This is a genomic window from Nostoc sp. DedSLP04, assembly GCF_034530775.1.
Taxonomy (GTDB): Bacteria; Cyanobacteriota; Cyanobacteriia; order Cyanobacteriales; family Nostocaceae; genus Nostoc.
Genome location: NZ_JAVRCL010000007.1, coordinates 57672 through 173014 on the forward strand (window position 1 = coordinate 57672; position 115343 = coordinate 173014).

Annotated in this window: 85 protein-coding genes, 1 other RNA gene and 1 pseudogene (2 of these 87 cut by a window edge); 50 read left to right on the top strand and 37 right to left on the bottom strand. The window is 41.6% G+C overall.

The window, feature by feature from the left end; translation table 11 throughout:
* Positions 1–954, top strand: the 3' portion of a protein-coding gene (gene ftsH4, locus RMX89_RS06150; protein ID WP_322688291.1) for an ATP-dependent zinc metalloprotease FtsH4. The gene continues 924 nt to the left of window position 1, outside the view; only the last 954 of its 1878 coding nucleotides appear in the window; the start codon falls outside the window, past its left edge; it ends in the stop codon at positions 952–954.
* Positions 955–1144: 190 nt separating this feature from the next.
* On the opposite strand, the gene RMX89_RS06155 is transcribed toward ftsH4, so the two are convergent.
* The 3 genes from RMX89_RS06155 to RMX89_RS06165 all read right to left on the bottom strand — a co-directional run bounded on the left by RMX89_RS06155 (position 1145) and on the right by RMX89_RS06165 (position 4627).
* A complete protein-coding gene (locus tag RMX89_RS06155) occupies positions 1145–2344 on the bottom strand; it encodes an MFS transporter (RefSeq protein ID WP_322688292.1) in 1200 nt (399 codons plus the stop codon).
* A 372-nt stretch (positions 2345–2716) separates the two neighbouring features.
* Positions 2717–3889 (bottom strand): molybdopterin-synthase adenylyltransferase MoeB, encoded by a 1173-nt coding sequence (moeB, locus tag RMX89_RS06160; protein ID WP_322670498.1) that lies wholly within the window; start codon positions 3887–3889, stop codon positions 2717–2719.
* A gap of 279 nt (positions 3890–4168) precedes the next feature.
* Positions 4169–4627, bottom strand: coding sequence for a M67 family metallopeptidase (locus tag RMX89_RS06165; RefSeq protein WP_322688293.1), 459 nt, complete (start codon positions 4625–4627; stop codon positions 4169–4171).
* Between the two features lie 287 nt (positions 4628–4914).
* Between RMX89_RS06165 and RMX89_RS06170 the strand changes: the two genes are divergently transcribed.
* From RMX89_RS06170 to ptsP, 4 genes are all read left to right on the top strand, one after another.
* Positions 4915–8847, top strand: coding sequence for a calcium-binding protein (locus RMX89_RS06170; protein ID WP_322688294.1), 3933 nt, complete (start codon positions 4915–4917; stop codon positions 8845–8847).
* Between the two features lie 990 nt (positions 8848–9837).
* Positions 9838–13965, top strand: a complete 4128-nt coding sequence (locus RMX89_RS06175) for a calcium-binding protein (RefSeq protein WP_322688295.1) — start codon at positions 9838–9840, stop codon at positions 13963–13965.
* A 349-nt stretch (positions 13966–14314) separates the two neighbouring features.
* Positions 14315–15511 (top strand): hypothetical protein, encoded by a 1197-nt coding sequence (locus RMX89_RS06180; protein ID WP_322688296.1) that lies wholly within the window; start codon positions 14315–14317, stop codon positions 15509–15511.
* A 61-nt stretch (positions 15512–15572) separates the two neighbouring features.
* Positions 15573–18086 (top strand): phosphoenolpyruvate--protein phosphotransferase, encoded by a 2514-nt coding sequence (ptsP, locus tag RMX89_RS06185; RefSeq protein WP_322688297.1) that lies wholly within the window; start codon positions 15573–15575, stop codon positions 18084–18086.
* A gap of 83 nt (positions 18087–18169) precedes the next feature.
* Here ptsP and RMX89_RS06190 read toward each other — a convergent pair whose 3' ends face one another.
* Positions 18170–18559, bottom strand: coding sequence for a hypothetical protein (locus tag RMX89_RS06190; protein WP_322688298.1), 390 nt, complete (start codon positions 18557–18559; stop codon positions 18170–18172).
* Between the two features lie 446 nt (positions 18560–19005).
* Here RMX89_RS06190 and RMX89_RS06195 point away from each other — a divergent pair, with 446 nt between their 5' ends.
* A complete protein-coding gene (locus RMX89_RS06195) occupies positions 19006–20235 on the top strand; it encodes a DUF4336 domain-containing protein (RefSeq protein WP_322688299.1) in 1230 nt (409 codons plus the stop codon).
* A 410-nt stretch (positions 20236–20645) separates the two neighbouring features.
* On the opposite strand, the gene RMX89_RS06200 is transcribed toward RMX89_RS06195, so the two are convergent.
* The 4 genes from RMX89_RS06200 to RMX89_RS06215 form a co-directional block, all read right to left on the bottom strand.
* The gene (locus RMX89_RS06200; protein WP_322688300.1) at positions 20646–21524 is read right to left on the bottom strand and encodes a manganese catalase family protein; all 879 of its coding nucleotides are present in this window, start codon (positions 21522–21524) and stop codon (positions 20646–20648) included.
* 281 nt (positions 21525–21805) lie between these two features.
* Positions 21806–23140 carry a 50S ribosome-binding GTPase gene (locus tag RMX89_RS06205; RefSeq protein WP_322688301.1) on the bottom strand — a complete coding sequence of 445 codons (1335 nt, stop codon included), beginning with the start codon at positions 23138–23140 and terminating at the stop codon, positions 21806–21808.
* Positions 23141–23567: 427 nt separating this feature from the next.
* A complete protein-coding gene (locus RMX89_RS06210; RefSeq protein WP_322688302.1) occupies positions 23568–26189 on the bottom strand; it encodes a PAS domain S-box protein in 2622 nt (873 codons plus the stop codon).
* A 292-nt stretch (positions 26190–26481) separates the two neighbouring features.
* Entirely contained in the window at positions 26482–27180 is a 699-nt protein-coding gene (locus tag RMX89_RS06215) for a rhomboid family intramembrane serine protease (protein ID WP_322688303.1), read from the bottom strand.
* Between the two features lie 193 nt (positions 27181–27373).
* Here RMX89_RS06215 and RMX89_RS06220 point away from each other — a divergent pair, with 193 nt between their 5' ends.
* The gene (locus tag RMX89_RS06220) at positions 27374–29506 is read left to right on the top strand and encodes a tetratricopeptide repeat protein (RefSeq protein ID WP_322688304.1); all 2133 of its coding nucleotides are present in this window, start codon (positions 27374–27376) and stop codon (positions 29504–29506) included.
* 203 nt (positions 29507–29709) lie between these two features.
* Here the strand turns inward: RMX89_RS06220 and RMX89_RS06225 are convergent, their stop codons facing one another.
* The gene (locus RMX89_RS06225) at positions 29710–30501 is read right to left on the bottom strand and encodes an ion transporter (RefSeq protein ID WP_322688305.1); all 792 of its coding nucleotides are present in this window, start codon (positions 30499–30501) and stop codon (positions 29710–29712) included.
* Between the two features lie 88 nt (positions 30502–30589).
* Between RMX89_RS06225 and RMX89_RS06230 the strand changes: the two genes are divergently transcribed.
* Positions 30590–31015 carry a nucleoside deaminase gene (locus tag RMX89_RS06230; RefSeq protein ID WP_322688373.1) on the top strand — a complete coding sequence of 142 codons (426 nt, stop codon included), beginning with the start codon at positions 30590–30592 and terminating at the stop codon, positions 31013–31015.
* A gap of 176 nt (positions 31016–31191) precedes the next feature.
* On the opposite strand, the gene RMX89_RS06235 is transcribed toward RMX89_RS06230, so the two are convergent.
* Positions 31192–31695: an O-acetyl-ADP-ribose deacetylase gene (locus tag RMX89_RS06235; RefSeq protein WP_322688306.1), complete on the bottom strand. Its 504-nt coding sequence runs from the start codon at positions 31693–31695 to the stop codon at positions 31192–31194.
* Between the two features lie 16 nt (positions 31696–31711).
* Between RMX89_RS06235 and RMX89_RS06240 the strand changes: the two genes are divergently transcribed.
* On the top strand, positions 31712–31888 hold the full coding sequence (locus tag RMX89_RS06240; RefSeq protein WP_322688307.1) for a hypothetical protein: 177 nt from the start codon (positions 31712–31714) through the stop codon (positions 31886–31888).
* A 44-nt stretch (positions 31889–31932) separates the two neighbouring features.
* Here RMX89_RS06240 and RMX89_RS06245 read toward each other — a convergent pair whose 3' ends face one another.
* Both RMX89_RS06245 and RMX89_RS06250 read right to left on the bottom strand, forming a co-directional pair.
* Entirely contained in the window at positions 31933–32595 is a 663-nt protein-coding gene (locus RMX89_RS06245; RefSeq protein WP_094347645.1) for a response regulator, read from the bottom strand.
* Positions 32595–33860: a sensor histidine kinase gene (locus tag RMX89_RS06250; protein WP_322688308.1), complete on the bottom strand. Its 1266-nt coding sequence runs from the start codon at positions 33858–33860 to the stop codon at positions 32595–32597. Before RMX89_RS06250 ends, RMX89_RS06245 begins: the two co-directional genes overlap by 1 nt.
* Before the next feature lie 361 nt (positions 33861–34221).
* Between RMX89_RS06250 and RMX89_RS06255 the strand changes: the two genes are divergently transcribed.
* The 3 genes from RMX89_RS06255 to RMX89_RS06265 all read left to right on the top strand — a co-directional run bounded on the left by RMX89_RS06255 (position 34222) and on the right by RMX89_RS06265 (position 35796).
* Positions 34222–34734 carry a P pilus assembly/Cpx signaling pathway, periplasmic inhibitor/zinc-resistance associated protein gene (locus RMX89_RS06255; RefSeq protein ID WP_322688309.1) on the top strand — a complete coding sequence of 171 codons (513 nt, stop codon included), beginning with the start codon at positions 34222–34224 and terminating at the stop codon, positions 34732–34734.
* 204 nt (positions 34735–34938) lie between these two features.
* Positions 34939–35181 (top strand): regulatory protein SipA, encoded by a 243-nt coding sequence (gene sipA / locus RMX89_RS06260; RefSeq protein ID WP_322670516.1) that lies wholly within the window; start codon positions 34939–34941, stop codon positions 35179–35181.
* Between the two features lie 57 nt (positions 35182–35238).
* A complete protein-coding gene (locus RMX89_RS06265; RefSeq protein WP_322688374.1) occupies positions 35239–35796 on the top strand; it encodes a peroxiredoxin in 558 nt (185 codons plus the stop codon).
* A gap of 50 nt (positions 35797–35846) precedes the next feature.
* Here RMX89_RS06265 and modA read toward each other — a convergent pair whose 3' ends face one another.
* Both modA and RMX89_RS06275 read right to left on the bottom strand, forming a co-directional pair.
* Positions 35847–36641 (bottom strand): molybdate ABC transporter substrate-binding protein, encoded by a 795-nt coding sequence (modA, locus tag RMX89_RS06270; protein ID WP_322688310.1) that lies wholly within the window; start codon positions 36639–36641, stop codon positions 35847–35849.
* A 160-nt stretch (positions 36642–36801) separates the two neighbouring features.
* The gene (locus RMX89_RS06275; RefSeq protein ID WP_322688311.1) at positions 36802–37770 is read right to left on the bottom strand and encodes a TauD/TfdA dioxygenase family protein; all 969 of its coding nucleotides are present in this window, start codon (positions 37768–37770) and stop codon (positions 36802–36804) included.
* A gap of 640 nt (positions 37771–38410) precedes the next feature.
* On the opposite strand from RMX89_RS06275, the gene RMX89_RS06280 reads away from it, so the two are divergent.
* From RMX89_RS06280 to RMX89_RS06295, 4 genes are all read left to right on the top strand, one after another.
* A complete protein-coding gene (locus RMX89_RS06280) occupies positions 38411–40024 on the top strand; it encodes a glycosyltransferase family 39 protein (RefSeq protein WP_322688312.1) in 1614 nt (537 codons plus the stop codon).
* Positions 40025–40212: 188 nt separating this feature from the next.
* Positions 40213–44208 (top strand): DUF2157 domain-containing protein, encoded by a 3996-nt coding sequence (locus RMX89_RS06285; protein ID WP_322688313.1) that lies wholly within the window; start codon positions 40213–40215, stop codon positions 44206–44208.
* Positions 44209–44326: 118 nt separating this feature from the next.
* Positions 44327–44557, top strand: coding sequence for an antitoxin of toxin-antitoxin stability system (locus RMX89_RS06290; RefSeq protein WP_322670521.1), 231 nt, complete (start codon positions 44327–44329; stop codon positions 44555–44557).
* Positions 44554–44940, top strand: coding sequence for a type II toxin-antitoxin system VapC family toxin (locus RMX89_RS06295; protein ID WP_322688314.1), 387 nt, complete (start codon positions 44554–44556; stop codon positions 44938–44940). Before RMX89_RS06290 ends, RMX89_RS06295 begins: the two co-directional genes overlap by 4 nt.
* Positions 44941–45207: 267 nt before the next feature.
* On the opposite strand, the gene RMX89_RS06300 is transcribed toward RMX89_RS06295, so the two are convergent.
* From RMX89_RS06300 to RMX89_RS06310, 3 genes are all read right to left on the bottom strand, one after another.
* Positions 45208–45561, bottom strand: coding sequence for a hypothetical protein (locus RMX89_RS06300; protein WP_322688315.1), 354 nt, complete (start codon positions 45559–45561; stop codon positions 45208–45210).
* Positions 45562–45584: 23 nt separating this feature from the next.
* Entirely contained in the window at positions 45585–46487 is a 903-nt protein-coding gene (locus RMX89_RS06305) for a hypothetical protein (RefSeq protein WP_322688316.1), read from the bottom strand.
* 113 nt (positions 46488–46600) lie between these two features.
* Positions 46601–46840 (bottom strand): hypothetical protein, encoded by a 240-nt coding sequence (locus tag RMX89_RS06310; RefSeq protein WP_322688317.1) that lies wholly within the window; start codon positions 46838–46840, stop codon positions 46601–46603.
* A gap of 207 nt (positions 46841–47047) precedes the next feature.
* Between RMX89_RS06310 and RMX89_RS06315 the strand changes: the two genes are divergently transcribed.
* A complete protein-coding gene (locus tag RMX89_RS06315) occupies positions 47048–47419 on the top strand; it encodes a hypothetical protein (protein WP_322688318.1) in 372 nt (123 codons plus the stop codon).
* 33 nt (positions 47420–47452) lie between these two features.
* Here RMX89_RS06315 and RMX89_RS06320 read toward each other — a convergent pair whose 3' ends face one another.
* A complete protein-coding gene (locus RMX89_RS06320; protein ID WP_322688319.1) occupies positions 47453–48412 on the bottom strand; it encodes an NAD-dependent epimerase/dehydratase family protein in 960 nt (319 codons plus the stop codon).
* Between the two features lie 774 nt (positions 48413–49186).
* Between RMX89_RS06320 and purD the strand changes: the two genes are divergently transcribed.
* The 6 genes from purD to RMX89_RS06350 all read left to right on the top strand — a co-directional run bounded on the left by purD (position 49187) and on the right by RMX89_RS06350 (position 64003).
* Positions 49187–50467: a phosphoribosylamine--glycine ligase gene (gene purD / locus RMX89_RS06325; RefSeq protein WP_322682676.1), complete on the top strand. Its 1281-nt coding sequence runs from the start codon at positions 49187–49189 to the stop codon at positions 50465–50467.
* Complete coding sequence (locus RMX89_RS06330) at positions 50460–50804, top strand: XisI protein (RefSeq protein ID WP_322688320.1); 345 nt, start codon at positions 50460–50462, stop codon at positions 50802–50804. The genes purD and RMX89_RS06330 overlap by 8 nt, the downstream gene beginning before the upstream one ends.
* 128 nt (positions 50805–50932) lie before the next feature.
* Positions 50933–51061, top strand: a complete 129-nt coding sequence (locus tag RMX89_RS06335; RefSeq protein ID WP_322688321.1) for a hypothetical protein — start codon at positions 50933–50935, stop codon at positions 51059–51061.
* A gap of 75 nt (positions 51062–51136) precedes the next feature.
* Positions 51137–53083, top strand: coding sequence for a two-component system sensor histidine kinase NblS (gene nblS / locus RMX89_RS06340; protein WP_322688322.1), 1947 nt, complete (start codon positions 51137–51139; stop codon positions 53081–53083).
* A 398-nt stretch (positions 53084–53481) separates the two neighbouring features.
* Positions 53482–58923: an AAA family ATPase gene (locus RMX89_RS06345; RefSeq protein WP_322688323.1), complete on the top strand. Its 5442-nt coding sequence runs from the start codon at positions 53482–53484 to the stop codon at positions 58921–58923.
* Positions 58924–59152: 229 nt separating this feature from the next.
* On the top strand, positions 59153–64003 hold the full coding sequence (locus RMX89_RS06350) for a non-ribosomal peptide synthetase (RefSeq protein ID WP_322688324.1): 4851 nt from the start codon (positions 59153–59155) through the stop codon (positions 64001–64003).
* A 397-nt stretch (positions 64004–64400) separates the two neighbouring features.
* On the opposite strand, the gene RMX89_RS06355 is transcribed toward RMX89_RS06350, so the two are convergent.
* Entirely contained in the window at positions 64401–64772 is a 372-nt protein-coding gene (locus RMX89_RS06355) for a zinc ribbon domain-containing protein (protein ID WP_322678886.1), read from the bottom strand.
* 258 nt (positions 64773–65030) lie between these two features.
* Between RMX89_RS06355 and RMX89_RS06360 the strand changes: the two genes are divergently transcribed.
* Both RMX89_RS06360 and RMX89_RS06365 read left to right on the top strand, forming a co-directional pair.
* Positions 65031–66395, top strand: a complete 1365-nt coding sequence (locus RMX89_RS06360) for an AAA family ATPase (RefSeq protein ID WP_322688325.1) — start codon at positions 65031–65033, stop codon at positions 66393–66395.
* A complete protein-coding gene (locus RMX89_RS06365; RefSeq protein ID WP_322688326.1) occupies positions 66395–66973 on the top strand; it encodes a Rho termination factor N-terminal domain-containing protein in 579 nt (192 codons plus the stop codon). The genes RMX89_RS06360 and RMX89_RS06365 overlap by 1 nt, the downstream gene beginning before the upstream one ends.
* A gap of 192 nt (positions 66974–67165) precedes the next feature.
* Here the strand turns inward: RMX89_RS06365 and RMX89_RS06370 are convergent, their stop codons facing one another.
* From RMX89_RS06370 to RMX89_RS06380, 3 genes are all read right to left on the bottom strand, one after another.
* Entirely contained in the window at positions 67166–68113 is a 948-nt protein-coding gene (locus tag RMX89_RS06370; protein WP_322688327.1) for a glycosyltransferase family 2 protein, read from the bottom strand.
* Positions 68114–68179: 66 nt separating this feature from the next.
* Entirely contained in the window at positions 68180–69208 is a 1029-nt protein-coding gene (locus RMX89_RS06375; RefSeq protein WP_322688328.1) for an Npun_R2821/Npun_R2822 family protein, read from the bottom strand.
* Between the two features lie 300 nt (positions 69209–69508).
* Entirely contained in the window at positions 69509–69958 is a 450-nt protein-coding gene (locus tag RMX89_RS06380) for a hypothetical protein (protein WP_322682686.1), read from the bottom strand.
* 481 nt (positions 69959–70439) lie between these two features.
* Here RMX89_RS06380 and RMX89_RS06385 point away from each other — a divergent pair, with 481 nt between their 5' ends.
* Both RMX89_RS06385 and RMX89_RS06390 read left to right on the top strand, forming a co-directional pair.
* The gene (locus RMX89_RS06385; protein WP_322688329.1) at positions 70440–71876 is read left to right on the top strand and encodes a DHA2 family efflux MFS transporter permease subunit; all 1437 of its coding nucleotides are present in this window, start codon (positions 70440–70442) and stop codon (positions 71874–71876) included.
* A 122-nt stretch (positions 71877–71998) separates the two neighbouring features.
* Positions 71999–72748, top strand: coding sequence for an SDR family NAD(P)-dependent oxidoreductase (locus RMX89_RS06390; RefSeq protein ID WP_322665624.1), 750 nt, complete (start codon positions 71999–72001; stop codon positions 72746–72748).
* A gap of 93 nt (positions 72749–72841) precedes the next feature.
* On the opposite strand, the gene RMX89_RS06395 is transcribed toward RMX89_RS06390, so the two are convergent.
* Positions 72842–73834, bottom strand: coding sequence for a sugar-binding transcriptional regulator (locus tag RMX89_RS06395; RefSeq protein ID WP_322688330.1), 993 nt, complete (start codon positions 73832–73834; stop codon positions 72842–72844).
* A 101-nt stretch (positions 73835–73935) separates the two neighbouring features.
* Positions 73936–74736: an SDR family oxidoreductase gene (locus RMX89_RS06400; RefSeq protein ID WP_322688331.1), complete on the bottom strand. Its 801-nt coding sequence runs from the start codon at positions 74734–74736 to the stop codon at positions 73936–73938.
* Between the two features lie 148 nt (positions 74737–74884).
* Between RMX89_RS06400 and RMX89_RS06405 the strand changes: the two genes are divergently transcribed.
* The 7 genes from RMX89_RS06405 (at position 74885) to RMX89_RS06435 (ending at position 83249) form a co-directional block, all read left to right on the top strand.
* Positions 74885–76231 (top strand): sugar ABC transporter substrate-binding protein, encoded by a 1347-nt coding sequence (locus tag RMX89_RS06405; protein WP_322688332.1) that lies wholly within the window; start codon positions 74885–74887, stop codon positions 76229–76231.
* A 104-nt stretch (positions 76232–76335) separates the two neighbouring features.
* Positions 76336–77259 (top strand): sugar ABC transporter permease, encoded by a 924-nt coding sequence (locus tag RMX89_RS06410; RefSeq protein ID WP_322688333.1) that lies wholly within the window; start codon positions 76336–76338, stop codon positions 77257–77259.
* 79 nt (positions 77260–77338) lie between these two features.
* The gene (locus RMX89_RS06415) at positions 77339–78160 is read left to right on the top strand and encodes a carbohydrate ABC transporter permease (RefSeq protein WP_322645705.1); all 822 of its coding nucleotides are present in this window, start codon (positions 77339–77341) and stop codon (positions 78158–78160) included.
* 154 nt (positions 78161–78314) lie between these two features.
* Positions 78315–79472, top strand: a complete 1158-nt coding sequence (locus RMX89_RS06420) for a sn-glycerol-3-phosphate ABC transporter ATP-binding protein UgpC (protein ID WP_322688334.1) — start codon at positions 78315–78317, stop codon at positions 79470–79472.
* Positions 79429–80916 carry a mannitol dehydrogenase family protein gene (locus RMX89_RS06425; RefSeq protein WP_322688335.1) on the top strand — a complete coding sequence of 496 codons (1488 nt, stop codon included), beginning with the start codon at positions 79429–79431 and terminating at the stop codon, positions 80914–80916. Before RMX89_RS06420 ends, RMX89_RS06425 begins: the two co-directional genes overlap by 44 nt.
* A gap of 78 nt (positions 80917–80994) precedes the next feature.
* Positions 80995–82461 carry a xylulokinase gene (xylB, locus tag RMX89_RS06430; RefSeq protein ID WP_322688336.1) on the top strand — a complete coding sequence of 489 codons (1467 nt, stop codon included), beginning with the start codon at positions 80995–80997 and terminating at the stop codon, positions 82459–82461.
* Between the two features lie 62 nt (positions 82462–82523).
* Positions 82524–83249, top strand: coding sequence for a gamma-glutamylcyclotransferase (locus RMX89_RS06435; RefSeq protein WP_322688337.1), 726 nt, complete (start codon positions 82524–82526; stop codon positions 83247–83249).
* Here RMX89_RS06435 and RMX89_RS06440 read toward each other — a convergent pair.
* The 5 genes from RMX89_RS06440 to RMX89_RS06460 all read right to left on the bottom strand — a co-directional run bounded on the left by RMX89_RS06440 (position 83227) and on the right by RMX89_RS06460 (position 86769).
* Positions 83227–84066, bottom strand: coding sequence for a class I SAM-dependent methyltransferase (locus tag RMX89_RS06440; RefSeq protein WP_322688338.1), 840 nt, complete (start codon positions 84064–84066; stop codon positions 83227–83229). The genes RMX89_RS06435 and RMX89_RS06440 overlap by 23 nt on opposite strands.
* Positions 84059–84439 carry a DUF120 domain-containing protein gene (locus RMX89_RS06445; RefSeq protein ID WP_322688339.1) on the bottom strand — a complete coding sequence of 127 codons (381 nt, stop codon included), beginning with the start codon at positions 84437–84439 and terminating at the stop codon, positions 84059–84061. Before RMX89_RS06445 ends, RMX89_RS06440 begins: the two co-directional genes overlap by 8 nt.
* A 139-nt stretch (positions 84440–84578) precedes the next feature.
* Positions 84579–85187, bottom strand: a complete 609-nt coding sequence (locus RMX89_RS06450) for a TetR/AcrR family transcriptional regulator (protein ID WP_322688340.1) — start codon at positions 85185–85187, stop codon at positions 84579–84581.
* Positions 85188–85300: 113 nt separating this feature from the next.
* Positions 85301–85804, bottom strand: a complete 504-nt coding sequence (locus RMX89_RS06455) for a GNAT family N-acetyltransferase (protein WP_322688341.1) — start codon at positions 85802–85804, stop codon at positions 85301–85303.
* A 251-nt stretch (positions 85805–86055) separates the two neighbouring features.
* Positions 86056–86769 carry a DJ-1/PfpI family protein gene (locus RMX89_RS06460; protein ID WP_322673066.1) on the bottom strand — a complete coding sequence of 238 codons (714 nt, stop codon included), beginning with the start codon at positions 86767–86769 and terminating at the stop codon, positions 86056–86058.
* A gap of 322 nt (positions 86770–87091) precedes the next feature.
* On the opposite strand from RMX89_RS06460, the gene RMX89_RS06465 reads away from it, so the two are divergent.
* On the top strand, positions 87092–87577 hold the full coding sequence (locus RMX89_RS06465; RefSeq protein WP_194040625.1) for a beta-lactamase hydrolase domain-containing protein: 486 nt from the start codon (positions 87092–87094) through the stop codon (positions 87575–87577).
* A gap of 242 nt (positions 87578–87819) precedes the next feature.
* Here the strand turns inward: RMX89_RS06465 and RMX89_RS06470 are convergent, their stop codons facing one another.
* Entirely contained in the window at positions 87820–88143 is a 324-nt protein-coding gene (locus tag RMX89_RS06470; protein ID WP_322688342.1) for a hypothetical protein, read from the bottom strand.
* Positions 88144–88874: 731 nt separating this feature from the next.
* On the opposite strand from RMX89_RS06470, the gene RMX89_RS06475 reads away from it, so the two are divergent.
* The 8 genes from RMX89_RS06475 (at position 88875) to RMX89_RS06510 (ending at position 101070) form a co-directional block, all read left to right on the top strand.
* Positions 88875–89399 (top strand): pentapeptide repeat-containing protein, encoded by a 525-nt coding sequence (locus tag RMX89_RS06475; RefSeq protein ID WP_322688343.1) that lies wholly within the window; start codon positions 88875–88877, stop codon positions 89397–89399.
* Positions 89396–90562: a 5-(carboxyamino)imidazole ribonucleotide synthase gene (locus RMX89_RS06480; protein WP_322688375.1), complete on the top strand. Its 1167-nt coding sequence runs from the start codon at positions 89396–89398 to the stop codon at positions 90560–90562. Before RMX89_RS06475 ends, RMX89_RS06480 begins: the two co-directional genes overlap by 4 nt.
* A 60-nt stretch (positions 90563–90622) precedes the next feature.
* A non-coding RNA gene (gene ssrS, locus RMX89_RS06485) (6S RNA) lies at positions 90623–90806 on the top strand.
* 136 nt (positions 90807–90942) lie between these two features.
* A complete protein-coding gene (locus tag RMX89_RS06490; RefSeq protein WP_322688344.1) occupies positions 90943–96363 on the top strand; it encodes an AAA family ATPase in 5421 nt (1806 codons plus the stop codon).
* Between the two features lie 167 nt (positions 96364–96530).
* Entirely contained in the window at positions 96531–97796 is a 1266-nt protein-coding gene (locus RMX89_RS06495; RefSeq protein ID WP_322688345.1) for a pitrilysin family protein, read from the top strand.
* A 108-nt stretch (positions 97797–97904) separates the two neighbouring features.
* Complete coding sequence (locus RMX89_RS06500; protein ID WP_322688346.1) at positions 97905–99179, top strand: pitrilysin family protein; 1275 nt, start codon at positions 97905–97907, stop codon at positions 99177–99179.
* Between the two features lie 106 nt (positions 99180–99285).
* Positions 99286–100281, top strand: coding sequence for a peptidoglycan-binding domain-containing protein (locus RMX89_RS06505; protein ID WP_322688347.1), 996 nt, complete (start codon positions 99286–99288; stop codon positions 100279–100281).
* A 435-nt stretch (positions 100282–100716) separates the two neighbouring features.
* Complete coding sequence (locus RMX89_RS06510; RefSeq protein WP_094347683.1) at positions 100717–101070, top strand: phage holin family protein; 354 nt, start codon at positions 100717–100719, stop codon at positions 101068–101070.
* A 4-nt stretch (positions 101071–101074) separates the two neighbouring features.
* Here RMX89_RS06510 and RMX89_RS06515 read toward each other — a convergent pair whose 3' ends face one another.
* The 3 genes from RMX89_RS06515 to argS all read right to left on the bottom strand — a co-directional run bounded on the left by RMX89_RS06515 (position 101075) and on the right by argS (position 104036).
* Positions 101075–101584, bottom strand: a complete 510-nt coding sequence (locus RMX89_RS06515) for a cobalamin biosynthesis protein (RefSeq protein WP_322688348.1) — start codon at positions 101582–101584, stop codon at positions 101075–101077.
* 8 nt (positions 101585–101592) lie between these two features.
* A complete protein-coding gene (locus tag RMX89_RS06520) occupies positions 101593–102156 on the bottom strand; it encodes a Uma2 family endonuclease (protein ID WP_322688349.1) in 564 nt (187 codons plus the stop codon).
* A 125-nt stretch (positions 102157–102281) separates the two neighbouring features.
* Entirely contained in the window at positions 102282–104036 is a 1755-nt protein-coding gene (gene argS / locus RMX89_RS06525; RefSeq protein WP_322688350.1) for an arginine--tRNA ligase, read from the bottom strand.
* A gap of 726 nt (positions 104037–104762) precedes the next feature.
* On the opposite strand from argS, the gene RMX89_RS06530 reads away from it, so the two are divergent.
* On the top strand, positions 104763–105596 hold the full coding sequence (locus RMX89_RS06530) for a DUF4114 domain-containing protein (protein WP_322682707.1): 834 nt from the start codon (positions 104763–104765) through the stop codon (positions 105594–105596).
* Between the two features lie 221 nt (positions 105597–105817).
* Here the strand turns inward: RMX89_RS06530 and RMX89_RS06535 are convergent, their stop codons facing one another.
* Complete coding sequence (locus RMX89_RS06535) at positions 105818–107086, bottom strand: tetratricopeptide repeat protein (RefSeq protein ID WP_322688351.1); 1269 nt, start codon at positions 107084–107086, stop codon at positions 105818–105820.
* Between the two features lie 222 nt (positions 107087–107308).
* Between RMX89_RS06535 and RMX89_RS06540 the strand changes: the two genes are divergently transcribed.
* Positions 107309–108457: a DUF711 family protein gene (locus RMX89_RS06540; protein WP_322688352.1), complete on the top strand. Its 1149-nt coding sequence runs from the start codon at positions 107309–107311 to the stop codon at positions 108455–108457.
* Positions 108458–108459: 2 nt separating this feature from the next.
* Here the strand turns inward: RMX89_RS06540 and RMX89_RS06545 are convergent, their stop codons facing one another.
* Positions 108460–109128, bottom strand: a complete 669-nt coding sequence (locus RMX89_RS06545; protein WP_322673080.1) for a 2OG-Fe dioxygenase family protein — start codon at positions 109126–109128, stop codon at positions 108460–108462.
* Between the two features lie 239 nt (positions 109129–109367).
* On the opposite strand from RMX89_RS06545, the gene sfsA reads away from it, so the two are divergent.
* Entirely contained in the window at positions 109368–110093 is a 726-nt protein-coding gene (sfsA, locus tag RMX89_RS06550) for a DNA/RNA nuclease SfsA (RefSeq protein WP_322688353.1), read from the top strand.
* A 192-nt stretch (positions 110094–110285) separates the two neighbouring features.
* Here the strand turns inward: sfsA and RMX89_RS06555 are convergent, their stop codons facing one another.
* Positions 110286–110687 (bottom strand): fasciclin domain-containing protein, encoded by a 402-nt coding sequence (locus RMX89_RS06555; RefSeq protein ID WP_322673082.1) that lies wholly within the window; start codon positions 110685–110687, stop codon positions 110286–110288.
* A 370-nt stretch (positions 110688–111057) separates the two neighbouring features.
* Here RMX89_RS06555 and RMX89_RS34450 point away from each other — a divergent pair, with 370 nt between their 5' ends.
* Positions 111058–111174, top strand: coding sequence for a PEP-CTERM sorting domain-containing protein (locus RMX89_RS34450; RefSeq protein ID WP_416211965.1), 117 nt, complete (start codon positions 111058–111060; stop codon positions 111172–111174).
* A gap of 49 nt (positions 111175–111223) precedes the next feature.
* Here the strand turns inward: RMX89_RS34450 and RMX89_RS06560 are convergent, their stop codons facing one another.
* Positions 111224–111367 carry a hypothetical protein gene (locus RMX89_RS06560; RefSeq protein ID WP_322688354.1) on the bottom strand — a complete coding sequence of 48 codons (144 nt, stop codon included), beginning with the start codon at positions 111365–111367 and terminating at the stop codon, positions 111224–111226.
* Positions 111368–112071: 704 nt separating this feature from the next.
* On the opposite strand from RMX89_RS06560, the gene RMX89_RS06565 reads away from it, so the two are divergent.
* The 3 genes and pseudogenes from RMX89_RS06565 to RMX89_RS06575 all read left to right on the top strand — a co-directional run.
* Positions 112072–114198: an acylase gene (locus RMX89_RS06565; protein ID WP_322688355.1), complete on the top strand. Its 2127-nt coding sequence runs from the start codon at positions 112072–112074 to the stop codon at positions 114196–114198.
* A 208-nt stretch (positions 114199–114406) separates the two neighbouring features.
* Positions 114407–114555 (top strand): annotated as a pseudogene (locus RMX89_RS06570) (iron chelate uptake ABC transporter family permease subunit); the annotation flags it as partial.
* A 221-nt stretch (positions 114556–114776) separates the two neighbouring features.
* Positions 114777–115343, top strand: the 5' portion of a protein-coding gene (locus RMX89_RS06575) for an ABC transporter ATP-binding protein (protein ID WP_416211966.1). Its footprint extends 255 nt past the window's final position; 567 of the gene's 822 nt are visible here — the first part of the coding sequence; its start codon is at positions 114777–114779; the stop codon falls past the right edge of the window.

Below are 115343 nucleotides of genomic sequence, written 5' to 3' on the forward strand. Positions count from 1 at the left end.
GCAACAGTAATTGTACTAGCAGCGACCAACCGCCCGGAAACTCTAGACCCTGCATTGCTGCGTCCAGGTCGCTTTGACCGCCAAGTGTTGGTAGACCGTCCCGATTTATCTGGTCGTGAAGCAATTCTCAAGATTCACGCTCAAAAGGTCAAATTAGGAGATGATGTAGATTTAAAAGCGATCGCTACTCGTACCCCCGGTTTTGCTGGCGCAGATTTGGCAAACTTGGTGAACGAAGCCGCATTATTGGCAGCGCGCAATCTGCGTGAAAAGGTTGCTCAAGAAGACTTTGCCGAAGCAATTGAGCGGGTAGTTGCCGGTTTAGAGAAGAAGAGTCGCGTGATGAACGAGACTGAGAAAAAGATTGTTGCATACCATGAAGTTGGTCACGCAATGGTCGGGGCGCTCACAACCGGAAACGGTCGTGTAGAAAAGATTTCGATTATTCCTCGTGGGATGGCAGCTTTGGGCTACACTCTGCAATTACCAACTGAAGACCGCTTTTTGATGAATGAAGATGAACTGCGGGGTCAGATTGCAACTCTGTTAGGTGGACGTTCCGCTGAAGAGGTTGTGTTTAACAGTATTACCACAGGTGCTTCCAACGATTTGCAACGAGCAACTGACTTGGCAGAACGGATGGTAACAGCTTATGGTATGAGCAAAGTCTTAGGGCCATTAGCTTATCAACAAGGACAACAAGCAGCATTTTTGGGTAATGGTGCGCCGAATCCTCGCAGATTGGTAAGTGAAGATACAGCGAAAGCGATTGATATCGAAGTCAAGGAAATCGTGGAAACAGCCCACGAGCAAGCCCTAGAGATTCTCAGACAGAATCGAGACTTGCTAGAAGCGATAGCTACTCAGCTCTTAGAAACAGAGGTCATTGAAGGCGAAAAACTGCACGATTTGTTGAGTCAAGTTAAACCCGTAACTCATATCATGTCCGCTTGATTGCTTATTAAACCCGAAGAACCCCACCCCGCCAAAGCTATGCTTTGTCTCCCCTCCCCGCCTGCGGGGAGGGGTTGGGGGTGGGGTTCTTTTATTATGGGTAATTTGGCGGACATGATATCATTCGTAATTAAGAAAGTCAGATTTCATCCACACAGGTACGCAGAGAATAACTTTGCGTACCTTTGCGTTAAACCTCTGCGTTCCTTTGCGTTTCAGAAATGCCACTTATCGCAATACAAATACCAGCTAACAAAAATGCTAATCCACCCCCAACAGCACCAAAAAAAGGTGTTATTACTTGCAGTTGGGGAAATATAACGCCAAACAAACTCATTGCTAAAGCAAACCCACCAAAATACATCCCAATTCCTAATCCCGCCCATCGCTGGGGTACTTGCCCTAAAGCAAAAGGAATTGCCCCGTTGACAATTAAACTAAAGCTCGCAACGATCAACACAATTATTGGAATTTGTGCGCCCAGAGATATCATTATCAATAACGAAGGGATGATTGCACAGATCCCACAAAGCATTGCTTGACTATTACCAATTTTAACGGCAAAAATTCCTGCTGGGATGCTGGCAATTGCGATCGCTATTCCAATCCAAACCATTTGCATATCAATATTATCAGTATTCAGTTGGGTCTTGAGTACTTTACCCAAGACATCCATGAGAAATCGGATACCCCAGGCGACACCAAAACCAGTTCCTAAAATCAACGCCAATTTCTCTAAGGGCAACTTTACTGTTTCTGCTTGGTGTCTATCTACTGGTACTTCTGGGGGATTGACTAAGCGAAACACAGCCGCCGCCCCCAGCATCACAAAAGAACCGATCGCAAAGGTATAAACTGGGCCTAAACTCAGAATAAACTTGTAGCTTATTGGTTTAAAAGCTCCAATCACACCGCCTGTTAAAGTGACAAAACTTGCTGTTAAAGGTAACTGGGCTGGCTTAGAATACATCCCCAACAGGCACATAGCTGGAGAGCGAAATATTGTCATTGCCAATGCCCAAGCTACCAATACTATAGGTAAGAGCGATCGCATCACGGTAGTAGGCGGGATCAAACTTACAACGCATGGTATAGCAATAAACAAAGCCGATGCCAGAATCATACCTACTGAGATAAAAGGAAACCGAGTTCCTACCCAGCGTCTAGCTTGGTCTGAAAGTCCACCCATCACTGGTTCCAGCACCGCACCCAAAGCATTTTCGACTAGCACCAAACCAACTGCCAGTGAAGCAGGAAAACTAAACTGAGTCAAAAGTTGCGGTAAATAGATATTATAAATTAACCACGAGAGCGTAATTGCTCCCTGCACAGCTGCCAACACCCAAACTTGCACCCATAAAATATTCAGATGAGATTTCGAGGTAGTCAAGTCGCTTCGCTCCAATTAAAAATTAAAAATTATTAATTAAAAATTTCAAGACGCTCTCTACGAGACGCTGCGCCTAGCTTGCTTCTTTGCAGGAGTACGTGGCCTCGCTAACACTTCGCTATCTATCATTGTTAGCTCTGTACCAAAATTAATTAATTAAAAATAGAAAAATTTTTAATTTTTAACTTTTAATTTTTAATTCCAAAAAGGTCATCAGCAGATGGGAAGTGGGGATTTAAACTGCAAACTCGCTCTGCTCACGGCAGAAGAAGAGGGGGAAAGGGAAAAGGTTAAAGGGAAAAGGACAGATATTCTCCTTTCCCCTTTCACCCTTCCCCTTTAACCCTTCCTTGTGCCTCCTGCCTCTCTTGGTTAATACTCTGGAACTGAAGGATCGATTTCTCGACTCCAAGCGGTAATTCCGCCTTTAACATTTGTCCCTACAATCCCGGATTCCTTAAGGATGGCGAGAGCTTTTGCCGATCGCCCGCCCATTTTACAATGAGCAATTAGGCGGTGGCCGTTCAATATTTCCTTCACCTTAGCAACGCCATTGCCATTTTCAATGTCTGGTAAGGGCACCAACACTGAACCCGGAATCTTGGCAATGTCGTACTCATGGGGGTTGCGGACATCCAACAGTACAAAATCCTTTGCACCGCTATCCAGCAACTCTTTCAAATCCTTGACGGTCATTTCTTGACTTTCCATCTGCTGTTTTGCCTCCTCTGCCTTAGCTTGTGGAATCCCGCAGAATTCTTCGTAGTCTATCAGCTTTTCAATCACTGGGCGAATCGGGTTCGGACGCAGCTTTAACTCCCGAAATTTCATATCCAAGGCGTTGTATAGCAGCAATCGTCCGCTAAGAGTGTTGCCTTGTCCCAGAATGATTTTAACAGCTTCGGTTGCCTGGATTAAACCAATAATTCCTGGCAAAATTCCCAATACGCCACCTTCTGCACAAGAAGGAACCATTCCTGGTGGTGGTGGTTCTGGGAAAAGGTCACGATAATTCGGGCCACCTTCGTAATTAAATACAGTAGCTTGCCCTTCAAAGCGTAAAATTGAACCGTAGACGTTGGGCTTATTCAGCAATACGCAGGCGTCGTTAACTAGATATCTGGTGGGGAAGTTATCAGTACCATCCACGACGATATCGTAAGGTTGAATCAGTTCCAAGGCGTTTTCGGAAGTCAGACGAGTTTCGTATAAATCAACCTGACAATAGGGGTTAATCTCGTGAATCCGGTTTTTTGCCGATTCAATCTTGGGTTTACCCACCCAGGATGTCCCGTGAATTACTTGGCGTTGCAGATTAGAAGTATCGACAATATCAAAATCGACAATTCCGATGCGTCCAATACCCGCCGCCGCCAAATATAAAAGTAGTGGTGAACCGAGTCCACCTGTACCGATACACATTACACTAGCGGCTTTCAGGCGCTTCTGTCCCTCTAGTCCTACTTCCGGTAAAATCAGGTGTCGGGAGTAGCGTTCGTAATCGTCTTTGGTCAACTGGATTTCGTCCAGATTGGGATTGAGCATAGCAGTTATGATGTGGGAAAGCGGAATATTAATCCTATCGAAAAACTGGATCTTATATCATGTCCGCTTGATTGCTTATTAAACCCGAAGAACCCCACCCCGCCAAAGCTGTGCTTTGTCTCCCCTCCCGAAAAGCGGGGAGGGGTTGGGGGTGGGGTTCTTTTATTATGGGTAATTTGGCTGACATGATATTATATGGAGATAGGAGTGGGAAAGACGAATTTTCATCTGTGATAGCGGCGAAAACCGCTACGAGTGACTGTCTTTAAACTAAGCCAGTTATTTTATATTTTCAATTGCCTCTATTTGAAACTGATGAGTATCATCAAGGCTCCAACTTTGTAGTTCTCCAGCTTTGCCGTTTTGGACGGAAACTATTATATACGAGTATCCCTGCCAAGCGTATAGGCGATCGCATTCTGAGGGTATAGCAGGATGATCTGGGTGGGAGTGAAAAATGCCGATAATGTTCAGTGAGCGATCGCGTGCTTCCCTTTGTGTTTTTAACATAACTTCGGGTGCGATCGTATATTGCCGTCTTTTACTTTCTGTTGTGCCTTCCCCTGGAAATTCAGCCGCCGCTTCTGTATTCCAAGCATTTTCTGTCGGTATGACTTCTACCACAGTTTTGCCCTCACTAGCCAGATAGCCCAAAATTATACCACAGCACTCATCTGGATAGGTGCTTTCGGCATGGGTGCGGATGATTTGCAAGTGTTCTTGGCTAAGTTGGATCATGTCTGCGTTTGTAATTCTAGCAACTTCTAACAATTTTTGCTTAATGCGTATGCTAGCAAAAACCGCAGGCGATCTTAGATAGTTAAGAGAATAGTTGGATAATTACTACGTAAAAGCCTTGAAATAAGGTGAATCGTAGAGAAATATTACTTTCCTTCAAGAGGGAAGAAATGAAAGTATGCCAAAAATGTCAAATTTCACTAAATTCTTTGTACCCTAAAAATGTACAAACCGTAGGTTTAGAACTGAAAGTTACTGAAAAAATCGATTTAGATAGGTAGAAAGTTATGGCAAATATCAATGGCACTAACGGTAATGATACTCTCTATGGGACAACGAGTGATGACCTGATTAATGGTTTAGCAGGTGACGATAAACTATATGGTAAGAGAAGCTACGACATCCTCAACGGCGATGCTGGTAACGATTACTTGAATGTTGACTATTCATCAGGCAATACTACCCTTAACGGTGGCACTGGTGATGATACATTGAATGCTGAACATTCATCAGGCAATAACTTGCTCTTTGGAGGCGATGGTAATGATACTTTTTTGACCTCTAACGATATTGTCTCAACCTCTAACTCCTATATCTTCTATGGTAATAACACCCTTAACGGTGGCAATGGGAATGACACCTTTTATTACGATAAGGTAATTAGTTATGTTAATGACTTGACAACTGGTGGCGGCGGCAAGGATAAATTTGTTTACGCTGGCGGCAAGGGCGCTTCTGGTATCATTACCATCACTGATTTCGGTGGCATTGGTAAAAACTCAAACCCATTAGCATCGGTAATTGCTGAAGCAGATACCTTGCAATTTACAGGAGATGAACAATTCACTGCCAGAAATTTGCAATTAACTCAAAATGGTAAAAATTTAGAAATCACCTTTGAAGGGAAAGGTGGTGTCAAAGTAGTCTTGCAAAACTTTGCCCTGGAAAACCTAGACAATTTAGCCCAGGTTGGCAATATCGTGTTTGATGGGCAAACTAGTATCACAGACAGCTTTGATGTCTTCAATGCCGACTCTACCCAAAGCACTATCTTTAACAAGAACACAGTCACCTTCCTTAACGACCTCGACAACAATGTCAATGGCTTTGACAACTCAGATGATGTGATTAATGGTCAAGGAGGTGATGACATCATTGACGGTAAAGGTGGCAATGACGTTTTGAGGGGTGGTGTAGCAGGAAATGATACTCTCATTGGTAGTGCTGGTGACGATACCTTGAGTGGTAGCGATTCATCAGGCGATAAGCTACTGAATGGGGGCGATGGCAATGATTTTCTCTCCGTCTCTAGCTCCTCTCCCGATCAGCAATATTCCTTCCCGCAACAAGACTCGGCTGACAAAAACACCCTTAACGGTGGTACTGGTGAAGATACCTTGGATGCCAGCAATTCACCAGCCGATAACCTGCTCTTTGGGGGCGATGGCAATGATTCTCTTTCCGTTTCTGGCGCTTTTGGTAATAATACTCTCAACGGTGGTAATGGCGATGATATCCTCATAGATGGCAATGGCAAAAATATCTTCACAGGTGGCGGTGGTAAAGATAAATTTGTTTACAACTCTTTCCTTTACAACAATAGTAAGATTGCTGATTTCGGTGCCGTAGGTAAAGGGACAAACCCGACAGCAGCAGTCATTGGGGAAGTAGACACCCTAACATTTCAAGGTGTAGGCTTGACTGCCAAAAATCTGCTGTTGACTCAGAATGGCAACAATCTGGAAATCACCTTTTCTGGGGTGTTTGGTAGTCGCAAACTCATCCTGGAAAACTTCGCTCTGGAAAACCTGGATAACCTAAGCTTATCTACAGGAGCCACTGTAGACGTGGGCAATATTCTTTTTTATGGGCAAACTACCATCACAGATAGCTTTGATGTCTTCAATGCCAACTCTACCCAAAGCACTATCTTCAAAAAGAACACTGTCACCTTTCTTAATGACCTCGACAATAATGTTAACGGCTTTGACAACTCAGATGATGTGATTAATGGTCAAGGGGGTGATGACATCATTGATGGCAAAAGTGGCAACGATCTTTTGAGGGGTGGTGCGGGCAATAATACTCTCAACGGTGGTGCTGGTAATGATACCTTGAATGTTGACTATTCACTAGGCGATAATTTGCTCTTTGGGGGCGATGGCAATGATTTTCTCTTTGCCTCTGGCTACCAGTACGACTCCGGCCCCTTGTACGCATACGATCTTCTCTGGTTAGGAAATAATACCCTCAACGGTGGTGCTGGTAACGATACCTTGAGTGCTAGGGGTTCAAAGGGCGATAACCTGCTTTCTGGGGGCGATGGTAATGATTCTCTTGACATCTCTGGCTATGAGTCTGGAAGTTCCAGTCAGTACTACTACACCTCCACTAACTCTGTCGCGTCTGGTAATAACACCCTCAATGGTGGTGCTGGTGATGATACCTTGGGTGCTAGCGGTTCAAGAGGCGATAACCTGCTTTTTGGGGGCGATGGCAATGATTTTCTTAACATCTCTGGCTATGAGACTCGAGGTGGCGACTTCTACAACAACTCTGTCGCGTCTGGCAATAACACCCTTAACGGTGGCGCTGGTGATGATACCTTAGATGCTAGCGGTTCGACAGGCGATAATCTGCTCTCTGGCGGCGATGGTAATGATGCCTTCTATCTAAGCTTCTTATCCGAATATAATGACCCCTCTGATTCTGATTTGGTGACACAAACGGTAGATGGAGGTAAGGGTAACGATGTGTTGTCCGTCAATTTTGGCAATCCTACCGCAGGAATCACGACAACATTCAATGCCACTACTAACATTGGCTCAATTACGATGGGCACATATAGCGTTAGCTACAAGAATATAGAACGATTAAATATTTCAGGTTCAGAGTACAATTTTTCAGGTTCACAGTCCGATGACAACATTGTGGGAAGCAATGGCAACGATACACTCTCTGGGAGCAATGGTGGCAAAGATACGATAGATGGGGGTAAGGGTGACGATTTGTTGTCCATCGATTACAGCTATTATGCTACAGGGGGGATCACAACGACATTTAATGCCAGTACTAAGGTTGGCTTAATTACGGCGGGCACGAATAGCGTTAGCTACAAGAATATCGAACAATTAAATATCTCAGGTTCACAGTACGATGATAACATTGTGGGGAACGATGGCGACGATACACTCTCCACAGGTGGTAGTGGCAAAGATACGATAGATGGGGGTAAGGGTGACGATGTGTTGTCCGGCAATTACAGGTTTGCTAGCAAAGGAATCACAACCACATTCAATGCCAGTACTAACATTGGCCTAATTACAGCCGGCACGAATACCGTTAGTTACAAGAATATCGAACGATTAAATATCTCAGGTACAGAGTACGATGACAACATTGTGGGGAACGATGGCAACGATACGCTCTCCGGGAGCAATGATGATTACAATGGTGGTAACAGTGGCAATGATACGATAGATGGGGGTAAGGGTGACGATTTGTACTCCGTTAATCTTAACTTTTCTACCGGAGGAATCACAACGACATACAATGCCAGTACTAACATTGGCTCAATTACGGCAGGCACGGATGGGGTTAGCTACAAGAATATCGAGCGATTAAATATCTCAGGTACAGAGTACGATGACAACATTGTGGGGAGCAATGGCAACGATACGCTCTATGGCAATCGTGGCAATGGTGACAATGATACGATTATTGGCGGTGCAGGTAATGATAGCTTGAGTGCTGGTGTCTATTCAGGCAATAACCTACTCTCTGGGGATGATGGTAATGATATCCTCACAGGTGGCGAGGGTAGTGATAGCCTTTATGGAGGAGCTGGTACTGATACGTTTGTTTTCAATAGTTATTATGGAAGTGTTGATACTATTTATGACTTCAACGCCACCAATGAAATAATTCAGGTATCGGCTGCTGGTTTTGAGAACGAGTTATCGCAGTCATCGTTATCATTATCATACGGTAGTCCGTTTATAATCGAAACATCTCCAAGGTTCTCAATAGGTTCACTTTTCCCTAATCAGTTTACAATTGGAATATCTGCAACCACAAGCGATCAACGATTTATCTATGACAATATTACGGGTGCACTATATTTTGACGCCGATGGCAGTGCGGATGAATTTACTCAGGTAAAGTTTGCACAACTTTTGGGTAGTGTGACACTAACTGAAAACAACTTTGTGGTTGTTTAATCTTAAGCTAGCGCTCTTTGATCGCTCTAGCATGGAATGGGAGGTACTTAAAATCGCACCTCCCATTCGATTGTTCAATGCAATTAGTGCTACCAGAGAGTATGTGTTGGGTTTAATTCCTTAACTTTCGGCATGGGTGCGGATGGTTTGCACTATTCTTGGTTAAGTTGATTTATGTCTGCGTTGATAATTTTTATAACCTATAGCGATTCTTGCACGGATATATATCGGCAGGCGATCGCTCTCATCGTAGTATAAGTTAACCAAGGCGTAGCTAGCAAAAACCGCAGGCGATCGCAGCCTTCAAAAATAAAAATATGTATTTTTTATCACTTCCTAAAATATTTACCTACTAGGTTCTACTTTCTTATTGCCTAGACACAGAAGAATATAAAGAATATACAAAGCTCAATACTTGTGTATATATTTTTCAGCAAGTAATGTGAAGAGTATGCAAAGATGAGTATTTAAGTAGAAACATCTAAGTATGATATTGACTGTGTAGTTCTTTTGAGGTTCTTGAGATGTTCTGTATTTTCAAGCTAGATGCCCACGGATAACAGCCTACAAGGAAGGCATCAAAATCTTTTCCCGATTAAGAGTCAATTGTTGATTATTTTTATCTTCTAGTAAAACTTAGGCGCTGGCAAAAAATAAATATGAAGAAAGAATTTTAGGTATTGAAGCTGAATTTTTTGGTACTTAAAAGAGTAATTTTTACTCAAAAAGGATGATAAAAACCTGAAATGACCAGCTCTTGCAAATTCACACGCTAATTAATTTGTACAGTGCTTAAGACTTAAATAGTTTGAGGTCAAAGAAGTATACGTAAAAACCTTGAAATTGGGGAAATTTTTCAGAAATTTACTGTTATTGAAGGGTGACGTATAAATTATGTAGATTTCGGTGAATTTTTGCGCCCTTAAACAGCACAATCTACAAATTGATAACTGAAGTTACTGAAAAAAACGATTTAGAAAGGTAAAAGTTATGGCAAATATCATTGGAACCAACGGTAATGAGACCCTACAGGGTAGTTATGATGAGGCGGATACGATTAACGCTAAAGCAGGCAACGATACCATATATCCGAACGGTGGCAACGACACCTTGACTGGTGGAGGCGGCAATGATAAATTCGTCTTCTACTACTACTATAACAACAACAACAATATTGCGATCGTCACCGATTTTGGTGGTGTAGGTAAAGGAACAAACCCGACAGCAGCAGTCATTGCCGAAGTGGATACCCTAGCATTCGAGGGCGATGACACCACTGCCCAAAATTTGTTGTTGACCCAAAAAGGCAACAATTTGGAAATCAGCTTTGCAGGGGATGCTTATTTGAGGTTTATTGATAACTCAGTTATCCTGCAAAACTTTGCCCTGGAAAACCTGGAAAACTTGAGCAAATCTACAGGGGCAACTGTAGACTTGGGCAATATCTTATTTAATACACAAACTAGCACCACAGATAGCTTTGATGTGTTCAATGCCAACTCCACCCAAAGCACTATCTTCAACTTGAATACAGTCACTTTTCTTAACGACCTGAAGAATAATGTTAACGGCTTTGATAACTCAAATGATGTCATCAATGGTCAGGGCGGGGATGACCTCATTGACGGCTTAAGTGGCAACGACACACTCAGAGGTGGGGCGGGAAATGACTCCCTCATTGGTAGTGCGGGGAATGATATTCTCATAGGCGGTACGGGTAATGACTCTTCCACAGGTAATCACTCCCTCGTGGGTGGTGCGGGCAATGACTCCCTCATTGGTGGTACTGGTAACGATCGCTTAGATGTTGAATTTTCAACAGGCGCTAACACCCTCAAGGGTGGCGTTGGTGATGATACCTTGGATGCTGGGGCAACATCTGGGAATAACTTACTTTTTGGGGGCGATGGTAATGATTCTCTTTCCACTTCTAATGCTTATAGCAGCTTCAGCCCTAACATTTATTACCCCTCTTCAGGTAATAACACCCTAGAAGGAGGTGCTGGTGACGATACCTTGAATGCTCAGTCTCCATCAGGGAATAACTTACTTGCTGGAGGCGATGGCAATGATTCTCTCTCCACCTCTGGAATTACAACTTATAGAGGAGACCCTAATTTTAAGGCATCAGGCAATAACACCCTCAACGGTGGTGCTGGTAACGATACCTTGAATGCTGGCATTTCAACAGGCAATAACTTACTGTCTGGGGGTGATGGTAATGATTCCCTCTCGATATCTGGCGATATTATCAACTATAGCGGTCGAGAATTTTATTACCTTTCTTCAGGCAATAACACCCTTAATGGTGGTGCTGGTGACGATACATTGACTGCTAATTATTCAACAGGCAATAACTTGTTCTCTGGGGGCGATAGCAATGATTCCTTCTATCTAAGTACCAAATCCTCAGATACTCCTCTCTCTGATTTAGCAATTCAAACGATAGATGGGGGAGCAGGTGACGATTTTTTATCCGTTGATTACAGTTTCGCTACAGCGGGTATTTCAACGACATTCAATGCCACTACAAACAATGTAGAAATTACGGCAGGCACATATCGGGTTAATTACAAGAATATCGAACGATTGAATATCTTAGGTACAGCTTACGACGACAATATTGTAGGAAGCAGTGCGAACGATACGCTCTCTGGGGGATATGATGGCAAAGATACAATCGATGGGGGAGCAGGTGAGGATCTATTGTCTGTTGATTACAGGTACAGCAATCCTACAGGGGCGATCGCAACAACATTCAATGCCACTACAAACAAGGGAGTAATTACGGCGGGCACAAATCAGGTTAACTACAAGAATATCGAACAATTAAATATCTCAGGTACAGCTTTCGACGACAATATTGTTGGCAATAGTGGCAACGATACGCTTTCAACAGGCACTAGTGGCAAAGATACAATCGATGGGGGAGCGGGTGACGATGTATTGTCCGTTGATTACATCTCCAATGTCAATATTACAAAGGGGATCGCAACGACATTCAATGCTGCTACAAACAAGGGAGTAATTACGGCGGGCACAAATCAAGTTAACTACAAGAACATCGAACGATTAAATATCTCAGGTACACAGTTCGATGATTTTATTGTGGGGAACGATGGTAACGATACGCTCTTTGGGAGCTATGGCAAAGATACGATTATTGGCGGTGCAGGTAATGATATCTTGGCAGGTGAGAGTGGGAAGGACACCCTAACTGGTGGCACGGGCAATGATAAATTTGTTTATAGCTTGAGCGATAGCTCCTATGACGGCACTAACATTGATATCATCACCGATTTCGGTGGCATAGGTAAAGGTTCAAATCCCTCAGCAACCGTAATTGCCTCCTTAGACACTTTGCAATTTATAGGTTTTACTGCTGAAAATCTGCAATTAACTCAAAATGGTAACAACTTAGAAATTACCTTTGAAGGTTTCGGTAATGACAGGAAAGTTATTCTACAAAACTTTAAGTTAGAAAACCTGGATAATCTACCAGCAACTTCTTCACGACCAGCTATTGGCAATATCCTGTTTAATGGACAAACCAGCATCAGCGACAGTTTTGATGTGTTTGATGCTGATTCTACTCAAACTACTGTGTTCAACAAAAACACTGTTACCTTCCTTAATGACCTTGATAACAACATTACGGGTTTTGACAACTCTAATGATGTCATCAATGGTCAGGGGGGTGACGACATCATCGACGGGTTGAGTGGTAATGACCTACTCAGAGGTGGTGCGGGAAACAACACCCTTGACGGAGGTACTGGTGACGATACCTTGAGTGCTATCAGTTCAACAGGCGATAACCTGCTCTTTGGGGACGATGGTAATGATTCTCTTGATATCTCTGGCAGGATATTCAGCGACACATTCAGTGGCACATTCGACAAATTCGACTCTCGCTCATTAGGCAATAACACTCTCAACGGAGGTGCAGGTAACGACATGTTGAGTGCTAGCGGTTCAAAAGGTGATAACCTGCTCTCTGGGGGCGATGGCAATGATTCTCTTGACATTTCTGGCAGCTACAGGAATAACTACGGCTACATCTCCGACTCTCGCTCATTAGGCAATAACACTCTCAACGGAGGTGCAGGTAACGACATCTTGAGTGCTGGTGGTTTAAAAGGTGATAACCTGCTTTCTGGGGGCGATGGCAATGATTCTCTTACCATTTTTGGCGGCTACAACGAGAATAATCCCACAGACTCTTCAGACTCTCGCTCATTAGGCAATAACACTCTCAACGGAGGTGCTGGTGACGATCGCTTGAGCGCTGGTGGTTCAAAAGGCGATAACCTGCTTTCTGGGGGTGATGGCAATGATGAGCTTGATATCTCTGGTGGCTATGACAGCTATAACTCCAACGACTACTCCGACTCTCGCCCGTCTGGTAATAACACGCTAGAAGGAGGCGCTGGTGACGACAAGTTGAGCTTTAGCAGTTCAACAGGTGATAACCTTCTGTCTGGGGGTGATGGCAATGATTCATTCAATCTAATCGCTAGTTCCATAGATAGTAACCTGTCTGATTTAGTGACTCAAACAGTAGATGGGGGTAATGGTAATGATTCGTTGTTCACCAATTACTACTTTGCTTCTGGGGGAATCACTTCGACATTTAATGCTACTACTAACACTGGAACAATTACGGTGGGCATGTATCGTGTTAACTACAACAATATTGAGCAATTAAATATCTCAGGTACGAGCTATGATGACAATATTGTTGGGAGCAATGGCAATAATATCCTCCAAGGTGGAAACGGTAATGACAGCCTAATTGGAGGGGATGGGACTGATACCTTTGGTTTCTATAATTACAATGAGGGTGTTGACACTATTTATGACTTCAACACTACTAATGAACTGATTCAAGTATATGCTAATGGTTTTGGTGGCGGGTTATTAATAGGTTCACTCTCGGATGCTCAGTTCACCATCGGAACATCTGCAACAACAAGCAATCAACGATTTATTTATGATAATTCTACAGGTGGGCTATACTTTGACCAGGACGGCAGTGCGGCTGAGTTTACTCAAGTAAAATTTGCCCAACTATCTGCTGGACTGTCATTAGCCGAAAAGAATTTTGTGCTTGTTTAATCGTAATCAGATTCTCTAATCGTTAAGCGACAAGGGTTGTGAGGTGCTTACAAAAGCACCTTGCAAACGATAGCGCTCAATGCAATTACTGTTAACAAAGAGTAGATGTTGAGTTTTATTTCTCAACTTTCGATATGAGTCTGGATGGTTTGCAGATGTTATTGGCTAAATTTGATTATGTCTGCGTTTTTAATTTTAATCGCCGCCGTTGCATATTTGCGGGATGATTTTGTTAGTTTTGTGGGATGGGCCGAAAAGCCCGTCCTTTGTATTGCAGGGCGCAGGCATCAAAACTCATTAGCCTTAAAGTAGTAACAACAACTTTTTGTGGAATTGCGATCGCGAGACGATGAATGCTCTAATCAATTTACTGCTTTTTTTGCTGCCGATTCTGAGTAGCTTTTGGATTGCCCAAACTTTCAACCCTTTATCTTCTTATCAGCCTCTCCAAGCTGTAGACGGAGCAGCTTTATATAAAAAGCAATTAACGAATGGTAACCAAGTCTATTTACAAGTTATTAATCTTCGTAAAATGCACATAGACCAAATTATCGGAGAAGTAGATAATATGGGTCTAAATGAAGGAAAATATTATCAAGGAGAAGGTGAATATTACAGCCCTTTTTTCCAAAATAAATTATTTTCTGATGTTGCAGACGAATATAAAAAACTTTACGCAAACAACGTTTTTTCGACGATTAATTGTTCTTTTTTTGAACAATACCAATCTAGTACTCAATTATCCTTTCCGATTAAACTTAATGGTGTAGTCATCACTGGTGGCACTAGCCCTTATGGCCCAATCAAGGAACCAAAAGATAAATATTATCGTAATATTCGCCTCAAAACCTTAGTCTGGGATGATAAACAGGCGTACATTACCGATTACAACCAAGCTAGCGGTGCGCCTCTTAACCAAAAAACAGTCAAGAATGCGATTGTTACTTACCGATATAGCGATCATCCGGCGAAAGTATTAGCCCAAAACCAAGCGAATAAGTATCAAGTTATCGGTACTTTGAGCAAAGATGGTGTTAAAGGTGACGAGCTTTTGTTGATTATGACGGTGAACCAAGCAACTCTGGATGAGGCAGCCGATTTATTACGTAAATTAGGAGTCAAAGGCGATATTATTACCGTTGATGGCGGTAAATCAACTTATTTGTTCAATTCCCAGAAGGGAAACATTATTGTTCCCCAACTGTCTAATCTGCAAGAAAATCCTACTTTCCGACATCTACCTCATTATCTGGGATTCCGTAAGAAAAGCAAAAATCAGATTGCGCCAAAAATCTCGATCGCTCAACCAGTTGGTAAAGTACTTCCAAAGAAGGATCAACCTTTTTTAATATTGTGGCGGGATAATTTTGATGGCGATGTCTCGATTAAGTTGTACGATGGGAACAAACTTATCCAAAACATTTCTTCCCGTACTGCTAGCGATGGAGTTTATGAGTGGAAACCACGTATTTCCGTAAAAGAAGGCTATTTTATTCGTATTTCTAGCTGGAAAGACCGGAATATTTTCGGGCAGTTGCAATTGTAGCGGAATGGGAAAATGAAATGGATAACTAGCTAAACGCAAACCTCTCAACAAGGTTGACGGTGTGGCCGCGATCGCAATTGTTATCGTTTCTCACAGTAAACAACTAGCTTTGGGTGTGCGGGAACTCGCCGCGCAGATGGTTCAAGGCCAAGTTCCCATTGCTGTTGCAGCAGGTATTGAAGATTCTGAAAATCCATTGGGTACAGATCCGATTCAGGTTTATGAGGCGATCGCTTCTGTTTTTTCTGATGATGGTGTCTTGGTGTTAATGGATTTGGGTAGTGCTTTGCTGAGTGCGGAAATGGCAATCGAGTTTTTGCCAGAAGCACAGCAGCAGAAAGTATATTTGTGTGAAGCACCTCTAGTAGAAGGCGCGATCGCTGCTGTAGTGGCGGCGGCAGCTGGTAGAGATATTCACCAAGTTATGGTGGAAGCACGCGGTGCACTCCTCGCCAAAGCAACTCAATTGGGTGTAGTTAGTAAGCCATTGTCTGTTGTCAGCGCAATAACAACCAATATAGAATCGCCAACGCGAGAAATTCGGCTGATTGTGAGCAATCGCTTAGGATTACACGCCCGCCCCGCCGCCCAGTTTGTGGCAACCGCAGCCCGGTTTCAATCTCAAATTCTGGTAAGGAATTTAACGAGAAATACTGAGCTAGTCAGGGGTGACAGTATTAACCAAGTCACAACTTTAGGGGTGCGTCAAGGACACGAACTGCTGATTACTGCCACTGGTTCTGATGCAGATGAGGCGCTGGCTGCATTACAGGGATTATTCGCCAATAACTTTGGTGAAGATAATGTTGCCTTGAATTCTCCACCAGCACACCATGAAGTTACACCAACAACTTCCGGCGAACTTTCAGGGATTGCAGCTTCTCCAGGAGTAGCGATCGCACCTGTTGTTCGTTATCAACCCACTCAGATCGCAATTACGGAATACCACGTAGACGATTCTGATACAGAGTGGCAACGATTACAGGCAGCGATTAACACTGCCCGACAAGAAATTCAAGCAGTTTTCTCACAAGCATCTCTGCAAATTGGTGATGCTGAAGCCGCCATCTTTGATGCCCAATTACTATTTTTAGAAGATCCAGTACTGTTGTCAGCGGCTCATCAGCGTATTTTAGACAACCATATAAATGCTGAAGCCGCTTGGCAAGGTGTAGTCGATGAAGTAGCGACTTCCTACCGCGCACTTGAGGATTCTTACCTGCAAGAGCGAGTTGACGATGTTGTAGATGTCGGGCGAAGAGTACTGCGATTACTCGCTGGGAATGCTGCGGCTAACTTGCATCTTGAGTCACCAGCGATTTTGGTGACGACTGATTTAACTCCCTCAGATACGGCGGGACTAGATCCGACAAAGGTGTTGGGTATTTGTACAACTTCTGGTAGTGCAACTTCCCACAGTGCCATTATCGCCCGGACGTTGGGTATTCCGGCAGTTTTGGGAGTGGATGCCCAGGTGTTGCACTTGGCTGATGGTACAATAATGGCACTTGATGGTGAAAGTGGCAGAGCTTGGGTAGAACCAGAATCAGACATCTTGGATTTACTGGCAGCAAAGCAATCAGCTTGGCAAACTGCCCAACAGGAAGCACGAGCTACGGCACATCAGCCAGCGATTACTCGTGATGGTCGGCAAGTTAGCGTCTTCGCCAATATTGGTAGTATAAATGATGTGCAAGTTGCTGTGGCTAGCGGTGCAGAAGGTGTGGGACTACTCCGCACTGAGTTTCTGTATTTAGACCGAACCAGCGCCCCGACTGAAGAAGAACAATTAGCAGTGTATCAGGCGATCGCTCAAGTTTTAGATAATCGGCCGCTAATTATTCGTACTTTAGATGTCGGTGGTGATAAGCCACTTCCCTATATTAAAATAGGGTTGCCAGAAGCTAACCCTTTTTTAGGTTGGCGGGGAATTCGTTTCTGTTTAGATCGTCCAGAACTCTTCAAAACTCAGTTACGGGCAATTTTAAGAGCTAGTGTCGGACACCAAATTAAAATCATGTTGCCGATGATTGCGACTGTAACTGAAGTACGTGCAGCTAAGGTAATTTTGGGCGAAGTGCAGGCTGAACTAAATCAAGCTGGTATCGCATTTGATGCAGCAATGAAAGTCGGAATTATGGTGGAGGTTCCATCAGCAGTAGCGATCGCCGATCGGTTAGCTGCGGAAGTAGACTTCTTTAGTATCGGGACTAACGATCTGAGTCAGTACGTCATGGCTAGCGATCGCACTAATCCCAACGTGGCAAATTTGGTTGATGCACTACATCCAGCTGTATTGCGAATGGTGCAGCAAACTGTCCAAGCTGCTCATGCGGCGGGGATTTCGGTAGGATTATGTGGAGAATTGGCAGCAGATACTTTAGCAACACCAATTTTATTAGGTTTAGGGCTGGATGAATTGAGCGTAAATCCTCAAAGTATACCTAGAGTGAAGCAGGCGATCGCTCGGTTGAGTATAGTTGAGAGTGAAGCGATCGTGGCATCAGCATTACAACAAGATTCCGCAGAAAATGTTAGAGAACTAATCTCAACTTCAATTACTCCCCCTGCATAATGAATTCGCAATTGATAATGACGCTCTCTCGGAGATACTGTGCGAACGTCATTACGAATTACGAATTACGAATTACGAATTAGTTAAAATCTTATCCCCAGTTGCCCGTTAAAGCCACGAACAGAATTGTAACCAGCACCAACAAAAACGTTATTAGTAGCACCTACCTGAACGCCACCTGAAACGGCAACACCTTTATCCTCTGAATAAAGTCCAATTCCTACATAAGGTGAAATTACAGGCAAATTGATAAATTTTAAAACATCTACTCCCGTAGCACCATCAGCGCCAGTTCCCACTTCAACGCCGAAATTCAAAGCTCTAGCTCCGACAGCATAAGTTATATCACCATCTTTTCCACCGACTGAAACCCAAGGTTGCGGTATCAGTTGAGCCGATGCTTGACTTGGGGCAAACAAAGTTAACAAACTTATAGATGTAATTAATGTTTTAGCAATAATCGCTATTTTCACGTTATTCTCCAATTAATTGTTTTTAGGACTGATACCAATCCTTTATGAGGACGCATAAAAAGAATCTCAGTGCCTTGGCATCTCCCTTTGGTAATACTATTTCACTTTCAGGTTGATACAAATAGCCAGTAGGGGAGCAGGGGGAAAGGTTAAAGGGAAAAGGGTAAAGGTTTTTTCTTTCCCCTTTACCCTTTTCCCCAAAACCCAACAAGTATTGAGCTAGGTTATACCATTTGCAAAAAGACCTACAGATTCAAAGCTGAAAATCCAGATGAAATCTAACTCCTCTTAATTACGAATTACTACTTACGTAGCTTGCTTCTTACCTTTGGCGGGTAGTACGAATTACAAATTGGTATTATTATCTCAACAATTTGCTAAACTCCAACTTCGTGGAGAGCAAATAAAAACAATTTGAGTATTGGGAATTTGGAGGGGGTTGCAGAGTGGCTGATGAACGCATAGTCAATACACAACAGATTTATCCAAAGGATTTTTCCTGGGGATTATGGCCTGTTGTGCCACTCTACCCCTACGGTAGGCGGCAGACAATTCGTCAAGAAGTACTTAAGGACACAATCTGGAATTTTGACCAGATTCAAGGCATTTTCTACGTTGTTGTCCCGATTCGGATGACTGTTGTGAAGTTGGAAACCGGGGGACTTCTGGTCTACGCGCCTGTTGCACCAACGCTAGAGTGCATCAGACTTGTGAATGAGTTGGTGGTGAAATATGGCGACATTAAGTACATCATTCTGCCAACTATCTCTGGTATAGAACACAAAGTTTTTGTTGGCCCCTTCGCTAGATACTTTCCGACTTCACAGGTGTTTGTGGCTCCCCATCAGTGGAGTTTCCCGCTAAATCTTCCCCTTAGTTGGCTTGGCTTACCCCCAAAACGAACTCAAGTACTTCCAGAAGATAGTAGCAAAACCCCCTTTGCTGACGAGTTTGATTATGCAATGCTGGGCCCCATCGGTCTTGGCCCTGGTAGGTTTGCGGAAGTTGCTTTTTTCCACAAGCGATCGCATACTCTTTTAGTCACCGATTCTGTACTTTCGATTCCAGAAGATCCACCTGCGATCGTTCTATTAGATTCATATCCTTTATTATTTCATGCCAAGGATTATGCTTCTGATATTGTTGCAGATAGTCAGGCAAATCGCCGTAAGGGTTGGCAGCGCATCTGTCTGTTTGCTTTGTACTTTCAACCAAGCACATTAGATATACGCCAATGGAGTCAGGTATTGCAAGATGCCTTGAAAGCTCCAGAACGCTCAAGAAAAGCTTATTTTGGATTGTATCCCTTTAAATGGCAGTCAGATTGGCAGCGATCGTTTGATGCCCTGCGAGGTGATGGGCGTTTATTTGTCGCACCAATTTTACAAACGTTGATTCTCAATCGCGCACCACAAGAAACCATTGACTGGGCTAATAAAGTTATAAGTTGGGACTTCGAGTGGATAATTCCCTGCCACTTTGATTCACCAATTAAAGCTAAACCGCATCAGTTTCGCCAAGCTTTCTCTTTTTTAGAAAAGCAGCCTACTGTCAGTGGAGATTTGATCGGCAGTAGCAGCTATCCTTTACCAGAAGAAGATTTTAAAACACTTAGGGAAATCGATGCAGGTTTAAATAAGTTTGGCATTGTGCCAGCAGCCAAGGAGAAAGTGTAGGAGAGACGATATAGCGCAATACAGTTCAGATAAACCCAAAACCCTGATGATGTAGAGACGCGATTTATCGCGTCTTGAAAGACCAATTATCCTTAACTGAACGTGAGTTCGATAAACCTCTCCCTCCCAACCTCCCTCTCCCACGGGGAAAGGGAGGAGCAACGAGAAATTAGGGTTTTGGCTCCCCTCTGGGTGTCCAAGAGGGGTTGGGGGAGAGGTCAAAAAAGGGCTTGTCGAACTCACGCTAACTGAATCATATTGCAATACAGCGTTCTCCTTTGGATGCAGGTAACACAGCTAGCTGTGCTACCAAAGCTATATATCTGTATCAGGTGTTTTGTAGAATGGTATTGCTGGAAATATGATTAGCCACCGATATTTGTTATACGGTCAATCAAAGGGGGTGGGCTTTAAAGGTCGCCTTGTGCCAGTGGCATTTTCGAGGTACCATGCAGTCGTGGATCGGGCACAGGAGGTTGCGGTTCTGGGCCTAGTGGTTGGGGATTTTCCACATACTCGAATTCGCCTTTGCCATCCATTGAGGGGCCTTTTGCCCAACGACCTTCGGCGCTTTCTGTGCCTTCTGAGTGATTCCAGAACTGATAAGAAAACTCGCGTTTCTCCAATTCCAACGGGAAGGAACTGGGAACCGGAGTGGTTTCTAATCCAGAACTTTCTAAATCTTCAATGGTTGCTAGCCACAAGTTTTGATGCATCGTATCACGAGCGATCATAAAGCTCAAGGTATCTTTCACTCCTCGATCGTCCGTCATTTCATACAGTCGCACTGCTTGCAAACGTCCCTGACTTTCAGCGTGGAGATTAGACCGGAAATCTGCCAACAAGTTGCCACTGGAGACAATAAAACGACCATTCCAAGGATAGCCGACGCTATCAGATGGTGTTGCACCTAAACCAGAGACAATGGCGTGTTGGGGGTTCATCGCCGCCGCCATAATTACATCCCGTGGGTTACTACCGCCCATGACAGCACCCACAACCGCATCTTTGACACTTTCTTCTTGCATTTTGAGCGGCGCTTTATCTAGAAGATGGGCAATCATCGTTGCCAACATCTCAATGTGACCGATTTCCTCAGTCCCAACATCTAGCAGCATATCCCGGTACTTGGCAGGGCCTCGACAGTTCCAGCCCTGAAACAGATACTGCATCATCACGGTCATTTCACCAAAAGTACCGCCGATGAGTTCTTGAATTTTCATTGCATAAACCGCATCTGGTTTTTCTGGCGGCTTAAAATACTGGAGTTTCTTATTGTGATAAAACATTTGAATTCCTCTGTTAATTGCAGATGCTGACACAAAATCAAACAGTTGCCAAACTTTTATCCGATTTTGTGTAGCCTCTCCTTATCTAGGAAACTAATCAAATGCTTTATCTTCATCAGCCTCTAGTCAGATATAAAAAATACTTTTAAATAAGTATTTCGACTAGGGCTTTTTTCTTTATAGTTATGTCTAGGAATGGATTTCAGAAAGCTTTACTTTGTTTTGAGAAAGAATTCAAAAAAATTCAAAATCAAATCACCTGAACTGGATTGTAACTACTCCTAAAGTTTAATCCCCTTAAACCGTTCTTGCGCCGCTTTAAATGCTTCTTGCATCACTAACTGAATTTTTTGAGGATCGGGTTTCTTACCTCCCATTAGATCGCCAAAGTAAACACAGGCTGCTTCGCCTAGTGCCCAAGTATAAGCGGCTGCCCAAGAAGCTGCGATCGCACTCCCAAAACCTGGTATAAATTTAATTAACTCTCTGGCAATTGCCTGTGCGAAAAAACCACCTGCGATCGCACTCACAACGCCTCCCGCCTGAGAGGGAGTAACTGTCTGCCCATATAATTTACCCAACAGTCCCACCATTGATACTTGCAAAGCAGTCAGTACGGGCATTGTGGCAAATGGTAGAGGTACGGCAGCCAGAGTTGCAGACATAATCGCAAATGGCAAAATATAACGGCGTGCAGTATCTCGGTAAAGGTTGCCAATTTGCTTGCCAACTTCTTCTCGGTCTAATAATTGATAAATCGCTTGGGCTTCTGCTTGTGGGAGTAGTTCTGCTAAAGAATCTCGCAGTGCTTCTAAGCCATAAAATACTTGAGTGTAGCCATCTTCTTCTAAGGTAAAGTCAATGAGTACAGAGCGATCTGTGATTTCTGCAAAGGCTTCTTGTATTGCCGCAAATGCGCGGTTGACTTCTTGATAATCTGGCGGATATGCGGGATGATCGACGGTATCGCCAGGATAAACTTCGTGCAAGCAGGTAACTACCAGCAGACAGGGAATGTCTGGATACTTCTGGCGCAGTTGTTGAGCAATTTGTCGTAAGGTATCAGTTGCAAAATCATTAATTTTAACCGTCAAAAGCAGGATTCTGGCGGAACGAGTTTCCTGTTGTAAATCGCCAACTAACTCCTGAATAATTTTTTGAGTATCTTGTTTGACATCACCCAGCCCCACTGTATCAGTAAAAATCAGTAGCGGCAGGTCATTGGAAGGATAGGCATAACGTTGGGTGTGTTGCGTGTGTGGGCGAAATCCTTGACCGATAATTTCAGCCGAAACTCCCGTCAATCCCCTCACAATGGAACTTTTTCCGGCTTGAGGTTTACCAATTAAGAGGGCTTCTGTGGTTGGCAGTTCGGCTCGGATTTTCTCTAAAATCTCTGCAACCTGAGTATCGCTGACACTAAACCATTCAACAACTGTCTGTGCCAGTTGTTCTACGGGTAGGTGTTGTGTTAGACGTGTTGTTGCTTTGTTCCATACGCCAGCAATCTGATTTGTCCAGGAATTATCGGCCGACTTGGTAATCGTTTTGTCGGTCGGTTCGCTCAATTGCTGAGAATCAGTTGATGGTAAATCAGCATCACGTTGCTCAGTCATTTTCATCCAAATCTAGAAGACCCTTTTTGTCATCTTATAGCGATTCTCAAAGGGATAACTAGTACCTTTAGTAGTGTTCCTGAGCATGAGCGATCGCGTTTTGGCTGACAATGCGATCGCGTTTTGGCTGACAATGCGATTGTTTCGGCTGACAAGGCGATTGCATTGACTAACAATGCGATTGCATCGACTAACAATGCGATTGACCTTTCAAGACGCGATTCATCGCGTCTCTACAATCTGGGTTTTGTTGCTCATTCTGAACTGTATTGTCGCAAAATTTGCCCTCATCCCCCAACCCCTTCTCTCAATATTGGGAGAAGGGGAGCGAATTTCAAAGTCCCTTTCCCAAGCTTGGGAGAGGGATTTAGGGTGAAAGCTCATTGATTCATCCAAAAAGTCTATTACTTCAAAAACGGATTTAGTATCAACTTGGTTCAATCAAATCAGCGATCGCTTGTACCAATACATCTGGATCTACTGGTTTAGAAATATGCATTTGAAATCCTGCGGCTAATGCTTGCTGCTGATTCATTTCTCCTGCATAAGCTGTCAGAGCGATCGCGGGTACGTTTCCTCCTTGTTCAGGGGATCGCGATCGCACTTCACGCATCAGCATATAACCGTCTGTTTTTGGCATTCCAATATCGCTAATTAAAACATCTGGTATCGAGTCAGATAGCGCTTGTAGTGCTTCCTGTGCTGATGACACGGCGGTTACTTGCACGCCGTAGTCTTGCAAAATAAAGGTAACTAAATCGCGGATATCTGGTTCATCGTCCACTACCAAAACTTGAGTGTCTGCAAGCAGCGAGGATTCCGGCTCTGAATATGAGGACTGATTCTCTTCACCCCGAAATTGTTCGCTTCTCACCAAAAGCGGTAACTCGACAGTGAAGCTTGCACCCAATCCTTCTCCCAGACTTTCGGCTTGAACATTTCCCCCATGCATTTCTACAACCTTACGCACGATCGCTAATCCTAAACCTAGTCCGCCAAATGTGCGTGTAGTTGTGCCATCAGCTTGGCGAAAGTAATCAAATACATAAGGCAAAAAGTCTAGGCTAATTCCTTTACCTGTATCGCTGACCTGAATTTGAGCCTGATTACCAACTTCCATGAGTCGAATTTCTACCCGTCCTCCTGTTGGTGTAAATTTTACCGCATTAGAAAGCAAGTTCCACACAACTTGTTGCAGCCGATTTGGGTCGCCCATAACTTGTCCCAAATTGGGATCAAATAAGGTTTTAATTTGAATTGACTTGGCTTGTGCTGCTAGTTTTACTGTTTCTAGCACTGCTTCAACTACCATTACCAAGCTGACAGGACAGATATTCAAGTTTAATTTTCCTTGCAGGATGCGCGACACATCCAACAAATCTTCAATTAGCTGAGTTTGTAACTTGGCGTTGCGTTCAATGGTTTCTAAGGCGTGGTTAGTAGTTTTTTCATCAAACTTGCGAGTCCGCAGCATTTTCGACCATCCCAGGATGGGATTGAGTGGGGTTCGCAGTTCATGGGAGAGAACCGCCAGAAACTCATCTTTAATTTGGTTGGCGATTTCTGCTTGTTGTCGTGCTGTCCTTTCGCAATCGAGTAGGCGATCGCATTCTTGTTCAGCCAATTTGCGCTCGGTGATGTCCAGTATAAAAGCAACACCATGTTCTTGGGAATCATTCAGCAAAGCTATCCCCAAAACAATCGGTACTCGCTTGCCGTTACGCTGGATGTACTCTTTTTCATAAATTTTGGAAACTCCGGTGGTTTGCACCTCCAAAAGGGCGCGGTCGTCTGAATTCTGATACTCAACAGGAGTCAGTTCTCTCCAATTAATTCCACCTAAAGTAGCAAACTCATCACGAGTGTAGCCAGCTAGTTGAAGAAAGGCATCATTGGCATCAATCACAAAGCCATGCACATTCCAAAAAGCGACCCCAATCAAGTTAGATTCAAACAAACGCCGAAAACGTGCTTCACTTTCACGTAAAATTTTTTCTGCCCGTTTGTGTTCGGTAATATCGCGAGAAACAGTAATTACGCCTTCAATAGTTTGGTCAACATTCCGTAATGGTGTGAGAATATATTCATAATAATGTACGCCATCACGAGTAATATATTTACACTCATCTTTAATCGGTTGCCCAGTTTTCATTACAGCAAGTCGTTGATTATCTACCTGGGTTATTAGGTCTGCGGGTAAATCCATTTCTGGCAAACTTTTACCGATAATATCTTCGGGATTTAAACCTAGTATAGTTGCTCCATCGCGGCTGACATATTGATAACGACCTTGGCAATTAAAGATGTAAATATGATCTACTGAAGCAGTGAGGATGGCATTTAAAATATTTGCCTGTTCTTGGACTTGTGTTGTGAGTTTGCGAGTACTTTCTTTTGCCTGCTGACACACAGTAGTTTCCATACAAACGCCGATCATTCGCACCGCTTGGCCTTGAGCGTTATAGATAAATTTTCCGTTAGCATAAATCCAATGTGTACTTTGGTCTGAGCGAACTATACGAAATTCATCATTGTAGTCAGTCTTTTGTGTCAAAGCGTGGGCGATCGCTTGCATTACAGATTGACTATCTTCAGGATGAACGCATTTTTTAAACGTTTCATAAGGACTATCATAACTACTTGGAAGTAGACCAAAAAGTAGTTCATAATTTTCCGACCAAATAACTTGATTGGTAACAATATTCCAATCCCACAAGCCCATCTGGGATACCTCTAGAGTCAGCCTCAGCCGTTCTTCACTCTCTCTAAGGACTACTTCTAACTGCTGACGCGCCGCAATTTCTTGTTGGAGTTGCTCTAAAATTACTGCTACCTCTGTAGGCATGAGATGCGCAGATGTTTCCTTAAGTTTAATATAAGGATTTTCTGCTTCTACTGGCAGCTTTCTTTTTAGTTCTGTTAATTGTTCTTCAAGCGCTGCTTGCCTTTGTTGATAAAATATCTCTGATTGCTCTAACTCAGCTACCCGTTGCCGCAAAACTGCTAATTCTTCAGTAAGTTGAAAGTTAATTTTCTCAACATTTTGCATATTCTACACCGTTAATATTTAACAATATCCACTTGAAGAGTAAATATTCCCTAGTACTGCAAGGCGGAATTAAAAATTAAAAATTTAAAAATAAAATTTAATATCAGCGTCAGCGTTTGATTAATTATGCTTTATTAAGCAAAAACAATTTATATATTTCAGCCCAAAGGTATATATGAGTTTCAATAACTGTAAGGTAAGCACTGCCAAAAATATCAAAATTCAGCTTTATGACATCAGTAATTTAATAGTGCCCACCTTAGAAATAATAGCTAGATTGCTAAATTAAAATTTATTTCTTGAATCGGATGAAAGTTGCACCAATCAATAATGCCACAACTTGCCCTAAGAAGACAACACCCGATTGATTTACGCCAACAGGAGGAATATTTAAACTGCCAATACCATAAAATAATTGTTGTACAAACCACCAAAATATATAGAAAAAGGCTGGTAGCTGGATAGGGATATACAAGATTATTAGCGGTAAAACAGTGTCAATTGTAGCTTTAGGAAACTTCATAACGTATACTCCTAAAATAGCTGCGATCGCACCATTTGCCCCAATCAATGGAACTGTCAAACTCGGTTCAAGCAGAATTTGTATTACACCTGTCATTAGACCAGCAGCCAGATAAAATCCTAAATAACGTCTGTGTCCTAAAAGATTTTCTACAGTTTTCCCAAAAACCCACAAAAATAGTAAATTTCCTAATATTTGACTAAAACTGCCGTGCAGAAACATTCCAAAAAATAGGGTAAATACCCGCCAAATTACAACTATCCAAGCAGCAGAGTTGAAAAAGAGAGCATTGGTAACTGCTCCACTAATCTGCGCTGGAATCATACCCCAAGTATTGACAAAATAGCCTAATTGACCGCTAAACTCTAGTTGAAGTTCCCATAAAAATATAACCAGGTTAATGCCAATTAACCAGTAATTAATAATTGGTTTATTTCGACAACGAATGTTATCACTAATAGGAATCATATAAATTTGTCATTTGTCATTGGTCATTGGTCATTTGTCATTTGTCGTCATTAGTTATTCTCCCCCTGCCTCCCCTGCCTCCCCTGCCTCCCCTGCCTCCCCTGCCTCCTCTGCCTCCTCTGCTTCCATCACTCCTTCTTAGCCTGTGGCAAGATTGAAATCAGATCGCATTGCACTTAACTAGGCAAACAAGATGCTAGGAAACACACTTGTAGGAAGATACCAAATTATTAGTAACTTGGGAGGTGGGGGTTTTGGTGAAACTTTTGTGGCTTGTGATACCCAATTACCTGGTTCACCTCTATGTGTTGTTAAGAAACTCAAACCCCAGGCAAGCGATCCGGTAACTTTGGAAACAGCTAGGCGTTTATTTGATACGGAAGCACAAGTTCTGTATAAATTAGGAACTCACGATCGCATTCCCCAACTTTTAGCTTACTTTGAGGAAAATGCCGAATTCTATCTTGTACAAGAATTGATCGAAGGTCATGACCTGAGTAAAGAATTAACATCAGGTAAAATCCTCAGTCAAGAAGAAGTCATTTCACTTTTACAAGAACTTTTGACAATCTTAGAATTTGTCCATCAACAGAATGTAATTCATCGTGATGTCAATCCTCACAATATTCTTAGACGCCAACCAGATGGCAAACTAATTTTAATTGATTTTGGTGCAGTTAAACAAATTGCAACTCAAGTTATTACTCCCCAAGGTCAAACTCTTGCAACAGTAGCTATCGGTACGCCTGGATATATTCCTGGGGAACAAGCTCATGGTACGCCAAAATTAAGCAGTGATATCTATGCTGTGGGAATCATTGCTATTCAAGCTCTCACTGGATTATCACCAGAGGAAATAGTAAAAGATGCTGATACTAATGAAATTATCTGGCACGATAAAGCCACGGTAACACCAGAATTTTCTCAATTCTTAGATAAAATGGTGTGCTACGACTTTCGGCAACGCTATCCTTCGGCAACAGTGGCATTACAAGCGCTGAAAGAATTAAGACAACCACCTGTTCAGACAATAGCGTTAACTCCTCCTCCACCAAAAAATATCAACAAACCTGAACCAAAAAAAGGTATTTTAGGTAAAATTTTACTAACAATATTTTTCTTTACTGTTGGCGGAATAGCATCAATATTTATTTGGAATTACATTAATTCAAATAATGCTATAGAATTATCTAAACAAGGAAATACATTTTTTGATTTACAACGCTATCAAGACGCGCTAGAAGTATATGAAAAAGCCGTTAATCTCAGACCAGATTATGCTCAAGCTTGGAATGGTCAAGGCAAAACACTAAATAAATTAAGAAAATACAAAGACGCATTAGTGGCGTATGACAAAGCAATTCAAATTCAGCCAGATTATTTAGATGCTTGGATTGGACGTGGTACTGTATTAGGAAATTTACAGCGATATCAAGAAGCGATCGCCTCTTTTGATAAAGCCTTAGAATTAAAGAATGACAACTCAGAAGTCTGGAATGCTAGGGGTGAAGCTTTCAGCAATTTAAACCAATATGACCAAGCAATTAAGTCTTATGAAAAGGCAATTGAACTCAAACCAGATAATTACGAAGCTTGGTATAAAAAAGGATTAGCTTTGCAGAACTCTAGACAATATGAAGAAGCGATCGCCGCTTATCAAAAAGTCGTAGATTTAAAACCAGACTACGAGCAAGCCTGGTATAATTTGGGGAATGCACTAGTCAATTTAAAACGCTATCAAGATGCATTTACAGCTTATGATAAATCGGTGCAATATCAGCCAGATTATTACCAAGCTTGGTTATTTAGAGGTAATATATCACTGAATTTACAGCGTTACCCAGAAGCGATTGAATCTTTTAATCAAGTAATTAAATACAACCCCAGAAGCTATCAAGCATGGTATAATTTGGGATGGTCGCTGCATCAAAACAAACGCTATGAAGAAGCAATAAAAGCTTATAGTAAAGCGGCGACACTTAAGCCAAATAACTATCAACTCTGGTATAATTTGGGAAATTCACAATACATATTGCAGAAATACGAAGATGCGATCGCGTCTTATAATAAGGCAGTTCGTTATAAACCAGACCATTCCGAAAGCTGGTATAGTAGAGGCAATGCTCTATTAAATTTAAAACGGTTTCAAGATGCGATCGCTTCTTACGATCGAGCAATAAAATACAAGCCTAACTACCAACAAGCAATAGAGGGCCGCAATCAAGCCCAAATTCAACTGCAAGGCGAAAAAGCAAAGCCTGTACCCGTAATTGTACCAACTCTTCCATTTCCTAATTCCACGAATCCACCGCAGACGACACCTTAAACTGAACCTGGGTTTTCATCAAGGGAGATATCCTATAGGAGTTAAAAAGAACGGAGAGACGTAGCAGTGCTACATCTCTCCAAGGATGATGGATAACGCATATTTATAGCCGTAGTTACATAAGTTAGGACATTTGTAAAGGGTGAATGCTAGAGCTAGCAATAGTTTTACCTCCTGCCTCCTGCTATAATTTCACCAGATATTTAATCAATCCTGCGACTAGGTAACTTAGTCCCACATCTCTGACAAAACCCAGCATTTACATCATGGAAAGCTAAACCACAACCCGAACAAACTATTTCTACCTGATTAGCAGTTTTCACTACTTGCTTAATTAAATCCCCCACTTGCCAAGGAATCAATGCAATTCCGGTAAAAATCATCAATACTGTTAGCAAACGTCCTGATTCCGAAATTGGAATAACATCACCAAATCCTACAGTTGTCATTGTGACAACAGAGAAGTAGAATGCATCCAAAAATGTACCGTAATTTTCAGGATTAACCGGATGCTCGACTTGATAAATTAAGCCAGAATAAATAAAAACAATTGCAAATAATGTAAATAATATTCGCGCAAAAATCATCCCATCTTCGCTGCTGATACTAGCGAATAAAAACTTTCTATCTATAAATCTAATTAATCGTAAAATCCGAAACCATCGTAATAGGCGGATAAAGCTAATATCTACCATACCGAGAAAAAATGGTAGAATCGCCATTAAGTCAATAATCGAATAAAAACTAAAAATATACTTAATTTTGTTTTCCGCACTCCACAGGCGGAGCAAATATTCCACAGCGAAGATGATGACGATCGCAGTATCAGCTACATTTAACTGAAACCGCATATCATCAGGAATATTATATGTCTCTGCCACAAAAATTCCTGATGATATTAGCACCAAAGAGGCAAGGGTTAAATTAATTGCTTTACCTATTGGTGTTTCTAGGTCTTCTAGGTAAAACTCTGTTTCTTGTCTGCTCAGTAACATATTCGACCATTAAAACATCTTAATTCCCAGTTATAACATTAGAAATACGATATTATTAACCATTATCCTTATGTTAACCTCAGCTTATATGAACTCAGAATCTTTTATGCGTTTAGCATTGGCAGAAGCAAAAAAAGGCGATGCACCCTACGGTGCAGTGATTGTTAAAGATAACGAAGTCGTTGCCGTAGCTCATAATACTGTAAAGAGAGACAACGATCCATCAGCCCATGCAGAAATCAATGCTATTCGTAGTTTAACAGCTAAATTGAAAAACCCCTCTTTAGAAGGTTATAGCATATATACAACTGGCGAACCTTGTCCGATGTGTGCAACTGCTTGTGTTTGGAGTGGTTTATCAGAGATTGTATATGGTGCTTCAATTCAAGATTTAATTACTGTAAATCAATCACAAATTAGTATATCTTGCGAAGAGGTAATCGCTAATTCATTTCAGAAAATAAAAGTCACAAAAGACGTTTTAAAAAATGAATGTTTGGAATTATTTAAATAAGCTATCAAAAAACTTATTTTTAGAGTATCCCTTTCAAAGTAACTCGAAAACTCTCCTTCTTTCTCTTTGTGTTACAGACACTTTGCTCAAGTCGGAAAACTTTCCCATGCAAGTATCATTCTCAGTGCATCTGCGGTTTAAAAGTAATTTCTCTAATGAATATTGATTTATTTATGTCAATGCGTAATCCCTAAAATATTCGCATATATTTCATAGTTTTCTGGATCGTAGCAGCAAAAAATTATTTTTTGTGGACGACCATTCTTTTGTAGCTGTTCATCGCATATTTTCACTGCCACCTCAGCCGCTAAAGCTTTAGGATATTTATAAATCCCAGTACTAATGCAAGGAAATGCCAAACTATTAAACTCTTTATCTGCGGCAATTTGCATACATTTATAATAACACTGGGCTAGAAGTTCGGGTTCTCCGTCATTACCTCCTCGCCATACTGGGCCTACGGTATGAATGATGAAGTTTGCAGGTAAGCGATATCCTTTAGTTAGTTTAGCATCGCCAATTTTACATCCTCCAAGTGACCTACATTCATCAACTAGGTCTGATCCAGATGCCTTGTGTATCGCTCCATCTACGCCGCTACCCCCAAGCAAACTAGTATTTGCAGCATTGACGATGGCATCAACTTCTAACTTTGTGATATCACCCAAAATGACTTCCATAAAACAATTAAGCCCAATGAGATTAATTTACATACTACAAGCGTATTATGTAAATGTCCATTATACAGTTTTAGCTTCAAGCTTAACAATCAGTTTGCTTAAGGTGATGAGCGATGGCATTTCTAGCGATCGCCTGCTTTTTGCTGATTTATTCAATCATTTCTTGTCTACTTTATTAATGCGGAAGTTATGATTTTTTTATTTGTATAAATAGCTCAGTAAATAATTACGAATTATTTAACTTGGCTCATTCAAATACGATAAATATGTATTTGCCCAAATCGCAGCTTGAGTGCGATCGCGCAAATTTAATCTGTTTAAAATATTCGTAACATGATTTTTCACCGTCCCCTCAGAAATGTAGAGTCCGTGAGCTATTTCTCGGTTACTAGCGCCTGTAGCAATTAATCGCAAAACCTCTTTTTCTCTAGGAGTAAGTTCAGCTAAACTAGATGGTAAAGGCAGTGAATGAGTTGGTGCAACATGGGAAAATTGGGTCAACAGCTTTTTAACTATACCTGGGCCTAATTGCGTATATCCTTTATGAACGGCACGAATAGCAACAGCTAATTCCTCTGATGGTGTATCTTTCAATAAATAACCCATAGCCCCATTTTTTAAAGCTGCTGACACATATTCATCATCATCAAAAGTCGTTAGTACTAAAATCTTAGTTTTGGCAAAACGTTTTTGAATCTCCTTTGTGGCTGCAACTCCATCCATAATCGGCATTCTGATATCTAGCAAGATTACATCTGGCTGAAATTCTGCAACAAAATTAATTGCTTGTTCGCCGTTTTCTGCTTCTCCAACTATTTCTAAATCTGGTTCTAATTCCAATAATGCTCTTAATCCTTGGCGAATTAAACTTTGGTCATCTACCAGCAAGACTTTAATCATTATGTTAACCTTGTTAATGGAATATTAACTGTAATTTTGCAGCCAGAGCCAAGAGCGCTATTAATATTAAACTGACCCCCAAGTGCTAAAGTGCGATCGCGCATACTATGAAGTCCAAAACCAGTGGTATTTTGCCTGACATCAAAACCTTTACCATTATCCTGAATTATCAATTGTAAATTGCCTTTAGTCGTAGTGAGTTCCAATTTTACTTCTGTGGCATAGGCATATTTAGATATATTAGTTAAAGATTCTTGAGTAATCCGATAAATAGCAGTATTGATTTCAGGTGGTAGAGAATATTCCAGGTTGATTTGATAAATTGGTAATATTCCATTAAAGCGATAAAAATTTTCTGAAAGACTAGCGATCGCATCTTCTAAAGATTGTTCTTGTAATGGATTAGAACGCATAGTAGAAACAGATTGACGAACATCTTTTAGCGCTTTTGAACCTAATTCCTTTGCAGTTGCAAGAAATGTTTCAGCTTTACCTGGATTAGATTGCCATAGTTTTAAAGCAGTTTCTAATTGCAGATTTAAAGCAGTCAGAGAATGTCCTAATGAATCATGAATTTCACGAGCAATACGGTTACGTTCTTCTAAGGTAGCTTGATTTTCAATTTGCATGGCATATTGACGGAGTTTGTCGTTAGCAAGAGCTAGCTTTTCTCGACTTTGCCGTTCAGACAAAACTGCATTCATCATCAACAATACAAAAACCAAACTTAAGCCAAATACTAGCGACGAATTCAAAATCAAAAATCGATATCGCTCTTGTGCCTGCGGCGATGCTTGAAAATTGAATAATTGATATTTTAGTTGTGTAGTAACTAAAAATAAGGCAAATGACAAAGCTGTAACGAATAAGCGTCCATTTAACTGAAAAATCAGACAACTACGAGTCACTAAAATTATATATAAAAAAGGAAAAAGCCGAGCAAATCTTTCTCCAAAAAGTCCAATGATTAAAATTAATAAAATTTCAATGACTGTATATATTACTTTAGTTGTCTGATTTTTTCTGGGTAATGTTAAGCCCATTGCCGCAAAAATAATCAGACTAAAAATTGATAGTTCTGGCAATATGCTACAAACTGACAAGTCAGGAAATGCACCACAAATTGATAGCTCTAGAGGCTTGGGACGAAATCGCCGTAACGGAGGTGGTATCACAGCTGTCAATGCGGTGATTGCCAGTAATGTCCACTCCAGATAAAGCAGAGACGGAAAAGGATGTTTCTTAATTTCAATTGGACGACTCATTAGTCGCGTTGCTCCAGTTAGAAGTGATGAGTTATAAGTTAGAAGTTAGGAATTAGAAGTGAATAATCCCGAAGATTTTAACAGATGCTTTTTCCGCTTAATTGGTTCCTTGATTGAGAAATTAAAAGCAAATTCAAAGAACAAATTCGTTAGGCAATCAGCTAAATAATGACTGATAAAATCATCATAATCAAAATTTTCATAATTTATAACTCCTAACTCCTAACTTCTACCTCTTAACTATCTCTTGTCAATCATGACTAAAGTCATGGGTATAACCATGACTTTCTCCTCATGTAACTGCTGAAGATAAGTTCTTATGATGGTGGCATCCAACCAGGAAAAACCCACCAGATAAGTAATGAAACTCAAAGCATTATCGCTAGTTGCTTCCGCGATCGCTCTCACTTTAACTGCAACCTCCTTTGCTGTTCACGCTCAAACAGCCTCTCCTTCACCCCTGTTACTTGCACAAACTCCACAAAAAGAAAGAGGCCCTTGGAAAGAGTTGGGTCTAACAGATGCCCAAAAAACCCAAATTCAGACAATTCGTCGCGATAGTCGCGCCAAATTTGAAGCAGTTTTGACCCCAGAACAAAAAGCAAAATTAGAGGCAGCCAAACAAGCACGGCGGGCTGAATGGCAAGCGCGTAAAGCTCAAGGGCAAACAGGTCAACGGCAACCCGGTCAACGTCGAGGAAAGGGTGGTTTTGCTGACTTAAATCTAACTGAAGCCCAAAAAACCCAAATGCGACAAATTCGCGAGTCTGAGAAACAACAGATTCAAGCAGTCTTAACCGCAGAACAGCGTCAAAAATTAGAGCAATTCCGTCAAAATGCTCCTTCACGCCGTCAACAAGGCAATCCTCAATAATCATCTTTCAAAAAATAATAATTCTGGGGTGGGCAGTGCCGCCCATCTCAATCCCAAAATAGATTATATAGACTTCTTGCAGAAGATGCGGAAAGGGGAAAAACTTCATCCCCTTTCCCTTTCCCTATTTATTCCCCTACTCAATTTAGTAGACTTTCAAGCTAGTTTTGAGTTATGAGTTAATCAAAACTCCGCTTGATTAAAATGTCAAAAGAATTCGCAATTGGTAGTAAAGTCCGTGTTGTGGCGCTACCAGCTTATGTCAAAACTGCTGAACCTATGCCCATGCTACGCCCCCCTAATGTAATTCACATGGGCGAAGAAGGTATAGTGATTGACCGCAGACCCGGTGGATATTGGGGGATTCGCTTTGCTAGGGGTGTCTTTCTCCTAGATAGTCAATATATCGAAAGTACAGATACCCCTGCCGAATCTCATTCAGAATAAGATTTCTCGCAACCAAGAATTGTAAACTTGTGTAAAGTTGTGATTCTGGTTTACACCATGATTTCCCGCCGCACTTTTTTAAGCATATTATTTGCCAGCTGTATTTCTGTCATCAGCTGGCTGAATTTTACCCCTACTGCTGATGCTATGGGTGGTAAACTTCCGCCAATTAATCAACCCGCACCTGAGTTTACTTTGCCAACCAACACAGGTGATGGCAAAATTTCCCTCTCTGACTTGCGCGGTAAATGGCTAGTCCTGTATTTTTATCCTAAAGACTTTACCTCTGGTTGTACTATAGAGGCTCGTCGTTTTCAGCAAGACTTACCCCAATATCTCGAAAAAAATACCCAGATTATTGGCGTTAGTGTTGATGACATTGATTCCCACGCCAAATTTTGTGATTCAGAAGGACTCAAATTCCCCTTGTTGGCTGACACTGATGGTTCAGTGAGCAAAGCTTACGGTTCGTGGCTTGGCTTTTTATCTATGCGCCACAGTTTCATCATCGATCCTCAAGGCGTCTTGCGCGAGACTTTTGTCAAAGTCAACCCAACTATTCACAGTTCAGAAGTGCTGGCACGACTAGAAAAATTACAGTCTACAGCTTCTTAAACTTCAATTAATCAACAAGGGGCTTAAGCCCCTTACTTAAGCCCCTTATTTTAACTCACAATAAACCCATATTTTTTGAGTACAGTTTTGGCTTCATTGCCAGATAGAAACTGAACAAATTCTTTGGCAGCAGAAGGATTTTTACTGCTTTTAATTATTGCTACCGGATAGACAATTGGGGAATGAAATTTATCATCAGCAGCAACTACGACTTTTACCTTGTTGGAAATTTTGGCATCAGTGGCATAAACTAAACCCGCTTCGGCGTTACCACTTTCTACTGCTGCTAAAACTTGACGCACATTGTTAGCAAAGACCAATTTCGACTTGAGGCGATCGTAAAGTTTCAATTTCTTTAAGACTTGCTCACCATATTGACCGGCGGGTACGCTTCTGGGTTCACCGATCGCAATTTTTTTAATCTTACTATCTGTTAAATTGTAGAAGCTATTGATGCCAACAACATCCTGAGCCACAATCAATACTAGACGGTTATTTGCCAGGTTAGTACGGCTACCTGGTAGCAACAGTCCCTTTTCTTCCAAAGCATCCACTTGCTTTTTGCCAGCAGAAATAAAGATATCTGCTGGCGCACCTTGCTCAATCTGTTGCTGCAATGCACCAGAAGCCCCAAAATTATAATTAATATTGATATTTGATTTACTTTGTTGGTATAAAGGCTTAATTTCTTCCAGTGCCTCTTTTAAGCTGGCAGCTGCGGACACAAGTATGCTGGTGTTTGACTGTGCTATTACAGGAGAAGGAGGAACCAAAGGTAAACCAATTGCTAGCAGCAAGCCAGCGATCGCTATACCCAAAAAGCCAAAAATTTGTCTTCTTTTCATAGAAAAGGCGTTTGAAGGGTTTCTTCCATAAAATTGACGTTAGGTAAAATAGTACCAAATATACCAACTTATAACCAACTATATCGGTAAAAATCTGCCGATAAAAATTTCAGTAGGTATGGGCTACGAACAGCGCAGCCCTTGTTTACCACTCTGTAGCTTATGAAAGTGCTGATACTGGTTCTAACTTCTCAGCTTTGTTCTTCAATACGGTTGGTAGTTCGCTGTTGAACGCCTCACCTTCAACCACTTGCGATCGGAAACCATCGGGCCCAACTGGAACATCGCCCGTGATGGTGGTGCGATAGAGAACGCGCTCGACTTCCAGGTGATCCAAGTCTTGAGGGGCCAAATGGGAGGTAGCGCGGTTATCCCAGAATGCAATGTCACCGTTATTCCAGCGGAAGCGGGTGGTGTAGGCGGGCTTGGTAATCTGGTTGAAGAACAACTCAAGCAGCAAGTCGCTCTCTTGTCGTGATACGTCGATTATGTGCGAGGTGAAGCCAGGGTTGACGTATAATGCGCGTTCACCAGTCTCAGGATGAACCCTTACCACTGGATGGATTGAAACCAGGGGATTGGCTGCGATGCGCTGGGCAATCTTGCTGTTGCTGGGCAAATTCAAACGCGCATTGAAGCGATGTTCGGCCTTTAATGTGTCTGCTAATGCCCGTAGGGGTGCTGACAGACCCTCATAGGCTGCAACTAAATTTGTCCACTGTGTGTCACCACCGAAGCTAGGGACATTAACCGCACGCAAAATTGATGCCGCAGGTGGGTTGACAACTGCTGTAACATCGGTGTGCCAACGGCTCTCATAGCTGGAACGACGCAGACCATTGCGCCGCTCGTAACGGCTACGGTCAATGGGCAAGATTTCTGAGAAGCCTTCAATCGGCTCGTCTTCGTGGGGATGTGCGTAAGTCACTTCACCAAAACGAGCCGTGAATGCAATCTGTGCCGCATGATCGATGTTTTGACCGCGAAAGAACACGACTTTCCACTTCAATAGTGCTTGACGAATTTCTTTGACTGCATCATCGTGCAAAGGACGTGACAAGTCTACGCCGCTGATTTCGGCACCGATGAAACCTGCTACCTGTTTGACTTCAATGTGTTTGTTGCTCATCTCAATTCTCCATAGTTTGATCGATCGGGCGGTGTTCGCACTCGTCCGTTTACTTGAGATATGTTGCTTGCGCTTAATGGCTACATACCAAAGGAAGCGATCGCAGTTCTAATATATTACTATAAATTGATCGGTTTACCGTAGTATACACTTGCCGTATTTTAGACTGCTGTAACAATGGTAGATTTAGTCCGGGAAAAGGTAAGTAAAAATTCGGAACACAGATATTAAGAAGCTTCTCAGATCCAGTGAGACGTACTTAGAGTTATTTCATATAAAGTTTATTAAATCTTTTTATTTTTCACATAAGTATTTTATTTCTTGATTAATTTATACTGTAGGATGACAAAGAAACAATTATATTTATAATAATTACGTGTTGCAAAAAACTGCAAAATCAATATTTAAATAATTATTTGAAGTAAAATTTTTTAATTAAAATGTTTGTAGACAATTTGATACTGGTTGATAAGAAAATAAGACCTTATATTTAATTCGTAAATTAGATAAATCTTAATTTTAGTTCACTCTTTTATTCAGAGATACTAATTTGCTTTTTTCATTAGCAACACGCTAATAAAAAATTATCAGTTGATTTTTTACCAAGGTTGATTAATGCCTTGAGGAGATCGAAAACTACATGAAAAAGCAATTACCACAAAAGAAAACGCAGATATCACATAAATGGACTATTTCTAAATATTGGTTACGTTTTTTAATCATAGTTCTATTAGTAATAGGTGTATTTTTTCGCTTCGTTAATATTGATAAAAAAATTTATTGGGGTGATGAAGCTTTATCCTCATTACGCGTATCTGGCTATACGCAGTCAGAAATGAGGAAGCAATTAGGTAATGGTCGTTTGATTGGCCTAGAAGATTTACATAAATACCAGTATCCTAATCCTGAAAAAAATACAATTGATACAATTAAAGGAATTATTGTAGAAGACTCGCAAATTTTGCCATTATACATCTTGATGACCCGGTTTTGGGTAGAGTGCTTTGGCAATTCTATAGCAGCGATCAGAAGTTTTTCGGCATTTATTAGTCTGCTTACCTTTCCTTGTCTTTATTGGCTATGTCAAGAATTATTTGAGTCTTCACTAGTCGGGTGGATAGCCATCGGGTTGGTAGCCGTTTCACCTATTCATATCGTGTATGCACAAGAAGCGCGATCGTATAGTTTAGCAATAGTAGCCATCTTAATATCGAGTGCAGCACTGCTGCGAGCTATGCGCTTGAAAACAAATGTTAATTGGTTTATTTATGCAGCAACATTATCAATAGGGTTTTATACTCATCTATTTTTTACCTTGGTTGCTTTTGCACAAGGAATTTATGTAGTTACAATCGAACGCTTTCGATTGAGTAAAACATTAATTTATTACCTGCTATCATCGCTTGCGGGTTTTATCACTTTTGTACCTTGGATTTGGATTATTATTACCAATCCTCAGCCAGAAGCAGTAACTTGGGCGAATATTAAACAAACAGTATTTATGTCAGCTGTAAGGTGGGCTGGTATTTTTAGTCGTGCGTTTATTGATTTAGGTATTAGTCCTAACGAGCCTGGAAAACTTAAGTTTTTCTTAATTCCTTTTATTTTGATTCTTTTAGTTATAATCGGCTACTCAATCTATTTTTTATGTCGAAGAACCTCTAAAAAAGTTTGGTTATTTGTTTTAACCTTGATTGCATCAGTAGGGCTTCCCTTACTGATAATAGATTTCGTCTTTTTAAAACGATATGCTACTAGTCGATATACACTTCCTTCTGTTTTAGGGATACAGTTAGCTGTTGCTTACCTATTTACCACTAAGATTACGTCTATTTCTACTAAAGCTTGGCAAAAAAAGTTTTGGTCACTTGTAGCATTTATGGTAGTTATAGGCGGGGTTGTATCTTGTATAGTTCACTCTCAACCGCAGATTTGGTGGAACCAATTCCCTGAAAAATACCAAGAATATCCTCACATTGCTCATATTATTAATCAAGCTAAGAAACCGCTTTTAATTAGTGATGAGGATAACATCATTCCACCACTACAAGTACTTAGTAACTTAATCGAGCCAAAAGTGCAATTCCAAATTGTAGGAAAAAATCAGTTACCAGAGATTACTAATGGCTTTAGTGACATATTTTTATTCTTGTTCGAGCCATCTGATTTCTTAAAAGCTGGAATTGAAAAAGTTTATAACTCAAAGTTACAGCAGGTAGACGACTTTCTCTGGAAAATAACAAAAGCTAATTAAACTAAGGATACGGGCACATCTACCGCCTGGGAGACTGCAAGTGGAAACTAAAAGCAGATAGTTGGCATTTGAATCTCGCTTGGCGGTTAAAAATTAATATCAATTAGCCTGATAAGTTGCACAGTTAGAGCAAAAATATACTTTAATTAAACAAATAATTTAAGTATATACTGGTACTGCTGCCGCTTATGTCATCGCCCCTTGAGCGCCCGTTAAAAATTGAAATCAGATTGCCATCTTCCCATCCTCAATTATTGGAAGGATTGGATATATGGTTGCGTTTAGGTTTGATATCTGATACCCAAGTCAGGCAGTTATGTCGAGAGTTTCTGGTGTGTGCGGTGGTGTTGCAACCCCAGGCTGAAGCTCAAACAAAGGTAGTATTTGCAACTTCCGACTCCGTGCAGGAGTTGCCTGTAGCAGCTTTACAATCTAGTAGCGGTAAACAACCACAACAAAAACCAGCTAAACCCAACTTCATCAGCACAATGTTGCAGTCCTTGGGGGCAGAACTGAGTGTGCGTTGGCTACTTTTTCTAGGGGTTTTCTTGGTAGTTGTATCTTCTGGGGTACTGGCTGCTAGTCAATGGGCGAGGTTTCCTGCTGCTGGACAGTACGGGGTTTTATTTGCTTATACTTTGAGTTTTTGGGGATTAAGCTTTTGGGCGACTAGGCAAAATAACCTCAGATTGACGGCTCAGACATTGCTGATTGCCACTCTTTTGTTGGTGCCAGTGAATTTTTGGGCAATGGATAGCTTCAAATTGTGGCAAAATCCTGTGGATTGGATTGTAGTTGCGATCGCCTGCCCTACCCTGACTGCTATAACTGTTTTACTCTCCAAAAATCGGACTATTTTTACCAATTTACATACTGGCAAATTACCTCTGATAAATATTCTAGGGCTGAGTTATCTGCATTGGGGTTGGCAGTTAAGAGGATTTCCCTTAATTGCTGTTTATCTGGCAACGATCGCCACAACTATCATTACTGTTTATTACAATCTTTTCCAACAGCCTCGTACTGTCAGCGACGATCGCCGTAGGTTAAGTATTAGTTTACCTGCTGCTGTAATTATTTATTCTTTAATAGTATTGTTGGTGCGGGCAATTTTTGTTACCAAGGTAGATGTCGCACTGTTGGGGTTAGCTATTGGCATTTGCGGCTGGTTGATGACTTGGTTAGCAGAGCAGGGCAGGGGAGCAGAGGGGCAGGGGAGCAGGGGAGCAGGGGAGCAGGGGGGCAGGGGGGCAGGGGGAGCAGGGGGAGCAGGGGAAGTAACATTAATATACTCCTCGTCTCCCTTGTCTCCCTTGTCTCCCTTGTCTCCTTCATCTCTCTTACTCTGGGAAAGACTTGGTGGGGTTTTACTCTTTTTGGGTTGGGTGGTATCGGTAGTAAATTATCCTTGGCAAGCAATAGCTGTCAGTGGTTTGGGTTTGTGGTTTGTGGGGAGTCGCTTGTGGCAGTACAGTTTAAAGCGAGACTTTGCAGGGGTTTTCGTCATCGGCTTAGAGACAATTTTGCTAGGTTGGCGATTAGTACCCGATAACTTACAGAAATTAGCGATCGCAACTACTACCCAACTCACCAATTCTCAAAATGAACCTTGGGCGCTACTGGGTATAGCTTTATTTCCCTACGTAATTTTGATGGTGGCGCTTACAGATAATTTGTATCGCCGCCAAAAACGAGAATTAGCTAAATTTGGCGAACTGCTTACCCTGTTATTTGGAGCTTTTTTAACAACGATCGCTCTTGTAAATCCTCCATTGCGATCGCTAAATCTGCTATTTTCTACCGCCACTCTGGCATTTGTTACTCAACGCCGCTCCCCCTCATCCCTTCTCCTGGTATACCTAACTCACATCATGGGGGTGCTGACATTTTGCTTTACCATTAATTGGTTATTCCCCAGCCTGACTCAACAATGCTGGGCAAGTATTTTATTGGCTCTGATGGTTGCAGAATGGCGATTTAGCTTGCAGGAAGGACTATGGCAACGTAGCGCATGGGATATCGGTTTAGGATTAGCCGCAGCGAGTTTTTTCCTGTTGTGGATGAATTCAGAATCATCTTGGTATGGCATCACTGACGAGCGATCTGATTGGGGAGTTTTATGGCTAGTTACGCCTTTAGCTCTGACAGGTGTTGCCAATGCCGCAATTATAGAGCGGCGGCTTACTAGCCGTTACTTGAGTGTCTTGGCTGTAATAATTGCCCAGCTACTAACTTTACAACTACCAGGAATCAGATTAATCGGTTTGGCTGTAGGTGCTGGATTGATGTTTGTAAATACCCGCTATTTGCGCAACCAAGTATCTGCGGTAATTACAGAAGGATTTGTTTTAAGTTTCATTGGCGTGCTGCTGTGGACGGGTGTACCTGGTTTACCTCGCCTAGCGGTAGCTGGTTGGTTTGTTGTCGGAGCGATCGCAACTCTCAGTCTATGGTTAGCGCGGACAGTTTTCAGCCGACGCGGTAACGAATTAGCAGTTATCTATGCAGCCGCCAGCGATAAATGGGCGATCGCTTTATGCAGCGTTGAATTATTAAGTTTGACGCTGCACTCAGTACTGATTTACCAAGGGTTTACGACTTCAGGATTTTTGTTCTTAATTGGCACTGTAATTACCTTGGCAGCCATTGTTTATCGCAGTTGGCGCGAACCGACAAATTGGGCATTTTATGGCATTGGTTGGTGTTTGGAATTGTTGATTGCCCAAGGGTTAGGGTTGGGGGAACGTTCAATCGTGAGAATTGCGATCGCAAACATCGCTTTGGGTTTAATTACTCAACTTGTCGGCGAGTGGTGGCGGCGACGACATCAATTAGAAAGGTTTCCTAGCAGTCTGCACATTTTGCCATTAATTTATGGTGCATTCAGTGTATTGTTGCGTTTGAACACCTTCACCGAATGGACAGGTTTGTATTCCTTGGGTGTAGCTTTAATTATTATTGGCGTGGGGCGACGACACGAGAGCTTCAAACCCTTGCTGTATTTAGGAATTATTGGCGTATCAATTTCTGCTTATGAACTTTTGTTTTATCAAATGTCACAAGCTTCAGGAGGAGCGTTAGGTGATGGATTAATTGCCATGTCTGCCCTTGGTGCGAGTATCATGTATGCTTACCGCATTTTGTCGCCTTGGCTAGTCAGCTACTTACATCTAACTCCCCAAGAATTGAAAAGAATTGCCCATATTCACTGGGTTTGGAGTAGCTGTTTATTAATGGCTGCCATTCCTGTTCCCATTGCAGTTAACCGTTTGGTGGGATTGGGAACGGGAGTATTTTTGATTCGCTACGCCATCTTTCAGGGACGAAATTTACCCACTTCCCCCAGGATATTGGGAAGAATTACAATCGCCGAGATGTGGGTTTACCTTGGTTTATTAGAGGTAGCCGGCATGAGGATTTATTGGCGAGAGACAGCAGTAGGGCGATTTTGGGCTGGGCCATTAGTTCCTTGGAATGGTGCGATCGCTTGTGTAGTAGCCTACTTTTTGTACATCCTACCTTGGGAAAATTGGGGTTGGTCTAAAAGACCTTGGCAACAAGCTGCATACATCACACCTCTGATAATATTATGGGAAACTAGATTGCAAACTTACCCCATAACTTTAGTACTCGCAGCTGGATTTTACATCTTTTTAGCAAAAGTAGGCGAAAACATCCGTTTCACCTATATTAGTGTAGCGTTGATTGATTGGGCACTTTACCGTTGGTTTGATTCCTTACACCTGACTGATGCTTTGTGGTATGTAACACCAATTGGGTTATCGCTGCTTTATATTGCTCAAGTGGATACCCAACTGAAGCTACCAGAGTACAAAACCGCTCGTCACATTCTGAGAGTGCTAGGGAGTGGTTTAATTTGTGGGTGGGCAATTTTATTTAATCAAAATACAGCTTGGATTCCGGGAATTTTCAGTCTCATCGCTATTTTTGCTGGATTAGCTTTGCGAGTACGAGCTTTTCTCTACATTGGTACAGCCACCTTTTTAATTACGACAATCTATCAATCGGTAATTTTCAGCTTGCAGTACTCCTTTTTAAAATGGGTAGTTGGCTTGTTAGTTGGCATTTTACTGATTTACATCGCTGCCAACTTTGAAACCCGTCGCGCTCAAATAACTTCCTTAATTCGTAGCGCCATTGATGAATTTCAATCATGGGAATAGGTAAGCTAAGGATTAAACTAATTAGACAAGCGATCGCCTAAATTTAAGATACTTGTAAAATTAAGCAAAAGCGATGGCTCTGCCAAAACTTTAGGCTAACGCATAAAAGTACAAAACAATGACACGGATTCCATTAACAGAAGCTCAACTTCGTCTACCTGAACTGATTGCAAGTCTGCAACCCGGTGAAGAAGTGCAGATTTTTTCCGGCGATCGCACCATTGCCAGATTGATTGGCGAATTCCAACCACCCCGGAAGCCTCGCCAGCCCGGTAGTGCAATCGGAACACTAACCATCCTGTCCGAAGATGAAACGCACTTGGAAGATTTTCACGACTACATACCATGAAATTTCTGCTCGATACTCAAGCATTTCTCTGGTTTGTACTCAACGATAGTGCCCTTAGTCAAGTCGCATGTGATTTGATTGTCGATCCTCTCAATGACATCTTGCTCAGTCCTGCTTCGTATTGGGAAATTGCCATCAAAGTTAGTATTGGTAAGTATCAAATTCCTGAAAATTTTGAAACATGGATGGAGCATCAAATCTATGTTAATGAATTTGAAATATTACCGATTAAAGTTGTTCATGCTGCCGCAATCGTGACTTTGCCATTCCATCATAAAGATCCCTTTGATCGGCTTTTGGTTGCCCAAGCACTCACAGAAAAGATCCCGATCGTTAGCGTAGATACAGTGTTAGACAATTATGCAGTTACTCGTTATTGGTAAGTACGATAACCTGCGGTCAACCGCAGTGCGATCGCTCATCCCCGTCGGTTGGGTTGACATCAGGAAACCAAACATTCATTAACGTGAGTTCGATGAACCTCTCCCCAACCCCTCTTGGAGGCACAGAGGGGCAGAAATATTTTTAGTTGACAACGAAAAAATTAGGGTTTCAAAGCCTCTCTCCCTGTGGGGGAGAGGAATGGAAGTGGGGTTTTTAGAGCCGTCGAACTCACGTTAAATTTAAGACAATTGAAACTTTATGCCATGTCAAATTACTAAGCCAACAATATTTTCAATAATCTCAATTGTCTTACTAAAAATATTTAAGAAACCTACAGCATTATTTATTTCCTGAATTTCTTGATTTATCGCTTTAATACCATCTTCAAAACCTTTTTCATTTTCCTCCAGTTTGTTAACTAGAATAGTACCAATTTTGTTTCTGACTTTGTTGACACAACTCGTCCATTTCTGACGATACTCTTTAAATTCTTCTTTCTGTTTTGGATTGATAAATTTACTTTCAATATCAATTTCATATAATTTTTCCTCTATGCCTTTGATCTTTTTAAAAAATTCTAATTTTTTCTTGTTATCAATATTAGACAATATCTCTGACATAAAATTATTTTTCCTTTTATTTATTAGTTATTTTTGATTTCTTCAGCTACATTAACTAGAGAGTTGATTTCAGATAAAAGTTCATTAGCGCGTGCAATAGTAAACTTATCTTCTAAAAGTAACTGAAAAGCTTCTTTGAAGTCTTTGGCTGATTCACTAGCATCATTCAAAGCTTCTATCGAAAGTGTTATCGTCAAAATCTTCTGCCGTTTTTCTATCCATTCGTCAGGATCGCTAATTGGATCGGCAGCCGTATAAGGTCTGAAGAGTAAACGCTCTTCCTGATTTTTTTGAATGGTTTTTAAATTACTTTGTAGTTCAATAGTAAGAAGTTCAAGTACTGATTCCTGAATAGCAAGCTCTCGGTAAATCGTTTCTTTTCTCTGCTCTAATTCTTTTCTCAACGCACCTTTAATTTTATTACTCAATATAATTTTAGGAATTTCAGATAAAGCAGAGCCAATTTTGTCAGAGACAAGAGGATTACCTTGAATATCAGTGCTGACATTATTTAATTGAGTGAAAATATCTTCAGTAACTTCTTGTGCTTGTGTTGGGGAATCTGAGGTTGCTAGATTTTCTAAAGCAATAAAGTAGCGTTGGAGTAGATCGGTATGTTGGCGCATTCGTCCAATTATCATAAGCCAATCCTTATCTTGTTTAGTAATGTCGATATACATTTCACTAGCTTTGACTGTATCTTCTAGGCGGTTACGCAGCAATTTTTCCGAATTGGCATCAACAACGTAGTTTCCTGATGTAACCAATAAAGTATCTAGTGCATCTGCATATTCTTGTCCAGCGTTGGCAAACTTTTTATATTCTCTTAGAGAAGCACCACAGGCAACTAATGAAGCTCCAATCAAAGAGATGATTGATGCTCTAATAACAAATTTAGATTTGATAGTAATCTCCTTTCTAAGCATAAAACGTATAAATAAGATGTTTGAAAAGCAGAAAGTTAAGTAAGAAAACTCTCAGGGCGTAAGCTTGATATAAGGTAAAAACGCTGTTATTTCCTTCTCCACTCCCCAATTAGTTAATTTCGGAATTTTGCGATCGCATCAAAAAATATTGCTCCAGGGTTGACGTTTCGGTGTTTCGCGCAGTCTGTAGCAGCTTCCGCCTTCCCTGTAAGAACTTCCACTTTCACGTTTCCGTGTTTTGCGCAAGCTGTAGCAACTTCTGCTTTCACGTTTCCGTGTTTTGCGCAAGCTGTAGCAACTTCCGCTTTCACGTTTCCGTGTTTTGCGCAAGCTGTAGCAACTTCCGCTTTCACGTTTCCGTGTTTTGCGCAAGCTGTAGCAGCTTCCGCTTTGATGTTAAACCAATTCGCAATTGGTAATTCAAAATTCGTAATTACGAATTGGTATAAAGCAAACAAATTTTAGGCTTTTTCAGAAAAATCAACAATTCCACGTATGGCAACCTCTTCAACAAATGTCCACTATAGAGTTATGAGAAATTGAGAAAATGAGTATTAATTATGGGAAGGCGAAAACGCAATTCACGTACTCTTGGGAAAGCTGAACTACGTCTAGCAAGCGTTAAATCTGTTAGTCAAACTCTCGATGTTGGAGAGGGGTTAACAGTCAAAGATTACACTGAAAAAATCGAAATGGTGCGGCAATCTCTAGAAGCATACAATACCACCCTCTCTACTATTGATGTCTTACTAACCCAGCTCGTCGAAAATGAACAGGATTTAGCAGACTATTCTGAGAAAATTTTGCGTGGTATTGCTCATAAATATGGTAATAATAGCCACGAGTATCAGATGGCTGGGGGTACTCGTAAAAGCGATGTCTACGACGGGCTACGCCTACGCAAGCGTGCTGTGCGCCAAGGTGTTGTTTGACTACTAGCTAAGGGATAAAGAGAATAAGGAAAATTAGGAAGATAGGGAATACAAAGATTTCACCCACTCCCATTCCTGCGTCAAACCCTCTTTTAGAGAGACTTGCGGTTGATATCCGAGAATTTTCTGTGCTTTAGATACATCAGCAGCCGTGTGGCGCGCGTCTCCCATCGCTTTTTCTATGTGGTTTCTTTTGATTGGCTTCCCAACAATTTCTTCAATCGTATTTAAAACTTCTGCTAAAACCACCCTGCTCCCACCACCGATATTAAAGATTTCTCCCACTGCTTGGGGTGCGGTAGCGGCGGCTAAATTAGCGGCGACAATATCACTAACAAAGGTAAACTCCCGCGTTTGCTGGCCATCGCCGTAAATAGGAATCGCCTCATCGTGCAAAATGGATTGAAAAAATTTATGAAATGCCATATCTGGGCGCTGTTTGGGGCCATAAACTGTGAAATAGCGCAATGTCACACAGGGCACACCAAAGTTTTTGTAATACAGTTCACACAAAAACTCTGCTGCTAGCTTTGTAATGCCGTAAGGAGAAACCGGTTGAGGACAAATTTTCTCGTGGGTAGGTAATGTTTCTGCATCACCATATACACTAGATGAAGAGGCAAACACTAATCTTTTTAAGTGTTTAGCATCCTTAGCTGCTTCCAGCAAAACTTGTGTAGCGTTAACATTTCGTTCTGTATAGCCTCGAAAAGCTTTACCCCAACTTGCTCTGACCCCTGCTTGTGCCGCTTGATGGTAAACTACATCAACATCTTTTAGGAGTTTCTGCCAATCTAAAAACTGCATATCTCCTTCAATTAATGCAAAACTAGGTAAACGATACAAGTGTGCAACATTGTTTCGCTTTAATATCGGATCGTAATAATCATTGAATTCATCAATCCCGATTACTTCGTTTCCTTGTTGTAGCAATGTTTCTGCAAGATGAGAACCAATAAAGCCTGCGACTCCAGTAACGATAATTTTAGCCATGTTGCCGATTTTTTCTATCCTGATTAACCGCGATATTCACAGGTTAATAATTATAATCAAAAATCGGTTATTAATTGAAGATTATTTTATAGATAGGTTGAATTATATCAGCAGAAAAGATAATTAAACTAATACATTTATGCTAAAAATGTGTTATGAACTTGATGGAGTAATTACTAATAATAAAAATTAAAATTTTACTAATTAGTTAAATTTAATTTTTAAAATAAATGCAGTTGGAATTCAATAGCTAAAATAGCTGAAAAACCCAAGGTTTTACCCCACCCTAACCCTCCCCTTGTAAAGGGGAGGGAACAAGATTTCTTATTTCCCCCCTTTATAAGGCTACGGTGTATACACAAGTCGGAAAAAGCTCGATTTTCCCATTGTTCTCTCACTTCTCGTTCCCAGTCTGAGACTGGGAATGGCTTATTAGAGGCTCTGCCTCCAGCCAGACATTGAGTCAGAGACTCAATGAATGCATTCCCAGTCTGAGACTGGGAACGAGGAAAGTCTTATTAAGGCTAGGTTTTTAAGACTTGTGTATACACCGTAGCTTTATAAGGGGGGACTAAGGGGGGTAAATCCAGGGTTTGTGTGTACACCGTAGCTCAATATATCGGGGGGATTAAGGGGAGTGGAATTTTAGGGGACTTTTACAAGAGGTATACTAAATCATCAGAAACTTGCACAAGTGTGAGAATTGATGAAAAAATTGATCCGCGAGAGTCGAATCAGGTATTCTCATTTTGCAAGGGACGCACGAGGAAATCAGTGAAAGTTTTAGTCGTTGGTAATGGAGGGCGCGAACACGCTCTGGCGTGGAAACTGTTGCAATCTAAGCAAATTGAGCAAGTTATCTGTGTACCAGGGAATGGGGGGACGGCAAGTATGGAACGTTGCCAGAACTTGCCCTTAGCAGTAGACGATTTTGAGGGAATGAGCCGATATGCTCTAGAACATGGCATAACTCTGGTAATAGTTGGCCCAGAAGTTCCCCTATCTAAGGGAATCACAGATTACCTCCAAAACAAAGGATTGATGGTATTTGGCCCAGTCAGAGCCGGAGCGCAAATTGAAGCGAGTAAAGCTTGGGCAAAAGCCCTGATGCAAGAAGCAGGGATTCCAACGGCACGGGCTGCGGTATTTACGGAAGCTGCGGCAGCAAAATCTTACGTCAAATCTCAGGGAGCGCCCATTGTTGTTAAAGCTGATGGCTTGGCGGCTGGTAAGGGTGTAACGGTGGCTGAAACAGTTACACAAGCAGAAAGTGCCATTGATGCAATTTTTCAAGGGCAATTTGGCAATGCTGGTGAGTTTGTCGTCATTGAAGAATGTTTGATTGGGCAAGAAGTGTCAGTTTTAGCGTTGACTGATGGGTTAACAATTAGACCCTTGTTGCCAGCGCAAGATCATAAGCGGATTGGTGACGGCGATACAGGCGAAAATACTGGCGGGATGGGAGCATACAGCCCAGCACCCATCGCTACACCAGAGTTGATGGCACGCATTCAAACAGAAGTATTAGAAAGAGCGATCGCCACCTTAAGAGCTAAAGGCATTGATTACCGAGGCGTGCTGTATGCTGGGTTAATGATTGCACCCGATGGCGATTTGAAGGTTTTGGAATTTAACTGTCGCTTTGGCGATCCCGAAACCCAGGTGATTTTACCACTGTTAGAAACACCCCTAGAAGAATTGATTCTAGCTTGCGTACAGCAGCGCTTAAGTGAATTGCCGCCCATTGCTTGGAAAGGGGGAGCATCTGCGACTGTGGTTGCCGCTTCCGGTGGTTATCCAGGAGAATATCAAAAAGGCCAGGTGATTACTGGCATTGAGCAGGCAGAAGCAGCAGGAGCAACTGTATTTCATGCAGGTACGAAATTGAACCAGCAACAAGAAATAGTCACAGATGGGGGTCGAGTATTAAATGTGACCGGAATTGGAGAAAATTTTGAGCAAGCGATCGCTCAAGCCTACGCTAGTATCAAACATATTCAGTTTCAAAGGATGTATTACCGAAAAGATATAGGGCATAAAGTGGTTAATGGATAAATTAACTGAGTATCCCCAGATAATTAAGCGTATCCTTACTGAGTACGTAGAACTATGCAACCGTCGTTCTAACCGAGACATCGAAAGATTCTTAATTATCGATGAGCCAAAGGGTCACTATATTTGGATGAACCTTGGTTGGCAAAATGGCGAACGCATTACTGGTATGACTGTTTACGTTCGGATTCGAGATTGCAAATTCTGGATTGAGGAAGATTGGACTGAAGATGGAATCGCAACTGACCTAGTTCGTGCAGGTGTTGCCAAAGAAGATATAGTTTTGGCATTCCATGAGCCTAAAATGCGGCAGTACACAGATTTTGCAGTAGCATCCTAGCGATCGCTAATTTTTTAGTTGTTGGGGTTTCAGGAAAACAGGAGAGATAAAGTTAAACTAATGCCTAATACCCTTCAGGAGTGCTGAGTGCAGGGCGTTGAGCCAGTGCTGAATTGGAAATCTCACTTATGTTACTCGGAACTTGGAACTGTTTTGCTCAATGCCCACTTGCCCTGAGCGATCGCGTAGCGTCTCGCAGAGAAGCCGTTCGCGTAGCGTCTCGCAGAGAAGGGATGCCCCATTCCCCATTTTCCTAACATATTTGTCAAATTAACTGTTAATTTTTAAGTTGTTGGGCTTTATAACAAAGACTACTAACAACTTTATTTAAGATGCTAAGTCTGTTCAAATCAATTCGAGATGCGATCGCAAGTTGGTGGTCGGAGTTCACTCTCCAAACTAAACTGCTGGCTGTGGCCACAATGGTAGTTTCGTTGGTGATGAGTGGTTTAACCTTCTGGGCTGTAAATACAATTCAGCAGGATGCGCAGATGAATGATACCCGCTTTGGTCGTGATTTGGGGCTGCTGCTTGCTGCCAACGTTGCCCCCTTGGTTGCGGACAATAATCTCACGGAGGTTGCCCGATTTTCCCAACGTTTCTATAGCAGCACCTCTAGCGTGCGTTATATGCTTTATGCCGATGAAAACGGGGAAATCTTTTTTGGCATTCCTTTTTGGGAAGCCGAGGTAGAAAATTCTCTTACCATTAAACGGCGGATACAACTGCCAGAAGATTACCCTGGTGATGGGGACAAGCCGATGGTGCGGCAACACACAACCCCAGATGGGACAGTCACCGATGTATTTATTCCCCTGATTGTCAATAAAAAATACTTAGGTGTATTAGCAATCGGGTTCAACCCCAATCAAACCGCTGTTATCTCTACCAATTTTACCCGCGATGTCACCATTGCCGTTTTTATCACAATTTGGGTAATGGTGATTTTGGCAGGAGTGATTAACGCTTTGACCATCACCAAGCCGATTAAAGAACTACTGGTGGGGGTAAAGCAAATTGCTACCGGGAATTTTAAGCAGCGGATTAATTTACCTTTAGGCGGCGAACTAGGAGAATTAATTTTCAGCTTTAATGAGATGGCAGAGCGATTAGAGCGCTATGAAGAACAGAACATTGAAGAACTAACCGCAGAAAAAGCCAAGCTAGAAACTTTAGTTTCCACGATCGCAGATGGTGCTGTGTTGATTGACAACAACATGCAGGTGATTTTAGTCAACCCCACAGCAGAGCGAATTTTTGGCTGGGAAGCCGCTAATGTAGTCGGTTGCAATGTCTTGCATCACTTGCCAGCATCAGTACAAATCGAAATCACCCGTCCCTTGTACGAAATGGCAGTAGGCGAATGCGAAAGCGCCGAATTCCGAATTTTTATTAACCAACCCACCCCACGGACGATCCGCATTCTTTTGACTACAGTACTCAACCTGCAAAGAGAAAGCATCAAAGGTATTGCGATTACTATTCAAGATATAACCCGTGAAGTCGAACTAAACGAGGCAAAAAGTCAATTTATCAGCAACGTTTCTCACGAACTGCGAACGCCTCTATTTAACATTAAAACTTATATTGAAACCCTGCACGACTACGGCGAAGACTTGGCTTTACAAGAACGGCAAGAGTTTCTGCAAACAGTCAACCATGAAACCGATCGCCTCACCCGCCTAGTTAACGATGTTTTGGATTTATCAAAACTCGAATCTGGTCGCAACTACAGCTTTGATGGTGTAGATTTAGCCCAAGCGATCGAGCAAACCCTGCGTACTTACCAACTTAATGCCAAAGATAAAGGTGTTGAACTTGTTCAGGAAGTTGCCCCTAATTTGCCGCTAGTATTAGGTAATTACGATCTGTTAGTACAAGTGTTTGGCAACCTGATTGGTAATGCGCTTAAATTCACCAAAGCCGGTGGTAAAGTAGCAATCCGCGCCTACCAACTAGATTTCAACCCCAGCCACACCGAATCTGTACCAGTGCGGATTGAAATTTCCGATACTGGAATTGGCATCGCCACAGAAGATCAACACTCAATTTTTGAACGCTTTTTCCGCGTAGAAAACCGAGTTCACACCCTAGAAGGTACGGGTTTAGGTTTATCGATTGTTAGAAATATCATCGACAGACATCGTAGTAAAGTCCATCTAGTGAGTGAAGTCGGCATTGGCACCACTTTTTGGTTTGACTTAGCCATATTTGAAGAAAAAGCGCCGTTGATACAAGTTGAAGCTATTGCGGAAACATCCAAAATTACCACAGTTTGAAAATTGCAGAAGCATCCAAAATCATCACAGCTTGAAGATTAAGGATTGAGTATGGTTTGTTATTTTTGACCATTCCCGATAGTGGCAATTTTGGATGAAGCTTTTGAAGAAATTGCCACACTTTATTCAATTTATAGATAAGAGTTGATTAGCGATCGCTCTCTAGGTGGATCGTCTTACAAAATCGCATTGCTCTCTTTTGAATCTAGAAATACTACACTAACTGTTCGCATAGTTGTTGATATAACTGTCATTGACAATCTTGGTGCAAGCAGTATTGAATTTTGCCTAATTGTGGCTCAATTAATTATGTATACAAGTTACGGAATGTTTATTCTGCCAAATTCTTGGGAAATATTAAAATTATCAACTTCTTCTCAAAATTTTAACTTGACCCTATGACGACGCTGGCAGCAATCCCCGATTCAAATCCATTGCCGTATATCCCTGGTTATGCCATTGTTAAGCAGCTATATGCAGGTTCTCAGACAATAGTTTATCGAGCAGTGCAGGAGTCAAGTCAGCGTCCGGTGGTGATTAAACTATTACGGCAAGACTACCCTAACTTTAACGAGTTATTACAGTTTCGTAACGAGTATGCAATTACCAAAAATCTCAACATTCCTGGCATAATCCATCCATTGAGCCTAGAAGCATACGCTAACAGCTATGCCTTAGTAATGGAAGACTTTGGCGGCATTTCCCTACGGGATTATACCCAAAATTATTCCCTATCTTTAGAGGAACTTTTAGAAATAGCCCGACAAATTGCTGATATTCTCCATGAAGTCTGCCAGCATCGAGTCATCCACAAAGATATCAAACCCGCCAACATTCTGATTCATCCAGAATCACAACAAGTTAAGCTGATTGACTTTAGCATTGCCTCCCTCCTCCCCCGCGAAACCCAGGAAATCCAAAATCCGAATGTCTTAGAAGGAACCCTTGCCTATCTTTCCCCAGAGCAAACCGGACGAATGAATCGCGGCATTGATTACCGCAGTGATTTCTATGCTTTAGGGGTGACATTGTACGAACTTTTGACTGGACAATTACCCTTTCAATCCAACGATCCGATGGAGTTAGTACACTGTCATTTAGCCAAGCTGCCACTCGCTCCACACAGTATTAATCCAGAAATTCCCGCGATCCTCTCAGAGATAGTATTGAAGTTAATGGCGAAAAATGCCGAAGATCGGTATCAGAGCGCCTTGGGTTTGAAATATGACTTAGAATGCTGTCTCAATCAATGGAAAGCAACGGGTAGAATAGAAACCTTTGTCTTGGGACAACGGGATGTGTGCGATCGCTTCATTATCCCCGAAAAACTCTATGGGCGACAAACAGAAGTTACAACCTTGCTCAAAGCTTTTGAGCGCGTCGCTAATGGCAGTTCAGAAATGATGCTAGTAGCAGGATTTTCCGGGATTGGTAAAACTGTGGCGATCAATGAAGTCCATAAACCGATTGTCAGACAACGCGGTTACTTCATCAAAGGCAAGTACGATCAGTTTCAGCGTAATATTCCGTTTAGTGGCTTTATGCAAGCCTTTCGCGATCTGATGGGACAACTGCTGAGTGAGAGTAATGTCCAATTGGCGGCGTGGAAAGCGAAAATTTTGGCTGCTGTAGGTGAAAACGGACAAGCAATTGTTGATGTGATCCCGGAACTAGAGCGAATTATCGGTCAACAGCCGCCAGTCCCAGAACTATCTGGTAATGCTGCCCAAAATCGTTTTAATTTGCTATTTCAGAAATTTATCGAGGTTTTCACCACCCCTGAGCATCCGCTAGTGATGTTTCTGGATGACTTGCAATGGGCAGACTCGGCATCTCTGAATTTACTGCAATTATTGATCGGTGAAGCCAATTCTGGATATTTACTTATTCTGGGCGCTTATCGAGATAATGAAGTTTTTCCGACTCATCCCTTGATACTAACGCTGGAACAGATTCAGCAAGCCCAAGCTACCGTCAATACGATTACCCTGAAACCCTTGGTGGAAATAACGGTGAATCAATTGGTGGCAGACACCTTGAGTTGTCCCCATGAACTGGCTCAACCCCTGACGCAATTGGTATATCAGAAAACCAAAGGGAATCCCTTTTTTACAACGCAGTTTCTCAAAGCACTGCACGAAGAGGGTTGCATTCAGTTCCAGCCAGAACTGGGTTACTGGCAATGCAATCTGGCTTCGGTGCGGCAGTTGGCATTGACTGATGGAGTGGTAGAGTTCATGGCATTGCAGTTACAAAAACTTCCGGTGGATACACAGGAGCTTTTGAAACTGGCGGCTTGTATTGGCAACCAATTTGATTTGAAGACCTTGGCAATGGTTTCTGAAAAATCACTTATTGATATAGCGACCAACCTATGGACGGCGTTACAAGAAGGGCTGATTCTCCCGATTAGCGAAACCTACAAGTTCTTCCAATCAAATAATTCAGACCATATGGATCGCGGTGGTGAGATTGTCGTTCCTTATAAATTCTTGCACGATCGCGTCCAACAAACTGCTTATGGTCTGATTCCAGAAGATCGAAAACAGTCTATCCACTTCCAAATCGGACAACAACTGTGGGCAAATACGCCGGAAGCAGAGCGAGAAGGGAAAATTTTTGAAATTGTCAATCAATTGAACTACGGTCTGAAATTGACATCTCAAAAAAGTTCTCCTGGATTGTTGAATGCACAAAATGGTGACGAAATCTCCAGGCTGCAAGAATTGGATCTAGCTCAACTGAACCTGCTTGCAGGACAAAAAGCCAAGGCAGCAACCGCCTATGAAATGGCAAATAAATACTTCACAGCAGGGCTGGCAGCGCTCCCAGAAAACGCTTGGTCAGATCGTTACGACCTGACCCTTGCCCTTTATACAGAAGCGGCTGAAATTGAGTACCTGACTGCCCATTTCGAGCAGGCAGAACGACTTTCAGAAATTGTTCTTCAGCACGCCCAGGATTTGCTGCAAAAGGTGAAGATGTATGAAATCAAAATCTATTTCTACATTGCTCAGAATCAAATGCTGGCAGCAATCGACATCTGTCTGCAAGTGCTGGAATTTTTGGGCGAACCGCTGTTTAAAGAACCTCCACAGGAGTTAGCGATCGAGGATTTAATTAATCTGCCAGAGATGCTCGATCCGCACAAGTTAGCAGCCATGCGAATTGCGATCGCAATGGTCACTCCCAGTCTGAACGCTAAACCAGATTTGTTACCACCGATTGCTTACACATTAGTGAACCTATCGATTCAATTTGGCAATTCGGCATTTTCGGCATTTGGCTACACTTTCTATGGCCTGGTTTTATGTGGTACCCCAACCGGAATTGAAAAAGGCTATCGGTTTGGACAATTAGGATTAAAATTGCTGGAGCGCTTCAACGACAGGAAATTGTATGCAAAAGTGGTTAACATTTTTGATGTATTTGTGCGGCACTGGCAAGAACCCGCTCGCAAAACGATCGCTCCTTTACGTGAAGCTATTCAGGTTGGATTAGAAATGGGTGATGTAGAGTATGCCTGCTACAACGCCGCCTCCTACTGTAACTATCTTTTCTTCATCGGTGAAGCACTGGAGCAGGTAAATCAGCAACAACAAAAATACATCGATCTGTTGTTGAAATTCAAACAAGAATATCAAATTTATTTCAGCCAGATTTGTCGTCAGCTGGTGTTGAATTTGATGGGAGCAGCAGAAGATCCCTTAATACTAGTTGGAGAGAGTTTCGACGAGCAAAAAATGCTGCCGATTTTAATTGAAACTCAAAACGGAACTCTCTTGTTCCTGCTCCATCTGGCAAAGACCATTCTTCTGTTCATCTTTGAGGACTATCAGCAGGCACTTATCCATGCTCAAGAAGCCGAAAAATACCTGGGAAACATGGTTGGCTTCTTGCAGTTTGCCGAACATAATTTCTATTACTCCCTCGCTCTTTTGGCTACCTGTTCAAATGGCAATGAAGCAGAGCAACAATCGGCACTAGAAAAAGTTGCAGAAAACCAGAAAATGATGAGTCAGTGGGCGTTTCACGCTCCTGCCAATCATCAACACAAATACGATTTAGTTGAAGCAGAGCGAGCAAAAATTTTGGGTCATTTAGACGCAATGACCTACTATAAAAAAGCCATTCAGGGGGCAAAAGAAAACAACTACATCCAAGAAGAAGCACTCAGCAATGAGCTGGCTGCCAAATTCTATCTAGCTTGGGGCAAAGAGAAGCTGGCCGCAGACTATATGCAACAAGCCTACTACTGCTACGCCCATTGGGGTGCAAAGGCGAAAGTTGCCCATTTAGAAGAACAATATCCGCAACTACTAACAGCCATTCTCCAATCGCCTAATATTGGCATCACATCTACGACAACCATCCCCTTAACTTTGATGAGAAGTGTAACTAAAAGTTCTAGCAACCAAAATTTATACTTAGATTTACAAGCGGTGATGAAAGCCGCACAAGCCATCTCTCAAGAAATTGAATTAGAGAAACTGTTGGCAACCTTGATGCAGATTGCGATCGCCAATGCTGGCGCCCAAATCGGTCATTTGGTTCTTCGCCAAGAGGAACAATGGTTAGTTGTAGCTCAAGCCGATCGAGAACTGGTAAAAACTTTAGAAATTCCCCTGGAGCAATACTCAGAAATTCCTCAAAGTCTGATTTATGCAGTAGCAAGAACTCAAGAGACGGCTGTGTTTGAAGACTTGAGTACAGCAGTGCAATTTGCCAGCGATCGCTACATTCTCACTCACCAGCCCAAATCAGTTTTATGTACTCCCATTAGTCGCCAAGGAAAACTCATCGGTATTTTGTACCTGGAGAACAACTTAACTTTAGGCGCTTTTACTAGCGATCGCATCGAGATTCTCCAACTCCTAACTAGTCAAGCCGCTATCTCTATGGAAAATGCTCGTTTGTATCAACAAACCGAAAACTATTCTTACACCCTAGAAGCAGAGGTAGAACACAAAACCCAAGCTCTCAACCAAAAAGCCCAAGATTTAGAGCAGACCTTGAAAAAATTGCAGCAAACTCAAGGACAATTAATTCATAGCGAAAAAATGTCATCCTTGGGTCAATTGGTAGCTGGTATTGCTCACGAAATTAACAATCCAGTTAATTTTATTAAGGGTAATCTCACCCATACAGAAAATTACATTCAAGATATGATGCGTTTGCTGATACTTTATCAGCAGGAATATCCCCAACCTAATCCAGCTATTCAAGCGATGAAGGAAGAAATTGAGCTTGATTTTCTGTTTAAAGATGCTAATAAAACCTTAGAATCTATGAAGATTGGTAGCGATCGCATCAGCAAAATTGTCCAGAGTTTACGCAACTTTGCTCGCTTAGATGAAGCCGAAATCAAAGCTGTAGATTTACACAGTGGGATTGAAAGTACGCTGTTAATTTTGCAACATCGCTTACAAGCTTCTGAAAATCAACCCGAAGTGCGCGTCATTAAGGAGTATGGCAATCTACCTCTGGTGACTTGTTATCCTAGCCAGTTGAATCAAGTCTTCCTAAATCTGATTAACAATGCTATTGATGCGATTCGAGATAATCCCCAAAGCAGCCAACACCCAGAAATTCGGATTCGTACTGGAGTGATAGATCGTGAATGGTTACGAATTGCGATCGCCAATACAGATAGTACGATTCCTGTAAGTCTGCAAGAGCGGATTTTTGAACCGTTTTTTACCACAAAGCCCGTTGGTCGCGGTCAAGGTTTGGGGTTATTTGTTAGTTACTCTATTATCCAACAACATCGTGGTACTTTAACTGTGCGTTCTCAGCCCCCTGAGGGAACTGAATTTGAGATTGTTCTCCCTATCTATTGAACAATTACAGCGTTTTTCAGGTAAATGAAGTACACACGTAGGGGCACAGCATTGCTGTGCCCTTAAGATCGTCTGTACCTCACACCTGTTGCAATCTGCTGTAATTCTTACGAAATGCCCACTCTGCTTTCATTACTCTAAACTCATACCAAGTAGAAACTTTTCATTGTGACTAGCCAATTTAAGTATTTGAGAATAAAGTAGTAGTATCAAAAATTACTATTTTATCGTGAAAAATTCTACTGAAAGTTCTCAACAAGACCTCAGTCTACCCAAGATAGAAGTAGACCAGCTGCTTCTGGAATGGCAAGAAAATCCAGCAGTTTACGTAAATGATATATGCATTCATCAGTTGTTTGAATATCAAGTAGAAAAAACACCTCAGCAAATTGCGGTCATTTTTGAAGACAAACAAGTTTCTTATCAAGAACTTAACCAGCGAGCTAATCAACTAGCGCACTATCTACAGACCTTGAATGTCAAACCAGAGGTTTTAGTTGGCATTTGCCTGGAGCGATCGCTAGAAATGATTGTTGGACTATTAGCCATTCTCAAAGCAGGCGGAGCTTATGTCCCCTTAGATCCAGCCTATCCCTCAGAGCGCCTAGCTTTAATGCTAGAAGACTCACAGTTATCGATACTGCTGACACAACAAAATTTACTTTCAAAGCTTCCAGAGCATCAGGCCCATATAGTTTGTCTAGATAGCGATAAAGAGGTAATTATTCAACAAAGTCAGGAGAATTTAACCTGTCTAGCGACAGATAAAAACCTGTCTTATGTCATTTACACCTCCGGTTCCACTGGTAAACCGAAAGGGGTAGCTATTGAACATCACAGCACAGTCGCTCTGTTGCATTGGGCAAGAGAAGTTTTTACAACCGAGGATCTAGCTGGAGTGCTGGCCGCAACATCTATTTGTTTCGATCTCTCAGTTTTTGAAATATTTGTTCCCCTCAGTTGTGGTGGTAAGGTGATTTTGGCAGAGAATGCCTTGTATTTACCTAACTTACTTGCCGCTCAAGAAGTCACTCTCATCAATACAGTGCCATCTGCGATCGCAGAATTACTAAGAATTCAAGGTATACCCACTTCTGTTCGCATTGTTAACTTAGCAGGTGAACCTCTGCAAAATCGTTTGGTGCAGCAGATATATACGTTGGACAATATTCAAAAAGTCTTTAATCTATACGGCCCTACAGAAGATACGACCTATTCCACATTTGCCTTAGTTAACAAAGGTGATAGCAGTGTGACTATCGGTCGTCCGATAACCAACACATACTGTCTTCTGTTGGACGAACAAATGCAGATAGTCCCCACAGGTGTTTCTGGAGAACTATATATTGGCGGCGAGGGACTAGCCAGAGGCTATCTCAACCGTTCAGAACTGACAGATCAACGATTCATTCCCAACCCTTTTGAGGAGGCAGGAGGCAGGCGGTCACTGAGCGTAGCCGAAGTGAGGCAGAAGGCAGGAGGGAGTAAATTATATAAAACTGGGGATTTAGTTCGCTACTTACCAGATGGCAACATTGAGTATATTGGGCGCATTGACCAACAAGTAAAGATTCGCGGCTTCCGTATTGAGCTAGGAGAAATTGAAACTGCACTGTGGCAACATCCTGATGTGCAAGAAGTTGTAGTGATTGCTAAAGAATTTTCCCCTGGCGACCAACGCCTAGTAGCTTACGTAGTTCCCAAGCCCGAATCATCAGACACGAATATTGGTAATCTACGCCGTTTTCTCAAACAGAAATTGCCCGACTACATGATCCCTTCTCGCTTTGTGCAATTGAGTGCTTTACCCTTAACAGCTAACGGAAAAGTCGATCGTAAGGCGCTCCCAGCACCCATTCAAACTTTGAATGCGAATGAGAAGTTTGTTGCTCCTCGCACTCCTATTGAGGAACGAGTAGCAGAAATTTGGTCTACTGTATTAGGTCTAAAAAACATTGGCGTTCATGACAATTTCTTAGCGTTGGGAGGACATTCCTTACTAGCCTTTCAGATCCTCTGCCGTATCCGCGATATCTTTCAAGTTGAGTTACCAATGCGGCATTTCTTTGAAGCGCCCACCATCTCTAAAATAGCTGAAAGCATTAGACAAGCACAACAGGAAGACATAGGATGTTCTGTGCCAATACAATCCATTGGGCGCGATGGCGATTTACCGCTTTCCTTTGGGCAACAACGGTTGTGGTTTCTTGACCAGTTAGTACCCAATCATGCTTTTTACAATGTTCCCGAAGCCATTCGGCTCAGAGGTGTACTCAACGCCACAATATTAGAACAGAGTTTGAATGAAATTATCAACCGTCATGAAGTCCTCCGAACTACATATTCCAGTTTGAACGGACAACCCATACAGGTCATCCACTCAACTTTTCCCATCAAACTCTTAGTTGTGAATCTCCAAGGGCTGTCTCCAGACGATCGAGAATCTCAAGTCCACCAGATCGTACTTAAAGAAGCCCAACGTCCTTTCGATTTAGCTCAAGGGCCATTGCTGCGAACAACATTGCTGCAATTGAGTTCAGAGGAACATATATTACTCCTCAACCTGCACCATATTCTTTGTGATGATTGGTCTTTAAGTGTTTTGTTCGAGGAACTGTCAGTCCTCTATCAAGCTTTCTCCACTGGCAACCCTTCGCCCCTTCCTGATTTAGCTATTCAGTATGCTGATTTTGCAGCTTGGCAACGCCAGTGGCTACAAGGTGAAATTTTAGATAATAAGCTTGCTTATTGGCAGCAACATTTGAGCGGCAGTCTACCTATATTAGAATTGCCCACCGATTATCCACGACCATTAGAGCCAACATATCAGGGGGCGCGTCAATCGGTCGTTATCCCCAAATCCCTAACAGATGCCCTCAATGTTCTCTCGCGCCAAGAGGGTACTACCTTGTTTATGACCTTGTTGGCAGCATTCCAGACACTCCTATTTCGCTACACAGGGCAAGAAGACATTTTAGTAGGCGCTCCGATAAGCGATCGCCACCGTTCTGAATTAGAAGGACTAATTGGGTTTTTGCTAAATACTTTGGTATTGCGAACCAACTTGTCTGACTCCCCAAGTTTCCGACAGTTGTTAGGTCGAGTCCGAGAAGTAGCTCTATCGGGTTATACTCACCAAGACCTACCGTTTGAGAAGCTAGTTGATGCTCTACAGATCGAGCGGGACTTCAACCAAAATCCACTGATTTCAGTGATGTTTAATCTTCAGAATACCCCAACGCCTAAGCTGACTGTTCCCGGATTGACAATGAACCGTCTGGAAATTGATAACGGGACATCCAAGTTCGATCTATACCTCGAACTGCGCGAGACAGCAGCAGGGATATCTGGCAACTTGGAATATAATACTGACCTATTTAAAGCTGAGATGATCGCTCTGATGGTAGAAAATTTTTCTACTCTATTACAGAGTATTGTCTCTAACCCAGACCAGACAATTTCCAACTTACCCCTGTTAACATTCTCTAGCGATCGGCAAACTAAGCGGATATCCAACGGCAATATAGATATTCGCAGTCTACCAGAGCCGGAAATGGATAGAAGCGATTTGGAAGCAGCATTTGTTGCACCTCGTACTCCGATTGAGTCACAAATGGCTGAAATTTGGAGCAGAGTTCTAGCGATCGCAGAAGTTGGGATTCACGATAATTTCTTTGAGCTTGGTGGTAATTCCCTGCTAGCATCTCAGTTGATTTTTTATGTAAAAGAAACCTTTCAAGTAGATTTACCCCTAAAAAGCTTGTTTGAGAAATCCACTATAGAAGCGCTGGCTCAGGTAATAGAGACAGTGCGTCGAGATGGCGTTTCTACTTTAACCAGTGCGATCGATCTCAAATCTGAGGTAGTACTCGATCCTGCGATCGATGCTCAAGGAAGGACTGTTGCTCAGATCGATGAATTGCGTCATGTTTTTCTCACAGGAGCTACAGGCTTTTTGGGGGCTTTTTTACTTGATGAACTATTACATCAAACTCAAGCAAAAATATACTGCCTGGTACGCTCCCAAAACGAGCATGAAGGGTTGAAAAAGATTCAACAAAACCTAGCAAAATATTCCCTTCATCATCCAAAATTTAGCTCTCATGTGATTGCGATTCCGGGAGACTTAGAACAGCCATACTTGGGTCTTCCTATTGAACAGTTTGAAAAACTGGGTTTGCAAATTGATACTATTTATCACAGTGCAGCTCAAGTCAATTTTGCTAAACCATACTCTGTAATTAAGGCATCCAATGTTCTCGGAACTCAAGAAGTTCTCAGATTAGCTTGTATGGGCAAAATTAAACCAATGCATTACATTTCTACCATTGCTGTTTTTGGTGCAATTAGCCATTTTACAGGACAAAAAGTAGTTTACGAAGATGACAACATCGAGTCTTGTAAAGACTATGTTGCTCTGGATCTTGGCTATGCTCAAACCAAATGGGTAGCTGAAAATCTTGTATGGGTTGCCAAGTCTAGGGGAATACCTGTTAGCGTCTTCAGAACAGGATTTCTCATGGGACATAGCGGTACAGGTATTGCTCATACAAAAGATTCTTTTGTGCCTAGAGTTATTAAAGGATGCATACAGCTTGGTAGTTATCCAGAACTCATAGATCAAAAAGAAGAATTGCTTCCTGTGGATTACGCCAGCAGAGCAATTGTCCATTTATCCAAAAAGCAAGAATCTCTAGGAAAAGCTTTCCATATAGTACCCCCACCAGACGAAAATATTGGACTTATCAAGCTTTTTGAGTTTATTTGTTCTTATGGTTATCAACTAAAGAAGTTACCATATACTCAGTGGAAAGATGAGCTAATTGCAAATTTCAGGCACTCTCAGGAAAATGTTTTACATCCGCTTTTACCGATGATGTCTGAAAAAGTCTATCAAGATTCTTTGACAATCATGGAGTTGTATCAAAATACAGTTGATTATGACTATCAAAATACTCTCAATGGATTGGCAGATTCTGCAATTGTTTGTCCGCCAATGGATATTAAACTCTTTAAGAAATACTTCTCATATTTCGTTAGTAGTGGTTTCTTAAATTCACCACCTTTAAGACAGAAGTAAATGTTCGCGCTATAATTTTCAGCTTAACATCTCCTTCAACTTTCTTCAGTAATTCTGGAGTGCATAGTATGATTTACCTACTATTGAAGAAGACGATGTTTGGCTGGCAGACCAGAATTTTTGTACACTCAAGTTTTTATTTTGTATTGCTGCTGAAAAACGCTACTTTATTATCCAAGAGCATCAAAGTATGCCAAGGTATGCAACTGATGATTTCTGGTTAGCGGGTCAAAGCGATAGTGATACTGTATTTGGTGCCGATGGTGGTCAACTGTTAAAGGCACATCGTGTAAAAGGGGAGCATCTTACTTTTGTAAAAGTGAGATGCTCCCCTCTTTAGTTCTGTATTAGACTCAACACAGAAGCGTTGTATTCTTAACTCCCCAGAGAACCCAAATCAAGACCTTAATATCACGAACAACAAACAGACCAATAATAAACCCAAAAGTAACAGCAAAGCCTGATTGCGTTTTACCCAACTTTTCACAGTTACTGCAAAACTGTTAGTGTAACGCTGCTGTTCCAACTCTAACTTTGTCTCTTCAATATTTTGGTAGAGGGTACAGTCTTTGGCGTAGGGACGTTTAGGAAAATTGCAAGTATCATCAGCGTGATAGGTGCAAGTGTCGCACAGATACCCATCCCCAGCGGCGCGGTGCAATGGAATACCGGGATGACCGTAAGCTTTGAGTGTAGTCCGGCAATAGGGACAACTAATAGCTTGACTATCAACAAGTTGGTGGCAGTGGGGACAAGATACAGTAGCCAAAACCTTTAGCGCAAATAGGTAAACACTTTGATTCTAGCCATTTACAGGGATAATGGGGAAATACATACGTAGTCTGTTAATTTTGAATATGGCTAGCTGTCAAAATTGGTTACTTTATCAGCAGAAGTACTAATTTTATGATGATGTTTTAGATTTTATAAGTGATTTCTATCACTCAACATAATTAAGGCTATGCCATAATCTAGCAAATCTCAGGTTTTGTCCTAAGTCCAATAATTATTTAGAGGTAGAAAAATATTGCCTTTTAATCCTGAGCTATGCCGTAACGAAAGCGAAGTTGAAAGCAAACTCATAGTGCAATATTTGCTACCGCAGCTAGGTTATACTCCTGACACCTGGCATCAAGAGGTTGCCATTGGTAGCATCCGCTTAGATTTTTTAGCATTTGCCGCACAAGTGATTCCCTTTGTCTTAGATGCCAACTCACCGCTAAGTGTTGTCATGGAGGCAAAGCATCCCAAACAAAACTTAAATAATCATGTCCCCCGACTCAGACATTATTTAACCAGCTTGAATGTTAAATATGGATTGCTGACTAACGGCAAAGAGATTAGAATTTATCAAAAATTACAGACTGATATTCAATTAGTATTTCAATGTTCTGGGAAAGAAGTTGAAATTAAGTTAGATAAAATTAAAGATTTAATTAGTAGAGAGAGCCTGAAAGAAGGACAGTTAATAGATAAACCTGAAGTTCAAATAAATAAACATAATTTAAATCTTGAAACAAAGAGGCAACATTCAATGAAAACGATCGCAATCTACCACAATAAAGGTGGTGTAGGAAAAACAACTGTTACCGTTAATTTGGCAGCTGCCTTAAGAAAGAAGGGAAAGAGGGTATTAATAATTGATTTAGATAGCCAAGCTAATACTACATTGGCAACAGGATTAATTAGATTTGATGATGAAGAACTAGATGATTTAAAAGATTGTAATATTAGTCATATTTTGCTATCAGAAGACTCTTTTCCTATAAAAGAGGTTGCTAAAAAATCGCTATTTAGTCAACCAGAAATTGATGTTGTTCCTTCTCACATTAATTTAATGAAGTATGAATCAGAACTTAGTCAACAGCCTGATAGTAAAATGATGTTGATTGGAAAATTAAATGTGATAAAACATGATTATGATATTGTTATACTTGATACACCTCCTGCTATTGATCTGTTTTCTGAAATTGCCTTAATAACAGCTGACTATTTACTTATTCCTTCTGATTTAAAGCCTTTTGCCAACCAAGGGCTACTAAATGTAAAGGAGTTTATTAAGCGAACAGATAAGTTTAGAAAATATATTAGTAAATCACCTATTGAAATACTTGGTGTTCTTCCTTGTAAAATTTCAACCAATGCTAGATTTATTCAATCTACTTTACCAAAACGTATAGAACAGATTACAAAACGCTATGGCTTGAATGTGATGGATAGTGTCATATATGAAAGAGAGGATCTAGCAAAATGCGGCGAACAAGTTAAAATTATAGGCAATATGGAAATACCTGATCCCAGGTCTGTGCTTGATTTTAAACCAAATTCTACTTCTGCTCAAGAAATGGAATTATTAGCAATAGAAGTTTTACAAAAAATAGGAATACCTTAATGAAACTATCTAATTCATTTATAGCTGTAAAAAAAATCTCTTCTCCTGTTCTGCGCTCACAATTCTCAGAAGATAAATTGACGCAGACAGCAGAGTTAATTTTGAAAGTTGAAGGAATTATCAATCCATTAATTCTTCGTATAATTAATGCACAGTCATACGAGGTTGTTGATGGACACTTTGAATACTACGCTGCTGCTAGAGCAAAAGAGATAGATCCTCAAAAGGGTGAGTATATTGGAGCATTCGTTATTGATCCAGATAATGAAGAAGTTCTCCAAAAACAAATTGAATTAATGAGGAAAAGAGAATTTGGTGACAACGAAGTAAAAGAAAAGTTAGAAAGTCTTACTGCTCAGATTACTGAATTAGCTGAATCGGTAAAAAAAATTGAAAATATTTTGAGTACACAAAAGCCGAAACTTGGCAATCAGAAAAAAACTCAGAAAGAAAAATCTGAAAAGTCTGAGTATGACGCTATGACAGTTCCACAGCTTAAAGAGATGGCCAAGCAACAGAAAGTAATCGGTTATTCAAAAATGAATAAGAGTGAACTCATTGCAGCAATAGCTAAATAATTTAAAATCTTAGAATTATTCTTCAGCAGCTTTTGGAAGACTAACTCTTTAGCGATCGCACTGTATCAATAGCCTTAACTTTTGGTACATTCTTTGTGATTACTCAACTAAGATCCAACTCAACTTACCAACCTAGCCCAACTATCCCACAAAATAGGTAGATTTGCCAACCTCTGCACAATATGTCAATCTCTAACTCTGCATTTGTCGCAGTGCATTAAACGCCTTACCTCGCAACCCAACTGGTAACAACGATAAACCTAAACCAGCCCAAGCTTTACCAGTCGAAAAAGACTGTCCCGCTAAAACTAGCTCTCTGCCTTTTTGCGTTTCACCCTTTTCAATTAAACGCAAACCTAATAATAATTGCGTTTCAGTTAAACGATTTTTCCTAACTTTCTCTAATTTTTCAGACTCAAACTTATAATTTTCTAAATACTGAATTTTATCAAATAAATAAGGAATAGCTCGATTAATACCTTGCTGTTCTGCATGGTAGCGATATTCCATCAATAATTCTGGTAAGTAATAGCCCTTTTTTCCAGCCAAAGCCAGACGTACAAATAAATCATTATCCTCACAATTTTGCAGATTTGGCTGCATATATCCTAATTCTTGCAAGGTTTTACGGCGAAATAATGTCGCCCCAACTTGAAAACTTTGCTGAATAAATACGACTTCTAACAAATTATTTACAACACCTGCGGGTAAATTCTTTCTACCCCAGCGATGAGAATTTTCTTGAGTTTTTGCCTCATCGCGCACATTGTTAATATCAATTATCCAATGGTCTGTACCAACAAAATCAATACTAGAGTCTTGAGCAAGAATAGCTGATGTACTTGCGAGAAAATCGGGTGTTAGTCGGTCGTCATCATCAAATTTAATAAAATATTCACCACTGGCAGCATCAAAGCCAGAGCGCATATTATTACTTTTACCAATATTTTGCTGATGACGGATATATTTTATCCGATTATCTGTGTATTGTGACATCAATTCGGGTGTGCGATCGCTAGAACCGTCATCACAAATAATTAGCTCAAAGTCTTGCTCAGACTGATTGAGTACACTGTCAATTGCGAAAGGCAGTAAATTAACTCGATTAAACGTGGGAATGGAAACACTAACTTTAGGCATTTTTGCAAGATGATAGTGGACATTGCTCACTAAACTAAACGCTTAATGAGCAAGGCTGGGCAAAAGCTAGGTGTAGGAAATAGTTTGATTAATTTTATTCCAAACTTTTTTGATAAATCGATTGCTTCTAGCCGCTATGGTAGGTGGCTTTAATCGCTTCGGTTTTTGCTCTGGTTGCTTCAGAAAACGATAGTGCAAAAATTCATTTTTGTAGCGAATATCAACATCTTCACCTTTACACAAGCGAGTAAATCCAATAGCAGAATAGCCCATATAGTGAAGGCGATGAATTGGTTTTAATCCCTGTTGGTTGTAAAGAACATTATCAATGTTCACAAATGGATTTGCATTAGCACAGTTCCCAGTTCTATCTTCACCATTGGGACTGAGTGTAAAGTTAAATAGTGGTCGAGCAATTCTAAAAGTCATGTAACTAAATAAATCTGCGTCACACCACCAAGCGATTTCGTTAATCAATTCTACTTCTTTATCTTCTATCAATCGCTTTTTGAGTATTTTTAATTCTTCAGCGCCTAAAATACCCTTTTTTGAACCAAAAAAACTAGAACAGTGGATTTCTCGTCTGATTTCAGATTCAGGCAAAGACATTTTTTGTTCTAACTTCGGCAAGTCGAAAGCTGCAACTGAAGTTTGTTTTGTGTGTTCCCAGTCATCAAACACAAAGTCGTATTGGTCTAGTTTTTCTAAAACCTTATCCAACTTATTCATTGCCAAACTATCAGCATCATAAAATACAAATCTTTCAAACTCACCATCAAAAGCACACATTTTTCGGATTAAATTATTTTTTTTATTCCATTCGATAGAAGGTTTATTTTTTCGACCATTTCTTGGATAAGCGTTCCAAACTTGAACGGCAAAATCCTCCCATTTTTTGATCGAGCTTTTATTGTCAAACAAGGTGACATTTGGTCGAGAATCTATCTCCTGTTTAACTCGTTTTAAGCGGTCATCATAGGGAATAATACAAATAGGAATATCTGGACTAACATTTACCTCAATGCTGTTTAGCAAAGCTACTAGTTGGTCAAATACCACGTCATTAGCCAGTGTATAAATCCCAAAATTATCCATTGTAATAAATTCTTTTGATTTTTGATTTACTGAGTAAAGCCAATTCTCTGTGAAGCTGCACATCATTTAGACCCCTTCCAACCTTCCCAAACTCGCGGGAAGCGCCGCAGGTAGTGGGGTTATTTCTACACATCTTTATACAGAATTGGTATAACGCGAATAATACGATCGCTATTTTTTGACCGATTATTCTCAAATAATAATATACACATTTTCAACTTGATGCTGAAATAAGCAGGAAGTTATTTTAGTAACTAATAATACTAAATATTACTCAACTACTTAGAAGTGCTTAAAACTCTAGCTGTTAAACAATTGCCTCCTAGAGAATAATCTCAGTAACCCAGCGGTTCCCACACCCCAAGCACCATTAACTAATAAACCTGTGACTATTCCCACAAGTTTCCAGCCGCCTGCGATGGGTTGACCCTTGAGTGGTGCAACTACAAACCAAGCCACTAGCGTCGGAGCAATTGCACCAAAGACTAAAGCTCCTAACCAATAGTTTTTATCGTGTCGAAAACGAGGTGCAATTACTACCAAAATCAGTCCCCAAATCCCTCCCCAGAAAGCATTTGACCAAATTTGCGGGATTCCTAATGGTTGTGTTGGTGCAGTTGAATAAGGGGCGCGAGGTGTAAAATTTACTGCATGTAGCAGCGCTAATACACCTTGATGAAATAGCAAAACAGACACAAAGCCTGCAATAAATCCTAATGCAAATCGAGATAAGGCAGCTTTTTGAGTCATTGCTTATACAAAAAGGTACTTATTTGCAGTTGCAGATGTGACTTTAATGATTGACATTTCCCATTCCCTTTTCTCCATTTTCTTTAGAGCTTGCTTCTGAGAGTTGTCTATGATAGTTTGCTAATTAGTCTAAATACAGTAAGTCTATCGAATTACCGTACTTTATTGAACACTATCGTTGATATAGCCGAAGGAGTGCAGAGTTAAGAGTACTTAAGTACTTTACCAAATATATGACAAGTGGAAAAGCCAATCTTGCCGATTGGGAAGTAGATACTTGATATAAACCTGAATTTTTCAACCTATCGAGAGCATTTCCGATCGACCAAGTGTCTGCTGCGATCGCACTCAAAAAAATCGCCAACGTCAAGGATGGAAAGTAAACTTAGTTTCCTGAACTTAGTAGCGAGGATAGCACCCTACAATGAATATACGTATGCAAACTATTCACAACCGTAAAGTCAAAGGTGGAGGCTAAACGTTGGCACAATTCCAAGCAGAACCTCTGGCTTTATCAAGCTCTCAAAAAAATTGGGTCTTACTCGGTGTCGGACTTGGGGTATTCATGTCTACCCTGGATGTGGGGATCATTAATGTTGCTTTGCCCACATTAGTGCAAGCCTTTGGCACTAGTTTTCCTACCACCCAATGGGCTGTATTGAGTTACCAGTTGGTCAGTTCTGGTTTAGTTTTGGGAGCAACCCGCTTGGGGGATATGTGGGGTAAGAAGTCCCTATACCAAGGGGGACTAGTTCTGTTCACTTTCAGTTCGCTGTTGTGTGGTTTTGCACCTAGTATCGAGTGGTTGATTGGCTTTCGGGCGCTTCAAGGATTAGGTGCTGTGTTCATTTCTGGGCTTGGTTTAGCAATTATCACAGAAGTTTTTCCCTCTTCCGAGCGAGGTCGGGCTGTTGGCATCATCGGTAGTGTAGTGTCACTGGGAATTGCTTTTGGCCCCTCTGCTGGCGGATTGCTCTTAAGCTGGTCAGGCTGGCATAGTATATTCTTCATCAATGTACCCTTGGGGATTATCGCTAGTTTCTTAATAGCTCGTGTAGTGCCACCTTCTGCACGCATTGAGGGCAAACAGAAATTTGACTTTTTGGGAGCCATATTGGCTTTATTGACTCTGGGTAGTTTTGGTTTAGGTATGACGCTAGGACAGAGCCAGGGCTTTGGTAGTACTAATGCATTGGTATTATTAGCGATCGCTACCGTAAGTTTCATTACATTTTTGGTAGTTGAAGCGATTCTAAAGCAGCCACTACTAGAGCTAAAGCTGTTTCGCAATCTTCAGTTGAGTATGGGTTTGCTAAGTGGCTGGTTAGCATTCATTGTTATTGGCGGTTCGCTACTGATCGTCCCTTTCTTTCTAGAGAGCGTCAAGCATTATCCGACAGTAAAAGTAGGGCTGTTACTAGCCGTATCGCCTGTGCTGAGTGGGTTAATTGCTCCACTGGCTGGAATACTTTCAGACCGCTTTGGCGCTCGACTAATCAGTTCAATTGGGCTGGGGTTGATGATTGGCGGCTGTTTGGGGATTAGCACCTTTGATGCTCGAATTACTGAACTAGGCTATGTATCGCGCTATTTTATTTACGGCATTGGATTGGGTTTATTTCAATCGCCCAACAACAGCACTGTTATGGGATCGGTACCGAGAGAGCGGCTAGGGATTGCTTCTGGGCTGTTATCTTTGTCACGTACCTCAGGAAACACCGTAGGAGTTTCTCTAATTGGGGCAGTATTTGGAGCCTTAATCGCTAGTATGTCTGCGGGTGCAGATGTCTCTGTTGCCCCTCCTGATGCGATCGTTGCAGGGTTCCAAGGAACCTTTCGCTTCGCAGCCATAATACTCTGTGGGGCAGCAGTTGCATCCGTTTTGAGGATCGGTAAGAGGTGGGAGGCAGGGGGGTAGGGAGATGAGGGAGACAAGGGGACAAGGGAGACAAGGAGATAAATAAAACTCCTAACTCTTAACTCAGCACTCAGCACTGTTTTGCTCAATGCCCAATTATCAATCACTAAGGAGTTAGATAAATGACAGGTAAATTAGAAGGAAAAGTAGCAATTATCACTGGGGCTTCAGCAGGAATTGGAGAAGCAACTGCGATCGCTTTGGCTTCAGTTGGAGCAACAGTAGTACTCGCTGCTAGGCGTGGCGATCGCATTCAAGCATTAGCAGAACGCATCGAAGCTAATGGTGGCAAGGCATTACCTATTGTCACTGATGTGACTGATGAAACTCAGGTAAATAACTTGGTGGCAAAGGCCAATGCAGAATTGGGAAGGGTTGATATCCTTGTGAATAATGCCGGGATTGCCTTACTGGGCACAATTGAAGCGGGAAATAGCTCAGATTGGCGGCGATCGTTTGACCTCAACGTATTAGGACTGCTATATGCTACTCATGCCGTTTTGCCTTTGTTGAAGGCGCAAAAATCAGGGCATATAGTCAATATCTCCTCAGTGGCTGGCCGGACAGCACGGGCGGGTGTTGGTGTTTACAATGCTACCAAATGGGGTGTTAATGCTCTGTCTGAAGCATTGCGCCAAGAAGTCCACAAAGACAACATCCGCGTCACCATTATTGAACCTGGGTTGGTGGATACGGAAATTGACAGCCAAATTACCGATCCCGTTGCCAAACAACGGATTGAAGAACGGCGCAAGTCAATTCAACCTCTGCAAAGCGAAGACGTTGCTGCTGCGATCGTTTACGCCCTTACGCAACCGCCGCGCGTTAATGTCAACGAAATCCTCATCCGACCAACGGGACAAGAACATTAAAGCTAAAGGGCAGGCTTAACAGTCATGCCCTTTTTTAGATAATTTAGACACAAAAAGGCTTTTCACCCAGTCCCCAGTCCCTTGCTATATTTACTAAATTTTAGAAAGAATCATTTGGGCGGCAGCTTCATCGGTAATCAATCCTGTAATTAACTTGCCATGCAGAGCAGCCAAAATCGCCTCTGCCTTTTTCACACCACCCGCCACTCCAATAATCAGTCGATGAGCGGGTTGTTCGAGCGCTACACTGGCAACCCGGTTGTTTGTCCCTTGTTGCAGCAATACTCCGCGATCGCTGTAAGCCCAACCTGCAATTTCTCCGACTGCTCCTAGTTCAATCAATTCAGCCACCTCATCGTCATTGATGAAGCCATCTTGATGTAAAGGAGCATTCCAGGCAATGTGACTAATTCCGACAAACGTTGCTTTGGCTTGCTCAGCAAGAGTTTTGACGGCGAGAAACGATCGCTGAGTCTGCAAGAGTTCTCGTTCTTCAATGCTAGTCGCCACAACCGGAGTCGGCACTGGGTAAGCTTGAGAACCGACGCGATCGGATAAATGCATAACCACTTCGTGACGACCTGCACGCCCAGAATGAGACATATTCCCAATAATTGAAACAATCTTATGTTGGGGTTGGTTCATTGAGGGTATTTGCTCCACCATTGTTCGCAATGTGCGACCCGATGACAACGCTAGTATGGTCGGCGTTTTAGCCATCAGGTAAGCCTCTAGGTGGGTGGCAGCACATACACCAATTCCGTATAATGTATCACCACTACCTGCGTCAGTTGGTACTACTTCACAAAGTGACAGATCAAAGCGATCGCGTAACGACTCAGCCAAAGCAATGCATTCACTCAAGGGATGATCGAGTCGAAATTTAATCAATTTTTCACTGACTGCCAGTGCCACTAAGCGTTGTGCAGCTTGCCGGGACACATTGAGCTTGGCGGCAATTTCTTCTTGCGTATTGCCGGCGATGTAATAGAGCCAAGCAGCATGTGCAGCCAGGTCTAATTTGCGCGCCCTATGAGGCAAGCCAGCTTTGCTGGCATCGCGCTGCTCTAAAAAAGGTTGTCCCATATACTACCTGCAAAAACTATGTATCTGTCAAAGGTATGATTGCATTTTTTAGAGTATATGCCCAAAGATACAATATTTGCTCAATTGTTTTTAAATTTCTATTATCCCCCAGTAACCTCCAAGTTAAAGCCAGTAATGTAGCTTGCCTCTTCGCTCATCAAAAACGCTACCCCATTCGCTACCTCTTCCAGGCTTCCTAAACGCCGCATTGGTACTGAATTAATCATCTGTTGCTCAACTACTTTGGGATCGGCATCAAAGTACTGCGATCCTACTGCTGCTTGTAATTCGGTTTGCCGCGTCCACATAAAACCAGGGCCAATCAACGCAGGCGAGAGCGCATTCACCCGAATGCCGTAGGGAGCTAAATCTTTCGCTGCCGTCTGAGTAATTCCAATGACAGCAAACTTAGAAGCGGCATAAGCCAACATATTTGGTGGCCCGACCACCCCTGCATAACTCGCCATGTTGACGATCGCACCTCCACCTGCATCACGTAGTTGCTGTGCAGCAGCCTTGAGAATATGAAAAACGCCGACAACATTAATGTTAATCACCTTTTGAAAGTCGTCTTCAGGATATTCGTCAGTCTTGGCAAACACTCCTTGATAACCCGCATTATTAAACACATAGTCGATCCGCCCAAACTGCTTTACAGCATTAGTAAAAGCTTTGACAACATCATCACTAGCTGTAACATCACAGCGAAACGTGCCAACTGGAACGTTGTAACCTTTTAGTTCCCCGGCCACATCTGCCATCTTCGGTTCATTCAAATCTAGCAGGGCTATTCCTGCCCCATTAGCAGCAAAACGGTGTGCAGTTGCCTTGCCAATATCTCCTGCACCGCCAGTAATTAGGATCGTCTTACCTGCAAACTGATAAGTTGCTTTTGCCGTCATAGATTCAACCTCTTATTGAAGAATTGTTGCAAATGACCGTGATGGAAATCAGATTGGTATGATTTCTATTATTGAGCTTTTGCCCCAATTTAGAGCATAAAATCAAAAATTTATTTTGTTCGGTTTTTTACTTTAAAGGAGTTATGCGATGCGTATTCGCCGCTTCGCTAAAGTGCTGGCTGCATTTCTCACTGGAGTAATGCTGGTGCATCTGCTATATGCTTGCTCACCGCGATCCCAAGCCGCAGAGAAAACTAAACTAACGATCGCCACTGTTAATAACGGCGACATGGTGGTGATGCAAGGGCTTTCTCGCAAATTTGAGGAAGCTAATCCTGATATTCAACTCCGGTGGGTTGTGCTGGAAGAAAATGTGTTACGCCAACGCACAACTACAGATGTTGCAAGCCAAGGTGGGCAGTTTGATGTGATGACGATCGGTTCTTATGAAACACCAATCTGGGCTAGGCGGGATTGGTTAAGACCCTTGGATCTAGGCGCAAACTATGACGTAAATGACTTGCTTAAACCCATACGAGAAGGACTTTCCAATAACGGCAAACTCTATGCCGTGCCATTCTATGGGGAAAGTTCCATGCTGTACTACCGAAAAGACTTGTTTGAAAAAGCTGGAATTGCAGTTCCTCAACAGCCAACTTATCCCCAAATGAGAGAATGGGCAAGCAAAATCCACGACCCAGCGCATGGAGTTTATGGAGTTTGCCTGCGCGGAAAACCCGGTTGGGGTGAAAACGTCGCATTTGTTTCCACATTGGTTAATACCTATGGTGGACAGTGGTTTGATATGAAATGGCAACCAACGATCGATACTCCAGCTTGGAAAGAGGCGATCGCTTTTTATGTCGATCTGCTTAATAAATATGGGCCGCCAGGAGCTAGTTCTAATGGATTTAACGAGAATCTGGCGTTATTCTCAACGGGTAAATGTGGTATGTGGGTAGATGCAACCGTTGCTGCGGGTTTATTATCCAATCCCAAAGAATCCCAAGTTTATAACAAAGTTGGCTTTGCCCGTGCGCCAATTGAAAAATATCCCAACGGTTCAAACTGGCTTTGGGCCTGGGCGCTAGCGGTTCCAAAAACCTCAAAATCACCGGAAGCCGCGCAAAAGTTCGTTGCTTGGGCAACATCAAAGGAATACATTCAACTAGTTGCTAAGGAAAATGGCTGGATTGCTGTACCACCAGGGACTCGGACTTCCACTTATGAAAATCCCAACTATCGAAAAGCTGCCCCCTTTGCTGAAATAGTACTGGCAGCAATTCAATCTGCTGATATTACCCGTCCATCTGCACAACCAACTCCTTATAAGGGAGTTCAATATGTGGATATTCCAGAGTTTCAGGCGATCGGTTCTTCTGTCGGGCAAACCCTGGCAGCAGCGTTAACCAATCGGACTTCGGTAGACCAAGCCTTGCAGCGATCGCAGAAATCGACTGAACGTTTCATGAAACACACGGGTTATATCGAATGAAATGGGGCATTGGGCATTGGGCATGGGTAAAAAGAGCCGATGCTCAACTACAAAACATTCAAAATCTAAAATCCAAAATCTAAAATCTAAAATTTCTTTGGGTTATGTCTTCTTCATTAGCGGTAAAACCTCAACACGAAACGCCACCACCCACGAAGCAACGGACTACGCGGCAAGTGTCAACCTTACCTCTGGTTGCGCCTTCGGTCGTTGTCCTACTGCTGTGGATGATTGTGCCTCTGGTGATGACTATATGGTTTTCTTTTCAGCGTTATAACTTGCTGAATCCAGATGCACGTAAATTCATCGGGATTGAAAATTTCACTTTCATCCTCAGTGACTCAGCTTTATGGACATCGATCGCCATCACAATAGTTTTGGTTATTTCTGTTTTAGCAATCACAATTGGTCTGGGGACACTACTAGCAGTATTATTTGACCAAGACTTTTATGGTCGTGGAGTGGCGCGGGTACTAGCAATCTCCCCATTTTTTGTTATGCCCACAGTTAGCGCCCTGATCTGGAAAAATATGCTGATGCATCCAGTGAATGGGTTATTTGCTCAAATTACTAGAGGTTTGGGTTTGGGGGCGATCGATTGGTTTGCCAGCGTTCCCTTGCTTGCCATCATTATTATTGTGTCCTGGGAATGGCTGCCTTTTGCCCTACTGATTTTGTTGACTGCAATTCAGTCACTCGATCGCGACCAGTTAGAAGCTGCGCGAATGGATGGTGCAAATGCGATCGCTCTATTTCGTTTCGTCATGCTACCCCATCTAAGTCGCGCCATTTCCGTGGTTGCCATGATTGAGACAATTTTCTTCTTGACCATCTTTGCCGAAATCTTTGTTACCACAGGCGGCGGGCCGGGACTTGCAACCACTAATCTGGCTTATTACATCTTCTTAAAAGCCTTGTTGGAATTCGATGTGGGCGGTGCTTCAGCCGGTGGATTAATTGCCGTAATCCTTGCCAACATCGTGGCAATCTTTTTAATGCGTAGTGTTGCTCGTAATTTGGATACTTAATGCCAAGTTTCCCAAATAAGGCTACCGAAGCTAACTTTTCTAATTACGAATTACGAATTACAAATTACGAATTAGCATTATGGCACGTAAAACCTCGAAGATTTGGCTATGGACATTACTCGGCTGGCTTGCTGCCTGCATATTGTTTTTTCCAATTTTCTGGATGTTTCTCACCAGTTTCAAAACTGAAGTCGCGGCAGTATCAACTCCCCCTCAGTTGTTTTTCCGCCCGACATTGGAGAATTATATTGCCATCCAAGACCGGGCAAATTATTTTAATTATGCATTTAATAGCGTAGCCATTTCCCTTGGCTCGACTATAGTCGCACTGCTGCTTGCCGTACCTGCCGCCTACGCAATGGCATTTTTCCCAACCAAACGCACCAAGGGCACTTTACTCTGGATGCTGTCCACCAAAATGCTGCCACCTGTTGGTGTGCTAGTACCAATCTACATTTTGTGTCGCAACGCCGGATTGCTGGATACTCACATCGGTTTGATTATTATTTATACCCTGATTAATTTGCCAATCGTCGTTTGGATGATTTACAGCTTCTTCAAAGAAGTTCCCAAAGAAATTCTCGAAGCCGATCGCATGGATGGAGCAACCACACAGCAAGAACTTGTGCATGTGTTGTTGCCATTAGCAGTACCCGGAATTGCATCCACTGCCTTGCTTTCGATTATTTTGTCATGGAACGAAGCATTTTGGAGCTTGAACTTGACAACGGCAGATGCCGCCCCACTTACAGCCTTTATTGCTTCTTTTTCCAGCCCTCAAGGATTATTTTGGGCAAAACTTTCGGCAGCATCAACATTGGCGATCGCACCAATCCTCATCTTTGGTTGGCTGAGTCAACGGCAATTAGTCCGGGGTCTGACTTTTGGTGCTGTGAAGTAGAAGGCAGTGGTTCGGCTTCGCTCACCAACCAAGCAGGTGGTCACTGAGCGTAGTCGAAGTGAGCGTAGTCGAAGTGAGCCAGAAGGGATTGGAACAGTGCGACTCGTTCTTCTTTGCGCGAAACAAAAATTCAACGCATTAATGGAAACATTTTATGTCAACAGTTGCTTTAAGAAATATCCATAAAACCTACGCCGACACAGAGATCATCAAAGGGATCGATCTCGACGTGGGCGATCGCGAATTTGTTGTCTTCGTCGGCCCCTCCGGCTGTGGAAAATCAACCTTACTCCGTATGATTGCTGGATTAGAAGAAATTTCCTCCGGCGATTTACTCATTGATGGACAAAAAGTCAATGATGTGCCACCCGATAAACGTGGTTTAGCAATGGTGTTTCAAACTTATGCCTTATATCCCCACATGACAGTGGCAGAAAATATGGCTTTTAGCCTCCGGCTTGCGGGTATGCAGAAAGCCCAGCGTTATGAAAGGGCGCGTGAAGTCGCTCGTATCCTGCAACTGGAGCCGCTTTTGAACCGGAAGCCCAAAGAATTATCGGGAGGACAACGGCAACGCGTGGCGATCGGTCGTGCTTTGGTGCGTAATCCCAAAGTATTTTTGTTTGATGAGCCACTGTCCAACCTGGATGCTTCATTGCGGGTGCAGATGCGGATTGAGCTTGCCAGTTTACACGACAGCCTGCAAGCCACCATGATTTATGTTACCCACGATCAAGTTGAGGCAATGACCCTTGCCGACAAAATTGTGGTGTTGCAGGGCGGCATCATCGAACAAGTGGGTTCTCCCTTGGAACTGTACCATCATCCCCGCAATCTATTCGTTGCCGGATTTATTGGTTCACCGAAAATGAACTTTATCTCAGTGACAGTTTCAGCCGTCAATGACTCTGGGGCAACAGTTAGACTCCCTGGTGACGCAACCGTAACAATTCCAGTGAAGCCCAAAACCTTGTCAGTTGGGGACAGAGCAACATTAGGAATTCGTCCCGAACATCTGCGGCTCGATCGCAATAACCCAAGCGTGAATGGTGAAGTATTAGTCGTAGAACGATTGGGCGGAGAAACCTTTCTCTACATCAAGATTGCGGGTGGCGAAACCATAGTTGTGCAAACAGACGGGGATAATCCAGCCAACATGCACGATTACGTTCCGATTTACATTAACGGTGAGCTTTGCCATTTGTTCGATCGCGACGGTGAAGCCATCCCCAAAGTTCATCGTCACCACCTAACCCAAAATGAATCCCATGAACAGCAATATCAGCACAGGATCGGCAATCAAGCTGAATGAAGCATCTTTGTCTCATTTAGGCAATAACATTCGCGTACCCAATTACGATCGCCATCAAATCACAAACGGTATTGTCCATATCGGTGTGGGTGGGTTCCATCGCGCACATCAAGCGTTATACCTGGATAATTATTTTCATCAAAATCCCGGTAGTGAATGGGGAATCTGCGGAGTTGGGCTACTGGAATTCGACAAACGAATGCGGGATGCACTGAAATCACAAGATTGTTTGTATACCTTAGTGGAAAGATCCCCAGAAGGCGATCGCGCTCGTGTAATTGGGGCAATTACAAAATATCTGTTTGCCCCAGATAACCGCCAAGCTGTGATTGACACCTTAGCAGATCCCAAATGCCGCATCGTTACCCTCACGATTACCGAAGGAGGCTATTACTATATTGAAGGTAGCGGTGAATTCGATGTCAATCACCCGACAATCCAGTACGATTTGCAGCATCCCGACGAGCCAATTGGAGTATATGGCTTTTTGACAGCAGCCCTCGATCGCCGCCGTCAACAAGGAATAGCACCATTTACTGTTTTGTCCTGCGACAATCTGCAAGGTAACGGTAACATTGCCCGCAAAATGTTGACTGCATTTGCCCAGATGCAGAACCCGGAATTGGGACGTTGGGTTGCCGAACAGGTGTCCTTTCCTAACTGCATGGTCGATCGCATTACCCCCGCCACAACCCCAGCAGATATCAAAATGGTGGCGGAACAGTTTAACATTGATGATGCCTTTCCAGTTGTTGCCGAACCGTTTCTTCAGTGGGTAGTCGAAGACAATTTCAGCGCAGGTAGACCTGATTGGGAATCAGTTGGCGTTCAGATGACGAGTGATGTTCATCCTTACGAGATGATGAAAATCCGGTTGCTCAACGCCAGTCACTTGTTGATTGGCTATCTCGGCTCCTTAGCAGGTTATACATACGTCCATGAAGTTATGGCAGATGCATTAATCCGACAAGCCGTCGATAATTTGATGGCAGAAGTTACGCCCACACTTCAACCCGTACCTGGAATTGATTTAGATAATTACAAAAAAACCTTAATTGAACGCTTTGCCAATCCTAAAATTCGAGATCAACTCCCGCGTCTTTGCCTCAATAGCTCCGCTAAAATGCCAAAATTTGTTTTAGGCTCAGTCCGTGACGCGCTGCATCAAGGAGGGGCAATTGAATACATGAGCCTAACGGTTGCTGCTTGGTTCCGTTACCTCAATGGAAACGATGACCAAGGCAATACTATTCCCATTGATGACCCAATAGCAGGTACTCTAACTCAATTAGCTGATTCCAGTGGTAGCGATGCCAAACCATTGCTTAATTTAACTGAGATTTTTGGCGATTTGTCCCAGTCACCGCTTTTTGTTGAGTCAGTTACGAATCATTTACACAGATTGTATAAGTTTGGAGCGAAAGAAACATTAGTCAAAACTTAACCAAAGAGTGAAAGCTGTGAGCTTTGAAGGTGGAAGTTTCATTTCTGCCTTCTGAATATTAAGAATTTGGAGGGGCAATTGACTGACATCGTAGTTGGCTTAGACTTGGGTACAGGAGGAGTAAGAGCGATCGCAGTTAATCTACAAGGGCAAATTATCGCTCAGTCAACCAGAAGCTATCCCCTGTTAACTCCACAACCTGGTTGGACAGAGCAGAACTCATCGGATTGGGTGGAAGCAAGTTTGGATGCTCTCTTCGATGTCACTCAACAGCTAAACGGACATCAACCGCTCGCCCTCGGTTTGTCTGGACAAATGCATGGTATGGTTCCTCTCGACACCCAAGGTAAAGCCATTAGACCGGCAATTTTATGGAATGACCAGCGCACAGGTAAAGCTGTTGCTGAGATTGAAGCCGCTATTCCTCGTCAAGAGTTGATCCAGCGCACTGGAAATCCGGCAATTACAGGATTTCAACTGCCGAAGCTTTTATGGTTACGGACTGAAGATCCACTTGCATACACTCGGTTATGGCAGATTCTTTTACCAAAAGATTATTTGGGATATGTGCTAACCGGCGAAGCAGTAACGGAACCATCTGATGCGTCTGGTGTCGGCTGTCTGAATCTGGCGAATCGGCAATGGGATACAGATATTCTCCATACTCTTGATATCAATCCAGCGTTGTTTCCTCCGGTAATCGAATCTACAGCGATCGCTGGACAACTCAAATCAGAAATAGCCGCCCGTGTGGGATTACCAGCCGGATTACCTGTGGTCGCAGGTGGAGGTGATAATGCCGCAGCAGCAATCGGTTTGGGCATCTCATCAAGCAACCTGAGCCGGGGTAGTTTGAGTATTGGCACATCAGGAGTTATTTTTGCACCGTGCGATCGCCCAATTCCCGATCCCGAAGGTCGGGTACATTTATTCTGCCATGTGGATGGTGGCTATCATCTGCTGGGAGTGACGCTAGCAGCTGGTGGTTCTCTGCGTTGGTATCGAGATACATTTGCACCGCATATATCTTACACCGAACTGATGGATATGGCAGAGCGATCGCAGCCTGGTGCGCGTGGTGTGCTATTTCTACCCCACCTCGCAGGAGAACGCAGTCCCCACCTCGATCCAGATAGTCGTGGTGCTTTCGTGAATTTGTCATTAGCTCATACACAAGCAGATATAACTCGCGCTGTCCTGGAGGGGGTTGCATTCAGCTTGCGGTCAGCATTGGAGGTAATTAGTGCGATCGCTCCCCTCGATCAACTCTTAGCAACGGGTGGAGGCGCACGTTCTCACCTCTGGTTACAAATTTTGGCAGATGTTTTGCAAACAAAACTCATTGCACCCAAAGCTGAGGAAGGAGCTGCTTACGGAGCAGCTATTTTGGCAATGGTAGGGATTGGTGTTTATCCGAATTTAGAAGCTGCACTCAAGATTTTATCGCAGGATAATAATGTAGTACAGCCGCAGCCAAATCCTTTATATGAAGCAGGATTTAAGCGCTACAAGCTACTTTACGATACATTGAAAGCTGTTCGTTGAGAATTAAATTATCTTAAAGTTAGAGTAAATTACTGAAGATTTACAGAAAAAATAATCTAATTATGTCACTCAGTCGTAGCGACCTCGAAGCCGGAAACATACAGACAAGACTATTAGAAGCATCACACTCTGGAATCAAGCTAACTACCCTGAGCGAAGATGAGTTACAGCGATCGCTCGATGAAACATTACAACAGCAGCCACCAAATTCTGATATTTGGATATTTGCCTACGGTTCGCTGATTTGGAATCCTCTAATCACATACGTCGAGCGCCGTGCTGGGATCGTTTATGGTTGGCATCGGCGCTTCTGTACATGGATGATCCTCGGTCGCGGTACTCCAGATAATCCCGGATTACTCTTAGGACTCGATCGGGGCGGTAGCTGTCGTGGAGTTATTTATCGCATTGCGGCTGCTGATGTCCCATCCGAATTACTGCTGATTTGGCGACGGGAGATGTTGGGTGGTGTCTACATTGCTCGTTGGGTGAAGGTATTTGATGGTACGCAGGAATTCCTAGCGATCGCTTTTGTTGCTAATCGCCAACATCCCAGGTACGCTCATCAAATACCATTAACAACTACTGTTAATAGCATTGCCACCGCATCGGGAAAATTGGGTTCCTGCGCTGATTATCTGATGAAAACAGTGGAGGGATTAATCGCAGAAGGCATTAAAGATAGACAATTACTCTTATTACATAAACAAGTATTGGCAAAACAACAAGCGCTTTTAGTTAGTAGCGATCGCTCTACTTTAGTGCCTATTTCCGGGCAACAGCCATGATGTGAGCGCTCATCCCCAGTATAGAGGGTTCGGTTTCTAACCAACGAATTGCTTCTAAAAGGCGATCGCGGCGACCGACATCATTCCAGTGTTCCTGAAAGTTTTGTAGTAACCAGCCTGCCCCTTCAATCGCTAAAATCTTTTCAGAATGTAAGCCCGCTTCTTTAACCTCTGCTTTGAGTTCTTCTGGATGATGAAAGAAGGTTTTTGTAAAGTAGCGAGGATGGTTGTTTGGGTTGCGGTGTTGACCATCAATCAAATCCTGTTTAACAATCTCTACAAACTCAGGATCGTCTAAATGTCCCCGAAATAATCCATCTAAGGTTGAAGCAAAACGAGAAACTCCCGCAGCAAAAACAAAACCTCCAGTTTTTAAGATCCGATGAGCTTCACGCAAAGCAATAATCCGATCTGTGCGCTCGGTCAGATGATACAAAGGCCCAAGTAACAGAACAGCATCAACGCTATTATCCGCCCGATTGAGTTGCCGAGCATCTCCAACTGCCAAACTAGCTAGAGGATATTCTGGTTGAGCTTGAGACAAATGCCGAGCTTGCTCTATGTGCAAAGGAACCGCATCAATGAGATGGACTTCATAGCCTTGTTGAGCAAGCCAAAAAGAATAAACGCCAGCGCCACCGCCAACATCGAAAATGACTGCGGGAGGAGGCGGTAGGTAACGGTTAATAAGTTCTTGGCTTCGGGCTAATTCCAGCAAACCTGCACCTTTTGATAACCGATCTTGCTCTCGACCACTCGCGTAATGGATTAACGCTTCATCTTCAAGCAGATTGTTTAATTCAGATAAATCAGACATCGTGAATCCCAACTTCAATCAAATCATTATCTTTAAGGTTATATAGCTCCCGCAGTTTCACATCGCAAGCTATCTCAATAATTGTTTTTGGATGATCTCCATTTTCAGTATTATTTTTGTCTGTTCTTAAGATAAAAGCATCTCTGCCAAATATTTTACAGGGAACAATGCTCACAGAAACAGTCTCTCCATACTCTTCCTTTTCCAAACGCATAACATTTTTCGGAAGATGGTAAGGTCGCTCTAACTGAATATTTAAAGTTCCAGGGAAGAATTTCATTCCGGTTTTTCTCAAGTAATATTCTTGGAGTTTCTCAATCCAGTAAGAAAAGTTTCCTAAACCACTAACAACCTTACCTTTTAAGATTCTCATATATCTTTATGTATATAAATAAGCTGGTATTTATATCGGTTGAACTTAAAGAAAAATTCAAAATTCAGAAACAATAATTTGTCTCTAACTCTTTCCCCTCCCTGCTGCCTATTTGTATCAACCTTAAAGTAAAATGGTATTAGAGGAGAGTGGTACTGATACCGCGCACAAAAATATCTACACAAGTTTCGATATAGTCCTCACAGCTATAGTTGCCTTGATTGAATTTTGCACTGCGGCATAGCATTCCAGCCAATAGCATTCCTGTAAACATATCGACAGCCGGAAATGGATCGAGGTCTGCTCGGACAGTGCCTCGTTTCTGACTCGATTGCAGGTAAGCTACCAGTTTTTCCCCTAAGGGCTTGGCAGCTTCTTGAATAACTTGTTTAGCTGCTTCTGGATGACGTTTGGCTTCTCCAATGAAGGTACGAATTAAGTCCTCCTGTGTCTCTAGCATAGTATTGTAGAGATGGGCATACTGTTTTAAATCAATTTTTAAATCCTGTGTCCACGCTTCGGGGTATGCAAGGGCTTCTGTCTGGAGTGCCAAGGCATTTTTCATTACTGCTCCCAGAAGTTGTTCTTTGCTAGCAAAGTGGCGAAATAAAGTCACCTCATTTACACCAGCAACACGAGCTATTTCACGGGTAGTTGCTCCTTGAACACCTAAACTGGCAAATACCTGCAAGGCGGCTTCTATCAAACGTGTACGGGTGAGAGTTGATGAACGGATAGTTTTATGCATTTATGCTGGCAAGTACTTACTTTTATCATAGATTATGTAGAAAAAGTGGTCGTAATTTAGGGAAAATAGTATTGATGCCAACATTTTTAAAGTTATTAAAAATATTTACTTTCTCAAATTGATTTCGGTGCAGTAGCTAATGTTTTACTCATTTTAGTAACTGGAACAAATATCCCACTTCTTAAATAATGAGGTGCTTTTTGGATGACTGTAAATCCCAGTCGTAAATAAAACCCTTCAGCATAAAGGCTAGCGGTTGTAATTACCTTATCTATACCTTGCTCAGTTGCTTCGTCGCAAAAATGTTGAACTAAAGCACGGCCAACCCCTTTACCTTGATATTTAGGATGGACATACAGCCCGATGAGTTCATCAACAATGAAACTAGCAAAACCGATAACACCATCTCCCTCGATCGCAACCCAGAAAGATTCTGCTTTCATACTCTTCAAGATATTTGAACCATCAGGTTTATCGCGGTAATTGCGCCAAGCTAAAAGTTCTTTTTGGGTGTAGAAAGTTGCAGGTAGAGCTTTGATAGCAGCAATATGAATTGCACTCAGCACCCACGCATCTGTTTCTTGGGCAGGTCGAAGAGATATTTCGTTAGCACTCATAGGTTCAGGGCTGGCATTCAGATTACAAGAGAAGGCAGGGGCAGATCGCTTTTAGCGTCTCCCCTTGGGAGAAGGCAGGAGGAAAAAAGTATGAATAAAAACTTTAGTTCTGGGTACATTGCCCAGTTTAAAAAGAAGAATTGTTCTGTAAGCTATGTTACAGCTTCCGTAACACACCGAAAATCGGAAATGGTGCGTTATGTGTTTCACGCTAATACAATCTACCCTATCTTCTAATTATTTGCGCCTAGCTATTTATTAGCAGTTTGCAATTGAGTCACAACTCGCTGGACAATTTGCCGTCTGATTTCCTGAACATTGTGACTTGCATCTATAACGCGAGCAAGTACAGCCGCAGGGGCAGTTTGGGGAGAACCACTGTTAAAGGGTGGTTGGGGATTGTATTCAATCCCTAGTTGAATTGCTTGGGCGAGCGCTTCCCCAAATAACTCAGCAGCTAGAGCCAGCCCAAAATCAATGCCAGCTGTCACACCACCGCTTGTAATTCGATTGCGATCGATGACAATTCTTTGGGCAACTGTCTTCACTCCTAACATCTCAAGTAAATCCAACGATAGCCAGTGAGTAGTGGCGCAATAGCCCTGAAGTAAACCCGCCGCCGCCAGCAGCAGCGAACCAGTGCAGACAGCCGTAACATAGCGGGCTTGTTTCCCTTGGGTTTTGAGAAAGCCGAGGAACTTTTCATCTTCCATTTTGGCATTGATACCTGGGCCTCCTGGCACAAATAACACATCTAAGGCTGGGGCTTGAGCAAAGGTTGTGTCAGGTAGAAAAGTCAGGCCGCAATCGCTTTGAATTGGTTCGAGTGTTTCCGCCAGCAGATATAATTGCGCCTTTGGCAATTTGGCAAAGACTTCGTAGGGGCCCGTAAAATCTAACTGCGTCACATCTGGGAACAATACTATTCCAATGGATAGAGAAGAAATTTGTTCTGTAACAGTCATTATTGATACCCTTGTTCGCAAAAATTCCGATCGATTGCTCCTGCAACTTGCCCAATAGTATAACTCTAGAACTATAAACTACGGTAATTGCATCAACAAAAAGTATAAAAAACTCTAATTATCACTAATTCTATCGACAAACCGTATATTATGGATAAAGCAAAAAAATAACCAACTTCAAAAGACAAATTTTGAATTAATCAAGCAATATCTTGTGATATTTGGCTAATTTTATTGTGTTTATTTTGAATGTCTTCTCAAAGCTTGCTCCCTTAGAGTATTTACCAAGCTAGCAGACATTAGAAAATCAAAAGGAGTGAATGTGATCAACGCCATACAAATTAACGAAAACTTGACAACAACAGGACAAGTCATACCGAAACAGCTTGAGCAAGCTATTCAAGAAGGTTTTAAGTCCGTTCTCAATTTGCGATCGCCTGATGAACTAGGATTTTCTAAGGATGAGCAAAAAGTAGCGGAAGCCTTGGGGCTGTATTATCAAAATGTTCCACTCAAAGTGGATCTCAAAAATTTGAATGAAGAGGTAATTACCAAAATCCTCACGACACTCGAACAAATCCCGAAACCAGCAGTTGTGCATTGTGCCGCCGGGATGCGCTCGACTGGAATTGCGCTGTTGAGTATCGCTATCCAGGAAGGATTAACACCAGAGGAAACTTTAGCAAAAGCAAGAAATCTCGGTTTTGGATTCTTTGAACACGCTGGCGTGAGTCCCCGATTGAAGCAATTATTTGTGGACTACGTTAACAAACACGCGAAGGTAGCTTTACCTGCTAGCTGCTCTTAAATGGATGTTAGTTATTTCTATTGTTATGTCCTAATAGACTAGAAGGCTGCTATACAAATCATTGAAGAAGAATTCAGAATTAAGATGCTCTAGTTCCACAGAATTCAATTCTGTTAGCCGATAGCTAAGGTTTAGCCCATTCTGGCTCCTGACTCCTGAATTCTTTCTTCTTAAAAATTAAAAACTGCTCTTGCTGAAAGTAGACAAGAGCAGTTTTGAATAGCAAAGCCCAAAATCATAATTTAGGCATCTTCAAGTTCAAATTGAGCCACCGTAACAGCATTAAAAGCGAAAGCTAAAACTAATGGCATCGGCGACTGAAACCAAAAGGTAAAAAGAACAGCTAGGATTGTGCCAATTACTGCGGATATTGACCACAATCGTTCTTCAAAAGTCAGCCCTTTTTCGGCTTTAATCAATCTGAGAACATGAACTGGAATTGGCTCCGGCATTACCCCACCCGGAGGAAAAGCCCAGAAGTTATTACGTCGCTCAACAAATAAATCTGTCCAGCCATTTTCTTGGCACCATGCCTCAATCCATTGAAGTGAGTAATGATTCATCATCGGGTTTCGGAGTTCGGTTTGTAGAAGTTGTGTACTTGGTGAATGTAAACTCTTGGAGATTCCTGAAGAACTAACTAATCGTTATAAAATTAACGCTAATTATCGAGCTTTAAGCTTTGTTAAGCAATTGAGACGCATATCATTACGCTCAAATCTTGCTTTCATTAATTAAAAGACTAACAGTTCATGGGGGCTGTTGAATTTAAAATACAACAAACTTTACTTGAAAAATGGGAAGTCAAGAATTGTAAATAACTCCGTGAGTATTACTGCTCAAAAAAACTTTTTATATCTTGAAAATTTAAATCTACGAATGAAGAATTGTAAATAAGTCAACAAGCATAGACTATAGGAAACATTGCTTTATCAGCTAAATTATTCCTTTCGAGTTAGGAATTTCAAGTTTTATCTTTATTAAGAGTCGATAGATTATGCTTTGCGTCTCTATTTTGCTAAAGCTTGTTTGATGTGAGAAACAATTTATACTCAGTCATTGCGATCGCTATTGTATTTAATAAATATTGTTCTGAATATCTAATTTTAGTGCGATCGCAGATTGCCCCTCTCTACCTCAAGTAGCAGGGAGAATTTTGCTAAAGTAAGAAGTTTATGCTCTTTTTGCGTTACAAAATATTAAGCAACGGAAATACACGTTTTCCAAGTCCAGTAGCAAGGCTGCGAGTCTCAATTAGTACAATCCAGTCTTGCTAATATTCAAATGCGGTAATTAAATGCGGGAATTATACACTAAATTGGCTCTCAATATCTTTTGGCGGCAAACACTAGCATTCCTTCTCGGAATTATTATCTGGTGTGTGGCCGATCCAGCAGTGGCAGTAGACTGGACTCATCCACTGTCATTTAGCAATGCAGAGCTATCAAGACGTGATTTTTCTGGACAGAGTTTGCAAGCTGCTGAGTTTTCTAACGCCAATATGGAATTGGCGAACTTTACAAACGCTGACTTACGGGGAGCAGTCATGAGCGCTTCGGTGATGACAAAAGCAAATCTCCACGGAGCAGATTTAACGAATGCAATGGTCGATCAGGTAAACTTGACTAAGGCAGATTTGAGCGATGCAGTTTTCAAAGAAGCTCTTTTGCTCCGCGCCATATTTAATGATGTAAATATAGACGGTGCAGATTTTACAGATGCAATTTTGGATAGAGCGCAAATTAAAGAACTGTGCGAAAAAGCCAGTGGTGTGAATTCCAAAACAGGCGTGCAAACTCGTGATTCTCTAGGATGTCAATGAAGCGTGTTGGTGTAATTGGTGGCGGACAACTAGCCTGGATGATGGCGGATGCAGCACAGAAGCTAGGAGTAGAATTAATAGTACAAACTCCAAGCGTTCACGACCCGGCCGTGTCAATCGCTCAGGAAACTGTTTTTGCGCCAGTTGATGATGCAAATGCTACGGAAATATTAGCTCAAAAATGCGATGTTATCACTTTTGAAAACGAATTTGTTAACCTGCAAGCTTTATCCGGTTTAGCACAGCAAGGCGTTTGTTTTCGTCCCAGATTAGAAGCTTTAACTCCTCTTTTAGATAAATATCATCAGCGTTGCTATTTACGCGACTTAGGCTTACCAGTTCCTCAATTTTTCGCCCTTGACGAGGTAGAAAATCTCAAATCAAAAATAGAATATCTAGGTTTTCCAGTAGTTTTGAAATCCCGCCGTCATGGTTATGACGGTCAAGGTACTTTCATAATTCAGGATTTTGCTGCTTTAGAACAAAAGCTAAGTCATGAAACCACAACAAAGACTTTAAATCAATCGCTATTCTTGTTAGAAGAATTTGTTCCTTTTGAAAGAGAACTAGCAATAATTGCAGCTCGTTCTGTGGAGGGAGAAATTGTCACTTACCCAGTAGTGGAAACCCAACAAGAACAACAAGTGTGTCGGCGGGTGATTGCGCCAGCAGAGATTACGTCCAATCAAGTAGCAGAAATCCAAGCGATCGCACATACTCTATTAAATAGCTTAGAAGTAGTGGGAATTTTTGGAATTGAGCTATTTCTCAGGGCTGATGGCAAAGTACTGGTAAATGAAATTGCACCCCGCACCCACAATTCTGGGCATTTTTCTCTTGATGCTTGTGAAACTTCTCAGTTTGAGCAACACCTGAGAGCAGTTTGTGGTCTACCTTTGGGGAATCCGACTTTGCAGTGCGCGGGTGCTGTAATGGTTAACCTACTGGGGTATGAAAATTCTCACAGCGACTACCAAAGCCAGCGTCAACAAATAGCAGAAATTCCCCAGGCGCACGTTCACTGGTATGGGAAGACAGAATCACGTCCTGGGCGGAAGTTGGGACATGTCACTGTTTTGCTGGATAATCAGAATCGAGAGTCGGCAAGTGCATACGCCAATAACATCGCCCACAACATAGAATCTATCTGGTATCCCAGGTAAATAGATCGGAAAGTTTCGATATTGAACACACAACATCTTTTGAAAAGCTATAATGAGTGAGTTGCACTACGACGTTGGTGACTGCCATCAAGTTTTTTGATCTATGCCTTTAATGACAAGGGAGTCAACTGTTCTCGTGGCAGTATACCGGGCATGTACCCGGAAACTTTAAACGAGGAATTTAGGTTCCCACCTGGATAAACCCAGGTCATAAACTTAGGTAAAACGGCGTCGCGGTGAACTTAAAATTATTAGCTCCCAAAGTCAGTTAGAATTTGGGAGCTTTAATTATTTCAATCAATTTAAAATAAGCGAACTGACAGTAAAGATTGCCATATTTTTGGGAAACCTAGATACTGAGGTCTCAAGAATTAAGCCCTATGGTCAGCATTCCCGGATATCAAGTTAGCAAAGAACTTTACAACGGTTCTCGAACCTTGGTTTATCGCGCTAATCGAGAAACTGACCAAAAATCTGTGGTGATTAAGCTGATGAAAACTGCTTATCCCAGCTTCAGTGAATTGGTACAGTTTCGCAACCAGTTCACCATTGCCAAAAATTTGAATCTACCTGGAATCATCCAAACCTATAGTCTGGAACCCTATCAGAATGGCTATGTGTTAGTGATGGAAGACTTTAGGGGAATTTCTCTAAAGCAGTGGCAAGGTAGAGGAGAGAATAGGAGAATAGGGGAAACACCACAAGCTCTGATTGAGTTTTTACAAGTAGCGATCGCACTGTGCAATACATTAGATATTCTAATTCGTCATCGGGTCATTCACAAAGATATTAAACCCGCCAATATTTTAATTAATCCAGAAACTAAAGAAGTTAAGTTAATTGACTTTAGTATTGCATCTTTATTACCACGAGAAACTCAAAGCCTCATGAGTCCTAATGTATTAGAAGGGACACTTGGCTATTTGTCTCCAGAGCAAACTGGAAGGATGAATCGGGGGATTGATTACCGTACTGATTTTTATTCTCTGGGTGTAACTTTTTACGAATTACTAACAGGGCAATTACCATTTCAATCACACGAACCAATGGAATTGGTACATTGTCATATTGCCAAACTTCCGCCTTTAGTACATGAAATTAATCCGCAAATTGCGCCTGTACTCTCATCGATTGTTAGCAAACTGATGGCGAAAAATGCCGAAGACCGTTATCAGAGCGCATTTGGGCTGAAATATGATTTAGAAAATTGTTTAGCTCAACTCAAGGAAACGGGTAAGATTGTAAGTTTCCCAGTTGCTCAACGGGATGTGTGCGATCGCTTTATTATCCCAGAAAAACTCTATGGGCGCGAGCATGAAGTTGAAACTCTGCTCAAAGCCTTTGAACGCGTTAGCAACAACCAAACAGAACTAATGCTGGTGGCTGGTTTTTCTGGTATTGGTAAAACTGCTTTAGTTAACGAGGTTCACAAACCTATTGTCCGGCAACGGGGCTACTTCATCAAAGGCAAATTTGACCAATTTAATCGGAATATTCCCTTTTCCGCTTTCGTGCAGGCATTTCGAGACTTAATGGGACAATTACTGAGTGAAAGTGATGTCCAATTGTCAACTTGGAAAAATAAAATTTTACAAGTGCTGAGGGATGAGGGGCAAGTCATTCTTGAGGTAGTTCCTGAACTAGAACAAATTATTGGTCAACAACCACCTGCAACGGAACTTTCACAGAGTGCAGCCCAGAATCGCTTCAATTTACTCTTTCAAAAGTTCATTCAGGTATTCACCACAAAAGAACATCCATTAGTAATTTTTCTTGATGATTTGCAGTGGGCTGATTCTGCATCGCTAAAATTGATGCAGTTGTTGATGAGCGAGTTAGGAAGTGGAGCTTTACTTTTAATTGGCGCTTATCGAGACAATGAAGTATCTACCGCACATCAGTTGATGTTGACTTTAGCGGAGATTCGCAAAGTCAATGCGACAATTCACAGCATTACTTTAGCCCCGTTAAGTAAAACGAGTTTAAATCAATTGGTAGTTGATACCTTGAGTTGTTCGAGTAAAACTGCCCAACCACTAACGCAACTCGTCTATCAAAAAACTCAAGGAAATCCATTTTTTGCAACGCACTTTCTCAAAGTATTATATGAAGATGGGCTGATTACTTTTAATTTTGCTCAAGGTTACTGGCAATGTGATATTGCGGCTGTGAAAGCACTTGCTCTTACCGATGATGTTGTAGAATTCGTAGCGCTACAGTTGCAAAAGTTGCCAGATGCAACGCAAAATGTGTTGAAATTAGCCGCGTGTATTGGCAACTCTTTTGATTTGCTAACATTAGCAATTGTTTCTGAACAATCAGAAACCGAAACGGCAGCATCTTTATGGAAAGCTTTGCAAGAAGGGTTAGTTTTACCTACTAGTGAAGTTTATAAATTTTTTCAAGATAATGAACATAATTCTGACTCAAACCCCTTAAACTCTAATTTCCAAATCCCCACCTATAAATTTTTACACGATCGCGTGCAGCAAGCGGCTTACTCTCTAATTCCAGATGAAGAGAAACAATTTACCCATCTTAAAATTGGTCAATTACTCTTGCAAAATACCTCTGAGTCTCAGCAAGAGGAGCGAATTTTCGAGATTGTCAGTCAGTTAAATCGAGGAATACTGCTAATTACCCAACCGACTGAACGTCAACAATTAGCTCAGTTAAATCTCAATGCTGGTCGAAAAGCAAAAGAAGCTACCGCTTATGGTGCAGCAATTCATTACTTGTATTCTGGAATGCAGCTGCTACCGATTAATAGTTGGGAAATCGCCTACGAATTGACTCGAAATTTATACGAAGAAGCTGCCGAAGCTACCTTTCTCAACAATGAATTTGAGCAGATGGAATCTCTGATTCAGGTTGTCATCGAACAAACAACTACCTTACTAGATAGAGTGAAAGTTTATGAAGTGCAACTCCAAGCTTATCAGGTGCAGGGTCAACCATTGCAAGCGATCGCAACTGGATGCGAACTTCTCGCTCAACTTGGGGTAACATTACCTGAATCAGTAACACCTCTAGACATTCAGCAATATGTAGTAAACACGCTCTCCACCTTGGCAGCCAGAAGTATTGAGGGCTTAGTTGATTTGCCATTGATGGACGATTCCAAAGCTTTGGTTGCTTTGCGGATTATGGCTAGTATTGCTCCCGCCATCCACCAGACTTCTTCCTATCTGTTACCAATTATTGCTTGCGAAGAGGTGAATTTATCTCTTAAATACGGCAATGCACCACTCTCAGCACCAGGATATGCAGATTTTGGAATTGTACTTAATATTTGTAACCAACTCGAGTCAGGGTACGAATTTGGCCAGCTAGCTTTAATACTTGTGGATAGATTTCAAGCAAAATCTGTTCAAAGTATGACTCTATTTAAGGTGGGTGCATTGAGTCAATTTAATAAACAACATGTTCGCACCTCAATTAGTTTATTACAGGAATCCCATAGTCTTGGATTAGAAACAGGCGATTTGTTTCATGTATTGGCATCGATGATTTTCAAGTTATTCTATGTCTATTTAAGTGGCACAGAAGTTTTGGAAATTCTCTTAGCAGATATCAAAGCCTACGAGTCTAATTTTGCCCAAAATCAGCGCTTATTAAATTGGTCGAATATAATTTGTCAAAGCATTAATAATTTAACCGAATCTAGCGCTCGCACAGAGCGCTTCATTGGTGAAGATGATCGAGATGAACAACTATTATCTGCGCTCATTAAAGAAAATGACGAATTAACACTCCATGTATTTTTCTTAAGTAACTTAAAACTAAGTTATTTGTTTGAGAATTTTCCGGCGGCAGTTGAAAATGGAAACCAGGGAGAGCAATACCTCAACGGTGGCGCAGGAATGCTATCTGTGCCTGTTTTCTACTATTACGATTCTCTGTCTCGTCTGGCTGTCTATCCAACGGCTGAACCATCTCAACAAGAACAATTACTCTTAAAGGTTGGTGAAAATCAGGAAAAATTGCAGTTTCGAGCCAACTTCGCACCGATGAATTTTCAGCACAAATTTGATTTGGTGGAAGCAGAACGCCATCGGGTTTTAGGCGAAAAAATAGCAGCAATAGAATTGTACGATCGCGCCATAACTCTAGCGAAAGAAAACCAATATATCCAAGAAGAAGCCTTGAGCAATGAACTAGCTGCCAAGTTCTACCTCAATTGGGGCAAAGAAAAAATTGCCCAAGCTTATATGCAAGAAGCTTATTACTGCTATGCTCGTTGGGGCGCTAAAGCCAAAACTGAGGATTTAGAAAAACGCTATCCTCAACTTCTGGCTCCCATCTTACAAGGGCAGTATCATCGCTTTCAACACAGTTCAACCGTCGATGCATCATCATTTCCTCATCAAACCATCCACACAAACCTTTCTAGCAGCAGTATTTCGGAAGCACTCGATTTTGCCACCATCTTTAAAGCCGCACAAGTTCTCTCCAGTGAAATTCAATTAGAGCAGTTGCTCACTACCCTTTTGCAAGTAGTGATGGAAAATGCCGGCGCACAAAAAGCTGCTCTGCTTGTACTTCAACAGGACAACTTGGTGGTTGAAGCTGTAGCTACCATCAATGAAGGAGTGGCTCTGGTATCTATACCATTATCAACCAGTGAAGGCATTCCGATTACACTGGTGAACTATGTCAAACGCAGCTTAAAAACTGTTGTACTGGATGATGCGACAGCACAAACTGATTTTATCGCCGACTCATATTTTATGCAGCAACAACCTAAGAGTGTGTTGTGTACGCCGATGTTAAATCAAGGTAAACTCATCGGGCTGCTATATTTAGAAAATCCGTTGACAATTGGTGCATTTACGAGCGATCGCACCGAAGTTATCCAACTGTTATGCGCTCAAGCTGCCATCTCTCTAGAAAATGCCCGTCTTTATCAAGAATCTCAAAATTATGCCCAAGAGTTAGAGCGATCGCTACAAGAACTTGAGCATACCCAACTACAAATGGTGCAAAATGAAAAAATGGCAACCTTGGGTAATTTGGTTGCTGGGGTGGCACATGAAATTAATAATCCGATTGGATTTCTTAAAGGCAGTGTTAACAATGCCGAAGAGTATATTCAAGACTTACTCGCTCATATCCAATGCTACCAACAACATCATCCCAATCCGGCGATCGCAGTCATTGAGCACGGCGAAGAAATTGACCTAGAATTCCTGACTGAGGACTTACCAAAGTTAGTAGACTCGATGAAGGTGGCTTCAGAAAGGATCAAAGATATTAGCATCAGTCTCCGCACCTTCTCCAGAGCCGATACAACTGAAAAAGTTGCTTGTAACCTCCATGAAGGGATTGAGAGTACGCTGTTGATTTTGAAGTATCGCCTCAAAGCTAACGAAAAACGCCCAGCGATCGAAGTCATCACCGAATATGGAAAATTACTGCCTGTAAAGTGCTTTTTAGGACAGTTAAATCAAGTATTTATGAACATCCTCGCTAACGCAATCGATGCCTTAGATACTTACTGCGAGGGGCTTTCTTTTGCTCAAGCCCAAGCAAATCATCACCAAATACTGATTCACACCGAAGTATCCAGTGAGCAAAATATGGTGGTAATTCGCATCAAAGATAACGGTCAGGGGATGCCAGAGGAGATTAGATCGCGGATATTTGACCACCTATTTACAACCAAAGAGGTTGGGAAAGGAACAGGATTGGGACTCGCGATCGCTCGTCAAATTGTCGAAGAAACCCATGATGGGCGGTTGAGTTGCAATTCTGTGCTTGGCGAAGGAACAGAATTTGTCATTGAGATTCCAGTATTTTAAAGAATTTGCGATTTTCTTCGCAATGCATAACGCTTCTAATTTTTCGGTAATGTGGAGAACAGGAATAGCATAATTCTACTAAATCTGTATACCTTGATTCTAAATGAGGTAGCGTTCAGAGTTAAAATTACACAATTGCGTTAAATTGTGGTTAAAACTACAAAAAATTGTTAAAACAACTAACTAATACCGTATTTCCAGCCTCGATCTTCCGACTAGAGAGTGGTTTAACTTTTATTCATCAAGAAATTCCCACTACTCCTGTAGTTGTGGCGGATGTTTGGGTGCGTGCTGGAGCCAGCTTAGAGCCAAAACCGTGGTTTGGCATGGCGCACTTTTTAGAACACATGATTTTTAAAGGTACGGCGACGCTACCCCCTGGAATGTTCGATTCCAAAGTTGAAAACCGGGGTGGCATCAGTAATGCAGCGACAAGCTATGATTATGCTCATTATTCACTCACCACAGCTGCCCCTTATTTAAAAGATACTCTGCCCTACTTGGGAGAACTACTACTCAATGCGGCAATTCCAGAAGATGAATTTAGCCGAGAACGAGACGTGGTGCTAGAAGAAATTCGCTCTTGTCAAGACGATTCCGACTGGATAGGATTTCAAGCACTAATTCAAAGCATCTATCCGCATCACCCTTACGGACGTTCGGTACTGGGTACTGAGCAAGAACTGATGCAGCAATCGCCAGAAGCAATGCGCTGTTTTCACCGCACTCACTATCAGCCGGAAAATATGACGGTGGTAATTGCTGGGGGTATAGCCCAGCAACCAGCTTGGGAAATGGTAAATCATTCATTTTCTGATTTTGCCGAACGCTCAAATTGTCCGCAGTTTGAGAAAGTGACAAAGCCAGCGATCGCCGGAATTCATCGTCAAGAATTGTGTTTACCACGGATAGAGCAAGCGCGATTGTTGATGGCGTGGCTGGTACCCGGAGTAGAAGATATCCGTACTAGCTATGCTTTAGATTTTTTGTCAGTGTTATTGGCAGAAGGACGGACTTCGCGTTTAGTGCGTGATTTACGAGAAGATTTGCAATTGGTACAGGGAATTTGCAGTAGTTTTTCTCTACAACGAGAATCGAGTTTATTTACAATTACTGCTTGGTTAGAACCAGAAAATCTGGAGGAAGTTGAGTCTTTAATTTGCGCTCATTTGGATGATTTGCAGACTAAAGGAATTAGCGAACAAGAACTTGCTCGTACACGCAGGTTGCTATGTAACGAGTATGCGTTTTCTACCGAAACGCCAAATCAACTTACAGGGCTTTATGGATATTACAATACCATTGCCCAAGCTGAATTAGCAGTGACATATCCCCAGCAGATTCAGTCTTTTGATGCCCAAGAATTGCAAAAATTAGCTAAACAGTATCTCTCGCCAGAGAATTACGCGGTTACTGTACTTAAACCGTGTTAGTCATTAGTTATTAGTTATTAGTCATTAGCAAAAGACGAATGGCAAATGACTAATGACTAATGACAAAGGACAAAGGACAAAGGACAAATGACAAAGGACAAATGATAAATGACAACCTTGCTGCAAAAATCGCCCATCCATCGCACTGTATTGAACAATGGCCTTGTCGTGCTGGTGGCAGAAAATCCGGCTGCGGACATTATTGCAGCGCGAATCTTTGTGCGTGCCGGTAGTTGTAACGAAAACCGGGAACAAGCAGGGTTAGCACATTTGTTATCAGCAGTGATGACAAAGGGATGTGATGGACTTTCTAGCTTAGAAATTGCAGAAAAAGTTGAGTCTGTAGGGGCGAGTTTGAGTGCGGATGCTGGCACTGATTATTTTTTACTATCGTTCAAAACGGTAACATCCGATTTTGGGGAAATTTTAACATTGGCAGGACGGATTTTGCGATCGCCTACTTTTCCTGAAACTCAAGTGGAACTAGAACGGCGTTTAGCACTCCAAGATATTCGTTCTCAAAAAGAGCAACCGTTCAATGTCGCTTTTGAACAAATGCGACAGGTAATATACCAAAATCATCCATACTCCATGTCAGTGCTGGGAGATGAATCCACCATGAGCCGCTTAACTCGTGCAGATTTAGTGGAATATCACCAGACTTATTTTCGTCCAGATAATATAGTAATTAGTATTGCTGGTAGAGTCACACCCACAGATGCAGTAGCATTGGTGGAAGAAGTTTTTGCTGATTGGCAAGCGCCAGCCCAAGCACTACCAATACTGAATTTACCTGAGATTAAGGTAGAACCGCAGGTAAGGGTTAAGCCAGTACAGACACAACAATCAATTCTGATGCTCGGTTATTTAGGAACATCGGTGAGTTCTGTTGATTACGCCGCCTTGAAGTTGCTATGTACCTACTTAGGAAATGGGCTTTCTAGTCGCTTGTTTGTCGAATTGCGGGAAAAACGTGGTTTAGCTTACGAAGTATCCGCCTTTTACTCCACAAGACTATTTCCAGCGTCGTTTATGGTTTACATGGGTACGGCACCAGAAAATACCAGCATTGCTCTAGAAGGACTGCGTACAGAAGTAGATTTATTATGTACTACCGAAGTATCCGAAAGCGCACTCCAAGCTGCTAAAAATAAGATCCTGGGGCAATACGCCTTGGGTAAACAAACCAACGGACAAATTGCTCAGATATACGGTTGGTATGAAATTTTGGGCTTAGGAATTGATTTTGACAGCAAGTTCCAAGAATTGATTGCGGCGGTGAGTACCAAAGATGCGATCGCTTCAGCTTGTAAATATTTAAAAGAGCCTTACTTGTCTTTAGTTGGTCAAGAAGAAGCAATTAATCGAGCGATCGCGAACTGAGAATCTGCCGCAACGACGCCCGTCGGAGATATTGTAAAATGCAGCAGCTGTTTTTTAGACCAAGCGGCTGTACCATTAGCATGAGAATATTCTGGGAGTGAATTCCATGCAAAGCAGCCTGACAGCAAGTATTTTGAGTTACTTAAAATTACTAGACCCAACTGTAAATCGCTGTAGAATGGAAAAACGGCAAAAAGATTGGTGGCCAAAGAGGTCTAAATCTTTATCAGCCATTAAAATACTCTTGTTTTCTGCTACGCCTCTGCTTATTACCTCAACGGCTGTAGTATCAATCGCAGCCCCACAAAAAATTGCCCAAGTAAATCCTGGAAATAGCATCAACCGCCCTAGCCTCAAAGTTGGCAGTCAAGGCGAACGTGTAGCTGAACTTCAGGCAGCTCTGAAACTTTTGGGTTTTTATTCTGGTGCAGTAGATGGTATTTATAGTGAAAATACAGCTAGTGCTGTTTCCCGATTTAAACAAGCAGCTGGCTTGAATCCAAATGGCGTTGTTGATGCCAGCACTTGGCAACGACTTTTTCCTAATCAACCAGTAGTAGCATCAACCGCCCCTTCATCCCAGCCAAGATTTAACTCAGCTACAAATTTTCCTGTTCCAACCCAGGCTAGTAACCTCACCAACGTTGGAAATCCCAACCCTAACCCTCCCAGACAAGCTGTAACACAAGTTCCGACTAGACCAGAACCAAAACCTACTACCCCAAAAAAAGCTGTAACCCAGGTTACGAACAACCCTGAGCCAAGACCTGCTACTCCCAGAAAAACTACAACTTCTAGCACAAAGAAACCGCCGAAGCGTACTACATCAACTACTAGAACTCAGTCAAACACAACTACAAAACGAACTCCTGGTATTCAATACACCTCAGAAGGATTGCCAATTTTGCGTATAGGATTACGTGGTTCTGAAGTTGTTAAGTTGCAACAACAACTGAAAAAGCTTGGTTTCTTGAAAGGTGATGCCGATGGAGACTTTGGCGAGACAACCGAAGCAGCAGTGAAAGCTGCACAAAAACGCTATGGTTTAGAACCTGACGGCGTAGTTGGTGGCTCTACCTGGGAGGTTCTTTTGCGGCGTTAAGTATGGTATGAGCATAGCCAGCATCTCCTTTGCGTGTAAGCAAAAACGCTGATAAAATGCTCCGAAGTTCTGAGAAGCTATTTCTTTTTTGGAAATCCCCAAGTTACAGAGGTTTTTCAACTTCAATAAACCTCTGTAGGGGTTTTGCGCTTCACAGCATTTTTTATGAATTTAACTAAATCATTGTAAGTTCCCCACTTAAATTGTATTCAGGTCGGTGTGGGTAGTTCACTGCGGTACATCCTGCAATACGATAAAGATATACCGATTAGAAGTATCTCTCTTGCCAGCACTGAAAAATTACATTGATTTTAGGCTGATAAAAGATGATGGCAACTTTAGGAGTCAAGCACAACAACACTCGATCGTGTTACAAATCACAACTGGCAATAGTGAAATTAATTAAACTTACTGCTAAATCCTCTAAAAAAACTTATGCAACACTTTTTATTAACTTGGCTCGGTACTGCGGTGGCGTTATTCATTACAGCTAATATTGTTCCAGGATTCTTTATCAAGAATTTTGTGACTGCCTTAATCGCTGCCTTTGTAATTGGTTTGGTTAATGCATTTATTAGACCAATTTTACAGATTTTGACGTTTCCAATTACCTTGCTCACCTTTGGTTTATTTACATTGGTGATTAATGCTTTAGCCCTTTGGCTGGCAAGTGTCCTAACTCCTGGTTCTGGTTTTGAGATTCAGGGTTTTTTACCTGCTTTGTTAGGTTCAATTGTACTAGCAATTGTTTCTAGTATCATTAACTATTTTTTGAGAGTTGTTGACTAGAAAATTAAGGAACTTTTGTAATACTAATAATATTTAAAGCTTGGGCAACAGCAAGAGTTACCGCTCCTGGTTGCCCTTGTATTTGGAAAATTCGTTTAGAAACTAAAAACTTCACTCGCAATTCTTCTATGTTTGTAAAGGGGAAAATAGTCAAAGATGTAAGTTGAGAAGCTGCAAGAATAGCAGCTGCCTCTGCTACGCTAGGTGTACCTACTTTATCGTCGGTAATTGTGGCAGGATTGGGGACACAGACAGAGCGAAGTATTTCCGCAGAAAAGGTTTTTAGGGGCAAATTGCGGAGGCGACAAAGTTTGACTAAGCCAACTTCCGAGGCTTTAGTGTCAATGGTAGCAATACCTGCGATCGCACTTGGAAAAAGTTGATTTTCTCGAAACACTTGCTCAATTGCCCAATCGATCAACTCCCATGATGTTCCCCGTTTACAACCGATTCCTACCCATAAAACCTGTTGTATTTGCTGTATTTCCTTACTCAGGCTGTTAGGGTTTGACATGATTGGGTTTACTCCAACAGCCAACCAAATAAATCTCCTACTGTCAGCCTCAACTCACTTGCAAAATCTGGCACAGCGAGTAAAGCTTCTTGTTCATCCAACATGACTGGCTGTTGATTGCGAATGTATACAAATACCGTTTGTTCTTCTGGATCGATCAGCCAACCCATTTGTGTTTCATAATTCAGGCAATGTAAAATATTTTTTGTAACTTTTGTTTGCCTTTGGTCAGGCGATAGAATCTCAATAGTCCAATCGGGAGCTGCTTGGAATACGTTGGCAACTTCACCATTTTGATCGCGGGGAATTCTTTGCCAAGTAAACACAGATATATCTGGCACTATTGACCTTCCACCAAAAGTACACCGCAGTTCTGGAAAAGCGCGAGCAATTCGCTTGGGCTTCACTATTGAGCTGATGGTGCTAATCATTTCACCTCGAATTGTACTGTGCTTTCCCTGTGGCATAGGTTTTTGAATAATTTGGCCATCGATGTATTCACTAGCGGGCTTCGTTTCTGGTAACATTAGAAACTCTGCCAAAGTTATGTTTTTAGATGGTGTCCGTACCATAAGCGATCGCCTCCAGTCCAGCAATTCTAATTAAAAAACCGCAAAGTACACAAAGAAGCTTTAACTTAACTCTTACTCTGCGTACCTTTGCGCTACCTCAGCGTAACTTTGCGTTAAAAAAAATATTACATCCTCTCCAATACCTGAATTCCCAATAAAGATAATCCCAACTTCAGAGTTCTAGCAGTCAAATCACACAGAATCAAGCGAGATGTGCGCTGCGGTTCTTCCGCTTGTAGTATAGGACAGCGATCGTAAAATTGGTTAAACTTTTGACTCAGTTCAAACAAATACTCACATAAACGATTGGGCAACAAATCTTGCTCTACACTACTAATAACTTCATCCAGTTGAAGTAAATATTTTGCCAGCGCTAATTCTGTTTCATGCTGCAACAAAACAGCATTATTTTCCAACTCTTTAAAGTTAATATCACCCTTGCGGCTAATCCCATAAATTCGTGCATAAACATACAGCATATAGGGCGCAGTATTACCTTTGAGATCCAGCATTTTGTCGTAGCTGAAGATGTAGTTACTGGTGCGATTTTGGCTTAAGTCTGCATACTTAACTGCGCTAATTCCAACTACCCTAGCAACTTCATTAATAAATTCTTCAGTTTCAATACGTTCTTCTTTTTGTAATCTAGTTTTTAGGTCAGCATGGGCACGAGAAACAGCTTCATCTAATAAATCCCGTAACCGCACAGTATCCCCAGAACGAGTTTTGAATTTCTTACCATCTTCTCCTAACACTAACCCAAAGGGAACATGGACTAATTCCACATCATCAGGAATCCATCCGGCTTTGCGTGCGACTTGGAAAACTTGAGCAAAGTGGTTTGCTTGTCCAGCATCTGTTACATAAATTATCCGCTTTGCTTTATCCTGCTGAATCCGGTAGCAGAGGGATGCTAAATCAGTTGTGGCGTAGTTATAGCCGCCATCTGATTTCTGGATAATTAAAGGCAAAGGTTCACCTTCTCTATTTTTAAAGCCTTCCAAGAAAACACATTTTGCCCCTTGGTTTTCTACCAGTAATCCAGATTTTTCTAAATCTTCCACAACTCCTGGTAATAAAGGATTGTAGAAAGATTCGCCTCGTTCAGTTAACTTGATATCCAGCAACTCATAAATTATTTGAAACTCGGAGCGCGACTGTTCGCACAATAGTTTCCAAGCATGGAGTGTATCTTCTGCACCTGCTTGTAATCTGACAACTTCTTGGCGTGCTGTTTCTTGAAAAGCTTCATCTGTATCAAACCGCAATTTGGCTTTGCGATAAAAAGAGACTAAATCACCAATATCTAAAGCATTAGCGGTGGTAAGCGCGTCTGGGTAAACTTCCCGCAGATAGGCGATTAACATCCCAAACTGCGTACCCCAATCACCCACATGATTTAACCGCAGCACATCATGTCCAAGAAATTCTAAAATCCGGGCGATGGAATCACCAATAATCGTCGAACGCAAGTGTCCGACGTGCATTTCTTTGGCAATATTGGGACTGGAAAAATCCACAATTTCCCGTTTCGGCGTTTTCGCGGCTGGAACTCCTAGTCTGGGATCTGCTTGAATCGCATTGAGTTGTGCTTCTAAATATGCTGTTTTCAGTTTGAGATTAATAAATCCTGGCCCAGCGATTTCCGGGGGTTCGCAGATTTCGGATACATCTAGTTTCAGGGCGATCGCACCTGCGATCGCTCTTGGTTGCAATCCTAACTTTTTACTCAGGGATAAAGCCACATTCGCCTGATAATCGCCAAATTTAGGATTGCTAGCAGGAACCAAAATTGGATCTACTCCAGCGAAGTCAGCGCCAAAAGCTGCGACTAAAGCCTGCTCTAAGAGAGTTTTTAGTTTTTCTTGTGTAGCGTTCATATATAGATTTTATCTGTGAAAGGGGGAATGTAGCTCTGGAAAAGCTTGATTATTTTAACCTTAAAAGATATTCATCAAGTCTAAGCAAAGACTGTCATTTTAAAGTCGAACCCCCTTAAATTGTCTCCCATCCTCGGCATAACTTCTAGATTCTGACGATACCGAAGTCGATTTTGACAGACTACTAGTTAATCAAGTCAACTAAAACGTAGTACGTAGTAAACACTTTAGCGCTTAAAACAAAGACCAAACTTATTTACCCAGGTTTCATTGATTTGATAGATTACTACGTTTCCCAACGTAAGTACGGAGATCATCTCTATTTGTATAGCAGCGTATTAACTAAGCCTTAGCTTCGTTGATACGGATGACGGCACACCATTACTTATCTACCTCATTTAAATGAAAATGCCTATAGATTAAGCTTTTAGCTTTTCACTATAGAAATTGCATATCTGATTTTCATAAAAAGTATATATTATTCATGAAGTTTTAATCATACATAAGTTTAACTACTAAGTGTTGATAACAGTATCATACTAGATAAAAATTCTATTTTTTCAGTGAAAGCACTTTAGATAAAGCGCTATTTAAATATACTAGCAAAAGTAAATAGACAGATTGACGTTACAGAAGTCTAGCTGTTAGAAGTAAGAGACAACTGAAGAGAGATAGCTGCTCAAAAAGCATTATCTAAATTGTTTTTCCTACTTAATGGCTCATAAAATGAAACCTAATTTATTCACTGCCTTGATTGCCGCTACAGCTACATTAACCGGATTAGTTTCCAAAGTAGAAACTGCATCTGCTGCTGATTTTAATTGGAATAGTTCATGGACTCAACCAACTGTATATAATAAGTCTCAAACTGGTTTTAACGACGCTCCTTTTCAACAATTTGTCCAAGCAGAAAGTGCTGCCCTTCCAAACAGCGGACAATTTAAATTAGACCCCAGTAAATTAAATCTAAAATATGACCACGATGTTTCTGTTTACTTTATTAATGAGGGCGCAGGTTATAGAAACCAATTAGCCTTTGAAGCTACAGGAACTACTAACAAATCTGGGCTGCTTTTTAATGATATTTCTTGTGAAGGGACTGGATGTGTTGGTGGCTGGGGCGGTAACGCACTAAAACTAGGTGATGGGGTCAAAGTTGGTAATGTTACCGCAGGTACTCAACTAGATTTATGGTTGAGAGCTGATGGTTTGAACCGTGGCAACTCTGCCAATATCTTTGGTACTGACACTGCCTCTAACGCTGACGGACTACAGCACGCAGTTGCTTATGCTTACAACAACTACATCCTCCTGGCATTTGAGGACTTATACGGAAATTTATACGCTTCAGGGGTAGATTCTGCAACTGGTAAGTGGAACGAAAGTTCCGATCGCGACTTTAATGATGTTGTCGTCGTTCTTGATGTCGGTGAGGCAAATGTTAAAGCGTTAATTGGTGCTACCGTTCCTGAACCATCTGTTACTCTATCAATGTTTGCGGTGGGAGCAGTTAGTATGTTTGGATTGCGCCGTCGCCGTCAAAGTCGCATTTCTAACTAAACTTTGAGACGGTGCTAAATATAAACTGCATTTAGTTTCATTGGAAAATAACAAGCAATCGCATTTTCACCCGTATAAATAATGTACGGGTGATTTTACGTTTGTAGTGGCATTTATAAGCTAAAGCACATCTATTTTGTATATTAAAATTTTCTCAGTATCTTGTGGGGTGGACATCTTGTCCGCCCTGATTATGCAACTTGAATGCTGATTAGCTTATTTTATCTATTGCGATCGCGTTCTAAATCATCAATCACTTTTTGCAAATACCACTCGTCTGACATCCCAGGATGGTAATCTTTGTTTTGCTGAATCAATCGTTCGGCAATTTCCCAATATCCCCCAACCATTCGTAAAAGTCGCTGACGTAGCAGGTGATATTTTTGCTTTTTTGACTCTGGACTAAATTTCTGGATTTTTTCGAGGCTATTTAAGACTTGTTGATAATTTTCCCAGTCTTCTTGTTCGCAAAAGATACTCCCCGCCCTTTGATAATCTTCCACGGCGTTTTGTATTTCTTCTAAGCAAGTATAGGCAATGCCGCGATTGTAGTAAGCTTGAGCATCATCAGAATTAATTTGCAGCGCTTGGGTGTAATCTTGAATTGCAGCGAGATAATTACCCGTTGTTCGATAGACATTACCTCTGGCAATATAAACTAAGACATCTTCGGGTTGCATCTGGAGTGCTTGGTTAAGATCCGCGATCGCACCTTGATGATCTCCTAAAACAGAACGGGCTTTACCTCGGTTGCGATAGACAATGGCATCTTGAAAATTTAATCGTAATGCTTGATTAAAATCTGCGATCGCTTCTCGATAATTTCCCATTTTACAACGCACAACCCCACGACAGCAGTAAGCTTGGGCATCTTGGGGATCGGCTTTTAATACCCAGTTTAAATCGGCGAGTGCTTCTTGAGTATCTCCCTTTTCAGCTTTTTCTAATAATTGTGTGAAATAATCATTGGTAGATAAAATCGGCGCATTAGTGGCACGCGATTCCTCAAGGACAGGTAATTCTTTAGGTTGTAGCTGTTTAATTCGTTCCAAAGCCAGACGACAATTCTCTTTATCCTGTTGCTCTAGATATAACCCAGCAGCTTTTTTAAAGTTAGCGATCGCATCTTGAATATAACCTTGTTTGCGCCGCACCATTCCCCGCAGATTATAAGCAGCAGCATAATTGAGATTCAGACGAATTGCGCGTTCAACATCATCTAGCGCCCCCGGTAAATTTTTCAGCGCTATTCTAGCCAATCCCCGGCAATAATATGCCTCTACACTCTCAGGATTCAGCTTCAGGGCTTCGGTATAATCTGAAACAGCTTTCAGGATTGCTCCTGAGTCATAATGTGCTAAACCCCGTTGTAAATAAGCTTCGCTAAAGTAAGGTGTCAGTTGTAAAGCATGGTTAAATTCCTCAATTGCTCCCGCGTAGTCTTTTCGCCTAGCCTTTTCCAATCCCCTATTGTAGAATTCGTCATTCATGGCATTTGTTTGGTTGATTCAGTTCATTGAATTCCAGCAGACTTCTTTTGTAGCCTAACCTATGCACTCATCTTCATATTTTAAGTATATTTCATATTTTTTCTGAAATAAAAACAACACGCTATCCTAAGTTGTTATAAATGGAATTTATCCAATAGAATATTGTACGCGTCCAGATTTTAGAGTTAAGTTTAATTAAAAGCTCGCTAATTATTTATAATAATGAAAATTAGAACTATTACAACAGGTATATCAATTCAATCTCTGCAATATCAGGAAAAAATTAAGCAAGCTGCTGAATTTAATCAGCAGGTACAGATTTTGTTTGAAAAACAAGGATATGAAGTCCAAACAACTAGAATTGCTACTAATAGCTGGGAAGAATATCTGCAAGGTTTATCTAAAATCGAAATTATTAATGAAATTCAAGCTATCGAACAACTTTGTCAAAGTTTGAATATCAGCTTTTTCAATATTGGTTATGCCAGCAAATCGGAAACTATAGATATAATTCCAGATATCAATAAAAATACATCAATTATTTATTGCTCTAGTAAAATAGGAGACAGGGAAAACGGGATAATTTTTAAGAATGTTAAAGAATCTGCCAAAGTTATTAAACGTATTTCCCAAGAAAGTGAAAATGGCTATGGTAATTTTCATTTTTGTGCATGGGCAAACTGCCAGCCAGATATCCCATTTTTTCCTACGTCATACCATACAGGCAATACATCTTTTGCTATAGGTTTAGAGTTAGGCGATTTGGTAACGCAAGCATTTTCACAAGCTAACAATATTTCTACAGCAGAGCAAAACCTGCAATTACTTTTAGAATTAGAATTAAATAAAATCGCAGTTATTGCTGAAAAAATCTCCGATAAATTTGCTGTTATATATAGAGGAATTGATACATCTATAGCTCCATCTTTAGATAAAGAAAATAGTATTGCTTTTGCTTATGAAAAATTGATGAATGGCAAGTTTGGGCATTCAGGAACTCTCGCAATTTCTGGGATGTTGACTCGCGTCTTGAAAAATGTATCAGTAAAAACCTGTGGTTATTCTGGACTGATGCTTCCAGTTTGTGAAGATGTTGGACTAGCTACCAGAGCTAATGAGCAAACATATAATATTACAAATTTATTATTATATTCAGCAGTTTGTGGCTGTGGACTGGATACAGTTCCGATTCCTGGTGATATCACAATAGAAAAAATTACAGCTTTATTAATTGATATGGCAACTTTAGCTATCAAATTAGATAAACCACTATCAGCACGATTATTTCCAATTCCAAATAAAAAAGCTGGGGAAATGACTACATTCAATTCCCCATATTTCGTAGATTGTAAAATATTTACGGTTGACTAAAATTATTCTGAAAGCAAGCTGGGAGAAGTTAGCACAAAAACATCTCTACTTCCTTGAGCATCAATCTGTGGTTTGATCGGAGTGGTAAAGTGGAAAAAATCACGATCGTTGACTAATAATAGTTCTCCCGGATTTAGAACTTTGCTAAATACGGGCTTTTGTTTTTTGTCAGTATATAGATGTGTTTCTCCACCTTGAATATTATCTCTATCTACTGAAAATATACCGATAAAATCAGTACCATCTTGATGGATACCTTCAGGTGCTGGATTACCCAAATTATCCGCCGAACAAATAGTTCTAATTTGATGAACTCCGATTTCAGCTTCAGGATGAAGTTTACAAGAATCACTGAATGCTAAGACAAGATTCTTAAAAATATCAAGTTCTATAAGTGCATCTTCTAATTCTGCAAACTCTCTTTTTATGTCACCCACTAATGGATTATACTCTTTACTTTGAAAGAGGTAGCCATGAGGTAATTTGATTAATTGATTTCCATAAACTGTAAACCGAGATAATCTTCTGGAACGATAAGTGCCTTTGATATAAGGGTCAATAGGCATATTACTAAAAAATGCCTTAAAACCTTCTGGATTGATAGAATTTACCTTTCTGAGAGTAAACAGAAAAGCATATTCTAATTCCGTTGCTGTCCACACTTTTTGCATAGGATTTACCTCCTTGCACGTTGAAATTCTCCCAGATTTTTATGGGAGGCTTGTAATACTTAGTATATGCTACTTTTTATTACTATGTTGTCAATTTGACTACAAAAATTGACAATCCATGATATGTAAAGTTACTCAAATGCTGTCGCAGGGCGGAGTAGCTGCTGAAAAGATTTGCAGATATGGGTTTGGTGGGCAAAGAATCGACGTATATTTACAAACAGCAACAAGGTTCCATAATGATAGATTGGCTTTACAAATACCCACCTTTGTATCCCGGTATTTTACTCAAGCGTTACAAGCGGTTTTTTGCTGACGTTCAACTGACTTCTGGCGAAATAGTGACAGCACACTGTCCTAATACAGGGCCAATGATTGGAGTATCGACACCTCTAAGTGCAGTACAGCTTTCCAAAAGCGATAATCTTAACCGCAAATTGGCTTACACTCTAGAACTAATTCAGGTACATGACAATCAGCCGACTTGGGTAGGCATAAATACTTTTTTGCCCAATCGGGTGGTAAAGCTAGCTTTGGCGAAACATCTTTTTCCAGAATTGGGCGACTACAGCCAAATCAAGGGCGAGGTGGTTTATGGGCTAGATAAAAAAAGTCGAGTGGATTTTTTCTTGACGGGAAGTGATGAGGAACGCCCGATTTATTTAGAAGTGAAAAATACAACTTTGTCTGAAGGGAGATTAGCTTTATTTCCTGACACGGAGACTACAAGAGGACAAAAACACTTGCGAGAACTGATGGCGCTGTTACCTTTGACTCGTGCGGTGATGCTTTACTTTATCAATCGCGGTGATTGTATCGAGTTCTCCCCTGGCGATCGCACAGATCCTATATATGGTAAATTATTGCGGGATGCGATCGCTCTCGGTTTAGAAGTTTTACCTTGTCGTTTTGAAATTTCCCCCGAAGGTATCCGTTATTTGGGTTTAGCAAAACTAAAAATTTGATTGCATTTAATTAAGAGAGACTAGCAATTGCAAAGTTTCTACACGCATAAAGCAATAAATCCATCTAGACAGCATCTAGATGGATTTGTTGGTAGTTGATGTTTACTAAAAAATATTCAACCAGACTGTCATGAAGAAATGACTATAGGTAGTCGTCACCCCAAAAATAGCATTCGCTATTCTGACGTTGGGTTATGCAGGAATCAAAACTGTGTCAATGACGTGGATGACACCGTTATCAGCAGCAACATCTGCTGTTGCAACTGTTGCATCATTGATCTTAACGCCATTAGAAGCGTCAATTTTTACATCTGAACCTTCAACTGTTTTAGCTGTTTTTAGCTTAACTACATCAGCAGCCAGTACCTTGCCTGAAACAACATGATACGTCAAGATTTTCTTGAGCTTTGGAATATCTTGAAGTAATGCGTCTACTGTACCTGCTGGAAGCTTATTAAATGCTTCATCGGTGGGTGCAAAAACGGTAAATGGCCCATCACCTTGAAGTGTATCTACCAAACCAGCTGCTTGGATTGCTGCAACTAGTGTGTTGAAAGAACCATTGTTAGTGGCAGTGTCAATTATGTTGGCCATGTGTTTTATCTAGTTCTGTGTAACTTGTTACAAATCTAAACTATTTACTTAATAAAATCTATCTATCATTAGGTGTATGTCAAATCATTTTTGTTATTGATATTATAAAAGTTTACATATATTTTTCTACAAGTAAAGAATTATACGTATATTGTCCAAGTGGATAAGTTATGGGCACTGCTGAATGCCATTAAGACTCAGAGCCGAATGGCACTAAGAAAAGCTGAAAGCTCGTGTAGGCAGGGTGTTGGGGGTAGGGTTGCAGGTTCGGGGAAAATTAAGAAAACAAAATATCGAGTATGAACATAAATATTTTCCTTCTTCACTACACCCACTCAGCCACACCCCACACCCAAAAGCCTTATAGGTAATGGGTTTGGCGTTAACAAGCGTGCCATTCGACTCAGAGCCATCAACTATTGGAGGAATAGTTGTCACTGCTGGTTTATTAGGAATATGGCTGAAGAAAAAGAAAGCAATTAGCTAGAAAGAACAGTCCTTTTTTACCTTTTGGAAAAGAACAGATCGTAAATCCCTCAAACTACTGTGCAGTAGTTATGAGGGATTTGGTCATCTTCCACTAAAACGGCGATCGCTCTAATATATCGATCTAATTCTCGATAATTTAGAGTCTTTACTTGTGTTTTACACCGATCGCTACTATTGCTACTAATTTGCAATTATTTTTAGAACTTTAAAGCAACTTAGCTAAGATAGCAAGTAATTTTAATTAAAAACTATTATTGTCTTTTTATCACAAAAACATTCCATAAATATATCAAAAGATAGATGACTAGGTTTAAATAAAGTTAAATAACTTAGTTTTTGCTATGCCAATAGCTTAACAAGACTTATATATTTAGTCAGATTTATAAAATTCAGAAGTTTTGATAAATGCTTGCTCAGGTGTAGGCTTTATGATAATGTCTCCTAATAGCACTAGAATTAGATGCAAATCAGTCGCAGATAGCTTTTGAGAATTTCTAGAACTAGTGTTAAGCATTATCGATAATATACAATCGCTCGTCTATTCGGCATCTGTGGGATTAATGCTACTTCAAAAGCATTATTTCCACGCTAGTAAGTCGCTGTGAATATTTATCATCAGGTTCAGGCAGGAGGCAGGAGGCAGAAGGCAGAAGGAAAGAGGGTTTTAGTCCACTTTACTTTTATTAACATAGTTTGATTTCTCCCGCCTGTTCTACTTAGTATGGAATTTTTATCAACTTATGGTGGCATAAACAAAGGCGCTGAGATGCCACTGTGATACGTTCTATGTTCTTTATGTATGTTGCTAGTGAGTATGGATTTAATGTCTGTTTGTTACGAAATATAGGCGAAAGTCACTAAATTTTGCTAGTCAAATTAATTTAATCGAATCATCATGTTGAATATTAGAATTTATTTGTGGCAATTCGATCGGTCAATACTAAAAAGAAAATTTTCTAGATTTTTAGCTTTTATCCTCAGTGCCATTTTAGTTGTAGTTTTGGCAAATAACAGTTTTGCGACTGCACCCAAAACTACAGAGATATTATGGGATACTTACGGCATACCGCATATATATGGTAAAGATGCTCCAAGCGCTTTCTCTGCATTTGGTTGGGCACAAATGCAGAGTCACGCTAACTTGCTGTTGCGCCTCTATGGTCAAGCTAGGGGAAAAGCAGCCGAATACTGGGGAGAAGAGTATTTAGAATCTGATAAATGGGTACTGACGATGGGAGTATCCGATCGTGCTAATTCTTGGTATCAGGCACAAAGTCCAGCTTTCCGTAGTTATATAAATGCCTTTGCCAGTGGGATAAATACTTATGCCAAAGCCCATCCTGATTTAATTGACGAGCAAGTAAAAATAGTATTACCTGTAAAACCAGAAGATGTGTTGGCGCATTTGCAAAGAGTGCTGAATTTTACTTTTGTCGTCAACCAAGAACAGGTAGCAGGTATTACTCATACTCAATCGGAAGCTGGTTCTAACGGTTGGGCGATCGCACCTAAGCATTCTGCCAGTGGCAAGGCGATGTTGCTGGCAAATCCCCACTTGTTCTGGTCGGATTTATTTGTCTGGTACGAAGCCCAAATTACTGCCCCAGGAATGAATGCTTCTGGAGCAGCGCTGGTGGGAATTCCAGTTTTAGCGATCGCTTTTAACGATTATTTGGGTTGGACTCATACCGTCAATACTCATGATGGTTGGGATGTATATAAGTTGAAATTAGCTGATGATGGTTATCTTTTTGATGGCAAAGTCCGTCCTTTTACAACATCAAAGTTTTTGTTAAAAGTTAAGCAAAAAAATGGCTCGTTAGTCGAACAACCATTATTAGTCAAAAGTTCCGTCCACGGTGCAGTCGTTCAGGAAAAAGATGGGTTTGCTGTGGCACTGCGGGTTGTCGGTACAGACCGTCCCGGTGTGTTGGAACAGTGGTGGGATATGGCGCGTTCCCAAAACTTAACCCAATTTCAAAAGGTATTGAAACGCTTGCAACTACCAATGTTTACCGTCATGTATGCAGACCGAGCCGGACATATCATGCACTTATTCAACGGTCTGGTGCCGATTCGTCAACAGGGAGACTTTCGATACTGGGAAGGTTTAATTCCTGGCGATACATCTAAGACTTTGTGGACAAAAATGCACCCATACAAAGATTTACCGCGTGTAATTGACCCGCCTAGCGGTTGGTTGCAAAATGCTAATGATGCACCTTGGACAACGACTTTCCCTGCTGCGATCAAAGCAGATGATTACCCTGCTTATATGGCTCCACGAGGAGAGATGTCTTTCCGGGCACAAAGTTCTGCAAAAATACTGGCTGAAGATCCAAAAATTTCTTTTGAGGAAATGATTAAGTACAAACATTCCACCAAAATGGAACTTGCAGAACGCATCCTCGATGATTTAATTCCCGCAGCTCAAAAATATGGCGATGAATTAGCTCGTCGTGCTGCTGATATTTTAGCTGCTTGGAATCGCAATGCTGATGCTGATAGTCGAGGCGCGGTATTGTTTTCTTTTTGGTGGCAAGAAATGGATAAAAACCAAACCTTCAGTATTCCTTGGAGTGAGAACTCGCCGCGCACCACACCCGATGGTTTAAAAAACCCAGAAAGTGCGGCGAAAGCACTACAAATAGCAGCAACAAAAGTCGAAAAAGCTTATGGAAAGCTAGATGTTGCTTGGGGTGAAGTCTTCCGAGTCCGTAGCGGAAACTTAGATTTACCTGCCAATGGTGGCGATGGGGATCTAGGAATATTCCGCGTCCTCAATTTTGCTCCAGCTAACGATGAACGCTTTCAAGCTGTCGCTGGTGATAGTTATGTTGCAACCATTGAGTTTTCACAACCAGTAAAAGCAATGGCTCTCATCAGCTACGGTAACGCTACTCAACCCGGTTCGCCCCACATTACCGACCAACTACCACTGTTTTCTCGCAAGCAATTGCGTTCTGTTTGGCGAACTCGGAAAGAAGTACTAGCACATTTGGAGGAACGCAAAACTTTTTGAGAACTGCGTTAACCATGAGTTATGCATCAAAAGCCTGCCTGTACAGTTTGAAGATTGTTCTTTTGATAACGCTTGTTAGTATTTCTTTAGCAGCGTTGTCAGAAAACAAATAACTGAATAATGATGAACCACAAATTCTTCAGACTGAGATTAGCGATCGCATCAAATGGCTAATTCTGATTATGTTAATGCTAAATACAAACCCACGCGATCGCTTTTGGCAATATTGGTGGGTGCAGCAATGTCTACTTTGGTGCAATTATGCAGGGTGTGACTCGTAATCCATTGGCCGATCCTGGTATTTTGGGGGTGAATGCAGGTGCAGTTTTTGCTGTAATAATTAGTATTGTTCTATATTGGCAAGGTAATTAGTTATGATTCTCATAGTACTTGCACTCTACGCGCCAGTTGCTCATGCCATGACTGCGCTGGCTCCTTTTAATCCCCTATCTACCTGCGGGAAGGGGGAAGCAAAGCGCTGATTTCGTGGGGTGGGGTTCTTTGGGTTTAATTAAGTCATCAAGTAGATATGATATTACATACTTACAACATTCTCAAAGATTCTCTTAAGTTTAATTATGTCAATGTCATTATCGAGCGATAATTTACATTACCAACTGTCAGCAAATAATTTGACTTTGGGTTATGATAATATAACTATTATTAAGGATTTAGATTTAAATATACCACCAGGAAAAATAACTGCTTTAGTTGGTGCAAATGGTTCTGGAAAATCTACTTTATTACGGGGTTTAGCAAGATTATTAAAACCTCGCGTTGGCACAATTTATTTAGATGCAACAGATTTATTTAAGCTATCAACAAAAGATGTTGCTAAAAAATTAGGAATTCTTACCCAAGGCCCCGTTGCACCAGAAGGATTAACCGTTCGAGATTTGGTCGCTTGTGGAAGGTTTCCTTATCAAAATTGGTTGCAGCAGTGGACAAAAGAAGATGGAAAATTAGTAGAACTAGCGTTAGAAATTACTGGAATTAAATATTTGGCAGAACGCGAGTTAGATACTCTTTCTGGTGGACAGCGACAACGTGCTTGGATTGCAATGGCATTGGCTCAAGATACAGATATTTTATTGTTAGATGAACCAACTACTTTTTTAGATTTGGCGCACCAAATAGAAGTTTTA

Coding starts and splice junctions, on each gene's coding strand:
- RMX89_RS06230 (WP_322688373.1), top strand. CDS start 30,590: ATGAACTCAGAATCTTTTATGCGTTTAGCATTGGCAGAAGCAAAAAAA.
- RMX89_RS06405 (WP_322688332.1), top strand. CDS start 74,885: ATGCGTATTCGCCGCTTCGCTAAAGTGCTGGCTGCATTTCTCACTGGA.
- RMX89_RS06425 (WP_322688335.1), top strand. CDS start 79,429: ATGAACAGCAATATCAGCACAGGATCGGCAATCAAGCTGAATGAAGCA.
- RMX89_RS06510 (WP_094347683.1), top strand. CDS start 100,717: ATGCAACACTTTTTATTAACTTGGCTCGGTACTGCGGTGGCGTTATTC.
- RMX89_RS34450 (WP_416211965.1), top strand. CDS start 111,058: ATGGGTTTGGCGTTAACAAGCGTGCCATTCGACTCAGAGCCATCAACT.
- RMX89_RS06450 (WP_322688340.1), bottom strand. CDS start 85,187: ATGCATAAAACTATCCGTTCATCAACTCTCACCCGTACACGTTTGATA.
- RMX89_RS06305 (WP_322688316.1), bottom strand. CDS start 46,487: ATGCTTAGAAAGGAGATTACTATCAAATCTAAATTTGTTATTAGAGCA.
- RMX89_RS06250 (WP_322688308.1), bottom strand. CDS start 33,860: ATGAGTCGTCCAATTGAAATTAAGAAACATCCTTTTCCGTCTCTGCTT.
- RMX89_RS06530 (WP_322682707.1), top strand. CDS start 104,763: ATGAAACCTAATTTATTCACTGCCTTGATTGCCGCTACAGCTACATTA.
- modA (WP_322688310.1), bottom strand. CDS start 36,641: ATGAAAAGAAGACAAATTTTTGGCTTTTTGGGTATAGCGATCGCTGGC.
- RMX89_RS06255 (WP_322688309.1), top strand. CDS start 34,222: ATGAAACTCAAAGCATTATCGCTAGTTGCTTCCGCGATCGCTCTCACT.
- RMX89_RS06445 (WP_322688339.1), bottom strand. CDS start 84,439: ATGAGAATCTTAAAAGGTAAGGTTGTTAGTGGTTTAGGAAACTTTTCT.
- RMX89_RS06395 (WP_322688330.1), bottom strand. CDS start 73,834: ATGGGACAACCTTTTTTAGAGCAGCGCGATGCCAGCAAAGCTGGCTTG.
- RMX89_RS06555 (WP_322673082.1), bottom strand. CDS start 110,687: ATGGCCAACATAATTGACACTGCCACTAACAATGGTTCTTTCAACACA.
- RMX89_RS06300 (WP_322688315.1), bottom strand. CDS start 45,561: ATGTCAGAGATATTGTCTAATATTGATAACAAGAAAAAATTAGAATTT.
- RMX89_RS06440 (WP_322688338.1), bottom strand. CDS start 84,066: ATGTCTGATTTATCTGAATTAAACAATCTGCTTGAAGATGAAGCGTTA.
- RMX89_RS06375 (WP_322688328.1), bottom strand. CDS start 69,208: ATGGATAATTTTGGGATTTATACACTGGCTAATGACGTGGTATTTGAC.
- RMX89_RS06320 (WP_322688319.1), bottom strand. CDS start 48,412: ATGGCTAAAATTATCGTTACTGGAGTCGCAGGCTTTATTGGTTCTCAT.
- argS (WP_322688350.1), bottom strand. CDS start 104,036: ATGAACGCTACACAAGAAAAACTAAAAACTCTCTTAGAGCAGGCTTTA.
- RMX89_RS06520 (WP_322688349.1), bottom strand. CDS start 102,156: ATGGTACGGACACCATCTAAAAACATAACTTTGGCAGAGTTTCTAATG.
- RMX89_RS06390 (WP_322665624.1), top strand. CDS start 71,999: ATGACAGGTAAATTAGAAGGAAAAGTAGCAATTATCACTGGGGCTTCA.
- RMX89_RS06435 (WP_322688337.1), top strand. CDS start 82,524: ATGTCACTCAGTCGTAGCGACCTCGAAGCCGGAAACATACAGACAAGA.
- RMX89_RS06295 (WP_322688314.1), top strand. CDS start 44,554: ATGAAATTTCTGCTCGATACTCAAGCATTTCTCTGGTTTGTACTCAAC.
- RMX89_RS06515 (WP_322688348.1), bottom strand. CDS start 101,584: ATGTCAAACCCTAACAGCCTGAGTAAGGAAATACAGCAAATACAACAG.
- RMX89_RS06565 (WP_322688355.1), top strand. CDS start 112,072: ATGTTGAATATTAGAATTTATTTGTGGCAATTCGATCGGTCAATACTA.
- RMX89_RS06335 (WP_322688321.1), top strand. CDS start 50,933: ATGTTACTCGGAACTTGGAACTGTTTTGCTCAATGCCCACTTGCCCTG.
- RMX89_RS06535 (WP_322688351.1), bottom strand. CDS start 107,086: ATGAATGACGAATTCTACAATAGGGGATTGGAAAAGGCTAGGCGAAAA.
- RMX89_RS06345 (WP_322688323.1), top strand. CDS start 53,482: ATGACGACGCTGGCAGCAATCCCCGATTCAAATCCATTGCCGTATATC.
- RMX89_RS06225 (WP_322688305.1), bottom strand. CDS start 30,501: ATGTTACTGAGCAGACAAGAAACAGAGTTTTACCTAGAAGACCTAGAA.
- RMX89_RS06200 (WP_322688300.1), bottom strand. CDS start 21,524: ATGTTTTATCACAATAAGAAACTCCAGTATTTTAAGCCGCCAGAAAAA.
- nblS (WP_322688322.1), top strand. CDS start 51,137: ATGCTAAGTCTGTTCAAATCAATTCGAGATGCGATCGCAAGTTGGTGG.
- RMX89_RS06240 (WP_322688307.1), top strand. CDS start 31,712: ATGAGATTAATTTACATACTACAAGCGTATTATGTAAATGTCCATTAT.
- RMX89_RS06215 (WP_322688303.1), bottom strand. CDS start 27,180: ATGATTCCTATTAGTGATAACATTCGTTGTCGAAATAAACCAATTATT.
- RMX89_RS06480 (WP_322688375.1), top strand. CDS start 89,396: ATGAAGCGTGTTGGTGTAATTGGTGGCGGACAACTAGCCTGGATGATG.
- RMX89_RS06490 (WP_322688344.1), top strand. CDS start 90,943: ATGGTCAGCATTCCCGGATATCAAGTTAGCAAAGAACTTTACAACGGT.
- RMX89_RS06315 (WP_322688318.1), top strand. CDS start 47,048: ATGGGAAGGCGAAAACGCAATTCACGTACTCTTGGGAAAGCTGAACTA.
- RMX89_RS06180 (WP_322688296.1), top strand. CDS start 14,315: ATGAATGCTCTAATCAATTTACTGCTTTTTTTGCTGCCGATTCTGAGT.
- RMX89_RS06500 (WP_322688346.1), top strand. CDS start 97,905: ATGACAACCTTGCTGCAAAAATCGCCCATCCATCGCACTGTATTGAAC.
- RMX89_RS06400 (WP_322688331.1), bottom strand. CDS start 74,736: ATGACGGCAAAAGCAACTTATCAGTTTGCAGGTAAGACGATCCTAATT.
- RMX89_RS06205 (WP_322688301.1), bottom strand. CDS start 23,140: ATGACTGAGCAACGTGATGCTGATTTACCATCAACTGATTCTCAGCAA.
- RMX89_RS06235 (WP_322688306.1), bottom strand. CDS start 31,695: ATGGAAGTCATTTTGGGTGATATCACAAAGTTAGAAGTTGATGCCATC.
- sipA (WP_322670516.1), top strand. CDS start 34,939: ATGTCAAAAGAATTCGCAATTGGTAGTAAAGTCCGTGTTGTGGCGCTA.
- RMX89_RS06165 (WP_322688293.1), bottom strand. CDS start 4,627: ATGATCCAACTTAGCCAAGAACACTTGCAAATCATCCGCACCCATGCC.
- RMX89_RS06460 (WP_322673066.1), bottom strand. CDS start 86,769: ATGACTGTTACAGAACAAATTTCTTCTCTATCCATTGGAATAGTATTG.
- RMX89_RS06170 (WP_322688294.1), top strand. CDS start 4,915: ATGGCAAATATCAATGGCACTAACGGTAATGATACTCTCTATGGGACA.
- RMX89_RS06370 (WP_322688327.1), bottom strand. CDS start 68,113: ATGCCTAAAGTTAGTGTTTCCATTCCCACGTTTAATCGAGTTAATTTA.
- RMX89_RS06265 (WP_322688374.1), top strand. CDS start 35,239: ATGATTTCCCGCCGCACTTTTTTAAGCATATTATTTGCCAGCTGTATT.
- RMX89_RS06210 (WP_322688302.1), bottom strand. CDS start 26,189: ATGCAAAATGTTGAGAAAATTAACTTTCAACTTACTGAAGAATTAGCA.
- RMX89_RS06505 (WP_322688347.1), top strand. CDS start 99,286: ATGCAAAGCAGCCTGACAGCAAGTATTTTGAGTTACTTAAAATTACTA.
- RMX89_RS06175 (WP_322688295.1), top strand. CDS start 9,838: ATGGCAAATATCATTGGAACCAACGGTAATGAGACCCTACAGGGTAGT.
- RMX89_RS06540 (WP_322688352.1), top strand. CDS start 107,309: ATGAAAATTAGAACTATTACAACAGGTATATCAATTCAATCTCTGCAA.
- RMX89_RS06470 (WP_322688342.1), bottom strand. CDS start 88,143: ATGATGAATCATTACTCACTTCAATGGATTGAGGCATGGTGCCAAGAA.
- RMX89_RS06330 (WP_322688320.1), top strand. CDS start 50,460: ATGGATAAATTAACTGAGTATCCCCAGATAATTAAGCGTATCCTTACT.
- RMX89_RS06275 (WP_322688311.1), bottom strand. CDS start 37,770: ATGAGCAACAAACACATTGAAGTCAAACAGGTAGCAGGTTTCATCGGT.
- moeB (WP_322670498.1), bottom strand. CDS start 3,889: ATGCTCAATCCCAATCTGGACGAAATCCAGTTGACCAAAGACGATTAC.
- RMX89_RS06365 (WP_322688326.1), top strand. CDS start 66,395: ATGAAACTATCTAATTCATTTATAGCTGTAAAAAAAATCTCTTCTCCT.
- RMX89_RS06290 (WP_322670521.1), top strand. CDS start 44,327: ATGACACGGATTCCATTAACAGAAGCTCAACTTCGTCTACCTGAACTG.
- RMX89_RS06415 (WP_322645705.1), top strand. CDS start 77,339: ATGGCACGTAAAACCTCGAAGATTTGGCTATGGACATTACTCGGCTGG.
- RMX89_RS06475 (WP_322688343.1), top strand. CDS start 88,875: ATGCGGGAATTATACACTAAATTGGCTCTCAATATCTTTTGGCGGCAA.
- RMX89_RS06285 (WP_322688313.1), top strand. CDS start 40,213: ATGTCATCGCCCCTTGAGCGCCCGTTAAAAATTGAAATCAGATTGCCA.
- RMX89_RS06245 (WP_094347645.1), bottom strand. CDS start 32,595: ATGATTAAAGTCTTGCTGGTAGATGACCAAAGTTTAATTCGCCAAGGA.
- RMX89_RS06280 (WP_322688312.1), top strand. CDS start 38,411: ATGAAAAAGCAATTACCACAAAAGAAAACGCAGATATCACATAAATGG.
- RMX89_RS06380 (WP_322682686.1), bottom strand. CDS start 69,958: ATGACTCAAAAAGCTGCCTTATCTCGATTTGCATTAGGATTTATTGCA.
- sfsA (WP_322688353.1), top strand. CDS start 109,368: ATGATAGATTGGCTTTACAAATACCCACCTTTGTATCCCGGTATTTTA.
- RMX89_RS06420 (WP_322688334.1), top strand. CDS start 78,315: ATGTCAACAGTTGCTTTAAGAAATATCCATAAAACCTACGCCGACACA.
- RMX89_RS06455 (WP_322688341.1), bottom strand. CDS start 85,804: ATGAGTGCTAACGAAATATCTCTTCGACCTGCCCAAGAAACAGATGCG.
- RMX89_RS06220 (WP_322688304.1), top strand. CDS start 27,374: ATGCTAGGAAACACACTTGTAGGAAGATACCAAATTATTAGTAACTTG.
- RMX89_RS06545 (WP_322673080.1), bottom strand. CDS start 109,128: ATGCAAAAAGTGTGGACAGCAACGGAATTAGAATATGCTTTTCTGTTT.
- RMX89_RS06410 (WP_322688333.1), top strand. CDS start 76,336: ATGTCTTCTTCATTAGCGGTAAAACCTCAACACGAAACGCCACCACCC.